The following is a 110,397-nucleotide window of genomic DNA, read 5'->3' on the forward strand; positions in this document are numbered from 1 at the left end:
CTCGAAATCGCACAGGCTCACGGCTGGTTGCTACAAGCCATCAACAACGACGAGGGTGCGATCTTCAAGCTACGCTGGCGAGCGTGACAGCAGCCGGCTCAGAACGCGCGCCAACGCATCGCCCCGACCGGAAAACGGGCCGGGCCGGCCCGCCGCGCGAGCAGACCGGGGCCGGCGCGACCTCGCCTCGCACCTCAGAGCAGCGACCCGGCGAGCGACGCCCTGGCAACCTGCTCCAGGCTCAACGTCCATAGCCGTTCCTGAAGCTCGACATCGCGGCTGGCCAGCGATGAGACGCCGGGCTGAAGACCGACGAAATACATGCCGTTCACCCCTTCCAGCTCGGGCGACAGGGCCAGATGGACCGGGGCTTGCGCCACGAGGGCAGCAGGCTGCCGAAACGGCTGCAGCACCCTGTTCACCAGCTTCATCATGCCGCGCGTCGTCCGCCGGCTCCTGCCGGCCGCGTCGCCGGGGTGCAGACAATTCACGGTGACACCCGAACCCTGCAGCCGCCGCGCCAGCGCATAGGTGAACAACACATTGGCCAGCTTCGATTGCGCATAGCTGTCGACCGCGCTGAACGCGGCACGCGGGGCGGGAACCTGCCGCAGGGCGTCGAAATCGATACGACCGCGCAAGTGCAGGTCGGAGGCCATATTGACGATGCGTGCGGACGAAGCCGCCTGCAGCAGCGGCAAGAGCTCCAGTGTCAGCGCCACATAGGCCAGATGGTTCAGTGCCCAGCTTTTATCAAAGCCATCGGCACTCAGTTGATGCTCGGCAAACAGACTACCGGCACTGTTGACAAGAATATCCAGCTTTCGCAACTGTCGTCGCATGCGCCGGCTCAGGTCCAGGATGGAAGCCAGCGACGACAGGTCCGCCAACGCGCCATGCACATCGGCATTGCCGCTGTGCTTGCGTATCGACTCGACGGCATCGGCCGTGCGCCTGGCATCGCGGGCAACGATATAGACGGTATGACCATGCTGTGCCAGAGCCTGCGCGGTTTCCCGCCCGATACCGAAACTGCCTCCCGTGACCAGGCAGAATTTATGCGATGGCGATCCAGACATAAAACATTCCAGAGCATGTCGACAACGGGCATGCCACGCGGCGGGCAAGGGGCGGCCCGCACCCCGGCCGCATGACGCGGCGACTTATGCCCGGATACTAGGGCGCGGCGACTTACCGGGCACTTACCGCCATCTGGCCAGTTCATCGCCCTTTCCGCCCGGCAGCCGGTGCAACGGATAGCGCGCGCCGCCCTGCGGATCGGGCGCACGCGGCAACGTCTGTCTCCGACTCCATCCCTCACGCATCACATCCCATACAACGACCATCCCGAACAGTACGAGCACTGCCATCTGTCACCGCCTTCCGGATCGCCCCTGCCGTGCATACGGTACGCGGGCCACGCCCGCACTATCACGATAAACCGCCGCACACAGGCATGAAGTGGGCATGACGGAATAGCTGGCGCCGGAGCAAGCGGAGCACGCAGCCGTTCGATACTGCCCCCGGACGACTTTCCGGCGACTTACCGGCAGCCCTCCAACCGGCATGCCACCGACGGCAGAACCCGACGGCCGCGCCCAGCGCCTTCCTGGCTGCTGGCAAACCGTCCGGCAGCTAGGTCAGGCGTAGGTATCGACTCCTCCCCGTGCACTGGCTTCCTGCTCGCGCATCTGCGCCGACTCGCCAGCTTCCTCCTGGGCATTCTGGCCATCGCGGGCGACGGCAGGATCCTGAGGCTGGACCTGCACCAGCACCTGCACCGCGGCCTGCGGCATGACGGCGGAACGCCCTGCGCTATCGATATTCATCGTTCTCTCTCTCGATGGGATGCAAGATTGCAGCCCGATGCTGACCGCTGCGACTTAGCCCTGACTTAGCAGCCGTCCCGCGCGGCCGGATTCTTGCACGGGACGGCCCCCGGTATCAGGACCGCATGCCGATCTGCTCGCGCCCGAGTTCGCTCAGATCGTCGATGCCGGCCCGTCCGACAAAGTCGACTTCGAAATCGTCAGCGGGAAAATCCGGCGGGCTCCTGCCTTCGAGAAAAGCAGGCAGCTGGCGCGCGAGATAAGCGGCATTCTTCGCGCAAGCGGGCACCGACGCGATATACATCACATTGCTCCAGCCACTGCCGCGGTGCTCGTCCTCAACCGCATGGATGACGTCGCTATGCCAGAAAACCGTATCGCCCGGCTGCATCGGGGGAATCGACAACAGCGCCCCCTGCAGCGGGCCATGCCACTGCGGCTTGATCGACAGGGCCCGTCCCGGCAACGCGCCGCAGAGATCGTCTTCGGCGACATCGTCCTGCAGCGCGCGCAGCAGCACATAGGCCATCGCGTTCGCGATCGGGATCAACTGCAAGGTGCCGTCGCCCGGCCCTTGTGCCGTCAGGGCCGTCCATCCCTGAAAGGTACGGAACATGGAACAGACCGCAGGGGATGGAATCTCGCCGACATCGGTGCGATAGGCGGCATCGAACGGATCGTACTGCCGCCAGTTGCCGTCGAACACATGCCGGTAGACGCGACGGAAATTCTTGTCTATCCATCGTTCGACCGAGCCGCCATCGCAGTGGGCGGACAAGCCGAGAGAACTGGAACCGGGCGGGCGCCGGCGCAGACGGTCGGCATAGACAGGCACATGGTCGGGATCAAAATGAACCCGCCCCTCGCTCTCGGTCCGCCACAGACGATTCAGGAACACGCGTGCCTGGGTCAGCGCCTCTGACTGGCGCGCCTCGACTTGCGGCCGTGACCAGTAGACGCCATAGATCTGGGGGGTTTTCGATACCAGCTCGCCGAAATAATGATCCTCCGCCCGGTGAACAAGCTTTTGATCGATGTGGTTGCCATCGACATAGTCGCTGATCGCCGCATTCCAGGCGCTCGCCCGTTGCGGACTGAAAACGCCGCGGATCACGCAGGCGCCGCGCTCCTTGATCTGGCGGATCTGCTCCGGCTTCACCTTGCAAGCGGCCAGATCGGCAAACAGGATTTCCGGGATCACCGGCTTTCCCTGTGCCCGTTCCGCCTCGATGAGGGCGACCTTGCGCTTCATTTCCTGTTCGAGGTCGAGAAACACCTCGCGATAGCGGGGAAGATGAGCGCGCAGCGACCGCTTGGCGTCCCGGATTGCGGCGGCCAGGTCAGGAATGTGAAGTTCAGCCATGATGTCTCCTTGTCATTGGTAACGAGAGCGTAGCCGGGCATGGAGAAGGCATGTGATACTATCAGGCCAGATATCAAGCAAAAACGGCCAAGGACACCGTCTCCGGCCTTCAGCTCGGGACAGCGCCGCAGTTGTGCACCGAAGACCGTGGTTTCTGAGCATCCAGGGAGAAAGATGAAAGCAGCGTACGAGCACGTGGGAATCATCGCAGGCTGCTCGGTCCGGATTTATCACCGCAAGCTCTCCAGGATTCCTTTCGAGTGGCACCACCACCCCGAGTATGAGCTGACCCTGACCCTCAACAGCTGCGGCAAACGCTATATCGGCGACGCCATCAGCGACTACGGCGACAACGATCTGGTGCTGGTGCCGCCCGATTTACCGCATACCTGGTCGTCCAACCGTTCGATCACGCGCGCAGCGCAACAAGAAGCCATCGTGATCTGGTTCGAAGGGGAGTGGGTACGGCGACTCGTGAGTTGCTGCCCCGAGTACGAGCCCCTGCTGCGCTTGCTGCGGCGAGCCGGCTGCGGCCTCGCCTTCGGTGACGGCCCCGGGGAACGCATGCGGCAGCGATTACCCGGGCTGCTGTCGTCTTCGGCAATCGTGCGACTGCGCGCGGTACTCGATGTCTTATGCGCGCTGGCAGAAGAGGACGACGCCGTCGCTCTGGCCTCGCCAAGCGCCTTTCGCCACCCGGGGCAAGGGAAACCGTCAGGGCATCAGCCCGAGCATATCAACAGAATTCTTGCGACCATAGACACCCGTTTTGCCGAGCGCCTGACGCTGGAAGAGCTCGCGGCGGCAGGCAATCTGTCCGTTCGCTCGCTGAACCGCTATTTTCAGCGCCATATTGGCGAGAGCGCAGGTCAATACCTGGCCAGAACCCGTATCGGGCATGCCTGCCGGCTGCTATCCGACACCTGCCTGCCGATCTCTGTGATCGCCTCGCGTTCGGGCTACCCGAGTGTCGCCAACTTCAATCGCCAGTTCCGCTCGCTGAAAATGAGCTCGCCCTCGGCCTGGCGCAGGCAATTTGCCCCGCACTCCGAAGGCGCGACGCCGTTCGACGACGGGCGCGGGGGCAGCCAGATCGAGCAGCGACCGCCCTCGCTGGAACGACGCGGCGGGTCGCGCCGCAAGGAGAGCGGGGCGGCCCGCTGATCCCGGTGCGTCGCCGGCCTGCGGCCCTACCGGCACAGTTCGACGGGAATGATGGCGCGCCGCCCCGCAACCGGGACGATGTGGCAATGCACGCCATACACTTGCGCGAGCCGCTCGCCAGTCAGAACATCCCCCGTCGCCCCTTGCGCCCGCACTTCGCCTCCTTCCAGGAGCACGCTCCGGTCGGCGTAGCGGCTGGCCAGATTCAGATCATGCAGAACCATCAGCGTCGCAATGCCGTTGCGCCGGGTGTAACGCTCGACGGTATCGAGCAGATGAAACTGGTTGGCAAGGTCTAGCGCCGAGGTGGGTTCATCCAGCAGCAGCAAACGGGGGCGGTTGACCAGCGCGAGCGCGAGCGCCACCATCTGCCGCTGCCCGCCGGAAAGCTGCATCGGCATGGCCGCCGCCAGGCCGGAAATGCCGAGCATCCCGAGAATGTCGTCCGCGCGCTGAAAGCTTTGCCGTGGCGGAGACCAGCCGAGACGCCGGCTGTTCTGACTCAGTAGCAACAGTTCAAACACCGTCAGCCGCGCGGCCAGCATGGCCGGGTCCTGCGCGACATAGCCCAGATGCGCGCCACGCGCACCGGCCGGCAGACAGGCGAGCTCCTTTCCGTCGAGCATCGCCCGTCCGGCATAAGGCAGCAGACCGGCCAGGGCCTTGACCAGGGTCGACTTGCCCGCGCCATTGCGCCCGAGCAGCGCCATGGTCTGCCCTGCACCGACGCGCAGCGCAACATCCGAGACGATGCGAGATCCCGACAGCTCGACGCTGACCGCGTGCAATTCCAGCATCAGAACCTCCTTGCCCGGTGGCCGAGAAGCAGCCACAAGAAAAACGGAACGCCCAGCAAGGAGGTCACCATACCGATAGGCAGAACGGCGCCGGGAAAAACGGTCTTGCTGAAAATGGAGGCCAGGGTCAGCACCAGCGCCCCACAGGCGGCGGTCAGCGCGAGCGAAAACCGCTGGTCTTCGCCGACCAGCATACGCGCCATATGCGGCGCCACCAGCCCGATGAAGCCGACCACACCGATGGTGGCCGTTATGCTGGACGCCATCAATGCCGCCAGAAGCAGCAATGCCATGCGCAAGTGCTTGACCGCCACGCCGAGGACCGCCGCTTGAGAACCGAAACCACGCAAGGCGGTGATGCGCCACGACAGCAAGCCCAGAACCGGCACCGCGGCCCCGACGATCACGAACAGTATCTCGACCTTGCGCCAGCCGGTTTTCATCAGCGAGCCCATCATCCAGAACACCAGCGCCTGCAATTGATCGGCATCCGCCAGATACTGGGCCATCCCGAGCATGGCCGTAAAAATGAAATGCACCGCAATCCCCAGCAATACCACCATCTCGGGTGCCAGGCCGGTACGCGCGGCGAACAGCCCGATGCAAATCACCGTCAGCAAGGAAAACAGAAAAGCATTGCCCGTTACGATGAACTCGGCCGGTAGCGGCAAGAAAGCCAGGGCAGAGGCCTGAAACACGATAGCAAGCGCGGCACCGAACCCGGCCGCCGCCGAAATGCCGAGCGTGAAAGGCTCCGCCAGCGGATTATCCAGCACGGTCTGCATCAGGGAACCGGACAAGGCCAGCCCGGCACCGGCAATCGCGGCCGTCAGCGTCACCGGCAGACGGATGTCCCATAGCACGACCCTGATTTCCGGCGCGACCTGCTGCGGATGCAGCAGGCCTTGAACGACCTGATGCAAGGACAGTGTCTCCGAACCGATGGCAAGGTCCAGCGCCATCGCCAGCGCGCACAGCGACACGAGGACGGCCAGGAGCGCCAGCTTGTGCGCGACCTGACGCTGATAGTGGCTGCGGCTGTCGCTGACCGGGACCGCTGCGTAACTTTCGACCGGACTCATACCCCCTGCCTGCCCGGCGCTTGGGTACCGGTCACGATGGGCAAGGCAGGCAAGCCGGTGAACTGATGCACGATCTGGCGATAGGTGAGATCGGGATCCAGGGCCGTGAAGCGTTGCGGATAAAAGTCCTTGGCCAGCCACTCGAGAGCCACGATATTGTAGGGGTGGTTATAGAACTGGTGGTAGATGCCATACACCCGCTGCGCCGCCACCGCTTTCAGAGCCGTAAAACCGGTTCGCGCCTCGAGGGCGGGAAAAGCGGCCGCAACCCGCGCCGGCGTCGACCCATAGCCATACGGCAGGGCCATCGAGCCTTTTGTCGACCATTGCGAACCGGTCATGACATAGACATCGGGCTGCAGGGCGAGCACTTTTTCCATCGCCACGGTGCCGGTCGGCCCGGGCAGGATCTGGCTGCCCACATTCCGCCCCCCGACCGCACTGACCAGCGCCCCCCAGCCGATAGTGCCATGGGTGAAGCAGCACGCATCGGCACCGGCCTTGCCGGCCAGCGCCTCGATGAACACGCGCGGGCGCACTTTTTCCTTTGCCACGCCCTGCTCCAGCGCGCGCAGATGCGAGCGATAGAAATCGACGTACTGCGCGGCCTCGGCTTCCCGGTTCAGTATCTTGCCCAGCAGCGACACGCTGTCCATGGTGTGGCGAACCGGATCCTGTTCCATATCGATGAACACCACGGGTATATGCAGCTGCGTCAATCGCTCGAGCACGCCACTCTGTTGCAAGACGGCCCTGGATCGCAATTGCGCAATCAGCAAGTCCGGACGCTGCGTCAATACGGTCTCCAGATTGACCTGGCCATCGTCGCCAAAATTCATCGTGCTGATCTTTTCCGCTTGCGGCCAGCGCTTGAGCAGCGCAGACCAGGCCGCAGGATCGTTGCGCGCGAGCAGGTTGTTCCAGGCGACCACCCGCGCAAACGGATCGTTCCGATCCAGCAAGGCCAGGGTCAGAATGTCGCGCCCGTCCTGAATCACGACGCGGCGAGGCTCATGCTCGACAGAAAAACGGCGCCCCGCCATATCGCTCCCCGTCCAGGGGTAGGACGTCGCCCCGGCCGGCAGGGCCATCCCCGCCAGCAAGGCGATGCCGGACATCGTGCAGATCCACTTGCTTATCATGCTGATCGCTCCACTCATTGCTTGCGAATAGATATTGTTCGCATTTGAACGAACATGATAATGCAGATGCGACTCAATATCAATTACGGCACGATCGTGCGCAGCGCCCAGCACCAGCCTTCTCCCGCGAACCTGTCTTTCGCGAATCAGCGCTTGACCCTGAAGTGACTACAGGGTGTTGAATACATTACATACGATGCACACGGAATCATGCCATGTCCCATTACCGCCGCCTCGATCGCGACAGACCCCCCTCACCCGGGCCAAGGCCGGCGAGCCCCCTGCAAGGTCAGGCTGGCGGCAAGCGCGGCTGCTGCGGCGCGTCCCACGGCCACCCGCCACACGACCATGCAGGCGACGCCTGCTGCACGAGCCAGGCGCTCGTTCTCGATCGCCTGGCCGCACCGGAGATCGGGGCCGATGGAACCCGGACCGCGATCCGCATCCTGCAGATGGACTGCCCTACCGAAGAAGCGCTGATCCGCAAGAAACTGGAGGGCATGCCTTCGGTAACAAGCCTGGATTTCAACCTGATGCAGCGGGTCTTGACCGTCGTGCACGCGCCGGAGGCGCTGGCAGCCATTCTGGAGGCCGTGCGTTCGCTGGGCTTCGAGCCCGAACTCGCGAGTGAAGGCGCGCCGCGCGCCGCCTCCCCCGAGGCCGGGCAAGGCTGGTGGCCGCTGGCGGGAGCAGGAACGGCCGCGATCGCCTCTGAAGCGGCGAATTGGACAGGCGGTCCCGCTTGGCTGGCGGCCGCGCTTGCCGTTCTGGCCATCGCCGTCTGCGGACTAGGCACCTACCGGAAAGGCTGGATCGCCATTCGCAACGGCAATCTGAACATCAACGCCTTGATGAGTATTGCCGTGACAGGCGCACTGGCGCTCGGCCAGTGGCCGGAGGCCGCGATGGTCATGCTGCTGTTCACGCTGGCCGAACGGATAGAAGCCCTGTCTCTCGATCGAGCCCGCAACGCGATTGCAGGGCTGATGCAACTCGCCCCGGACCAGGCCACCGTGCAGCAAGATGATGGCTCCTGGCACGAAATTGAAGCCCGGACCGTCGCGGCGGGCCGCATCGTGCGGGTCAGACCCGGCGAGCGCATCGCGCTCGACGGCAACATCGTTCGCGGCAACTCCGCAGTCGATCAGGCGCCGATTACAGGAGAAAGCCTGCCGGTGGACAAATCGGAAGGCGACCCCGTCTTCGCCGGAACGATCAACCTGGCCGGCTCTTTCGACTACCGGGTCACGGCGGCGGCGGACAACACGGCGCTGGCGCGCATCATCCATGCCGTTGAAGAAGCCCAGGGAGCCAAGGCGCCGACCCAGCGCTTCGTCGATCGTTTCGCCCGGATCTATACCCCCACCGTCTTTGCCATTGCCGTTGCCATCGCCGTTTTGCCGCCACTGCTACTGAGCGGCAGCTGGCACGGCTGGATCTACAAAGCCCTGGTCCTGCTGGTGATCGCCTGCCCATGCGCACTGGTGATCTCGACCCCGGTGACGATAGTCAGCGGGCTGGCCGCAGCCGCCCGGCACGGCATCCTGATCAAGGGCGGCGCCTACCTGGAGCAAGGCCGCCTGCTCAACTGCCTCGCACTGGACAAGACCGGCACGCTGACCCATGGGAAACCCGTACTGACCGACTTCGAGTCGCGTGCAGGGCTCACGCCCGAACACTGTCGAAGCCTTGCCGCCAGCCTGGCCGATCGCTCTGACCACCCGGTGTCGCAGGCCATCGCCTCTGCCGCAAAGCGGGATGCGATTGCGAGGGAGCCCGTCGAGGCCTTCGAAGCCTTGCCGGGGCGCGGCGTGCGCGGCGCGATAGCCGGCAAAACGTATTTTCTCGGCAACCACCGCCTGGTGCATGAACTCGAGCGCTGCTCTCCCGAGTTGGAAACGCGACTCTACGCATTGGAGCGGCAGGGAAAGACGGTCGTGTTGCTAAGCGACGACACGCAAGTGCTGGCGCTGTTCGCGGTAGCCGACACGGTCAAGGACAGCAGCCGCGAGGCCATTGCCGACTTGCACCGGCTCGGGATCAGGACTGTGATGCTGACCGGCGACAATCCGCATACCGCCGGGGCGATAGCCGCGCACGTCGGGATCGACGAGGCCCGCGGCGACCAGTTGCCCGACGACAAGTTGAATGCGATCGCGGCCTTCGCACGCGAGGGGACGGTGGGCATGGTCGGCGACGGCATCAATGACGCGCCGGCGCTGGCGCGCGCCCACATCGGCTTCGCGATGGGCGCAATGGGCACCGGAGCGGCGATAGAAACGGCCGATGTCGCCCTGATGGACGATGACTTGCGCAAGATACCCGCCTTCGTGCGACTGTCGCGAGCCACGCGCGCGATCCTCGTCCAGAACATCACTCTCGCACTGGGAATCAAAGTCGGCTTTCTGGCACTCACCCTGGCCGGTCTGGGTAGTATGTGGATGGCCGTGTTCGCCGACGTGGGCGCGAGCCTGCTCGTGGTCGGCAACGGTCTGAGGCTGCTGCGCAGATAAAGACCGCCATGCGGTCAGGCGGCCCCGGCCGCCGTCAATTCGCCGCTGGTGCGGCCGGAAACGGGCAGGCGTGCGCCGCCGTCGCGGAAAGCGCTGCGGCAATGCTCGCGACAGCCGGGAGGCCGGGGCGCCAGACCTGCAGGGCAGCGGCGGGAATATCCAGCCGGCACGCATCGCCGGCACGCCAGTTTCGGCCGGCAACAGGAACGTCCAGCTGCAGCCCGGACAGGTTCACAACGGCACGGGCCTCGCCGTGCCGCAGGACAATGCTATCCAGCAGCGCACAGAATCGCCCTTGCGCATGAAAAATCAATGCACCGGGGTCGATGCTCCACATCCACTCGCCCCCGCCCGATGCCGCGGCCGACGCAATGGGCACCACGACGTCCGCAGCCAGATGCAGTTCTCCTTCTGCGTCCGCCACACCGCAGCCCACATTCGGCAAACCCAGCAACTCGGCGACACGCAGGCTGGCCGGCCGGGCAAACAACGCTTCGCTGCGTCCGGCCTGCAAAACCCGTCCACCGTCCAGCACCAGGATTTCATCCGCTAACCAGGCGGCCTCATCCGGATCATGCGTGACCAAAACGGTTGTCACGTCGACCTCGCGCTGCAATTGCCGCAGCTGGCGGCACAGCTGGCGTCGCCGCGGCGTATCGAGAGCGGCAAAAGGCTCGTCCAACAACAGCAACCGCGACGGACAGGATAGTGCGCGGGCAATGGCGACCCGCTGCGCTTGCCCGAGCGACAACTCCGCCGGCCGGCGTGCCAGCAAGGCTTCTATCCCCAGCCGATGCGCCCAGTACCGAGCCGCAGCAGGATCGGCCCGCGTCGGAAATGCCAGGTGCTCACTGACGGTAAGATGGGAAAACAAGCCATAGTCCTGTGGCACATAGGCCAGGCCGCGCTGCTCGGGCGCAACGGCATCCAGGACTTGATCGTCGAGACGCAAGGCGCCGGACTCCGCCCGCTCCAGGCCGGCTAGCAGTCTCAGGGTCAGCGACTTGCCCGAGCCGGAAGCACCCAGAATCGCCAGCCGCCGTACCGAGGTCGACCAGCCGACGTCAAGCTGAAAAGTGCCGAGGCGCTTGCGGAAAGCGAATTCGAGTCCCCCTGTCCGCACCCGGTGCGGAACGGCGCCCACCGGCGGCGGTACGGCACACGGCTCCGCATCGTCGGGCAGGATGTCGGCACGGCGTCTGCGGTACTGGCGTGCGGCCAGGGCCGACATGAGCACGGCAATCGCCAATGTCGGCAGCAATAAAGGCATCATTGCCGGCAGCCCCTGGCTGCCGAATGCGACATAGGTGTACACCGGCAACGAATAGGGATGATAAGCCACCATCATGGTGGCGCCGAACTCTCCGAAAGCGCGCAACCAGGCCAGGGCCAGGCCTGCGCGGATGCCGGGCCAGGCCAAGGGCAGATCCACTCGCAAGAACCGGCTCCATGCATGGTGCCCGAGCGTCGCGGCAAGATCGTTCAAGCCAGGATCGACCGCCGCAAAAGCCGACCGTGCCGCCACAATCAGAAAAGGAGCGGCAACAAAGGCCTCGGCCAGCACCACACCGCTGAACGAATCCGTGAGAGCGCCTTGCGTCCAGATGCCGACAGGACTGTAGGGGCCGAACAGAAACAGCAGCAACACGCCACTGGTCAGCGGCGGCAGAGCCAGCGGAAGCTGGACGACAAACCCCAACCAGGCTCCCCAAGGCGACGAAGAACGGCTAAGGCAATACCCGAGAGGGATGCCGCCGATGGCGATCAGCACGGTCGCAATGCCGGCGCTGGCGACCGAGACACCGATAGCCGAGCCCAGCGCCGGAACATCGACGCCGTGCCAGTCGGCCGCCGCAACCTGCTGGATACTGGCGGCGAAAGGCGCGCACAGATACAAGGCCAGCAGACCGGCGAGCCCAAGCAATACCGCAGGCGGACGACGCCTCATTGCCCGCCGCGCAAGGCGGCCTCAACCGGAGCGGGAATGCGCTGCCTGTCGCCCGACACCGCAGGGGAAACCACATCGATGCCATGTGCCTTGAGCAAGGCGCGTCCTTGCGCGCTCAACAGGAACACGACAAAACGGTTGGCGCCACTGCTGTTAGGTGCGTCGCGCAAGATCGTCAGGGTGTACTGGGCCTTGGCCGGCAACTCGGCCGGCAACGGGATCGCCGGTATCTTGAGATCGGAGGTTTCTGTCGAATAGAAGAAGCCGGCATCGAGCTGCCCGGACTGCAAGCGGCCAACCAGCGTCTCCTCCGGCAACACCTGCTGCGGGTTATTCGGCGAGCCGAGCGTGCGCGCCATCAAATCCGGCTCTTGATACAAGATCGCCGCGCGCGCGATCAGATCAACCGTGAACGCCCCCTTCGGGTCGAGATTGGGATCGGTTCGGCCGATGCGAATGCCCGGCATCTGCAGCGCTTTATCCCAGCGCTGCGACTTCAAAGCCTGCGCATATTTGCTGGCCGGATTGTAGCCGATCAGCAGCGGCGATTCGGCGAAATTGGCGTACCACCGCACCCAGTCCCCATTGGCGGCACCCATCAGACTCGCATTGACCTTGGGGCTCGCACTGATGAAAACATCGGCACGCCGCAACTTTCCCTTGATTTCATTGGCCAATTTATTGGAACCGCCCGCATAGCCGGAGAAGTGCAAGCCCGACTCTTTTTCGAAGGCCGGGCCGACGCTGCGTTCCATCAGATTGACCAATGAGCCGGCGTACATCACGCTCACGCCATGGTCGTCGGCCATGGCTCGATCCGCGACCACCGCACATGCCAGACTGACCCCCAGGCAGGCGATCATATGTTTCATAGCACACCCCTTTCGCTTGCTACCGTTATATATTCACTTATATAGCGAAAGTCTAACATCGATGTCATCGCCACGGGAGCCGCGGGCAAGGGCATTTGATCCGCAACAATAGCTCGTCCCCTCAGGCGGCTCAGGCACAATTCAACGGATGCCCCCGGCACCAATAGCCTGAGAACGGTGATTGCCTTAATATAAAGAAATATTACAGTCCATTTGGAATAGTGCCCTTGCTGTACCTCGACTTGCGAACCTTGGCACTGGTTGCCATGTTCAGTGGACTGATGTTCACGGCGACGACATTGTCCGTCTGGAGGCTGGCGCCGGAGGAATCGGGCTTGCGGCAATGTGCAAGCGGCAGCACCCTGTTCGCCCTGGGCATGGCCGAAGTCGCCTTGCGTCCGTTTCTGTATGCCCGCCTGTCCATCCCGCTTGGAAACGGACTGACCCTCATGGGCTGCGGTTTTTTCCTGATCGGTTTTCGTACCCTGCTCGGCCTGCCGACCTCGCGCAGCGACAAATGGTTGCCATGGCTCTACTTTCTGCTCACCGCTCTCGGCAGTGCCTACTTCACGCTACTCGTCCCATCGATCCGGTTCAGAATCACCTTTGTCTCGCTCGTCGGCGCCACGTTCCACGCGGCACTGGCGCGCGCCCTTTTCCGCTGCCATGACCGCGAGCTCGCGAGCTGGCGGCAATTCACGATCGCCCTGCAAATCGTGGGGTTCGTGCTCTACCTCATTCGGGCCTGGGACGTGCCGGACATTCCCGAGGTCCCCGACTACAGACAATCATCGAGCTGGCTGGTGGCGGCGCCGGGTTTTTATGCGATGTGCTTCAATGTCTGGATGGCGATCACCATCGTGTTGATCGCCAACGCGCGGATGCACCGGCGCATGCACCGCCAGCTCGAGGAAGCGCTGGCGTTCAACGAAACCCTGCTGGCCAACTCGCCCCAGGCCATCGGCGTCTACAAGGCCGACGGCCGGTGCATCTTTGTCAACGACGCGTATTCCAGTCTGGTCGGAATCGGCAAACAGGACCTGCTGCAGCAGAACTTTCTTCTGCCCGCGTTCTGGGAAGGATCGGGCTTGCGCGAACAGTGTCTGGCGGCGCTGGCCGACAACAACACGCAGCGGCGCGACCTGCGACTGACGACGCCGGCCGGCCAGGTCTTATGGATTGAAAGCCGTATTCTGCCGTCGACCATCAAGGGTGAACTTCACCTGCTTGTCCAACTATTCGACCTGACCGCACGCAAGAATACGGAGAACACGCTGCGCGAGCTCACCTTCCACGATCCGCTGACACGGCTGCCCAACCGCCGCCTGTTTCTGGAACAACTCTCCAGGGCCAGACAAAATAGCGAACGCCATCGATCGCACGCCGCGATTCTGTTCATCGATCTGGACAAATTCAAGCACTTGAACGACAGTCATGGCCATAGCGTGGGCGACGAGCGTCTGTTGGAGACCGCGCGCAGATTGCAGCAGACGACCCGCCCCAGCGACACCGTCGCACGCTTCGGTGGCGACGAGTTCGTCGTGCTGCTGGAAGCCCTGGGCCCCGATGCCGACCACGCCCAGTCGCATGCGCTCAAGATCGTCGAACACATGCGCAAGGTTCTGAGCGCCCCCTATGCCTTGAGCCCGGGGCTGCACGAGGCGACGGCCACCATCGGGCTGCGGCTGTTTTACGGGACAGACACCAGTGCCGAACAGATACTCAAGGAGGCCGACGAGGCCATGTATCGCTTGAAACAGGAGCGGTACTGACCGGCCGGCGCCCGTACCCGGACGGCACGCGTCCCCGACACGGGCGCGCCGGCCTGCAGGCATTGCAGACCGGGAAAAAGAAGCCCATATTAGGCAAAACCCTTCAACGATAACGCACAAGCCGTGCTCATCAGCGGCGACCTGACCCTCCCCTGGCCCCAACCGGAACGATTCCCGCACCGGAAAGGCGCCCAGCGAGGCTGGCGGCTTCCGTCGCCAAACGCAATGCGATACACATCGTCCCAGACCGGCAAAATGGCAGCGAACCGACCGGGTCAGGGTATTGCCAAACTCTATCTGGCCCGGGACAAGGTCAGCAATGGAGGCAGCATGGACATCAGCGAAGTCTTGGCCCTGATGCAGGGCGCCCGGTCCCGCGCCGATTACATGGCGCCGGATATACTGCAATTCATTTTTGCGAACGAGCTGGCAGGCATTTCCCCCCTGATTCCGCGCGATCAGCTCTATCGCCTGATAGCCATCGGCGCAATCGTTTTCAAGAGCGCCGCATCGGAAGCGGAAGCCGACAGGGAAACCCTGCGTCTGCTCGACGCGGTCCGCAAGCCGTGAAACAGGCGTGCGACACGGGCCGCCCCTGGCGCGGTGCCGCACGCCTCTTCAGGGCAGGGCCGATCCTGCGGCGGCATCCGGACGAGGTCGGCAGGAAACGCGCGTCGGCCCGCCCTTCCCCGCCCGCATGGCTCTCTCCCGCCCGATAGCGGTGCAGCGCTCCCGCGCGCCACCATTGCCGCCGCAGCCCGGAAAATTCTTATCCTGCGGCATCAGCTGAAGCACTCGGCCTTTCTCTGGCACGGGCGCCGCCCGCGCGACACAGACGCATCGCGAACCGGTCCTTGACGGTACGACCGATACGGCCCGGATCTGCCGACGAGGCATCCGGCCTCCCGCACCGGGGCGCCATTTGAGCAATGGCCGCTGCGTGCTTTACTTGCAATGGGTCGGATATACTGCGAGAAACCGTGCCGGGCGCTCATCCTGGCCCTCGCGCAGCGAGAGGGACGAACAAGAAAGGAGGTCTTCGTGATCGGCAGACAAACATCAATAGCGTGCTTGCTCGCCTCCGCGGCACTTCTGCTATCTTCGCCCAATGGGTGGGCCGCCGATGCCGGGCTCCCCCCACCCGACGCATCGATGTCATTGGAACCGCCGCTGCGCGCCGTCGCGACCGTTCCGCAAGCCGCCCAGAGCGATAGAATCCACGCGATCATCGCAAAATACGGGCTGAAGTGCGCCAACCCGACTTGCCCGGTCTGCTACCCGCAGAATACCTCCTCTCCCTGAAATCACACTGAACGACGCGTCGTAAAGCAGAAACTCTGTACATGCCATGCATGGGCAGGCGCCCTCCGGCTCGGCCAAACCATGAGAATGCCGGTTGCACGAATATTCCGGTTTGACAATGACGTCGAATCACCTCTGAGCGCATAGAAGTCGCCATGCGCGTCGACATTTCGCACACTGCGGGACAACTCGCTCCTTTTGCCTGTCTGAAATCCGAATCACGGCATACCGAATTCAGCAGCAAGTTCAATCGCAATGGGCGGATTTTCTCCAACTGGCTGCGTTGCTTGAACTATCTACGCAATGTATGCGCTCACCACCGAAGCGCAATAGCGTCGATCAGACTCGGCTGCCGCGGTCGAGGCGCTGCCTCGAGCCTGGTTTTTCATGGCGTGCGAGCAGGCCCGTGCACGTTGCCCCATGCCTCTTTCTTCGGCTGGCCGGCGGGGCCCTTTTCTGCGTACAGACGGCAGCGATTATCGACCCGAATATTCCAAGGCGTGCACAGGAAAATTGCACGCCACACAGACTCCATCCGGCATGGAAGGCATGGCTAGCATTGAGAATACCCGCCATCCAGAACATCGACTTCGGCTTGTCCTGCAACTAGCTTCTATCCGTCCACACGTCTCCTGCGATAATGATTTTTTTGACTTCGTCATTGCCGGTTGACATTATTACCCATTAAAATTGCCATCAGTCTTAACATATTTAAACTAATTTAAGTAAAATTTAAAAACACATGACCATCGCCGTCCATATCAGACGCTGCATTGCAAGTTGCCTATTCATCTCGATGAGCTCGCCCGTTTTTTCATTTGACATCCCAACAGCCATCCAAGGATTTGAGATTGCCAATCAGGCGGAGCAAAAACGGCATACAGCCGATCAATATTTTTACAACCTTCGTCTAAAAATTGACTTTCCAAATGGCGCTCCTTTATTTTTCAGAGAATCCGCCATAAAAAAGGCGATGGTAGACAAGTTCAGTGAAGTTCCGAAAGAAAGCTTTTCCCTCGTTGGGCGCTATGAATTCACACCAGCCCACGATATTACAGTCGACAACAAGAACTATAAGGAGACATGGGTCGCCCAAAGAAATCTTTCACTTAAAGATGGCCCCATGGCATGGGTCTACCGGTATCTGATGTCGTGTGACGACAAGACCATCGCATCTGTAGGCGTGATGTATTTTCAAGACAACGCAATGACTGGCGAGCCCAGCAAGGTTTTTGACTCCATACTGGTATCGGAAGATAAGTACGGTTATGGGTGGAATGTTTACGACTACATTTGCAAAAACAGGACACCGATGTGAATTAAAAAAATGCTCGCAAACAAACACAAAGCACTTTTTACATGCATCGGGCACCCAAACCAGCAGCGCCCATTGCGACAAGCTAAATTGCTTTCAAATACGAATCGCTTTTATTTTAATAACCTATCAGGGGAATGAAATTTAAAATGAAATACATGAAACTGCTTACTCTGCTGCCATCTGTTCTTGTCATTGGCTGTGCCGATCTAAGTACGCAATTCAAGGCCGCAGAAGAACCTGCCGATGGGCCGCGAGCCAGGATAAGGATTGTCGCGAATGCGCTCGTCAAAGCAGTCCCCGGGAAGAATTGCATCGACTACCATACGCCAGGTGCAGGCACGATCTTTGGCGGCATCGTCGGGAGCAGAGGGTATCGCGGCCGCTCTTTAAACATACCGAACGCGGAAAGCTTTGACGCCTCTTCGATGGGTGAAATGTACGCATCAGCCGGCAAGCCGATTGCACTTCAATTTTTGACTACGCCGGAAAGCAGATATAGCTGTGGAGTGGGAGTGACATTCACGCCAAAGGTTGACCATGACTATCAAGTAAAGATGATTCTGGATCCATCCCATATGGAATGCACGGCAGAAGTTCGCTCACTCTCGGACCCGAACGAGCACGTTGACATGCACCCCGTCGATTCCTGTACGAAACAGGGCAACCCATAAGCCTGCAATCTGATCTTGACCTGCCAGGACATTCCCGACGTCATGTGGAGCCTTCGGGAAAATCGAAGACGGACTCCAGGACAGTGGGGACCGCTAAGACCCGGCAGGTCACATTACCATTCCACGGTATTTCGACAAAAATCAGCTCGGCGCATTCGGTGCAATGAAGGATTCTACAACGCCTCATGCAAGAATGAACAAGAGCCGCTTCTGAAGGCGGATACAATTGAGGTCGATATGTTTCACAAGCTACGCAATTTGGGAAAGTCGTCATCGAAGATGCTTCATTCAGCAGGAATACATTCTGAGGGACAACTGCGTGCCATGGGTAGCGTTGCCGCGTACCTTGCCGTAAAAAAAACCGGCGGTTCGCCCAGCCTGAACCTGCTTTGGGCTATCGAAGGCGCGTTGACAGATCGTGACTGGAAAGAAGTGTCGAGAAACGAACGCACCTCACTGCTTTTTCAACTTGACGACAATGAACGGCGCGAAAATGAGTCAGACAATCTAAGTGGTCGTGTTTAGAGCCAAGGCCGATGCAAGTTCAGAGAGGCTTCAAGCAGCAGCATTGGCAATCACTCCCATTCTGGCCGGGTTACCGGGGTTTATTTCACGGGAATTCGGCGCTTCCGGGGATGGACAATTCATTGATATCGTGCACTGGAGAGACCTGTTTTCAGCCAGGCAAGCAGCAGAAAAAGTCATGGGTATTCCTGCATGCCGCGAGTTTTTTGCCCTGATCGAAGAGAGTCAGACACAGCTTATGCACTTCAATAAAATTGGCTGAAACCAGCTTCTCTTCTCTCCGCACGGAAGACTGCCCGGCGGTATCGGGCTGTGCGCTCTGTAAATAAAGGAAGGGCTTATGAGTGTCAACGATATCCGTGCCAGCCGTCTTCTAGCCGAATAGCGATTCGAGGTCTTTGGAAACCGAGTGTTGCAATCGCCAGCCCTCCTTCGCCACGTTGACCTGCAAGGCCACCCGCGCCACGTCCAGAATATCCTTGCTCAGCGTATAGCTGCCCTTGCCCTGCAGCCATACCAGCACGTCCGCCAGATGCCAGATCGACGCGCTGCCTTCGTGTACCGGCGCCGGGAAGCTACCCGGATAGGCCAGCATCAGCTTGCGCATGTTCTGCCGCGACACGCCCACGATGTGAGCCACGTCGGTCAGCCCGACCAGATCCGGTGTAACCTCGATGAGCCTGGCCGACGGCGCGGCGCGGCGCACGTCGGAGAGCGCGCTGCGCACGGCTTCATCCGCATCGTTCGCTTCACGGGTAAACTCCAGCGCCAGCCGCCCCGGCTGCCCAATGCCGGCCAGGGCATCGTCGCAGCCAGCCGCGCCAAGGCGTTCGACCAGCGCCTCCATGTCGCGATCTGCGTCGGTGAGCTGGTACTTCAGGGTGAAGGTGTATTCCATCTTGCTACTCCTCTGTGGCGCCTTCAGCCTCGCGCGGCTTGAGATGCGTCGTACAGTTGTCCACGACGCGGCGCAAGGCGCGGGCGTGGTTGCCGGGGTTCTTCGGCGTGCTCCATACGCTGGCGATGCAGAACTCGCCGCAGCGACACTCCTCATCGTTGTACGGGCAATACATCCGTCCCCAGGCATGGCTGCCGCCGATTTCGACACGCCAGCCATGCCTTTCGGCGTGCCTGAGGGCGTCCTCTACCTATTTCTTCGGATGGGCGGAACGTGCCATCTGCGGGCTCCAGTATGCGCAGGGCAGGATTGGTTGTCAATTGACAACCAATCACCCTTCCCCAACGTTCTGCCCCTGAGGCCGCCTCCACCCCGTCTTGTTCGCTCCCCTGACAGTCGACGGGCACAACCGCGGCGTTGGCGCCACTTCGGTCGCGGACCAGTCGCAACACCTTGACCCGTGTGCAGTGCCGCAGGCACTCCTCCAGGACGCTGCGCCGGAGATTGCGCCGCCGCCGTGGCCGACGTGGTCGCCTCGGCCTCAGCGACTTGCCGCTCTTCCAGCTCCAATTGCAGTTGGTCGATCTGGCGCTCCAGTTTCTCGGAGCGGCGGCCGAACAGCATGCGGCGCAGTTTGGCGATCAACAGCTTGAGGCGATCGATTTCCTGCGCGCGGGTCGACACGTCGGCCTGCCGCTGCTGGATCAGCGCTTTGAGGGCCGCGATATCGTTGGGAAGAGAGGCCGTGGTCAGCATGCCTGGCATGCTGCCGCCGTAGGCGCCCACGTGCGCTGTGGACGACGCCAATCGATACCTTCGAGCAGCATGGCTAACTGCGCGGCCGTCAGGTAAACGGCGCCGTTCTCGGAGGCCGGCCAGACGACACGACCATACTCCAGCCGTTTGGCAAACAAACACAGCCCATCGCCGGACCACCACAGGACTTTGAGACGGTCCCCACGGCGGCCACGAAACACGAACACATGGGCGGAGAACGGGTTCTGTTGCAACGCGCTATGTACGATAGCGGCCAACCCATCGAAGCCGCGCCGCATGTCGGTATGGCCGGCGACCAACCAGACCTGGGTTCCGGCCGGCAGACTCAACATCCGCCGAGTGCCTCGATCAGCCAGAGCACGGTGTCGCGGTCCGGTCGGCCCTCGATGCGCAGACGGCCTTTGGGCAGGATGAGTTCGAGCGACGCGGCGCTCGTCAGCGCCGCCGCCGGTTCCTGCACCACGTGGATCGGAAACAGTGCGCCGGTCTCGCCGGCCCCGAAGGAGCCCAGTTTGCCTTGACGATATTGGTGACGCCAGTTGAAGAGCTGGTTGGCGTTTAGCCCGTTCTCGCGAACCACGCGGGCAATCGAGGCGCCGGGTGCTAAGCTGGCCAGCACGATGCAGCGCTTGAAGTCGAGCGGGTAACGGCGGCGCCGGGACGGCGCCCCATCGATAACGGAAATCTCGTTCACGATCTTAAGTGTCCATCTCGCAGTTAGATGGACACCTATTGTTACCGACTTACGTAAGATTGCTAGACGGTGCTGACCGGGTGCTTACGATCGAGAGGAGCCGTGTTGTCGATGATTCTATGCGGAGCTCCTTGGCGCATCAACGCCGGATGGGTCCCCTGTGATCCTTTCGGCCTGATGCACACAGCCCGCCCCGCCTTCTGCTACCTTCCGCCCCCCATCTGCAGCGCTTACTGCAAAGCGTGTTGCTGGAGATGGAGTGTTTGGCAAAAACGTTGCGACGGTCGCGCCGACTCGGCATCCCGATGACAACACGCTTAAACGGCATCCCACTTTTGACCGATGGCATCCGCGCCTCGGCGGAAGCAGCACGCGGAGAAACGCCCGGGCGTGGGGTGCTGCGCTGAATCCAGCCGTCTTTACCGGCTTAACAAGCGTTTCTCAAGCAGCGAGGGATAGTCCTGCCGATGTCCTGCGATCAGGTAGACGTAGGTATCGCCGGCTATCCGGCGATAGACCAATTTGTGGTGTGAGGTATACACGTTCTGGTAGTCCAGGATGCCGAGCGCAGCCAACTCCCGAACCGGCATTCCACTGAAAGCACCGGTATCGATGTTTTCCAGCTTTTCAAAGATTTCATCTTCGGCTTTTAGCCACGCGGCCTCGCTCCAGGTGTCGAGCATGTAGTCCTGCAGTGCAAGCAAGTCGGCCTGGGCATCGGGGAGAATGAGGAGCGCCATTATTTGCGGCTTTGCCGGGCCGCCTGCAACCGGGCCCGCGATTCGGCGGCGGATATGGCCTTCCCTTGAGCGCGGTCCTTCTCGCCCAGGGCAAGAATTTTCAGGGCGGCAATGAGCGCTTCCTTTTCCTGAAACTGTCTGACGCCCTCGATCACCATGCTGGCTTCGCCATTCTGGGTGATAACGAACGGAGTGCCATTCTTTTCCAGCTCTTCAGAAATCTGCGCCGCATGGCTCTTCAGGTAGGAAATGGACTTGATGTTGGCAAGGGATGACATCGCGGCTTCCTCGGGTTTATTGGGTCTAAATTTAGCACCAAATTCAGTCTTCGCCAACAGTCGACGATATCCTGACGGGTGGGTACCCGGCGCGACCCTCCTTCTGCTGCCAGGTCGACAGAGAGCACGCGTACTCGCGCAGGGGCCGACCATGAGTCGGAACAGCATAACGCAAGGCAAGCGTGGTCACAGCGACCGCGGGTCCATTGCGCCTTCAGGCAAAGATACCGTCACGCGAGCGGCACTGCAGGGGTGGCTCGTGACCGCTCGCGCCAACGAAAAAGCCCCGTAAACCTAGCATTTCCGGGGCTTTCGCGGTTTACTGCCGTTTCGCGCTAGCGCGTGAAACCGTGTGGTGGTGGAGGCGACTATCACATCCAGGCTTGAGAGCCGCGCAGATACAGGGCACGCACGTCGACAGGCCGTTCAGATACCATCAAAATCATCGCAAAAAGCTATTGCAACGGGCTGAAAGCCTTGTAAATAAAGGGTTCCAAGATGATAGCAAAACGCAGCCACTCGGAAGTAGTATTTTGTTCTCGGCTGAGCCTTGGCAAGAGAACGAACAAAAATTCAAACGACATATGATATATGTCAAAAATACAAAAAACATCATTGGTAAGATATATATCATGTATTTTGCAATCATATTTGGTAACTCGTGTACCTCATATTTTCATTTGACATGAAAAGGTGTGGTGCATTTAAAACACGTTATTTATTCAACATAAAATATAGGGTTTCGGACCCTATTCTTCAAACCGACACTTTATTGATACTGGCACGTCAATACTTACCCGGGGCGGCTTGCGACAAAGTTCAGCACGAAACTCCACCCATCATATATCACAAGCAATAAACAACTCTCAACAAATGGTGGCATTGTGAATAAATTACTCAAAATATCATTAATAAGCATTACCGTATTGCACATCACTGGCTGCGCCGCCATTATTTCAGGAACAATGAATTCCAACATAACTCCTGAAGTCGCACTAGAGAAAACTGCCGACTACTTTGGTGTCGAGCAAAATAAAATTAAAATATACAATTTCAACAAAGGCACACTAGCTACTACATATAAAGTAAAGTACAGCAAAAAAATATACAACTGCCAAATATACTATGGGTCTGTCAAGTGCACAATTCCTGGCGCAGAAACAATATAAAATTTAAACCCGGCCACACTCCAGGCCAGTTGCGGCGTCCTTAGCTTAAGCCAATTCACAAACAGTGGAAACGGAGCAGGGGGGAATGAACCAATATTCAGCCAGACGCCACCTGGTTAACCAGATGGCCGATTAATAGTTCACCGCTGAGGCAGACCGAGCACATGCGTAACATTAAAAGGCCAACGCACGGCGACCCGTGATGTGTTCGATCACTTTGAACGGCAGTACCTCAACCGGCAAAAAACCATCTACTGATGCTAGAGAGATTCAGTACTTACCGTGCTGCTGAGCAATCCTGGACTAATTGTGCGATCGGACAAGGCGCACTAAGCTCATGGGTGAGCCTGGCACCGGAGGCAAGCAGGACTTATTTGTACCGGCATCAAACCCCACGTTATTGCGGGCTCTATATAACAAACGGATAAAAATATATGACGTATAAATTTTCTATCGTGGCACTGATGTTTTCACCGATGGTAATGGCCACTGACATCCAGCCCCCTCAGCTCAAGGTAGGCGACCGATGGGAGATGCATCGCGTCGATGGGTATGACCATTCGAAGGAGCTATGGCATTGGACCTACCAAGTCGACAAAATAGATAATGGAATGGTTTTTTACTCCGGGAAAAATAACCATGGTGATTACAAAGCAAAATCCACTATTCAACTCAACTGGATTTCTAAAAATAAGTTGACTGCAGGACAGGACATCAAGGTTCTACAATGGCCGCTGAGTGAAAATAAATCTTACCCGTATGAATATACAACTGAAAATTACACCGGAACAGCTCAGGTAAAAGTTATCGAAATGACCAAAGTTGACGTACCAGCAGGCACATTCGATGCATTGAAAATTCACATCACTGGCTTCTGGGAAAATAATAGCTCGGGCCGCATTGCCCATGGAGTCTGGACAAGAGATATATGGTACTCCCCCATTGTGAAGAATATTATAAAAAGTGAATATAAAGATTTTAATACAAAAGGTCTTTCTTTTAATTGGACAACTGAGGAGCTGGTGTCATACACACCGGCAAATTAAACCGCCGACAAATCTAATACGCATTAAAAAACACACGCCTCTCTAACAGGCCGTTGAAAAATCCGCTGATATAGCCGCAACCCATTTCCAAATAACCAAAAAATGGGCTGTTTCAGTGGGCAGAATGCTTATGAAACGGTTTTCTGCCTTGGTTTTCGGGTTGTTCGCCGGTTATCCGGCGATTTTGGGCGTAATACGCCCTATACATGCGCACGATCCGCCCCAGCAGCCGGACAGGCTTCCCATGCGGACCAGGTTATAAGTTGCAAACGCCAAAAAAGTTTGCCCGGCCAGTTTGGCTCGCAGGATGTGAGCCATGTGGCACAAGCGGCTGGCATCGCCAGCGCTTTTGCGGGCCAGTCGAGCTTCCGGATCTGTTTTGGACTGGTGGGTTTTGTTGCTTCGTTTCTCGCCCCGGAAATCGACGTCCGGGTTGCGTCCTTCTGGAGGCGAGTTGTCGTCATCCTTGCGGACAAAGCTTTTATGCGAGGCCCAAGCATCGATCAGCGTGCCATCGACACTGAAATGTTCGTCGCTTGTCAGCTTGCCCCACTCGGCGATGCTACGCACGCGAACGAAAAAGGTGCGTGCCACATCCTCGGTGAACAGGCGGTCGCGGTTTTGCGAGAAGGTGGAGTGGTCCCATACGCGAGCATCGGCGGAAAGGCCGACAAACCAGCGAAACAGCAGGTTGTAATCCAGTTGTTCGACCAGCAGCCGCTCGGAGCGGATGGTGTAGAGCACCTGCAAAAGAGAAGCGCGCAGCAGGTGTTCTGGCGGAATAGACGGTCGGCCGACACGCGAATACAGGCCGTCGAACACGTCATCCATCGCACCGAGCACCAGATCGACCATCTGGCGAATCTTGCGCAGTGGATGGTTCGCCGGGATGCGCTCCTCCAGCTGGACGTAGCTGAACAGGTTCGTTTGACCGTCGTTGCGGATGCCTCTCATCGGGTGCTTCCGTGGCTCGTTGGATGTTGACGATTATACCAAATGGATGGCCGTTAGTTTTTCAACGGCCTGCTAGCGCATACCTGTCATGATTAAGCTGAGGCAACCATAATCTGACCATCTTGGCTGATGGTTAGCCTAATCGTGTCTCTATTCTCATTGATTGAAAAATTCTGAACCTTTTCAAAACACTCTTCTAGGGTCCCTACTGAGGAGTTAGGATTATTTTCTCGGGCTGAATTAAGTGCTCGCGTGATCTCGTTTGTTGCCTTGTTAAGTATGGCATTGATGGCTTCGTCTACACTACCGAAGTATGTGTAGTCTCCTCTGTCATTAACAAACACTACATCACTAGTGCCAACCACAGAATAACTGCATCGATAACTAGGTGTCGCGCCCCTCATCAGAGAGGTGCTAAATGTAATGCATAGAATGTTACTGTTTTCCATTGCTTACCTCCTTGGTTTTAAAAATTAAATGGAAAGTTATTCACATATCAAACTGCCTTTGTGCCCGACTACGCTAGGTCGGATGCATTCCCTACAACAAAGGCCTTTGTGATTTCCTGCACATCTTCAACACTAAAATCCATGTCGGTCAATGCACCCTCAAGCTCCCCATTTTCCTCAATCTCTATGGCATATTTTTCACCGGCGCGATAGTGTTGAGAGCCCACAAACTCTGGCGAGTCATCCGGCTCGTTGAGTATCATGTTATCAGGCACTGTTGACTGAACACATAACTGTCCATGAAGTTTGTTCTGAGAGATGATGACAACTCGTTTGCCACAATTACGCTTGAAAATCACCTTCCAGTCTTTGTGCATTTCCATTTTCCTAATCTGTCCATCTTGTTACGATTGTGGTGTCAATCAAACAGGTGTGGCAGGATTCGCCACTACTTGTGTAATGGGAAATATAAATCGTTTAAATAAATATTTTTTGTGGCCCATTAATGTTGTCTGTCTGCCAATTTTTTTTGATGCCATCAAGGCCAATTGGAACGTAACAAGCCAAGTCGGTTTGATGCCATCCATCGAAACCTAAAAAAGAGAATGATAAGTCATCAATACTCACGGCTGCTTCAATGGCAAACCACTCAGAGGGGTTACCTCTTATTTTCCGACTATTAAGCTTCCAACAATCTTTTTTCGGTATAGCCATAACCAGCTAAGCGGGAAGCTTTCGACCAAGGGATCAAACGCGGGTCGCTTGCTTGCAGTGAATAGGGACAACACCCCATTAACATTGCTTGCTGCTCTTTTGATAGTTGTAATAGCTCGGTATTCATGCTCAGTCTTCTCTGTCCATTCGTTGCTCGCCATCTTCGCTGATACTACGCATTCGACCGCTTCTGACAACGGCATGGATGGTTTCGTCTGTTGCCGGGTGGCGATCTCAGCGATGGTCTGTGCATTGTATATGGCCATTGAAGCAACGGCGTTGGCATGGCTGGTGCGCTGGCGGTCAATCTCGCTCATTTGCTCGGTCTGTAGTCGGGCTACATCGGCTGCACGCGCGGTTTTTCCCGCGTTCACCCTGCGTTGCGCATCAACCAGCAAATCGTCGCGCTCTTCTTGCAGTTCGGCAACTCTGAGACTTTGCCGTGCCTCTTTCAGTCCCTGCTTCAGGTTGCGCTGGAATTCAATGGCTTCAGCTTTCGGTTTTGCGCTGCTGTGTTCTGAGTCGGTCATGCAGGATTCTCTGAATCGACGGATGATGTCGCCGGTTACGATAGACAGTGAGGCCGCCAGTCGGGCGGCAAGCGCACCAATCTCGGTGTGCAAAGAGAAGTAAATCTCTCTGGTCGGGAATAAGTGCTGTAGATCCGCCGGTATTGGCTGGCGGAAGTAAAACACGTTACCACGGCGGAAGTGGTGAGCGGGCGCTTTGCGTACCATGCTGGCCTCGATATGTGGCAGGCAGATGTAGCAGCAGGCAAACAAAAAGCCAGTAAATCAGCGGAAAACCGCGTCATTACTGGCTCTTAGACTTGTCGTGGTGGAGGCGGCGGGAATCGAACCCGCGTCCGAAAGTCCTCTACAGTGAGTTCTACATACTTAGCCGCGTCTATTTAAGTTTTAACCACGACCACGCCGACTGGCAGGCTTGGGAGAGGCGAGCCGCCTTGGTTTTAACTCCGAGTCAAGCGACCCGACTCGAAGCGAGCTGATGTAAAATGACACTGCGGGAGTTGCCTCCACGGCCCATCAGCGAACCGCTGCAGTGTCTAACCGCGATTAAGCGGCTAGAGCGTAAGTTTCGTCGTTTGCGACTAAAGAAATTCAGCGTTTTACGGGGTAACTGAAATCCCGGTATGCCCTCATCTGCTTCGCAACCCCCGTCGAAACCAGGTCGCCCCCAGATTTAGACAGTCAGTATACCGCTAAACGCCCCGTTCCGCCAGTGTTTGCGGCAGTCGGCAGCGCGATGGCGCGGGCTTCAATGGCCGCGAAATGTCTTGCGCCAAGCCGAGGGTGAGACCCGGAAGGCCTTGCCGAAGTGCAGCCGAAACGAAGCGCCCGACCCGAAACCGGCCAGCGATGCGATCGCGTCTATACTCTGGTCCGTCGTCTCCAGCAGACGCTGGCACAGCGCCAGCCGTTCGCCCAGCAGCCAGGCGCCGACGGTGCCCCCGGTCAGCAAGCGAAAGCGACGGGTAAAGGTGCGCCGGCTTAGCAGCGACTTGCTCGCCAGACTATCCAGAGTGTGGGGTTCGCCCAGGTTGGCCCGCACCCAATCGAGCAGCCCGGCCAGGCGCGAATCGCGCGGCGTGACGGGCAGCGCTTGTTCGATATACTGCGCCTGTCCTCCCTGTCGGTACGGTGGCATGACCAGGCGACGCGCGACACGATTGGCCTCTTCCGCTCCGCAATACTGTCGCAACAGGTGCAGACAGCAGTCGATGCCGGCCGAGGTGCCGGCCGAGGTCAACACAGCGCCATCCTCGACATAGAGCACATCCGCATCCAGCTGCACGGCAGGGTAAAGGCTGCGAAATTGCGGCGCCCAGGCCCAGTGCGTGGTCGCGCGTTTGCCGTCGAGCAAGCCCGCCTCGGCGAGCACAAAAGCCCCCAGGCACAAACCGACCATGCGGGCGCCGCGGGCGGCGGCGGCGGCCAATGCGTCAAGCAATGGCGCAGGCGGAGGAACGAGCGGGTCGTGCCAGCTCGGCACGATAACGATGTCGGCATCGCACAGGGCATCCAGGCCGCGTTCGACCGTAATGCCGAACCCCACCGACGTCATCAACGCCCCCGCCTCGACGGCGCAGACACTGAGTCGGAACGGGCTCGTCCCAGGTCGCGATTCTCCGAAAATCAAACACGGCACAGACAGGTGAAACGGACTGATGCGGTCGAAAGCGAGCACGGCAACCACGGGGGCCGGCATGGCAACCTTTCTTCTTTGTCCTGCAGATTGGCCCGATATTAGCGTAGTTTGTCATTCGGGTCACTCACGCGCCCGTGCGGGAACGTTCGATACTGTCAGCACCGACCACCGAGGTGTCCACCATGCACCAACCCCCAAAGCGCGCCCTGATCGTCATCGATGTCCAGAACGAATACGTGACCGGCAATCTGCGAATCGAATACCCCGATGTCCATTCGTCACTGGCCAATATCGCAAGCGCCATGGATAGCGCCCGTGCCGCGGGCATTCCCGTCGTCGTCGTGCAACATCTGGCCGCGGCCGACTCCCCCCTGTTCGCACGTGGCAGCCACAACGCCGAGCTCCACCCGCTGATACGCGATCGGCCTCACACGCTCAGGATCGAAAAAACGATGGCCAGCGCCCTGACTGGAACGGGCCTCGGTCAGTGGCTGCGCGAACGTGACATCGATACCTTGAGCGTGGTCGGCTATATGACACACAACTGCGATGATGCAACGGTCCGCCAGGCGAGCCACGAAGGGTGGAGAGTCGAACTACTGCATGATGCGGCCGGATCGCCTCCATACCGCAACGCGCTGGGCGAGGCCACGGCAGAGGAGATCCACCGCGTGTTCACCGTCGTCATGCATACCGGTTTCGCCGCAGTGGTTTCGACTGAACAATGGCAGGCCGCAGTAAAGTCGGGAAGCGCCCTGGCTGCCGATTCCATTTATGAATCGAATCAGCGCGCACTGGCCGCGCGCTGAGATCGCAGGGACAGCGGGTCCGCCGTGGCGCGTATTGTAATGACATCGACCGATGGCGGTGGCAAGATAATGACATACCAAATGGAGATGTCATGAAACTTGCCGCCCTCGCGCTTCTCGGCGCGCTTGTCTTGCCGCCGGCCCTGGCCAGCTCGCCCACTCCCTCCCCCGATTCCACGCAGTTGATCGAACAGGGGAGCTATATCAATGCCGACGGCACAAGCGTACACCGGCCTGCACACACCCGGTCGGGGCGGGCGCCGGCCGGTGCCAGCGCCCGATGCCGGGACGGTTCTTACAGTTTCAGCAAACATCGCAGCGGTACCTGTTCGCGCCATGGCGGCGTCGCTCTATGGCTCGATTCGGCACGACGCCCTGCCCCGCAGCAGTAAAGGACGCCCATGCGCTTTGTCGATGGATTTCATCAGCCGGTCGAGGAGAGCTATGAGCTGATCCGTTCGGTCTATCGTGCCAGCGACGGCTTCGTCGCCACGATAGACGAAATGTTTCCCGACCAGGCCGCTTTCGCCCGCCATCTGACTGAGCTGGCCGCCTTGCCGGGCGCAGTGTTTCTGCTGGCCCGCGACGATGCGGCAGCCGGCGGCTATCTGTTTGTCAAGCCTCGCCCCTGGCAGCGCCTGGCCCATACGGCCGATCTGAACATGGGTGTCGCGCCGGGCTGGCAAGGCCGCGGAGTCGGCCACGGCTTGCTGCTGAACGCACAGGAACGCATGACGAAGGAGGGGGTGCTGGAGATTATCTATTTGATGGTGCGCGCCGATAATCATGCCGCGCGGCATCTCTACGAAAAGGTCGGGTTTGCGCATCAGGCCCTGCTGCGGCGGGACACGAAAGTCGGAGCCGACTATTTCGACGGCATCCTGATGTCGCGCCCGGTCCGCGCGGCGGCGCCCGAAACGGAGACCGGCATGCGCCGTGCGAAAGGGGCGCCATGCTGATCGACACGCTGCTGCCAGATTTCCAGTTTCGCGAAAGACATCAGCTGCTGCTGGAGGCCGTGCCGGGCTCGCTTATCGATGCGGCCCTGCAGCCGGACAGCACGGCCGATGCCTGGATACGCGCTTTCATCCGGCTACGTGAATGGCCTGCCCGGCTGGGCCTGGGTGGCGGCCTCGGCCAGCGCCACCCGTTCGGGATCGATAATTTTACCCTGTTGGCGCGCGATGGCGAGCGCGAGGTCGTGCTCGGTCTGGCGGGCCGTTTCTGGCAGCTCGACTATGGTTTGCTGCCCGTCCCCGATGCCGCCGCCTTCGCCCAACTGAATCAGGCCGGCATCGCCAGACTCGTCCTGAATTTCAGCGTGACCCCGGTCCCCGGTGGGCGCATTTGTCTGGCAAGCGAAACCAGAGTCTGCTGCAACTCGCGCTCGGCCTATATCCGCTTTCTGCCCTACTGGATCTTGATCCGCCCGGTCAGCGGGCTTATCCGGCGCCGCCTGCTCGCGCGCATCCGCGACTCAGCCGCGCCAGACGCCACGCACATAGGGCACGTCGTGGCCGGCGAGATGCAGCGCGATGCGGGTCATGATGTCCTGCCCGGGGGCGCGCACGCCAAACTGCCAGTTCAGAACCAGCCCGAAGGCGACGGCCATGACGACGGCGCCGAAACGGCTGTTTCGCCGTAGCGGGATCCGCCAAGCGAACAGCAGGCTGACAACGGCGCCGACGCAAAAACCGGCGACGACTTCGGAGAGCGAGTGCACGTGGACCATCAGACGAGAATAGCCGATCAGGGCACCGCACAGCAGGCCTAAGGCCAGGCCGCAATACCGCGTGCGCGGCGCTAACGCACTCAGACCGAGAAAGAACACGACAGGCAGCACGCTGCTAGCGAGCATCGTATGCCCGCTGATGCCGGTAAAATCCAGCCTCTGGCTGCCGTAGCCCCAGCCGATAAACAGGATCTTGCTGCTCGCGACGAGAAGACCGCCGAGCCCGAACAAGGCGATCCAGCGCCCTGCCCGCGACCACTCGCGATTACACAGCAGCCAGACGACGATCAGGCAAGCTGCCGGAACCATGACGGACAAATCGCCCAAATTGGTAAAATACGCCCACATCTCAACAGCTACTCCTGCACGGGGCCGGCTACGCACGCTCTGGCGGGCCGGTCGACATTCGGGCTCCCGTCCGTTTCGGGACGAAAGAACGGCCGCGGCGATCGGCTGCGGCCCGGTTCTTGATTATAAATAAAAATCATAAAAAAACACCAGGACACACTGGCCAATTCTTATCAATGACGCATCGCCGCCAGCCCACTCACAGGCTATAGGCTCCCACCACCCGGCTCATATGACTCGAAACCCGTTCCAGTTGCTGTGCCATTGCTGCCGCCTTGCCTGCGGCGGCGCTGTTGTCCTGCGCCATTTGCGCCACCTGCTCCACCTGGGCCGCGATCGCATTGGTCGCTCCGCCTTGCTCACGTATGGCGCTGGATATCTCGCCGACAAGCATGACACTCTGACTCGACGCGACACAGATGCCGCTCATCGAATCTTGTGCCGAACTGGCCCCGTCGACCCCTTGCCCCACCTGCCGCACGGCATCCCGCATCCGGCTCGCCGCGCTGTCCGAGCCCGACTGGATCGAGGCGACGATAGCCGCAATGATCTGGGTCGAGGAGGCCGTGCGCTCGGCCAGCTTGCGCACTTCATCCGCCACCACGGCAAAACCGCGGCCGGTCTCACCCGCCCTGGCCGCTTCGATCGCGGCATTCAGTGCCAGCAGATTGGTCTGTTCGGCGACGTCATGAATCACATTGACAACAGTCGCGATTTCCTTGCTCCTGCCCCCCAGCGCCAGAATATCGCGCTCGGCAGCCTCGACCGCCGCCGCAATGGCATGGATGTCTGACACGGTTTGGCCGATCACGCGCTGCCCTTCTTCGGCGCGCTGACCTGCACTGCCCGACAACGCGTTTGCCTCCCCCGCACGGTCGGCCACCTGATTGATGCTGACCGTCATCTGTTCGACCGACGCCGCCATACAGGCGGAGGACTCGCTTTGCGCACTGGAGCCACTGGCCACGCTGTTTGAAACGGCAAGCAACTCGCCGGTCGTGACCGAGACTTCGCGCGCACCATCCTGCAAAGTACGCAGGCTAGCTTGCAGATGGGCGATAAACTCGTTGAATGTCCGCAGTGTGCTGCCGATTTCGTCCTTGCCGCTGGCATCTGCACGCAAGGTGAAGTCGTGACTCGCCTCTATCTTCATGATGATATCCTGGGCGCTGCGCAATCCATTGCTGATCTGGCGATAGATGATCAGACCGAGGGTGAATAGCACACCGGCTGTCGAGCCAAGGGCGAAGTAAAGAATCAGCTTCGACTGCCGTATCGTGGCAGCGGCATTCGCCTTATCGGCGGCAGCCAGGCGGATGTTGTAACTCACATCGCTCTTGATTTCATCCATCGTCTTGTCGTATTGGCTCAGCATCGTCCTGGATAGTTCAAGTGCCTGATCACGCTGGTTGCTTTTGAACAAATCGACTATTTTGTCCACGTCCGCGAGATATTGTCCGGCGTCGACGGCGGCGACCTTGATCAGGGCGCGGTTTTTCTCATCGCCCGCCTTGCCGGCATAAGCCTGCAGTTGGGCATCCAGCTGCTCGCGGCGTTCGGTGATACGATCGAACAGAGTCTGGTTCTCGAACATGTCGCTGCTGGACAGCAAGCCCATGACGTCGCCTCTGACTTTGGAAAAGTTCAGCGCAATGCTGTCGACGGCCGAAATATCGGGAATGGTTCTATCGGAAATATGGGTCAGATTGCGATTGATATGATCGATCTGGACCAGGGATACCACGGAAATAAAACAGCACCCGATTACGGCGCTGATTATCATGATCAACAGACGCTGTGATATTTTCATCACGATGCCCTCATTAGCTGGGATAGGAATCCCACGGTTAACACGCAATGATCAACGCAATGATCCCGCGAATGCCATTGTCGTTTTTTATTATGTCAACGCGCTAATGAGTGAGTACCCGACTGAGAATACCCATGTTATATACCGCAGCCTGGCGCGGCAAAGCCGCGGCGGCGCGCTTCGGATTGGCCGCGCCATAGGCGCAGCCTCCCGGCGCAGACAGCAGATTAGCCGAAATCGCCGCCAAAGGTAAGCAAAATCACTTCGCGGTTCGAGCGGAGCACACCCTGCCCTGCCCCTGTCGGGCGCCGCCGCCATTGCCTGCCGGCACGGGGTGGCGTTTAATCGGATCATCAACCAGGGGGAAATATATGCCATCTATCGCCAACGTCGTCGTCACCGGGCATAGCCGGGGTCTGGGTGCAGCCATCGCCAGCGCGTTCTTGGAAAACGGCAGTCAGGTGCTGGGTCTGTCCCGGCGCCACAATCCTGAGCTGGCGGCCCGCTTCGGTCATCAATTGCGACAAGTCGAAATCGATCTTTCGCATCCGGCCGCGCTGGCAGCCTGGCTGGATGAAGGCAGCCTGGCCCGCTTTCTGACGGGTGAGACTGCCGCCATTCTGATCAACAACGCGGGGCTGCTGCAGCCGGTTGGACAGGCCGGCGAGCAAGGCGCGCGCGCCATTGCCGAGGCCGTCGCGGTCAACGTCGCCGCTCCGCTGATGTTGAGCGACGCTTTTGTCGACGCCACACGCTACAGCGACGACCGGCGCATTCTGCATATCTCCAGCGGCGCCGGACGTACAGCCTACGCAGGCTGGAGCCTTTATTGCGCGAGCAAGGCCGCGCTCGACCACCATGCGCGTGCCGTCGCCGCCGATGCGCTGCCCGCCTTGCGGATCGCGAGCCTGGCACCGGGCGTGATCGACACGGCGATGCAAGCCGAGATCCGCGCCACGCCGCTCGAGCGCTTCCCCCTGCGCGAGCGTTTCGATGAACTCAAAACCGGAGGCGGGCTGTCGACACCGGCCGATGTCGCCCGCCAGTTGCTCGACTATGTGCTGAGCCCGGGGTTCGGGGCACAGGCGGTCACCGATCTGCGCACCCTCGCGCCTGCGGCCGTGGCAGAATGAGCCGCGACGACGAGTGCAGCGCATTGCACCGCTTTCTCACGCGACAGCATGTGCTCACATTGTGTGCCATGCATGAAGGCGAGTTGTGGTGCGCCAATGCGTTCTACGTGTTCGATGCCGATGCCATGGCACTGGACGTGATGACATCGGCGCGGACGCGGCACGGCGTGATGATGACGGAGAATCCCCGCATCGCCGGCACCATCGCCCGGCAGACCCGGGCCGTCGACCTGATTCAGGGGGTGCAATACCGGGGGGACATCCGGGTGCTGGGCACAAAGCAAGACACCGAGGCCCGCCTGCGCTACTGCAGGCGCTTTCCGGTGGCACGTGCACTCTCGGCGCCGATGTGGCGCATCGCCATGGAGGAAATCAAGTTCACGGACAACAGCCAGCACTTCGCCCACAAGACGCTCTGGACGCGGACGGACGAATTCGCCGCGCACGGTGCTCAGAAGCCGAGTTCTTCAAGGCCAGGGTGATCGTCCGGCCGCCGACCTGTCGGCCAGAAGAACCGACGTTGCTCGGGGGCAATCGCTTGATCGTTGATGCTTGCGAAGCGCCGCCGCATCAGACCTTGCGCATTGAACTCCCAGTTTTCGTTGCCATGGGAGCGGAACCATTGCCCGGCGGCATCGTGCCATTCGTAGACAAAGCGTACGGCGATGCGGCTGTCGCTATACGCCCACAGGTCTTTGATCAGGCGGTAATCGAGTTCAAGGCTCCATTTGCGCGCCAGAAACTGACGCACCTGTTCGCGTCCGACCGGAAACTCGGTGCGATTGCGCCATACGGTATCCTCGCTATAAACCTGTATGACCCGATCGATGTCGCGCGAATTCCACGCATCTTCCGCCAGCCGGGTTTTCAGGAGTGCGCTCTCGCGGGTGAACGGGGGGAGCGGCGGTCGGCTTTCCATCATCATCGTCCTCATGGCATGTAGACAGAACTGTCTACACATCAAACTCTAGCCGAAGCAGACAACCCTGTCTACAATCGGCACCATGCAAAACGATCTCCCTCCCCTGCCTGCGGGCGCCTCGGCACGCGAGCGCATACTGCTGACCGCCCATGCCTTGTTCTACCGCGATGGAATCCGCGCGACCGGCATCGATCGCATCATCGCCCAGGCCAGTGTCACCAAGGTCACGCTCTATCGTCACTTTCCCAGCAAGGATGATCTGGTGCTCGCCTTTCTGGAATACCGGCACCGACAGTGGATGGAATGGTTCGCTGCGGCACTTAGCCGAAATGGCGGCGATATCGGCGCACTGGTGCCGACGTTGGGAGAATGGTTTGCTGACGAAGGATTCCGCGGCTGCGCCTTCATCAATAGTGCGGCGGAAGTGGGAGCCTCCTTGCCCGGGGCGGCGGCGATCTGTCGACGGCACAAGCAGGAGATGACCGCATGGCTTGCCACGCTGCTGCCGCCGCAGGAAGGGCTGGATGCCAGCGCCATCGCTCAGGCGGTGGACGGCGCGATCGTCAGAGCGCAGTGCGGCGACCCAGACCTGGCCTTACGCGCATTGAGCAGGACCGTCGCGGCGCTAACTGGCGGTCAAGCCGTGCAATGCCTCAGCGCGGGGGAACCAGCGGTGCACCGACCGGGCCATGCTTCTTGACTTGCTTGGCGGCCTTTTTTTCCTTCGGCGACAAGGCCGGCTGTTTCTTGGTTTCTTTGTTGCTTTGTCGTATCTTGCCCATTTTCGTACTCCTGGTAAGCGCCGGAAATTGCCAGCGCCTCTCCAGTATAGGCCGATGCAGTTCGCAAAACCGGATGCAAGAAAATAAAACCACGGCATTGCCAGTCGAGCCCGCCCCGGTCTAGCCCTCGCTGGGGGTAAACACCCGCAGACGGTGGCCGTCGGGATCGAGTGCGACGAAGGTATAGCCAAAGTCCATCGCCACCGGCGCTTGCAGTATGGTCAGTCCACGTCCGCTCCATTCGGCGCAGACAGCATCGACACGGGCTTCGTCGGCGACAGAAAACGCCATTTCGCCGCCGCCTCCAAGGGCGCTGGCGGCCGGTTCGACCGTATGCCGCGACCACAGGCCCAACTTCAGGCCGGATGGCAGGGCAAACAAGGCAAACGTCGGCGACGATTCGACGGGGTCCAATTGCAGCAGACGGGAGTAAAAGGCGGCGCTGGCCGCCGGGCTGTCGACATAGAGCAACAGGTAGTCGGGGTGGAACATTTCGATCTCCTCCGGGTGATGGACGATGCGCGATACAAGACCGCTCCATGAATACGTCCTGACACCATTCTGGAGCCCGCTACTGACAGATACTGTCAGTAGCGGTCAACGCTCGACCATCCCCTCCTGCTGTTTCCATTCCTTGAGCAAGGCCTGACGACGGCGCGGATAGGTTTGCTCCAGCACCTCCAGCGCTTGAATGCGATCGACACGAAAATGGCGAAAAGCCTGACGCTGCTCGCACCATGCGACAAGAATACGCACTTGGTCGAAAAAACCCAGCGCGAAAGGCCACAGCGTGCGCTCCGAGCTCTCGCCCTTGAGATCGAGATAGTGGATACGCAGCTTGCGCTGCCCGCGAATCGACGCGCGAAGCCGCGACAGGTCGTCCCCATCGCAGCCAATGCCGACGGCAAGAGGCGCGCCCGGCCCCACCAACAGCGGCGTGGACTCCAGCTCATGCCGCAATGCCGGAGGCAGAACGGCGGCGATTTTGGCCAACGCATCGCGCGCGGCCGTCGCCAACCGGCTATCGGCGCGTTTGCCCACCCAGCGCGACCCCAACACCAGCGCCTCGATTTCATCGGGAGAGAACATCAGGGGCGGCAGCATGAAACCGGGACGCAGCACATATCCGACGCCAGCCTCCCCCTCGATATGCGCCCCTTGCACGCGCAAGGACGCGATATCGCGATACAGCGTGCGCAGGCTGACCCCCAGTTCGACAGCCAGATCGGCGCCACTGACCGGATAGCGGTGGCGATACAGGCACTGCATCAATTCGAGCAGACGTTCGGCACGCGACACGGTTGGGTTCCGGAGAAAAAGGCAAGACTCATGGTGCCATAAAACGGGGAGGAAACCGCCGCCGACGCGATACACGCCCCATCACGGGCGCCGGGTCAAACGCTCCAGCCCTTCGAACAGCAGCATACCCGTCAGCATGGCGCAGACGAAGATCAGCCCCTTGGGCAGAGCCGCCCCCAGCAGAACCAGCGCCGGGCCGGGGCAAATACCGGCCAGCCCCCAACCGATGCCGAACAGCAGACTCCCGCCCAACAGTCGCCGGTCGATGCGAGTCGCCGTCGGTAGCTGCATGGTCGCACCGAGCAGGGACAATCGTCGAGCGCGCGCATGATAAAACGCCCCGCTGGCGCAGGCGATGGCACCGACCATGACCAGTGCCAGCGACGGGTCCCAGCGCCCGCCCAGATCGAGAAAGGCCAGGACTTTTTCCGGATTGGCCATGCCGGCCACAATCAGGCCCAGTCCGAAGATGAGGCCGGAAAATAAAGCAAACAGTATCGTCATGGCTCCCCCGCGCTCAGACTACGTGACGCAGCAGCGCCACGGTCGCAAAACCGGCCGCCATGAACGATAGCGTGGCCGCCAGCGATCGCGGCGACAGTCGCGACACACCGCACACACCATGTCCGCTGGTGCAGCCCGAGCCATAGCGCGTACCGAGACCGACCAGCAAACCCGCGACGACCAGCACGGGCCAGGAGGCCTCGATGCGGATGCGGGGCAAGGCCGCGAACAGGCGGTAGACGCTCGGCGCGATCAGCAGGCCGGCGACGAAGGCAAGACGCCAGCCGATATCTGTTGCGCGCGGGCGCAGCAAACCGCCCACGATACCGCTGATGCCGGCGATGCGTCCGTTGAACAGCAACAAGCACGCCGCCGCCAGCCCTATCAGCGCACCGCCGGCCAGTGCCGTCCACGGCGTGAAATTCATCCAGTCGATATGCATGGCGACAACTCACTCCTGGTCTTGCGGACAATACAGCTGATAGAGGGTGGCGAGTACGGCGGCGACATGGGGGTCGGATACGGAATAAAAAATACGCTTGCCCTCGCGCCGGGTCGCAACCAGCCCCTCCGTGCGCAGCACCCCCAGTTGCTGCGATAGCGTGGGCTGGCGGATTCCGAGCAGTTCTTCCAGTTCGCCGACGGATTTTTCACCGTGCACCAACTGGCACAGCAGCAACAGACGATCTTCGTTGGCCAGCGCACGCAGCAACGCCGTCGCCTCGTTGGCAGCGGCACGCATCATCGCGATGTCGAGAGTAGAAACAGTAGCATCCATGGCAGCTCCAAATGTCCCGGCAATAATATACCAAAATATATTATTTATATACACATATCAACTGCGCGCAATAAAACCCGTGCGTCCCCTCGCCGTTCAGTGCGCAGCGCGCGCAGACCAGGCCGCAACGTCTTCGGGGGTGTTCAGATTGACGAAACACGAGGCGGCGAACTCGACTTCGACCGCGGCAACCGACCGCAGCCAGTCGAACACGCGCCGTTGCCCCCGGGAGAGACAGGCATCGAGCGCGGGCAACAGGGATGTGGACAGAAGACAGAATGCGGGATGAGCGCGCCCGCCACTGGAGGCGTACGCGGCGGCGGCACCGCTATCCTCGAGCGCGGTCACGAGCCGCGACGCCAGATCGGGGGGCAGCCGGGGAACGTCGCAGGGAACAACCAGCAGCAGAGCCGTCGTGCAAGCACTCAGGCCCGCGTGCATGCCGGCCAGCGGCCCCGGCTGGCCCGGCCACAAATCGGGCAGGACAACATCGCCCCAGGCGCGGTAAAGATCGCCATGGCGATTGGCGGAAACATAGACCCTGTCGTAAGCGACTCCCTGCGCGGCGAGCCCGGCGCGAACCCAGGCGACCAAGGGCCGGCCATCGAGCTCGACCAGGCCCTTATCGACTCCCCCCATGCGACGGCCCTGCCCGCCAGCCAGGATCAGCGCCGATATCACGATGCGTGCCAGCGCTCGCGCGCGGCCTCGTCGCTGGCATGCGCCTCCACCCAGCTGTCTTTGCCGAACGCGGATTCTTTCTTCCAGAACGGCGCTTCGGTTTTGAGGTAGTCCATCACATACTCGCAAGCTTCGAAGGCGGCATGCCGATGAGCGCTGGCAACCAGCACCAGCACGATACGTGCGCAGGGCTCGAGCCGTCCGAAGCGGTGAATCACCGTCACCGCATCCAGCGGCCAGCGTTCGCAGGCGGCATCGGCGATGCGCGCCAGCATCTTCTCGGTCATGCCGGGGTAATGTTCGAGCGTCAGCGCCGACAAACCGCCACCCGGCAGTTCACGAACCTGTCCGACAAAGGCCGCGATGGCGCCGACCTCCGCAATACCGGCCAGCAGCGCATATTCCGCGCCGACATCGAAGTCGTGCTCCTGCACCCGTATCGCGATGCGTGCCATGTCACCCCCCGGTCACGGGAGGAAACAGCGCCAGTTCGGCGCCATCGGGCAAGATCGCCTCGCGCGCAGCCAGCTCTTGATTGATGGCGGCGCGAACCAGGCGCTGGCCGCCGAGTTCAGCTTCCCATACTTCGCCGCGCGCAGCCAGCGCAGCAAGCAGACTCGCCACGCTGCTGCCGACCGCAACGGTCAGCGTCTCCTCGCCCAGGCCGAGGATTTCGCGCAAGCGGGCGAAATAGAGAATATGCACGGTGACCCCGCTGGCGGTCGGCGCCGGGTCAAGCTGAAATTGCGCCATGATCGATACCCAGTGTTTGCAAGATGAAAGAAGCGACAGCAATCGTATCGTCGAGATCGACGAGCGGAACATCGCACTCGGGGTGACTATCGCTGGCGACAGCGATGATGCCGCTGTCGGTCGCCGCCAACAGGGGTTTGCCGGTTGCGGCGCGCCAGACCTCCAGACGCGGAATCGCTTCGTGCTTGAAGCCCTCGACCAAAATCAGGTCGGCAGGGGCCAGCCGCGCCAGCAGCGCGTTCAGCGGAGCCTGCTGCGCCCCGCGCGCCTCGCTCATGATGGCCACGCCCCAGGGCGAAGCCAGCATCACCTCGTGCGCGCCAGCGGCGCGAAAACGGGCGGTGTCCTTGCCTGCCGGTTCCAGTGTCGGCGCATGATGCGAGTGTTTGACGACATTGACGCGCAAGCCGGCCTCCGCGAAGACAGGCAACAGACGCTCGATCAGGCTGGTTTTTCCGCTGCCGGACCAACCGCAGACGCCCAGCACGGGCGGAAGGTCGACAGCGGCGTGCGAGGTGGAGACCTTGGACATACGCGTCGGATCACCCTCCCGTCTGCGACATGAAGCGCATGATCCGGCCCGGCGCCTCGATGAATTCGTGACGCTCGGGCTTCAATTCGATCGCCTCGCGTATAGCCGCGTCCAGGCTGCAGTCGTCGATGCCGGCGCGCAGCAGCGGCCGCAACTCGAAGCGTGCCTCTTGACCGAGACACAGATAGAGGGTGCCGTCCACAGCCAGGCGCACGCGGTTGCAGGTCGCACAGAAGTGCTGCGAAATCGGGGTAATGAACCCGATCTGGCCTCTGCCGTCGCGCGTCTGCCAATAGCGGGCCGGGCCGCCGCCAAGCTCGCGGGCGCAGGGCTCGAGGTCGAAGCGCTCGATCAATCGCTCGCGCACGCCATCCAGCGGCAAATAACTCGCATTGCGGCCCGCCTCCCCGATCGGCATCGCCTCGATCAGCCGCAGAATGAAACCGTTGTCCAGGCAGAAAGCGGCCATGCGCTCGATCTCATGCTCGTTCACATCACGCATGGCCACCATGTTGATCTTGATGGGAACCAGTCCGGCGGCCTTGCCGGCCATGATGCCGGCCATGACGGCATCGTAGCTGTCGCGACCGTAGAGGTCGGCCACGCACTCGCGATCGAGAGAGTCGAGGCTGATATTGAGCCGGTGCAGGCCCGCCTGTTTCAGCGCGGCGGCATGCCGGGTAAGCTGGGTGGCATTGGTGGACAGGGACAGATCGTGCACGCCGGGAAGCGTCGCCAGCGAAGCGACGATGCCGCCGATGTTCCGGCGCAGCAGCGGTTCGCCCCCGGTGATACGCACCCGGCCTACGCCCAGGCGCGCAAAGGCAGCGACCACGCGTTCGATTTCGAGCGGCGTCAGCCAGTCTTCGGGTTCGGCGTAGCCGTCGAAATGGCGCGGCCGACAATACTGGCAACGCAAATCGCAGCGATCGGTGACCGAAACCCTGAGGTAATCGATGCGCCGGCCAAAACGGTCCTGGAGCGGTCTGGAACCGCCGTTTGCCTGTGCTGGATGATTCATTCCGGCCTCCCACCACTCCAATACTAATCGAACATTAGCATATTGTAAATTTCGACATCAGCCGCTCGTCTCGCAGGCTGCCCTTTTGGGCAGAACAGTCATTAAACGCTTTTCCCTGCCTTGACGACACCCCCCATCTACGACAGATTTCCTATTGCCCCAACATCATTGCGGAAAGTCAAAACATGCACGATATTTACCGCTTCAGCGCCACAGCACCCCTGCACGCCATCACGGCAGCCCTGGAACACGACGGCTGCGTCGTCGTCACCGACCTGCTCACGCCGACCCTGCTCGGCACCCTGCGCGAAGAACTGGCCGTGCACCTGAGCGGCACCGCCACCTGCCATGGCAACTTCTACGGTTTCGCGACCCGCCGCCTGAGCGGACTGATAAGCAAGTCGCAGACATGCCGCCAGTTGGCCATCCACCCGCTGATCACGGCGGTCATGGACACCTTCCTGCTGCTCAGTTGTCGCGAGTACCAGCTCAACCTGACTCAGGCGATCTGCATAGGCCCCGGCGAACCGCAGCAATACATCCACACCGATGCCGCCATGTTCCCGTTCGAAAACCGCAGCGGCGAGTCCATGATCAACTGCATGATCGCCATCGATGATTTCACCTCGGAGAATGGCGCCACCCGCGTGGTGCCGGGCAGCCACCGCTGGCCGCCGACCCGCGAAGCAAACGCGGATGAAATCCTGGATGCGACCATGCCCGCCGGATCGATGCTGATCTATTTCGGTTCGCTGCAGCACGGCGGCGGCGCCAACCGCAGCGCAGGCGAGCGCACCGGTCTCGTCCTCAGCTACAGCCTCGGCTGGCTCAGACAGGCCGAAAACCAGTATCTGGCCGTGCCACTCGAGCTGGCGGCGCAGCTTCCCGTGCGCTTGCAGCGCCTGCTCGGCTATTTCGTACACGCGCCCAACCTCGGGTGCTATGAGGGACAGGACCCTATCGCGCTACTGGACGGCAGCCTGGGCCGGGAGTTCCGCGAGTTCCTCCCGCAGGAAGTCGAGCCGCAGTTGGCCGAATTCCGCGCCCAGGCGCTGTCGGGGCGGCATGCACGCTGAGTCCGTCCGCTTCACGATACGGAAAACAGGCGCTGCCACCAGCGGCTTGCCGTCGGCACGGCAGGCCCGGCGACACCGGCGGACAACGGCGCCAGCAGCGGCCGGATGGCGGCACGCAACCCCGGGCTGAGAACGTCGTGGACGAGTTCGGAGACCAGATCGTCGTCCACATCGGGCTGCAAAGCCGAGGGCGAGCCCAGTTTTCCGGTCGGCTCGATCCCGATGGCGCCCCCGCGGCGATCCAGCGTCGCTTCCGCCCCGCAACAGCGGCAGTACACGAGGCTGCCGGTCTCGAGGTGGCGTCGTACCACGATGGTCGGGCCGCAATTGGGGCACGTCTGCAAGGGTATGCCAGGCTCGCTGTGCCCGACGATGGCATCGAGCGCGCCCGCTTCGCCCAGCGCGATGAAGCGCTCGCCCCATTCGCGATCGAACTGCTGCCCCAGTGCCTCCCGGATAATGTCGAGCCCCTTGGCAAGCGGCATGCCACGGCGGTAGGGACGGGTGCTGGTCATGGCATCGAAGGCATCGGCGATGCCGACGATACGCGCTTCCAGTGGAATCGCCGGGCCTTGCAGCTGATGCGGATAACCACGCCCGTTTGGCATTTCATGATGCGACAACACCGCAGAGCGAACCAGCGCCGCGAGCGGATGACCTGACAAGACCCTTTCTCCGAGTTCGGGGTGGGTTTTTACGATTGCGTACTCTTCGTCGGTCAAACGATCGGGCTTGTTCAGGATCGCATCGGGCACGCCGACTTTGCCCAGATCGTGCATGAAGCCGCCGAGCGCGACGCGCGCCACGTCGACATCGGGCAGGCCGGCCTCTTCTGCCAGCAGGCGGCTGAACTGCGAAACCCGCCACAGGTGCCCCCCGGTATATGGATCTCTCGCCTCAACCAGCGAGGCCATCACATACAGGCTTTTCAGTACGTCATCGATCCAGGTCATTCCATCCCCCCGCACGGCGCCGACGGCGCATCTGCCTGCTTTATAGTCTTCCGCGGCGGTCGGTACTAGCCGCGCCCGCTCCGCGGGCCGCTTCATCGGCCGTCAGATACCGCCGGCACGCACAGGCCAGTTCGCGCGAATCGCTTTCGACACGCTCGAGGCGGGCCTCCGCTCCCGGCCGCCCCACCCCGTCTTCAAGCGCGCGCAAGGCCGCGGCATAGCCTTCGTGAACATAACGGGCCGCGCCCGCCATGCGATGCGCGATGCTCTTGGCCATCGGGCCGTCGCCGCGACCCAGCGCCTGACGCAGTGCGTGCAAATCATCGGCATCAGCCCGCAGGAAGGCAACGATCACTTGCGCAATGCGCTGCCGGTCGCCGCGGAACATATGCAGCAAGCCGGCGAGCATCGGCTCATCCGGGCTCGCCGCCTCCTGGGGCGGCGCATCGGGCAGACGCCAACGCCGCAGCACGCGGCGCAGGGATTCCAGCATGGCAGGCTTGACCAGATAATCGTCGACGCCGGCGGCAAGCGCCTGCTCGCGGTCGCTGGCAAAGGCATGTGCCGAGATGGCGACGACAGGCATGGCGGCGGTGGCCGGATTGGCGCGGATGCGACGGGTGAGTTCCAGCCCATCGACATCGGGCATCGAAACGTCGGTCAAGACAAGGGCAACCGGCTTCCCGCAGTCAAGCCGGCGCAGCGCCGCCCCCGCACTGTCAACGACCTCGTGTGCGACGCCCAGCATCTCCAACTGCGATTCGAGCACGGCACGGTTCAAAGGGTGATCCTCGACCACCAGCACCGGCCCCGTCCGTGCGCCGATGGAGGCTTCGTCGAGGCGGGCATCCTGCGGCGCAACCTCCTCTCCGGCCAGTGGGCACTCGAGCTCGACGGTGAAACAGCTGCCCTGCCCCGGTTCGCTCTCGACGTCGATCCGCCCTCCCATCTGTGTCGCCAGAGCCTGGCAAATCGCCAGTCCCAACCCCGTGCCGCCGTGACGCCGCGCCGGTGTCGAGTCAACCTGGACGAATGGCGAGAATAGCGTCTCCAGTGACTCGCGGGCAATGCCGCAACCACTGTCCCTGACCCGGATGCTCACGTGCGCATGCGCTCCTGCCGTCGTCAGCGACAGCTCGACGACGATCAACCCTTGTTCCGTGAATTTGACCGCATTGGACAGCAGGTTGCCAACGATCTGCGCGAGACGCAGGGAATCGACCCAGATGCGAGGCAGCTCCTCCTGAGGCACCACAAGCTCGATCCTGATGGGTTTGCCGCTGACCGCAATGCTGGCGCGTGCGGACTCCGTCGCGCGCAGCAACAGATCGACCACATCACCGGGCTGGGGCGACAGCGTCACCTTTCCACTCTGGATACGGGAGAAGTCGAGGATATCGCTGATGACATGCAGCAGAATCGCACCGGAAGACTCGATCAAGTCGAGATAATGACGTTGCTGCTCGTTGAGCGAGCCGTTCTGCGCGAGAAGTTCGAGCATCGCCATCAAGCCGTTGAGCGGGGTGCGGATTTCATGGCTCATCATCGCGAGGAACAAGGCGCGCGCACGGTCGGCCTGCTCGGCGCGGTCGCGCGCCGCAGCCAGCGACTGCTGCCGCCTGCGTTCGCCGCTGACATCCAGCCACATGCCCGTCGCCTGCAGCACGCCATCGTCGAGGCGCTGGCAAACCGCCTTGACCTCGATCCAGCGCGGCTCGGTCTCGTTCGGCAGCTCAACGGCCACCTCGCGCACTTCGCCGCGGAGCAAACGCAGCAGCGGCCGGTTGTCGCTGGCGTCCGGCGTCAAGCGGGCACGCAAAGTGGCAAGCGACGGCGGCGCCTCGGCATCCAGTTGCAGCAGGCGCAAAAATCCGTGACTGACAAAGGTGAACTCGCCCTGATCATCGCGCAACAGCACCCGGTACAGGCCGCATGGCGCGAGATCGGCAACTTCCTGCAACAGGCGCCGTCCTTTCTCGAGGCTGGTATTGGTCTGGGCCAGGCGGGACTGATAGCGTCCCAGCGTCAGCAGGGCGGAAACGGCGGGCGAAAGCAGATCCTGGCGCAAGCGGCGATAGCCCCACAGCAGCAATGCGCACGCGACGACGGCGAGCAACACATGCAGCAGCATGATTCCGCTCTCCAGCGCGGGGCGCCCCTGCTGCGCGGGCTGGTACAACAGCGTCCAGGGCATGGCATGCAATTCTTGCCGCAGCAGCAGCCTGCCCTTGCTATGAACGAGGACCGGCTCGCGCGTCCTGACCTCCTCTGTCGCGCCGACAGCGATAGAACGATCGAAACCGGGTGAAGCATAAACGATGGCGTTTCCATCGTGCAGGGCAAAAGCCGCAGTGGTGGGAAACAGGGATCGCAGCGCTTCGAGCGGAAACATCTCGACCAGGTAGCCGTCGCTTTGCGGCGAAAGAACCGGCTTCACCGCCAGCAGGCAGTCACACTGTGAAAACGGCAGAAACCACTGGATGGCGGGGTCTGGCGCGTGATGGAGCCGGTATTCGCGAATGCGCTGATACATCAGTTCCATGCGCGCCAGCGAAACTTCGTGGCCGGGCGGCTTGTAGCTTGCAAAAAAGCGGCCGTCGCCATCGAAGAAAAAACTCGGAAAGAAATTGCTGGTTCCCTCGTATTTATTCCGCGCCAGCATATTGAGCGTAATCGCGCGACCGATCAGCGGAAACAGGCTGTCAAAGGAAGAGGCATCCGCCCGCCGCAGCCAGACCCGACCGCTGAAATCGCGCAAAAAATCGAAATCGTGCAAGTCGACGGCCAGATATCCGCCATCACCGCCGTCCGCGCGCAAACGCGGTGTAAAAACCGGCGTGCCCGGACCGGTTCTCAGCCACAAAGCCGAGCGATTGAGATAGGAAACCGAGTCGACCGCAAGACGTTCGATCAAGGCATGCGTCGCTTCAAACTCGACCAGCATGCGGTTATGGATCGTCGCTTCGCTGCGTTCGAAAGTCAGGGTCAGCACCGAGGCCACCAGTGCCAGCAGCAACAGCAAGAGTATCTTGCCGCCCAGGCCGAGCAGGCGGGTGGCGCGTTTGAATGCCAGAAAATCCGGCGATGGCCGCTCAGGAGTCACGGTTCGGCCCCGCTGCCCGAGCGCACCGGCTCGGCGGGAAGATGTGCGAGCTGATACAGTTGCACATCGTTTTTGATCCCCATCTTGCGAAAGGCGGATTGCTTCTGGGTGCTGATCGTCTTGATGCTCTTATGCAGTTTATCGGCAATGCCGCTGACGGTGCTGCCCGAGAGCAACAACCGTATCACGGCCATCTCGCGTACCGAAAGTCTGGCCAGGGCCTCATCGAGAGGGACGATCGCATCGGCGCTCAAGCCATTATCGACATGCGACATGCCCCGCACGACCCGGGACATTGCCTGAATCAGAAGCGGAATATTCTGACTCTTGCGCGCGAACCCGGCAGCACCGGCCCGCAAGCAACGCTGAACCAGCGCCGGCGACGCCTGCCCCGACAGCACCAGAATGGGGATGGCGGGGAATACGCGACGCAGATACGCGATCAACGCCACGCCGTCGAATTCTCCCGGCATGGCATAATCGAGAACAATCAAATCGCAATCCACGTGTCGCAGCAAGTCGATCAGAGCATGCCCCGATACAGCACTGCCCACGACCCGGAACTCGGGAAAATCCTCCAGCGCTGCTTCCAGCGCGCGCGCGACCAAGGGATGGTCGTCGCAAATCACAAGCCGCCACATCGGAACCGCCCTCCAGTCCTCCCCGATTACCTGTTACACCCGCCCTGATGTCCACTATAGGATGGGATGCACCCTTGCGGCTCAGGACAAATGCTTAAAAGCGGCACGCTGTCCGCCAGGCAGATATACCCCGGCACAGGGCAGGTTCAAGCCGAGACCGTGGATTGTGACGAGTAAGACAATGACCATCTATAGGACAATTCTGAATTTGTACTCCCTAATTCCCTCAAGGGACTTTTCTCGGCCCGGGGAACGTCGTACTATCGCGCCTCGCATTTTTCAGGAGACTCCATGACCACCATGACTCAGGCACGCGCCTGCGGCATCGATTTCGGCACCTCCAACTCGACAGTGGGGTGGTTGCGGCCAGGCATGGAAACCTTGCTGCCGCTGGAAGATGGCCATATCACGCTGCCGTCCGTCGTGTTTTTCAACTACGAGGAAGAAGGCTGCAGTTTTGGCCGCCGCGCGCTGGGCGAATACCTGGACGGCTACGAAGGCCGGCTGATGCGCTCGCTCAAGAGCCTGCTCGGTTCGAATCTGATCGATGCCCAGACCGAAATACAGGGTCGCGCGCTCCCGTTTCGCGAGCTTCTGACCGTGTTTATCCGCAGCCTGAAGGAACGCGCAGAAGCGCAGGGCGGGCGCGACTTCTCGCAAGCGGTATTCGGACGACCGGTTTATTTCGTCGATGACAACCCGGAACGCGACAGCCAGGCCGAGGACACCCTGCGCGCTATCGCCATGCAGGTCGGCTTCAAGGACGTCTCGTTTCAGTTCGAACCGATCGCAGCGGCTTTCGACTACGAATCGCGCATCGCGCGCGAGGAAAAAGTACTGATCGTCGACATCGGCGGCGGCACCTCCGACTTCTCGCTGGTGCGCCTGGCCCCCGAGCGGCGCCATCTCGACGATCGGCGCGACGACATCCTGGCCAACGGCGGCATCCACATCGGCGGGACGGATTTCGACAAGCAACTGAGTCTGGCCGGCGCCATGCCGCTGCTCGGCTACCGCAGCCGGCTGCGCAACAACGCAGAGATGCCGTCGGGCTACTATTTCAACCTGGCGACGTGGCACACCATCAACTTCGCCTATACGCGCAAAGTCTGGATGGAGTTGCAGGATGTATACCGCGACGCACGGGAACCGGAGAAAGTCGATCGCTTGTTCAGCCTGATCCGGCAGAAGCTCGGACACAGGCTGGCGATCGAAGTGGAGCAGGCCAAGATCGCACTGTCCAGCTGCGACAGCACGCGCCTGGAACTGGACGATGTGGAAACCGGGCTCGGCGCCGACATAGACCGCGCGAGTTTCGAAGAGGCGATTCTCGGGCTGACCGGACAGGTCGAGCTCACGGTCAGGCGCCTGATCGCCGATGCCGGCCTGAGTGCGACCGGAATCGATACCGTATTTTTTACCGGGGGTTCCAGCGGCGTGCCCCTGCTGCGCCAGCGCATCGCCGACATCCTGCCCGGCGCGCGCCACGTCGAGGGCAATCTATTCGGCAGCATAGGCAGCGGCCTGGCCATCGAAGCCGCGCGCCGCTACGGCTGAGCTGCCGCTTCAGAGCCCCGCGCCGGGTCTCAGCGCTCGACGCGGATCAGTTCGACATCGCGCAGCGCGGATAGATCGCGCCCGCCGGCATAACTGATCGACGATTGCAGGTCTTCGCGCAGTTCTGTCAGCAGCTTGCCGATGCTGCCCTTGTATTCGACCAGGATTTTCTTGCCTTCGACGTTGACGTAGGCGCCCTTGTTGAACTGCGAGGCACTGCCGAAGTATTCCTTGTAGTGCTTGCCGCCGATTTCGACGATTTCGCCCGCCGATTCGTCGTAACCGGCGAACAGCGACCCGGCCATCACCATGGTCGCGCCGCACGCGATCGCCTTCGCGATGTCGCCATGTTCGACTACGCCGCCATCGGCGACCACCGGTACCTTTACGGCGGCGGCGCACTCCAGCACCGTCGACACCATCGGGCGATGGAAACCGGTTTTGTTCTTGGTGATACAGACGCGCCCGCCTGCGATGCCGACTTTGATCGCATCGCACCCCCAGGACTCGAGATCGCGGGCGGCGGGGCCGGTGGCAACATTGCCGCCGATGATAAAGCTGGCGGGAAAGCGCTCGCGCAGATAGGCGATCATGCGCTCGGCCTTGACGCACCAGGCGTTGGCAATATCCAGCGTGATGTATTCAGGGCTCAAACCGGCGTCGAGCAGGGCCTGCATCTGAGCGCGACTGTCATCATTGACGCCGGCGCTGATCGAGGCAAACAGGCCTCGCTGTTGCATGTCGGCAACAAAGCGGACGATGTCGCCGCTAAAACGATGCATGGTGTAGAACCAGCCGCGCCGTGCGAACATTTCGCAGGCATCGGCATCGACCACACTCTTCATATTGGCCGGATAGAGCGGGATATCGAAGCGACGAGGCCCGAACTGTACCGAGGTATCGCATTCCTTGCGGCTGTCGACGACGGTCTTGCGCGGAATGAGATAAACGTCGCCGTAGTTGAGTTCGTTGCGAATCATGCGTGTATTCCTAAAAAAATATCATTCGAAAAATACGGGGGCCCCAAATAAAACGGGAGCCGTTGCCGGCTCCCGTTTACAGTGTCCCCGCGGCGCCTCGATGGGCCCGCACGCACTTACGAATTCACATTACGCCAGCAAATTGGCAACGTCAAGAAATTGTTTTCAGGTAAAGCAAAAACATTTCGCAGCCGACAGGGGTAGGCCTATTTGTCGCACCAGTGCGGCGCTTCTTCGCCCAGCCATTGCAAGATCGGCTGCCAGGCTTCACGGTCGCGCGCAGAGCGTGAGGCAGGCAGATCGAACAGGCCCATGCCCTCGCTGGCGGCCTGCACATAAGCCTGGGTATCGCGCAACCAGCCGAGAACGGGAATGTCGAAGCCGGCCAAAAACGCTTCCAGCTGCCGTGCCGAGCGCGTGCGCGCATCGACGCGCATGCCGATCACCCCGAGAAAAACCCGGTTCTTGCGCACGGTTTTTTCTTCCAGCAACTGCTGAAAAAAAGTCTCGCTAGCCCACATATCGAACGGCGACGGCTGAATCGGAACCAGAACGCGGTCGACGCGTTCGAGCAACGCCGCCAGTTTCTTGCCATGCAGGCCCGCCGCACTGTCGAGCACCACGACATCGGTCCCTTTGGGCGGATGCGCCGGCTCGCCCGGGTTCACTTCCCAGCCTGCGATAGGGGGCAATTCCGGCGGGCGCGCGCCCAGCCAGCCCAGTGACGACTGCTGGCGATCGACGTCTCCCAGCATGACCTTGCGCCCGGTCCCGGCATAGTAGGCAGCCAGATTGGTGGCCAATGTGGATTTGCCGCTCCCCCCCTTGGGATTTGCGACCAGCACCGAAAGAACCATGATTCCTCCCTTGAGCGATAGCCCACTATACCAGAGCCGGGGCTTGCGGCAGCAGCCAAGCCTTGTCGCCGCAGTCAAAAGCAGGGAGGATGGCACGATCTGGCGCACGCGAGCACACCGGTTTGCGGCGCCCGTCCCTTTGTTTCCCGCCGGCCGCCATGCCGGATTTCAATCAGGAGATGACCATGCACGCAAGCTGGATCGACGTCCGCACCCTGGAAGGCGAAACGTTTTCCGCCTATCTGACGCTTCCACCCACGGGATCCGGGCCGGGCATCGTACTGGTGCAGGAAATATGGGGAGTCAACGAACACATCCGCGCGGTGGCGGAACAATACGCACTGTCAGGCTATGTCGTCCTGGCGCCCGATGTCTTCTGGCGGCAGCAGCCGCGCGTCGAGCTGGAGTACGACACGGAAGGTTCGGCACGCGCCTTCGAGCTGATGCAACAGGTCGATACCGCACGCGCGGCCGCCGATGTGGCCAGCGCGATCGCAACCCTGCGCGGCCTGCCCCATGTCGGCGAGAAAGTCGCCACGCTCGGTTTCTGCCTCGGGGGCCAGCTCGCCTTCCGCGCCGGCGCCATCGGCCAGGCCGATGCCATCGTAAGTTACTACGGCGGCGGCATCGCCGGGCATCTGGACCTCGCGGCGCGCATCACGCAGCCCGTTCTCTTCCACCACGCCATGGACGACAGCCATATCTCCCGGCAGGCGGTACACGAAATAGAGGCCGCTTTCGCCGGTCGAAGCAACGCGATATTCCACGACTACGCCGACACAGGCCATGGCTTCAACTGCTGGGGACGGCCAATGTACAAGCAGAGCGCTGCGGCGCTGGCGCAAGGGCGGACGCTTGAGTTCCTGTCCCGCCACTTGTAAGCGCCACCCGATACCCGCGGCATTCGCACGGCAAGCGCATTGCCGCGTACCGCCCCGCTCGATGCGAGACAGGGCGGAGCTATCATGGTAGAGTAGCCCCTCCGGAGATGGCATACCTCCGCTGCCAAACCGCCCGTGGGGCTGATGATGCCTGCATTGATCCCTGACTCTGCGGGAAAGTGCGGCCATGCAGCTCGTCCCGTCGTTTCAGGTCCGCTTTTCCATCAACGACCTGGATACGCATGAACTCTTTTTCAGAACCTTTTTCCACCCTGCCACACCTGCTCAAATGGCTGCTGCTGGGGAGCGCCGTCGCCATCCTGTCCGGCTCCGCCTCCGCCTTGCTGCTGATCTCGCTCGACGAGGCGACCCGGCTGCGCCGGCACTGGCCCTGGTTGTGCGCCTTGCTCCCCTGCGTCGGCTTCGTGGTCGGCTGGATCTACCTGAGGATCGGACAAACGGTAGAGGGCGGCAACAATCTGCTCATCGACGAGATTCACGATCCGAAGAAAGTGATTCCGCTGCGCATGGCCCCGCTGATCCTGGGCGCCACCGTGTTGTCCCACCTCTTCGGCGCCTCGGTCGGACGCGAAGGCACGGCAGTCCAGATGGGCGGCGCACTGGCCGATCAACTCACACAGGCATGCCGCCTCGACGATGACGACCGTCGTATCCTGCTGATGGCCGGCATCAGCGCCGGTTTCGCATCGGTTTTCGGCACCCCGCTCGCGGGAGCGATCTTCGGACTGGAAGTCCTGGCCATCGGCCGGTTGCGTTACGACGCCATCCTGCCCTGCATCACGGCCGCCATCGTGGCCGACCAGGTCGGCCTGCTATGGGGAGCGCAGCATACGGTCTACACCGTCCCTTTCTTCCCCCGGCTCTCGCTCCAGGTCTTTGCCGCGCTCGTGGTGGCCGGTGCCGCATTCGGCCTGACCGGCAAGGCTTTCGCCGAGATGACACATGCCCTGGCCGGGCTGTTGCGCCGTCACATTCGCTACGCGCCGCTGCGCCCCTTCCTTGGCGGCGCCCTTGTGGCGGCAGCGAGCCTGTACTTTGCCGCCGATCGTTATATCGGCCTCGGCATTCCGACCATCAGCGCCGCGTTTCAGCATCCGCTCCCGTGGTACGACTTCCTGGGGAAGTTCGCATTTTCGGTGACGTCGCTGGGCAGTGGCTTCAAGGGCGGCGAGGTCACCCCTTTGTTCTATATAGGCGCCACCCTGGGTAACGCCCTTGCGCCACTGCTGCATCTGCCCATACCCGCGCTGGCCGGGATCGGCTTTGTCGCCGTGTTTGCCGGGGCATCCAACACACCGGTCGCCTCAACGCTGATGGCCATGGAGCTGTTCGGTGCTCAGGCCGGCGTCTACGCCGCCGTCGCATGCGTGATCAGCTATCTTTTTTCGGGACACAGCGGGATCTACCGCTCGCAGCGCGTGGGTCAGGGCAAGCACGACGCGCTGCCGGAAACGTTACGACTGGGAGAGCTGGCGGGCTGGCGCAAGGCACGGCAGAAGCAAGCGGGGGAAAACGGGATCTGAAGAAAAAGCAAGAAAGACGGGTATGCGGGACGAAGAGGGATAGCCGTAACCGGCTCGCACCGTACGGCGGCAAAGCCGAGGCGCGCTGATCCCTCCCTGCATCCGGCCCGCGGTACAACGTGGGCCGGGGCAATGCAATCGGTTCAACCGCGACGACGGGGATTGTTGTTGTGCGAAACCGGCGGACGATTGAGGATGTGACGGAAGGTGATGCGCCCCTTGCTCAGATCGTAGGGCGAGATTTCCAGCGAAACGCGGTCGCCTGCGATGATGCGGATATGGTGCTTGCGCATTTTGCCTGCGCTGTACGCGACCAGCTTGTGGCCGTTATCCAGAGTGACAAGGAATCGGGAATCGGGCAGCACTTCGTCTACAACGCCATCCAGTTCGAGAAGTTCTTCTTTGGCCATGGCCTTACCTCAGGTAATAAATAACCCAGCACATACCGGGCGTGTTCGTAAGTGACGCGATCATATGCCGCGCCCGCGTGTGGCTTGCGATTTCCCCATGCGCGCCACTGACAGCCATCGGCAACAAACGTGGCCTGGGACGCGCCCGGGGAGGAAAACAGGCAGAGCAATCGGCATCGGTCTTGTCCGGCGTGGCCACTCTCCCGACGCCGAGCATGCGCGCGACATCATCCGTCACCGCAACCCGCAATTCCCGAAACCTACGATTTGCCAGGGGCCGGGCCCCAACCGAAATCCGGGGCGATGGTCAAGACGGCAGGATGATGAAGGGAGAAATACCGCGTAGAGCGGGTACTGAACCAGACAACAACAACACGACTTGAAGATCGCTGGGGCAGACTATGCACCGGATCGGCCGCAAACGCAATCATAAACTGTCTTTTCCCATGATGCAACGATGCGCCGTTTTAAAGCAGGGCGGCCCGCACCGCCATCGCAAGCCCCCGAAACGGGGCACAACCCGGAGCCACCCTCCCCGTCCCGGCCAGGCGCGCCCGCGCTCAGGAAACCGGCGCGCAGGGCATGGCAGCGGCTAGCCACAGCCGCGCGGCGTCCGGCGCAAGCAACGACGACGCACCGAAATAAAAAAAGGCAGCCGAAGCCGCCTTTTCGTCACGTGCAAAGCGCTTATTTCTTGGCGACGACGCGAACCATTTCCAGAACTTTGTTGGAATAGCCCATTTCGTTATCGTACCAAGCGATCAGCTTGACAAAGGTACTGTCCAGGGCCAGGCCCGCGGTTGCATCAAACACCGAGGTGCAGACTTCGCCACGGAAGTCGGTGGAGACGACCTTGTCGGTGGTGTAGCCCAGAACACCCTTCATCGGGCCTTCCGACGCAGCCTTGACGGCGGCGCAGATTTGCTCGTAAGTCGCTTCTTTTTCCAGTTCGACGGTCAGGTCGACAACGGACACGTCCGAAGTCGGAACACGGATCGCCATGCCGGTCAGCTTCTTGTTCAGTTCCGGAATCACCTTGCCGACGGCCTTGGCGGCACCAGTGGACGACGGGATGATGTTTTCCAGGATGCCGCGGCCACCGCGCCAGTCTTTGTTGGACGGGCCGTCAACCGTTTTCTGGGTGGCGGTGGCAGCGTGAACGGTGGTCATCAGGCCACGCTTGATGCCGAAGGTATCGTTGATGACCTTGGCCAGCGGAGCGAGACAGTTGGTGGTGCACGAGGCGTTCGAAACGATGTCTTCGCCGGCATAGGTCTGATGGTTCACACCATAGACGAACATCGGAGTGTCATCCTTGGACGGCGCGCTCAGCACCACTTTCTTGGCACCCGCCGTCAGGTGGGGGGTCGCGGTTTCCTTGGTCAGGAACAGACCGGTCGATTCGACGACAACTTCGGCGCCGATTTCGTCCCACTTCAGCTCGGCCGGGTTCTTGACCGCGGACAGACGAATTTTTTTGCCGTTGACGATCAGCGTATTGCCTTCGACAGAAACTTCACCCTTGAAACGGCCATGTACCGAGTCATGCTTCAGCATGTAGGCCAGGTACTCGGGTTCCAGCAAGTCGTTGATGCCCACAATTTCGATTTCGGGGAAATTCTGAACTGCAGCACGGAACACCATGCGGCCGATACGGCCAAAGCCATTGATACCGACTTTAATAGTCATATTGGTGAAACCTCCAGTAAAAATGGGAAAACACACAAGGATGCCGTGGGTTTGACGGCAAAACCTTGTGCTATAGCAAAAAACGGGTTCAGCATTCCATCCCGGGCGCCGGATTGGTGTCCGCCAGGGCGGCAAAACCGCGAACCGCTGCACGCGGGTTCATCGCAGGGCGAGGCACTGCGCACCGCAGCCAGCGCGTGCCTGCAGGCTGGAATCAGGACGGGGGCGCACCCCGCGCGGCTAAAACTCGCGCCGGCACCGTTCTGCGCTATTCTGAATCTGGATGGGAGCGCAGCCGGTACCGTTACCATCTTCGTACGTGATCATATCACCTGTGTGTATTTTTCCCAATCATCGCCCTCTCGCGGCACAGGGGATGCGGCGGCCGACGTCGCCATGGAGAGAACCATGCTGCTGATCAGAGCCTATCGTCCGCCCTCGGCGGACAACCTGCAACGTCTCAAATCGCGGCTCGGCCTGTCCGGCGTCCGAATGGCGCATCTTGCCGGGCTGACGCGCGACAGCCAATGGCGCAAGTACACAGGCGGCAAGGTTGTACGCCACATGAATATGCACATGCTATTCTTTCTCGCCGCCCAGTTGACGCTAAACGCGCAACAACTGGCTGCCATCATCGAAATCATGCGCGAAGCCGGCGCCGGAATCGACCTCGACGCCGATGCGGGCGTCGGCGAAGAGGCCCGCGCACGCCGCAACAGCCATACCCCCTAGACCGAGTATTGCCCCACGCCCGCGCATGCCATCGACCGGCGCCTGTCGCCGCGTTCCGGCCCGGCGAAAGAGTCGAGCGGCAATGCCCTCGCCCCTTCCGGCTCCCCATACCGGCGCACGAACCGATACCCCCCGGAACAACGGTTTCTACAGTGCCGACGGGCGATCATTGCGCATGCATCATCAACGCTCATTGCCACGCCGTCCTCTCCGGAGGCAAGGGGGAGCGCCATGTCGGCACAACAGGCAATCGCCAAGGAAATCGATGCTCATCCGCGATTGAATCCCGCAGGACGGCCGGCAAACGAACACCCCCGTCGCGCACGCACGAGGGGGGTGTTCGTCCAAATCCGCCGCACCGGCGGCAGAATCAGCCCAGGTGCAGCGTTGCGGTCAGATCGCCGGGGCCGGCGGCTCCGCGCGCGGCAAAGGCGGCATCACGCGCAAGCAACCCTTCCAGCTTGGGCAAACCGTGCAGGCGGGTGATGAAACGGATGATGGAGCTGGTGTCGTAATAATTGTGGTCGACAAACCCTTTGCGTGCGAACGGCGACACCACGATGGCAGGAATGCGCGAACCCGGCCCCCAGCGATCGCCCTTCGGCGGAGCCACATGATCCCACCAGCCGCCGTTTTCATCGAAGGTGACGACAACCACCATATCCTTCCACTGCGGACTTTTCTGCAAGTGCGCCAGAACATTGGCGACATGCCGGTCGCCCGACTCAACATCCGAGTAGCCGGCATGCATGTTGAGATTGCCCTGAGGCTTGTAGAAACTCACCGCCGGCAATTTTCCCGCCAGCGCATCGGCAATGAAATGATTGGAGATCGGGCTCTCGCCGGTCCCCGCATCGCGCAAATGCAGAGCGCGCTCGGCGGTGCCGGGAGCGAAACGGCGGAAATAATTGAACGGCTGGTGGTGGTACTGGAAATTAGGCACATCCGGACCGCCGCGATTTTCCTGCGCGGCTTGCCAGGCACCGCCATACCAGGCCCAGCTGACGCCGTGATCGGACAACACGTCGCCTATGGTCGGGAAGGTCTGAGGCGGCAGCGTCGCCGGATCGTCCGGGTTCGCGAAACGGGCGTCTCCGTTCGGAGCAGGGCGGACAAAACTGGGCTGGTACGGCGGAGCCATGGTATTGACGGCGTAACCGTCCGGCGTGATAGCGCCATCGCGCACGAACTTGGGCTTGCCGTCCAGTGCCGAAGCCGGGGAATCGGCAGCCACGGCCAGGCGGGTACCGGTCGGACCGCCCTCGACCACGGCGACCTTGTTGCGCGCAGGGCTGTTGGCCGCGTCCGGGTACACCGGGGGCCTTGCCCCGACCAGGAAGATATGATTGAGGAAAGACCCGCCAAAAGCGCCCATGAAAAAATTGTCGCACAAGGTGTACTGCCGTGCGATCTGCCACAGATTGAGATGACTGGCCGTCTGGCTGTAATACCCCATCACCAAGCCGCCGGAGTCGGCCCAGGCGGCAAAGCCGTCGTTGCGCCCCTCGTTGATCTGCATCTGGTTCTGATAGAACAGATGCCACAAATCGCGCGTGATCACGCCTTCCGACAGCAGGCCGCCCTCCTCGTCTTTCAACGGAAACGGCGCGTTGGGAAGGTCGCGAATCTTGCTCTCGTCGATCAGATAGTACTTACCGCCGACGTATTGCCCTTTCTGCACCAGCCCGCCCCAGATCTTGGGCAGCACCGGCAAGGGACGGCCATCGCGATCGAGTTGACGCGCGCGCTCGGGCGCAACGCGGGACAGCGGCTCGCGCACCCCGGGAAAGTCCCCGAACAGATTGTTGAAGCTGCGGTTTTCCAGATAGATGACGACCACGTTTTTGACGCGTGCGCGCAGGGCGGCATCGCCGGCGGCAGGCAGCACGGCCGCTTCGGCGGGCGCGGAGGCGATGGATGGCAGGGCGCCGGCCAGGCCAATGGCGGCCAGACCTTCGAAGAGGCGGCGACGTTCGGGGTTGCTAGGATTTTCGCTCTCTTGCGGGGCAGACTTTTCTTGATCGCTCATGATGTAGGTTTCGCGCAAAAGTAAAAAGACGCCAACGCCGGAGCGGTGTGGCGGGACGGGACATGATAACGCCGTTTTGATGACAATATAATTGCCATTGGGGCCGGGTCCCGTGCGAACCGCGCCAGCTTGCGTGCATCGATGCCGCAATGCACGCTTATTCGCAGAGCGTGCAACGCTTCGTCGCCGCAGGCTTGCTGCGCCGACAACCCGGGGAGACCGGCATGGCCCATTCCGCCAGTATCGATACTGCCACCCTAGGCGCAGAGTTGACCGCACTGATCAGCAGCATGCAAAGCAGCGTCGCCCTCGGCGCGTTTGCAGGCGCCGTTGCCGTCGTTCTGGCCTCGACCGAATTATCGCTGATACGAAAAAGTCTGTTCTTTCTGATCAGTTTCATTTCCGGCATCCTGTGCGCCCATTTCGGCGCGGACCTGCTCGCCGGCGCGCTCGGGGCGTGGATGCCGGCGGGAAGCCGGGTCGATGCAGGCGTCGGCGCACTCCTGTCCTCAGCCCTCTCCGTCAAGATTCTGCTCTGGTTCATTTGCCGCGACGGGAATCCGCTGTCCTTGCTGTCCCAAACGAAAGGAGATCAAAAATGAGCGGACTCATGCTTGTCAACGCCATCGTCTGCACCCTGTTGGCCATGCGCCTGCTCTTCTTCCGTCGCAAGGGGGCGCGCTGGCGGCCGCGCGCGGCCCTGCTGGCCTATTTCATCATCGTCGCCGCCGCCAGCGTTCCGATAGGCTTGCTTCTGGGAAGCGGCTCCGATACCACCACCTTGCCCCAGCTGGTGCTGAACACCGTATTGTGCGTGGCGGTGTTTGCAGTCGACGGCAATGTGTCGGAGCTGTTTCGCCGCAACGGCGACAAGGAGGGCATCATCGCGCGCACCCTGCGCTGGCACAGCTGGTTCTAGACCGTAAAATAGTCACCGGGCATGCCGTCGCGCAACAACGATTCACATGGGATTTGACCTGCGTCGACCGACATGCCCGCTGCGACGACTATGATTAACAGACGACCCCCCATCCATTTCCGACAAGGCGATCCCATGCGCAGGCGATTATGCGCAAAATTATTGATTCTCGACCCGCAGCAACGGGTCTTGTTATGCCGCGGCCTGGCTGGCGATCCGGCACCGGCACAGGATGCGTTCTGGACACCGCCCGGGGGCGGGCTCGACGAAGGCGAGAGCTTCGAGCAGGCGGCACGACGCGCGTTGCAAAAAAACACCGGCATCGTCTGTCAGCATATGGGAGCGCCGGTGGCAGAACATACCTATTCCCTGCCTCTGGCGGACGGCGACCGTCTGCTGGTCGATGAACGTTATTTCCTGATCCGGGCCGAAGGCGACACCATCGCAGAGAGGGTGATGAGCGCGGAAGAATTCCGCTGGTGGGATAGCCAGTCCTTGAATTCCACGACCGAGCTGATCGTCCCGGAAAATCTAGGCCTGACGCTGGCCGGCCTGATCGCCAACTGAGACAGCTCGCCCTTCAGGCCTGCGCCATCGCGTCGAAGGCCTCGACTTCCAGTGGCGGCGCGATCAGATACCCCTGGAACCCGCGGCACCCGCTCGCACGCAGATAGTCGCGCTGGGCATCGGTCTCCACGCCCGCGGCGAACACATCGATCTGCAGGCTGCGCCCAACCGCCAGAATCGCAGAGATCAGACCGGTTCCATCCGGATGCGCGGTCAGCCCCTCGACCACCGAACGGTGAATCTTGAGCTGATCCAGCGGAAAACGGCCAAGGCTGGACAAGGAACTGGGACCGCTGCCGAAGTCGTCGATCGAAAGCCCGACACCGAGCGACTTGAGTTCGGCCATGCGTTGTTCGGACGCGCCGATATCCGCGAGCAGCGTGCTTTCGCTGACTTCCAGCGTCAAGGCGGCAGGCAGGACGCCGTATTGCGCGAGCGCCTGCTGAACCTGGGCAACGAAATCCGGATGACGAAACTGCCGTTCGCTGATATTGACCGCAAGCGTCATTCCACTATGGTGCCAGGCCTGCAACTGGCGACAGGCGGAGGCAAGCACCGTCTGCCCGATCACCATGATCAATCCGGTTTCCTCGGCCAGCGGGATAAAACGCTCGGGCAGTACCGTATTTCCGTCGCAGCGCCAGCGCAGCAGGGCCTCTGCGCCGATCAGACTCCCGTCCGCCGCCACCTGCGGCTGAAACAACAGCACGAACTGATCGAGGTACAGTGCACGGCGCAGCCCTTGTTCCAGTGCCAACCGCGTCGTCATCTCGTGCTGCACTGCCGGACTGAAAAAACGCACGGCATTGCGCCCGTCGCCCTTGGCCTGATACAGAGCCAGATCGGCCTGCTTGAGTATCGTTTCTTCCGGGGCACCCTGGCCGTGAAAAAGACTGACCCCGATACTGGACGAGTTGTGATGGCTGCAGTTGTCGAGCAAGTAGTGGCCTTCGAGCGTGGCGCGTATTTTTTCCGCCACCTGACGCACATGCGCGGCCGCCGCCAGTTCGTCGCAGCCGAGATTTTCCAGAACCACGACGAATTCATCGCCGCCGAAGCGCGACACGGTGTCTACGCTGCGCACGCACAACCTCAGTCGGGCCGCCACTTTCACCAGAAGTTGGTCGCCGACATCATGGCCACGGGTATCGTTCAGCTGTTTGAACTGGTCGAGATCGAGAAACAGGACGGCGCCGTACTGCCCGCTGCGAGCCGATGCGCCAAGAGCACGCGTCAACCCCTCCATCAATGAATGACGGTTGGGCAACTGCGTAAGGGAGTCATGGTAGGCCATGCGCCGCATACTGTGTTCGGCAGCCACCCGCTCGCTGATATCGACCCCGGAAATGACATGGTGGGCGATCCGGCCCACCGCATCGCGAACGACGGTCATCACCACATAGCAAGGCCGTTCGCCCCCCCCATGCGGAGCAATCCACAATTCTCCCTGCCAACTGCCGTTCAGACTCAGGCAGCGCATGACATCGCGATAAAAAAACCGGCCATGTCGCGGCGAGCACAGCGCGGCAGACGCCTTTCCTTTTATCTTTTCTCCGGAAAAACCCGTTATCAGACTGAAGGCATGGTTCACCATCAGGATGCAACCCTTCGCATCGGTGACCACGATGCCTTCTCTCGATTCGAAAGCGATGGCGGACAGACGCAGCGCCTCGTGCGCGCAGGCCGAGACGCCGGGAAGGCGGCACCAGGCATGCAGGGCACAGAAAACGCACGACAGCAGACTGGCCGCCGCAAGCGGCAGCAAGAACGCCCCGCCGCCGCTCACCAGAGCGGCGGCGGCCATGGCTCCCCCCCCGGCGGCAAGCAGCAGCGCGGCAAGGGTTATGAGGTTCTGACGTGCGCTCAGATTTTTGAACAACAGCGGCACCATGGCTTGTCTCGACGCAGAATCGACATCGCAGGAGTCTCTAAACCGCAATAAATCCCGGAACAATCGGTCGCATCGCATGTGCTTACCGCTGCGCCAAGCCGATCGCCGCATTCTCGTTCCAGCGCGGGGTTCGGCAAGGCAGTAACCCGGATTATTAATTAAGCATTAAGTGTGACATAAACAAAATGCCATTGTCAGCCCCTTCCGCGACCCGACATGCGGGCAGGACACCGCCGCCGCCCGGCCAACCGTCTGGAACATGGGAAACACCGGCAGCGGATCGCGATAATAAGAGCGGAGAAAACCCGGCCACTTGGCATCCGGCACCGCATTCAAAGCGCGTAAAATGCCGATGACATGTCTCGCCGTCTCACATTCCGGCGCCAGAAAACAACTTGACGATATTGTGGGTATTTAACAACATAGCCACACGGCTCCGCGACATCTTCTTACAACACAAGAGCATGTCGATCCGGTACCGATCATCGCGCCCCCCATTTTGCCGCTACAGAAAATCCCGATGCCGCCCACCACCTTGTCTTCCGCCATGGCCCGCCTCATCCACCTCGAGGCGCAGGGTCTGTTGACGGCACCGCGACGCAAGGCACGTCCCGCCGACGTCCTGACCGCCATAAGACGCATGGCGCTGCTTCAGATAGACAGCATCAATGTCGTGGCGCGCAGCCCCTACCTGGTCCTGTTCAGCCGGCTGGGCCCCTACTCCCCCTCCTGGCTCGACGACTGCCTGGCAAAGGGCGACGTGTACGAATACTGGGCGCACGAAGCCTGTTTCATTCCGCGCCAGGACTACGGGCTGCTCCGGCATCGGATGCTCGACCCCGTCGGCATGGGATGGAAAGACCCCAGCCACTGGCTGGACACGCACCACGCAGAGGTCGCGGCCCTGCTCGACCACATCCGGGACAATGGCCCGGTGCGTGCCGCAGATTTCGAACGCAAAGACGGCAAGGGAGGAGGCTGGTGGGACTGGAAACCGGAAAAAAAGCATCTGGAAGCCCTGTTCAGCAGCGGCCGGCTGATGGTCAGCCGACGTCAGCATTTTCAGCGGGTGTATGATCTCGCCGAACGCGTGCGCCCTGACTGGGACGACGCGCACCACCTGCCCGCGCCCGGAGAGGCAAGGAGCCGGATGATAGAAAACAGCTGCCGTGCGCTCGGCATCGTCACGCCGCGCTGGGTGGGCGACTACTACCGCCTGGGGCGCGGCGAATACAAAACCGCTCTACATGCACTGGCCGATGCCGGCACGCTCGTCCCTGTCAGGATGGAAGGCCTGGACGATGACGCATTTGTCCACCACGACCTGCATCACACACTGGAGCGCGCCGTCAGCGGCACGCTGCGCAGCAGCGTCACCCGCATGCTGTCACCGTTCGATCCGGTGGTATGGGACAGGCTGCGCGCACGGGAACTGTTCGACTTCGATTACCGCATCGAATGCTATACGCCAGCTGAAAAACGCCGCTTCGGCTACTTCGTGCTTCCGATCCTGAATCGCGGGCGCCTGGTCGGACGTCTGGATGCCAAGGCGCACCGCGCGCAAGGGGTATTCGAGATCAAGGCGCTCTACCTGGAAACAGGCGTGCGACCCAGCGCGCGCCTGGGCCGGGATATCGGGCGCGCGCTGCACGAGTTGGCGGCCTGGCATGGCACGCCCCGGCTCGCACTGGGCGACCTGCCGGACGGGCTCGCGCCGCACCTGGCCGGCGAAGAACACGATAACGAGCATGCCCTTGCAGAGCGCTAGCACGGCTCCCGGCCGGACACGCCGGAAGCCGCCGCTCGTTTTACGCCCCGCGTGCGGCGCCCGCTAGCACGGACACTTGCCGCTCCCCCCGCGCCCGCCGTAGCGCGCCTCTTGGCAATGACGGAAAAACGCCTCCCGGCTCAGCGGCGGTCTGCCGGAGGCACGTGCCTGGCGCGCGAGGTAGCGCTCATAGTCCTTGACCCCCACCATCAGCCGGGCCGTAACGACAAGCGTACGCCAGTACGCACTCATGCGGCCGGCGAGCTCAACCATTGCCGCCCCCTTGACGATACATGGCGGGCACCTCCCGCGCCGTCGCCCATCTGACGGCCAACGCCTTGCGCACGACGCCGACGGCGCACAGCAGCATGGCGATCACCACCAGCATGAACAGCGCGGTCAGAGTCGCATCGACATGGTCGTTGAATACGATTTGCCGCATCTGCGCGAGGCTCCTGGCCGGTGCGAGAACCTTGCCCTCCTCCGCCGCAGCGCCGAATTTTCCGGCATGTGCGAGAAAGCCTATTCTCGGATTGTCATGAAACAGCTTCTGCCAGCCGGCAACCAGCGTCGCCAGCAGCAGCCAGGCTGTCGGCAATAACGTCACCCACACGTAGCGCTGCTTCTGCATCTTGATCAACACCACGCAGGCCAGCGTCAGGGCAATCCCTGCCAGCATCTGGTTGGCGATGCCGAACAGCGGCCACAGGGTGTTGATCCCCCCAAGCGGGTCGACTACGCCTTGATACAGAAAATAGCCCCAGCCGGCGACGGCCAGCGACGTCGCGAGCACGTTGGCGAGCCAGGAGCGGGTGTCCGCCAGCGGCGCGTGAAAATGGCCGACCAAGTCCTGGATCATGAAGCGCAGCACGCGCGTCCCCGCATCGATGGTGGTCAGAATGAACAAGGCTTCGAACAGGATGGCGAAGTGATACCAGAACGCCATCATCGCCCGGCCGCCGATGACGCCGGATAGAATATGCGCCATCCCTACCGCCAGCGTCGGGGCGCCGCCTGCGCGCGACAGCACCGTGATCTCACCGACATCGCGCGCAACCTGTTCAAGGGCAGCAGGCGTGATCACGAACCCCCAGGCCGAGATCGTCGCGGCAGCATCGGCGGCGGTCTTTCCGATCAGCGCAGCCGGGCTGTTCATGGCAAAGTAGACGCCCGGATCGAGCACCGATGCCGCGATCAGCGCCATGATGGCAACGAAGCTTTCCATCAGCATCGCGCCATAGCCGATGAGCCGGGTATCGGCTTCGTTATCCAGCAGCTTGGGCGTCGTGCCGGATGCCACCAGCGCATGAAAGCCGGACACCGAGCCGCATGCGATAGTGATGAACAGAAAGGGGAACAGTGCTCCGGAGAATACCGGCCCGCTGCCATCGACAAAGCGCGAAATCGCCGGCATGTGCAGATCGGGTGCAACGATGACGATGCCGATGGCGAGTCCGACGATGGTCCCGATCTTGAGAAAAGTCGACAGGTAGTCGCGCGGAGCCAGCAACAGCCAGACCGGCAGCACGGAGGCGATGAAGCCGTAGACGATCAGCGCCCAGGCCAGCGTGGTCCCCTGCAGCGTGAAGACGCCGGCCAGCGCGCTTCTGGCGACGGCGCCGCCCCCCACCACCGCCAATAGCAGCAGCGCCAGACCGATCAGCGACATCTCTCCGATGCGCCCCGGTCGCAAATAGCGCAGGTAAATCCCCATGAACACGGCGATCGGAATCGTCGCCGCAATGGTGAAAGTGCCCCACGGGCTTCCGGCCAGCCCCTTGACCACCACCAGCGCCAGCACGGCGAGCAGGATGATCATGATCATGAGGATGCCGAGGGAGGCGATGATGCCGGCCGCCTCTCCCATCTCGGCCCGTATCATCTCGCCCAGCGACTTGCCGTCGCGCCGTGTCGACATGAACAGGATCATGAAGTCCTGGACCGCCCCGGCCAGTACCACGCCGACGAGGATCCACAGCGTTCCCGGCAGATATCCCATCTGCGCCGCCAGCACCGGACCGACCAGCGGACCGGCCCCGGCGATGGCGGCAAAATGATGGCCGAACACCACCCAGCGGTTGGTCGGCACGTAATCGAGACCGTCGTCATGGCGTTCGGCGGGCGTCAGCCGCCGCGCGTCGACCTCGAGCACGGTATGCGCGATGAAATGGCTGTACAGGCGGTAGGCTATGGCGTAGACGGCCAGCGCCGCCACCAGTAGCCATACCGCGCTGACGTTTTCCCCGCGGCGCAGGGCGACGAAGCCCGCCCCCGCCGCGCCGAGCACGGCAAGCATGCCGCCCCATGTCCTGACACTTCTCATGGTGATCTCCTGGTCTTTTGTCGGGCCCCGGAGGGCTTATGTCATCATTGGCGCCAGCTGCCGACGTTGTCGGTCGCCTGAGCGCACACGATGCTGTTTTCTCTACAATGACATAGGCATGCTTCCGGAACAAGCCACCCCGGCGAGATCGGAAAAGGACGAGCCGGATTTGTCACGACGGGCCAAATCTGGTACCTATGACGACGACGGCCTGCGGGCCATGCAAGAAAAGGCGACAAGGTGACGGGGGTGCAACACGGGACGCCGGCGCAGGCCGGAACAGGCGACGAACGTGCAGCCGAGTTGCGTCGCAGCCGCCGCCTGGCCGGCGGCCTCCTCGTTCTGGTCAGCCTGGGCTTCGCGCTCGCCCAGTCGTTCGGTGCACGCGGCGCCTGGGCCTGGGTCGGCGCGTTCTCGGAAGCCGCCATGGTCGGCGCACTCGCCGACTGGTTCGCCGTCAGCGCCCTGTTCCGGCGTCCGTTCGGATTGCCCATCCCCCACACCGCGATCATCCCGCGCAACAAAAACCGCGTGGCCGACAGTCTGGCCCGCTTTATCCGCGACAAATTTCTCGACACCGATGCCCTGCTGGCCAAGATGAAGCGCTTCGACCCGGCCGATGTTCTCGCCCAGTGGCTGCGCCAACCGGCCAACGCCGTACGGACCGCGGACAGGATCGCCTCGCTGCTGGGCGGAGCCTTGCGCTTCGTCGACGACAAGGAGATCCGCCGCCTGCTGCAGCGCGCCGCCTACACCCGGCTGCAGGCGCTCGACGTCGGGGCCGGCATTGGCCACCTGCTGACGCTAGTCTTGCGTGGCAATGGGCACCAGCGCGTATGCGACGAGGCGGCGCGCACGCTGGCCGGCTGGGTAGAAAAGGAAGAGCCGAGGGATTGGCTGGCGGGATTGCTGGTCAACTACGTCACGCGGGAATATCCGAAGGCGATGGCCGGGCTGTCGCTGATGGGCGTGCATGCCGACGAATACGGGACAAAACTGGCGCGCGGCTTGCTCGAATCGGCCGCGGACTGGTTGCGCGACTTCGCCGCCGACGCGCATCATCCGCGCCGCAAAGCGATCGATACCGCCGCACAGGCGTGGCTGCTACGCCTGCAGCACGACCCGGCTTACCGCGCGCAGGTGGATGAAACAAAGCGCACCCTGCTCGACGACCCCAACGTCACGCGCGCCCTGTTGAGGCTGTGGGACGACATCAAGGACTGGCTCGAGGCCGACCTCGACCGCAGGCACTCCAGAACGCGGCGCCTGCTGGCGCAAGGCGCGGCTACGCTGGGCGAGGCGCTGGTTGCCGACGACGCGCTGCGCGAGGCGCTCAACACCCACCTGCAAGTCGCGGCGCGCGCGCTGGCCGAAGATCTGCGCAGCGGGGTGGCCGACCATATCGCCGGCACGGTCAAGGCCTGGGATGATGCGCTGCTGGTCCACGAGCTGGAACAGAGCGTCGGGCGCGACCTGCAATTCATCCGCGTGAACGGGACGCTGGTCGGCGGGGCCATAGGCGTCCTGCTGTACGGCCTCACCCGCCTGCTGGCCTGACCCCCCCCCGGCCTTAGAAGCCGTACTGCCGGACGGCTTTTTCCATCCGCTCGACCAGACGCGACAGCAGCTGGGAACGGTGAAAACCGGCATCGGCACGGGACAGATTCTGTTCAGTGACCGCCGAAATCTGCTGCATATGATCGGCGATATTCTGCACCGCGCGACTCTGCTCCAATGTCGCCAGCGACATATCGCCGGCCATTCCGACTGTCTGCACCATCTCGCCGTTGATTTCGGTCAGCGACAGGTTCAGGCTGTGCACGAGCTCTCCGCTCGCTTGCACCTGCTCCGCCCCCAGGCGCATGCCTTCGACCACGTCGTTGGTTTCGCTCTGAATCGTCGCAACCATGGCGCCGATCTCTTCGGTCGCACCGCGCGTGCGCTCCGCCAGCTTGCGGACTTCGTCGGCGACGACGGCAAAACCACGGCCTTGTTCGCCCGCGCGCGCGGCTTCGATCGAGGCATTCAAGGCCAGCAGATTGGTCTGATCGGCGATCTCCTGAATCACATGGGTAACGCGGCTGATCTCGCTGGAACGCTGGCTGAGGACTTCGATCTTGCCGACCGACTCATGCACCGTGCCGGCCAGTCCGGTGATCGCCGATTTGGCCTGCAGCGACAATTCGGCGCCGGCCCTCGCCCGCTCGCCGACGGCACTGGCCGATTGTTCGGTCAGCTTGCTGCGCTCGGCGACTTCAGCCAGCGAAACCGTGATTTCTTCCACTGCCGCCGCCGTGGAGGCCGAAGACTGGCTCTGCTCATCGCAACTTTCCCGGATGCCGCTCGCGCCCTTCGCCGCCAGCCCGCTGACGTGGTGCATCTCGCAGGCGACATTGTCCATGCCCTGGATCGTTGCCTGCAAGGATGAAACCAGCAGCCCGCAGCGTCTGGCCAGCTGAGCGACCGGCCCCAGGCCGGGCACCGCTGGCTGCAAACGCAGATCGCCGCTGGAGAGCACACTATCCAGATAATGTGTCGCGAGGCCGAGATTGCGGCGCAGGGGCAGAGCGATAGCAAACAGGAAGTACAGGGCGGAAACCAGCAGCAGAACAGCGATCGTGGCAGGTACGGCTGCCGGCAGGCTCCATACCAGCCCGGCCAGACCGGCGGCGGCGGATGCCAGCGCCAGCGTCGTCAGCACCATGATACTGAAATCGAGCGACAGCATCGTGCGCAACCAGCGTGCGCGCCGCTTCACCGCCTGCCCGTGGCGCACCTCGAGCCCACGGGCGCCGGCATTGATGCGGGCATAGGCCGCCGTGGCCGCCGCGATCTGCTCCCGGCTCGGGCGCGAGCGTACCGACTGATAGCCAACCACGCGCCCCTGCTCCCGTACCGGGGAGATATTGGCGATCACCCAGTAGAAGCCGCCGTCCTTGCGGCGGTTTTTGACGACACCGCGCCACGGCAAACCCTGTTTCAGATCGCGCCACATATCCTCGAACGCGGCCTCCGGAATATCGGGGTGGCGTACGATATTGTGTGACTTTCCGATTATTTCTTCGCGATCGAAACCACTGATGGTCAAAAACACGTCGTTGGCCTCGGTCACCACCCCTTTGAGATCGGTGCGCGAGTAGATGAACTCACCCTCTGGCAAGATCGTTTCGACGTCGGTAATCGGCAGATTCTTTTTCATAGCAACTTCCCCGAGGGCACGGCCCCAATAGTAGAACGGCTAGACCACGCATAAGTAATAATTAAAACAAGAAAATTATTCAATTATTGTATTTATGTATTGTCGTTCACATTTCATGTAAACATCTAATGTAAACATTTATTGTAAATATCTAATTAAAACAGAACACGAACATCGTAGGCAGTGGAGGCATGCATGACCGAGCGGCTCGAGCGACGACCCCGGCAGACATAACGATGGCCGCCAGTGCGCGCGGCCATCGTTATAAAGTGTGACGCAGATATTTGTTCAAATGTTTGACATTCCGCAACTTGCGCCCTTGCTGCGGCAAAATAGGGGAAATTCACTAGCATGAGGTCGTGCGCCGCACACCAGCCACTGACCGTGCGGCGGCGCAAAGAGCCATTCGCGGGGGAGCGCCTCTCCGGATCCGGCGACATGATGCCTGCCTGCGGGGACTAGCGCTCGGCTCGGGCTCGCGTTCGGCCCCATCGGGACGGCCTCCGGCGACGCTGCCGGCGACGCCCTCCCGCACACGAGCGCGGTGCGCGCCCGTTTGATGCTACTGACGACACGCAGCGCGTCGCAGCAAGGCTTTCTGCATGATGCCGCGGCGTAGCCACGCGCCAGGATGCGGCTTCCTGATCCGGTCTAGCTTCCGGCGAAACGGCCGCAGTCGTAGTAAACATTCACCCGACCGGGGCGGACAAAACCGAGCAGGGTGACATCGCATTGACGCGCCATATCCAGCGCCATCGCCGTCGGTGCAGACACGGCAGCCAGTATTTCGAACCCGGCGTGGGCGGCTTTCTGCACCATTTCGAAACTGGCGCGACTCGTCACGAGCAATGCGCCGGTGCCCTGCGGTTCGCGCGCCATGGCGCCAATGAGCTTGTCCAGCGCCACATGCCGCCCCACATCTTCGCGCACCAGCGCCAACTGTCCTCCCACGATCCAGGCCGCCGCGTGCGTGGCTCCGGTCGCAGCGGCCAGCGGCTGCCGCGCCGCCAACTGCGCAAGCGCAGTTTGAAGTTCCGGCGCGCTCAGATGCGCGGTCCGCCCCACCGGTGGCGCAGGACGCGCCACCTGCTCCAGCTGCTCCACGCCGCACAAGCCGCAACCGGTGCGGCCGGCCATCTGCCGCCGCCTTTCCTTGAGTCTGGCAAAACACTCGCCGGCCAGTTCGATATGAACTTCGACCCCGTTAGCCACCGGGCGGACGTCGACATCGTAAAGATCGCTAGCCTGGCGCGCGATGCCTTCGCTCAAGGAAAAGCCGCGAGCGAAGTCATCGAGCTGATGCGGCGTACACATCATGACGACATGCGCGAGTCCGTTATACACCAGGGCGACCGGCACTTCTTCGGCCAGCCAGTCTGCACGCGAAGCCTGCATCTCCCCTTGCCGCCACCCGCCGCGTTCGATGCAACGCGCGAGTCCTGATGCCAGATCATCCGGCTGTGACATACCCCACCCTTTCGCTGACAAGCTGTGTCCGAGCGCATCATTATCGTCGAACATGCTATTCGGCTACCATACCGCGCCATCGACGCATGAGCAGCGCAAGCGTCATAATGCACACAATCTGATCCGAATCATCACCGGAGTTACCGCATGCGCTTGCCCGTCGAACTCGCTCACGCCTACCGTCTACTCAACCACGGGCCGACCACGTTGATCAGTGCCGCGCATGGCGGCGTACAAAACGTCATGGCCGCCGCCTGGGTCATGCCGCTGGACTTCGAACCGCCCAAAGTCCTCGCCGTCATCGATAAACAATCGTTCACGCGCAGCTTGATCGACGCATCGGGGGAATTCGCGCTCAGCCTGCCGTCGCGGGAACTGGCGGCCGCCACCGTCAACGCGGGTTCGAGCAGCGGCCGCGACGGAGACAAATTCGCCTCCAGCGGGTTGCAACCGTTCAAGGCGCAAGAGATCGCCGCGCCGCTGATCGATGGCTGCCTGGCCTGGCTCGAATGTCGCGTGATAGCAGAACCGGCCAATCAGCAACGCTACGATCTGTTCATCGCCGAAGTGGTCGCCGCCTGGGCCGATTCGAGCGTGTTCGCGGACGGACACTGGCTAATGGCGCCGGACACCCGACACACGATCCATTATGTTGCGGGCGGCCGCTTTTTCGAAACCGGAGCCGCGTTCGACGTCTGAATGCCGCGGCCCCGCCTTGCGTCCTGCAAGCCGGCTCAGAGCCGGTAGCCCGCCAGCGTTTCCATCTGCAGCCGCGCCAGCGCATCCAGCCGGTTTGCGTTGGAGGCGGTCTGTTCGGCGGCGGCGCTCGACTCTTCCGACATCCGCGCCACGTTTTCCACCTGCTGCGCCAGCGCATTGCTGGCCGAACCCTGCTGAGCGATCGCGGCGGAGATCTCACGGACGCGGGCCGCCGTCTCGACCGACGCCTCGCCGATGCGTGCGATAGCCTGCACCGCCCGATCCGAGCGCTCGACGCCACTATCGACCAGCGCAGCCGCTTCGCTCATGCGCACCGTCGCTTCCTGCGAACGTTCCGTCATGACGGCAATCGTGGCGGATATCTCGGCGGTCGATGCCGTGGTGCGCTCGGCCAGCTTGCGCACTTCATCGGCGACCACGGCGAACCCGCGCCCCTGTTCGCCCGCGCGCGCCGCTTCGATGGCGGCGTTGAGAGCCAGCAGATTGGTCTGCTCGGCGACATCGCGGATCACCCCGATGACCGCCGCCACCTTGCCGCTATCGGCCTCCAGCGCCGAGATGCATTTCGCCGATTCCGTCACGGTCCGGGCAATGCGATGGATATCCGCTATGGTCTCGCCGATCACGCGCCCCCCCTCGCTCGCATGCTGCCCGGCATCCGAGGCCAGATGGTGGGTCTGCTGCGCCTGCTCGGCCACATGGTTGATGCTGACTGTCACCTGCTCGATGCTGGCAGCCATGTGCGAGGAGGCCTCGCTCTGCACCGTCGCCGCCGACGACATCTCCGCGGCGGTGCTGGTCAGTTCCCGCGCGGCGACGGAGACCTCCCGCGATTCGGCCAGGATGCTGCGCAGATTGTCTCGCAGCCGGTCAAGCAGGTCATTGAATGCACTCGCCGTCCCCCCCAATTCATCGTTGCGCTCGATCTTGATGCGCCCGGTAAAATCGAGCGACTCGCTCACATGCCTCATGAAGTTCCGGAAGTTATTCATGCGCACGCGGATCATCCGCGCAAGCCAGTAGCCTGCGCCGCCGAAGATGGCGCAGGTCAGCAACAGAGTCAGCGACAAGCCCCACTTGCTTGCCTGATAGGCAGCCCCGTTATCGCGCCGCAGCGTATCGGCCAGGGCAAAGTTGTAATCCATATGCGTAGTCAAATCCTGGCTCAAGGCGACGGCCGTGTTGCGGAACGCGCTCGTATCGCCGATCAGCGCCATCTCCCCGGCCATGTCGTTGCGCTTGGACAGCGCGAGAATCGGGGCGATAGTGGCAAAATAGCTCTCCATATCGCTGCGATCCTTGGTCAGCATCTGGCGGTCGCTCGGATCGGAGAGCAGTTGCTTCTCGTATTGCGCCATATCCTGCTCGAAACGCTGTCGAAGGCTCGCCAAAGCGGCCTCATGCCGGTCTTTGCCCTCTACGGTCGTCGCCAGGATATGATCCCGGACTTCAACCCGAGCCTGACTGACGACGGTGCGCGCATCGTCAAGAATCTTGACGCTGGGGATGGCGTTCCCCTGAATGAATTCAAACCGATCCTGAGCCAGACCCAGCGACCACAGACCGTAGCCCCCCACACCCAGTAACATCAACAGCGCCAACACCACCGTCAGCGCAATCAGCTTTGCAATAGACATCGCGACCTTCCCCGTTAATTCGACCTTGTCGGTGATGACTCCGACTTATCTGCCCGCTCGGGCGGAACCCGACATAGTGAGGACTATTTAAAATTGGCGACGGATTTTCAACGTCACCCTTGATCCTGGTCAAATACCCGGGCGCCCCCACTTATGCTGCAGTGCAAAAAAAAATCTTTCCCGTCAACAGCAAGCGTCGTAACATGGAATACATGCTTATTGCCTGAATTCGGCCCGGAGGGAATCTCATGTCGGAAAAAACCCATATCAGACCCGATCCCGAGGCGGCAACCCTGGGGGCTCTCGCCGCCCTGCAAGCCGCCGTGCGAGCACTGGTCATGACCCATCCCGATCAGGCCGCCCTGGCCCAGGCCTTGCGTTTCGAAAACGAAGCCACGCTGGTGCATCTGCTGTCCGGTCCGTATCGCGATACGGCACTCGAACAGTTTCAGGCCTTTGCGCAGTCGATCGATATGGACAGGCCGGGCGCCGACAAGCGATGATCGGCACGGTGCCATGAACACTTCATATCCATTGTCATTTATAAATATATTTAATTAAAACAAAGAACTAGAGACAAACTCATCCCGGAAAAAGGGTGTGGCCAATGCCGACAGGGGTGTAGTATTACTACCCTCGCACCGCCAGGCGGCACTACAACCGGAAGGAATCGACATGCTTGACGAGCTCGCGCAATGGCTGGAAGCGCAGAATGAGGGGCGTGCCGCCCTCGACGACGCTCATGGAGATGGACTCTGTCCGTTGATCGGCGACGAAATCTGACCACTGCGGCAGCGGCCCGCCCCGGCCGGACCCCGGGCCGCCCGACATGACTCACGACGTGCCATGCGCCATGAATACTTTGGGAAATCGTATCCGCTGGGTACGCGAGCGGGAAGGAATCAGCCAGCAGATGCTGGCTGACGCTGTCGGCGTCTCGCGGGCGGCGGTCTCACAGTGGGAAAACGGGCAGACCAAGGGGCTGCGACCGGAGAATCTGATCGCGGTCGCAGAACAACTCAATTCGGGCATCCGCTGGCTGGTGCTCGGCGAAGGCGACAGCAGTCCGCCTTCCGCGCCTCCCACCGCTCCCCACGCGGGGGAGCTCGACCAGCTGCTAGAGACGCTAAGACAGGCCTACCGCAAAGGACAGCTCACCCCGGACATGATTCGCGCCCTCGATCTTCTATGCAGCAGCTTGCCCGGCAGGATGCGCGGTCGGCGCTGAAGCCGCCCTGCCCCTGCACCGGCACGGTAAAGTCGCCACAGTAAGAATACTGACGTAAAGGTCGGAAACCGCCATGCCTGCTTGACAGAAAAATAAAAAAAAAACATTCTCTCCGAATGCCAGTCTGCACTCAGTCCTCTACCGTGACGACAGCGCCGGCGGGCCCTTCCTGATTCGCGCCATTCCGGCGTCGGCACCGCCATGGAGAACACCCATGGACACGTCAAGCTTTATGGAGCGTCGACTCCTGTTCCAGGCGCGCGATCTGCGGGGGCTGCGCAAATGCACGCAGCTGTCGCAGGCGCGATTCTGGCAAATGCTGGGCATCACGCAGCCGACCGGCAGCCGCTACGAAGCCGGTGCGCGCGTCCCTTCGCTCGTGCTCGACCTGTTACGTCTGCTGCACGTCGAAGGCATCGATATCCGCCACCTGCAACGCGAAGAAGTCCCGCAGCACAGGGTACGAAAACGCTGAGATACTCACGCCGCAGGCAGGCACACCGTCCAGTCGTTCTCTCCGACCGACAGGTAACAGGCCAGCCTCCAGACCGATGCCTCGTCCGGCCATGTTTCCTGCGCGGCGGCGTCAGCGGCGATCACGCCCGCACGCAATAGCACATTGCGCTCCTTGCGCTGGACACGCTGCGTCGCAGGCTGTCCGGCGTGATGCACGCGCACCCGACACGTGCCGCACGTACCTTGCCCGCAGCGCCAGTGCAGCGCGACATCGTTCCGTCGCGCCACATCGAGCAGCAGCTCGCCGGCCTCCGCGTCTATCACGGCCAGCGTCTGCCCGTCCCGCTCGAAGCGTATCCGCGGCATATCAGCGCCCGAAGGGCAGATAATCCACGCTGTCGCCAAAGGCGATCGCCCGTCCCGGAGGCACCCGCGCCAGACCGTCGGCCCAGGCGCAGGACGTCAGTACACCCGACCCTTGCTGTGGATACAGCTCGAGCCGGAACTCGCCGCCGCTTCCGACCTTGCGCACCCGCAGGAATTCCTCGCGCCTGGCATCGGGTCGCGGCCAGTCGAAGGCGGCCGGGTACGGCGTCATGACCAGTCCCTCGGCGACGGCACGACCGCTGCGCCGGGCAAGCACATCGCGCACCAGCACCTGCCAGGTCACAAAACCGGAAACCGGATTGCCGGGCAGACCGAAAAAGGCGGCCGAGCCGATGGAGCCCGCCGCCAGAGGCTTCCCGGGCTTGAGCGCGAGCTTCCATAGCATCAGTTCGCCTTCGGCCTTCAGTGCGGCTCTGACGTGATCTTCCTCACCCATCGAAACGCCACCGCAGGTCATGACCACATCGGCTTCGCGCGCGGCGGCCTGCAACGCCTGCCGCGTGGCTGCAAGTGAATCGGGTACGATACCGAGGTCTTCGACCCGATACCCTTCGGCCTGCAGTGCCGCCACCAACCAATAACGGTTGGAGTTGTAGATCTGACCGCTGCCGACGACCGCACCGGGTTCGACCAGTTCGTCGCCGGTGAAAAAAACAGCGACGCGCAGCGGACGCAACACGTCGAGGCTGGCCACGCCGAGTGAGGCGGCCAGGCCCAGGTCAGCCGCTCCCACGACGCGGCCGGCCTCGATCGCGACCCGGCCGCACGCGATATCCTCGCCCGCGCGGCGAATATTGGCACCGATGGCGGCAGGAGTCGTGATACGCACCCGTCCCGCATCGTCTACATGACAGTGCTCCTGCATCACCACGCAATCCGCCCCCTCTGGCAGCATGGCTCCGGTAAAGATGCGCGCGGCGGTCCCGGCTTCGAGCGGCACGGGAACGCTGCCGGCGGGAATGCGCTGACTGATAGGCAGTGTGAGTGCGGCATCGCAGGCACGGATGGCATAGCCATCCATGGCACTATTATCGTGAGGGGGGACGGCTAACCCGGCGACTACGGACCGGGCCAGAATGCGGCCCGGCGCTTGCAGCAGGGGGACCGTCTCGGTTTGGCCGACCGGCTCGGCCTGCCGCAGCAAGCTTTCGCGAGCGGCGGAAAGAGTCATGAATTGTTGCATGGGGGTATGCGCAGCGCGCCGGTTCAGGCCGCTCGTGGCGCCAGGCTGGCGCGCTGCGGGCTAGGCTCCTCTTCGAATCGTTTCCAGTCGACAACCATGGCTTGCGTCAAGCCGCAATCCTCCGCCAGCTGGGCTTCTATTTCTTCCAGTACCTGATGACAATGAATCGTGCCGGCCAGCACGACTTCGGCCCGTCGCATGACACTATCGTCAGGCGTGACAAACCAAATGCAATAGCGATTCATGAGTCTACTCTCCCGGCGAACTCGGACGCGACAAGCGCCACGTATAAATATCGCCGCAATTGCATCGACTCAGCAAGCATTACCTGACAAGCAAGGACGCGATCGCGTCCCACGCGACCCGTTTTTCGGCAAGAGGCCGCGCATGGGCAGGGCTGGACGATGGCAGATTGACGATGCGATAGGCGCTCCCCAAGGGCCCCAGCTGCTTCATCCCCAGCCTGGCGGCCGTGGCTCCATTGAAAGCGATGGCGGAAAGTTCCGGCAGCGAACGGACGAATGCGGCCAGCTCGTTGCCGCTGGCGGCGCGAATGCGGCAGTCCAGGCTGCCTTCACGCCGGGCTTCGGCCACGACATCCCATAAGCCGACGCCGCGGGAAAGCAGAAACTCGAGACGGCAAGCATAGTCGAGCGCCGCCAGATCGGCGCCGAGTGCAAAGCCGAGCAGCGTCCAGAACCGATTCTGACGATGGGCATAGTATTGATTCTGTGCAAGCGAACGCTCGCCGGGGAGGCTGCCCAGAATCAGCAGCCGGGTGTGCGCATCGACGACAGGCGGAAAGCAGCGCTTGACGCCGCCCGCGTCGCGTCCGCCGCCGGGCGTCAGAACAGCTGCCCCTGCTGTCGCGCAAGCCAGGCTCGCACCGGGCCGAACGTCTTGCGGTGCCATTCTCCCAGCACGCCGTGCGCCTCGATCGCGGCCAGGTGTTCGGCAGTGGGATAGCCTTTGTGCCGGGCAAAACCGTAGACGGGAAATTGCACATCCAGCGCGACCATCGCCGCATCGCGCGCCGTCTTGGCCAGGATGGAAGCCGCCGAAATCTCGGCCACGGTGGCATCGCCCTTGACAATGGCCCGGGCGGGAATCCGCAGTCCCTTGGGCACGCGGTTGCCATCGATCAACGCTTCGTCGGCCGCCGGCGACAACCCCGCGATGGCCCGGCTCATCGCCAGCATGCTGGCATGCAGGATATTGAGCCTGTCGATTTCCTCCACGCTGGCCTCGGCGATGCACCATGCGAGCGCGTCGCGACGGATGATGAGCGCAAGTTCGTCGCGACGCGATGCGGACAGGACTTTGGAGTCGGCCAACCCCGGGATCGCGCGCGCCGGGTCGAGGATGACCGCGGCGGCGAATACCGCGCCGGCCAGCGGCCCCCTGCCCGCCTCGTCCGCGCCGCAGACCCGGCTCATCGCCGCACCATGTCCAGCACGGCCTCCGCCGCCAGCGCGTCGGTGTCCTGACGCAGCTCCAGATGCAGTTCGGCAAACAATTTGGCCAGCGCGCGCTGCCCGTCCTTGTCGTGGTACAGGCGTATCATCTCGGCGGCCAGCTTCTCGGGAGTGGCGTCTTTCTGCAGCAACTCGGGCACCACCTTGCGTCCGCACAGCACATTGGGCAGTCCGACATAGGGTGAGCGTATCTTGCGCTTCACCCACTGATAGGTCAGGCTGGACAGCTTGTAGCTGATGACCATGGACCGCTTGGCCAGTGCGACCTCCAGCGTCGCCGTACCGCTGGCGACCAGCACCACGTCGCTGGCGATCACCGCCATCTGCGCATGACCGAACAGTTTTCGCAGCGGCAGCTCCCAAGCCTTGTGCCGTGTCAGGATCTGTTCGAACCGGTCGCGCGTCGCACGCGTCGCCAAAGGCACCACGAACTGGGCATCGGGAAACGTTTCCAGCAGCAGGCGTGCCGTTTCGATGCAGATAGGGGCCATGAAGTCGATTTCACTGAGTCGGCTTCCTGGAAGCAACGCGAACACCGGCACATCGCGCGGAAGGGCGAGCTGATCGCGCATCGCATCGCGGTCGGGTTCCAGCGGAATCTCGCTGGCCAGAGGATGACCGACAAAAGTCGCCGGCACTCCGCCCCACCTGTAGATGTCCGGCTCCATCGGAAACAGGCATAGCATATGCGAGACGGAACGGTTCATCTTGCGCACCCGCTCCGGACGCCAGGCCCAAACCGAGGGACTGACATAATGAACGGTCGGAATGCCGGCGTTTTTCAGCCCCTCTTCCAGCTTCAGATTGAAGTCGGGCGCATCGACGCCGATGAACACATCCGGCCGCTGCGACAACAGGGTCGAACGCAGATGACGACGCAGGCGCAGCAAGCCCGGAAGATGGCGCAGAACTTCGGTCAGTCCGCGAACGGCCAGACGTTCTTGCGGCACGATGGAGTTGAAGCCGCGCGACAGCATGCGCGGACCGCCTATGCCGGCAAATTCGATATCCGGGTAGCGTGCCGTCAAAGCATCCATCAGGCTCGCCCCAAGTACATCGCCGGAGGCTTCGCCGGCAACCATGGCGATTTTCAGACTTTCTGCTCGGGAAAACAGGATCTCTGGCATGTTTAACGAATGATGCCTCGCTCGGAGCGGTCAAAAAACCGCAGAAAAGGCTCGAGTTCGACGCTGCTGGCGGCTTGCTCGCGAATGGCCGCTTTGGCATCGTCGTAGCTCAAGCCCTGGCGATAGAGCGCCTTGTAAGCCGTGCGGATGGAGCGGATCGCCGCCGCGTCGAAACCGCGTCGCTTGAGCCCCTCGGCATTGATGCCGGTCGGAACCGCGCGATTGCCGTGCGCCATCACGAAGGGAGGAATATCCTGCGCCACCGCGCTGGCAAAGGCCGTCATCGCATGTTCGCCGATGATGACAAACTGGTGGACACTGGTAAACCCGCCCAGAATGACCCAGTCGCCGACCCGGACATGCCCGGCCAGCGTCGCATTGTTCGCCATGATGGTATGGTCGCCGACCTGGCAGTCATGGGCGATGTGAACATAGGCCATGATCCAGTTGTCGTTGCCCATGCGCGTCACGCCCACATCCTGCGCGGTCCCGATGCTGAAGGTGCAGAACTCGCGGATGGTGTTGTTGTCGCCGATTTCGAGCCGGGTAGGTTCTCCCGCATACTTCTTGTCCTGCGGTACGGCACCCAGCGAGCAGAACTGGAAAATACGATTGTTCTTGCCGATGCGGGTATGCCCCTCGATCACCACATGCGGGCCGATCCAGCTGCCGCTGTCGATTTCGACATCGGGTCCGATGATCGAATAGGCGCCGACTTCCACATCCGGCGCCAGGCGCGCCTTCGTATCAACAATAGCGGTCGGATGAATCGCCATGGTCACACCTCGCGTTTGGCGCACATGATCTCGGCTTCGCACGCCACCTGGCCGTCGACCAGGGCGCGCGCCGCGTACTTCGCGATCCCGCGCCTGGAGTTGATTTGCTCGACTTCGAGGATCAACTGGTCTCCCGGCAGCACCTGGCGTTTGAAGCGAGCCTTGTCGATGCCGACGAAAAAGTAGAGTTCGTTTTCTTTGCGCTCGCCCTGGCTGCGGATGGACAGCACTCCGGCCGCCTGCGCCAGAGCCTCGATGATCAGCACACCCGGCATCACCGGATACTGTTCGAAATGGCCCATGAAGAACGGTTCGTTGATGGTCACATTCTTGATGGCCCTGACGCGCTTGTCGGCCTCGAATTCGATGACCCGGTCGATCAGCAGAAACGGGTAGCGGTGCGGCAGGTAACGCATGATCTCACGCACATCGATCGAGACGGCATGTTCACTCATTCTGGTCATCCTTAGGGTATTTCAGGGTTTCAATCTCGCGCTCTAGGCATTTGACGCGCTTGACGAGGTCGTCAAGATGCCGCACATGAACTGCGTTGGCAAGCCAATCCTTCATGGTCTGCAGCGGGTAAGACGACGCATAATTATCGGGCTTGCGGATCGATTTGGATACCAGCGTTCCGCCGCCGATGTGGCTGCGGTCCGCGACCTCGATATGGCCGACGAACATGGCGGCGCCGCCGACGGTGCAATACGCGCCGATACGGGTGCTGCCGGCGATGCCGACACAACCGGCGATCGCACTGTGTTCGCCTATCTGGACATTGTGGGCGATCTGCACCAGGTTATCGATTTTGGCCCCGTTTTCGACGATGGTATCGGCCATCGCACCGCGGTCGACCGTGGTATTGGCACCGATCTCGACATCGTCGCCGATGATGGCGCGACCGGTCTGCGGGATCTTGAACCAATGATCGCGGTCCCAGGCCAGGCCGAACCCGTCCGCTCCGATCACGCAGCCGGAATGCAGGGTCACGCGCTGCCCGATCCGGCACCCGCCGTACACGGTGACGTTAGGATAAATCGTCGTATCGTCGCCGATTTCAACCCCGTCGCCGATGACGACACCGGGATGAATCAGGCAGCGTTCGCCCAGCACCGTACCGTCGCCGATGACGACGTGCGCACCGATCTGGCACGACGCGGGCACGCGGCTGGCCGCGCCGAGCACGGCCGAGGGATGCACGCTGCCGTTGGCGCGCGCGGACGGATGAAACAGCGTGGCGACACGAGCGAAATAAAGATAGGGATCCGCGACGACGATCAGGGGAAAACGCCCCGACAGCTCCTCGGCCAATTGCGGCGAAACAATCAGCGCGCCAGCGCGGGTTGCATCCAGCTGACGCCGGTATTTGGCGCTGGCCAGAAAACTGATCTCGCCGGCCTGGGCGCTTTCGAGCGGCGCGAGCCGCTCGACCGCGACGTCATCGCCGCGCACCTCGCCTCCCAGGCGGGCAACGATTTCAGAGAGAAAATAAGACATCGATACCAAGCCGCCCCGGGCGGCTGCTCCAGCTTGATTAATCGAAAGACACCATCACCGCGCCACCCGGACACGCAGGACGGGATGACGCGAGATGCTTATTGCTTGTCGAGTTCCTTCAGAACCTGATCGGTCAGATCGTATTTGGGACTGACATAGACGGCGTCCTGCAAGATAAGGTCGAACTGTCCGCGTTCGGCAATGACTTTGAGCACGCGGTTGGCCTTGTCGAGCAGGGTCGCGAACTCTTCATTGCGGCGCTGGTTGAAGTCCTCGGCCATCTCGCGCACCTTGGCGCGATAGTCTCTGTCCAAACTGTCGAGTTCGCGCTCGTCGTTCTTGCGGTCCGCTCCGTTGAGCGTCGTCCCGGCCAGCAGGGCTTGCAACTCCTTGCCGCGTGCTTCCATGCGCTTGAGTTCGGCCCGGCGGTCGGCGAACTCGGCCTCCAGCTTCTTCTGGATGGCGATCGCCGGCGTCGCTTCGCTGTAGATACGTTCGATCTTTACGTAGCCCAGTTTGAAATCCGCCGCCACACTTTGCGTAGCCAGGGCCAAGCCGACCACGGCCAAAAAGGTTTTCATCGACTTCATAGTGGTATCCCGTATGTTAGAACACCGTCCCCAACTGAAACTGGAACCGTTGCAGCTTGTCGGTTTCCTTGGTATGCATCGGCATGGCCATACTGAACTTCATCGGTCCCATCGGGGACAGCCAGGTCAACGCAACCCCTGCCGAATAGCGATATTCGGAACTGGCGGTACTGCCGGAAACCGTCGGGTCCCAGGCCGTACCGGCATCGGCGAACAGGCTCAGGCGCACCGACTGGCTGTCGCGCATCCCCGGGAACGGGAACAGCAGCTCGGCGGTGGCGGTCAGCTTGCGCGTCCCACCCAGAGAGTCGTTATTGCTGTCTTTCGGCCCCAGGCTGCTGCTTTCGAAGCCGCGCACCGAACCGATGCCGCCGACGAAGAAGTTCTGATAGAACGGAACATCCTTGGTCTTGCCATAGCCGGCGATATAGCCGGCTTCGCCGCTCAGCATCAGGGTGTAGGTCTTGGACAGCGGGAAGAACCACGACTCATTGTGCGACATGCGATAGAACTGGATATCGCCGCCGGGCAAGGCCAGGTCGCCGTTGACGCCCATGAGATAGCCCCGGGTCGGCCACAGCGAATTGTCGCGCGTATCGCGACTCCAGCCTACGGACGACGTCACGGTGACGTTGGTCTGACCGTAACGGTCGACGAAATCGATATAGCGCTGCGGGCTGTCGCTCAGCAAGCCGATGCGCGTCTGGTCTATGCCGAGGGTATAGCTGACGCGGTCATGCTCGGTCACCGGCACGCCCAGAGTCATCGAGGTGCCGATGCTCGTGGTCTTGTACGACGAGGTGCTGGTGCTCGACGGATCGTAACTGGTGCGATAGATGCTGTAGCCGAGGCTGGAACCGTCGACCGTGTAGTACGGATCGGTGAAGGTCAGCTTGGCGGTCTTGGTCGTCGTGCTGGTACCGATATTCAAGGCCGCCGCCTTGCCCGAACCGAAGAGGTTGCTCTGCGAGATCCCGGCCGACAGCAGAATGCCCTCGCCCTGACCGTAGCCGATACCGGCGGTCACGCTGCCGGTGGAGCGTTCCTTGACGTTGACATTGACGTCCACCTGATCGGGAGCATCCGGCACCGCCGGCGTCTCGACCGTCGTCGTTTCGAAGAACGACAGCAGATCGACGCGCTCCTTGCTGCGCTTGACATTGGCCGAATTGTAATAGGCGCCCTCGAGCTGACGCATTTCGCGACGAATCACTTCGTCGCGCGTCTTGTTGTTACCGGTGATCGTCACCTGGCGCACATAGGTCTTGCGACCCGGATCGACATAAAAAGTCAGACTGGCGATGTTCTTGCTGCGATCGATATCCGGAACCACGTTCACATTGGCGAAAGCGTAGCCATCCTGCCCCAGGCGGTCATTGATGGCGGTAACGGACCCATTCACCTTCTCGCGGTCGAACACTTCGCCCGGCTTGACCTGCAGCAGCTTGCGCAACTGTTCTTCCGGCAACTTGAGATCGCCGGCGAAATGCATCTCGCCAATGGTGAATTTCTTGCCTTCGTTGACGTTGACCGTCAGATAGACCGCCTCCTTGTCGGGGCTGATCGTCACCTGACTGGAATCGATATTGAATTCGAGGTAGCCCTGGTTCTGGTAGAAGGCACGCAGCTTTTCCAGGTCGCCGGTCAGCTTCTGCTTGGAGTACTGGTCGCTCTTGCTGACCCACGACCACCAATCGCCGGTATTCAACGCGAACAGCTCGAGCAGATCGGCTTCCTTGAACGAGGTGGCGCCCAGGATACGGATTTCGTGAATCTTGGCCGTCACGCCTTCGTTGATGTCTATCGTCACCGCAATGCGGTTGCGCTCCAGGCGCGTCACATGCGGAGTGATTTCGACCGAGTACTTGCCCCGACTGTAGTACTGGCGCTTGAGCTCCTGCACCGCACCGTCCATCAGCCCCTGATCGAAGATGCGGGATTCGGCCAGGCCGTTCTCCTTCAGCGCCTTCTTGAGCTGATCGGCTTCGAACTCCTTGGAACCCTTGATTTCAAGCTGGGCAATGACGGGACGCTCGGCCACGGCGACGATGACGACATCGGCGCTGGACTCAATACGGACATCATTAAAAAACCCAGTAGCGTAGAGTGATTTAATGGCCTCACTCGCTTTGGCATCGGTAAACGTATCACCGACCTTGATGGGCAGATAACTGAAAACCGTACCCGGTTCGGTACGTTGCAAGCCCTCTACGCGAATATCCTTGATGACGAAAGGACTGGAGGCCCAGGCAAGGCCTGACGCAGCCAGACCCAGAACGGCCGCCGCAACAAGTTTCAATTTCATAGGTTCTTTTTTAACCCCCCCAAAGGCGGCTGATGTCGTTTAGCAGTGCAAAAGCCATTAGCGTTGCCAAAAGCGCGAAGCCGATTCTTTGACCAATCTGTTGAGCGCGCTCGCTCAACGGTCTCCCCTTGATCAGCTCCGCCGTATAATACATTAAGTGACCGCCATCCAGAACGGGAATCGGCAGCAAGTTGAGAACGCCGATGCTGATACTGATCAGCGCCATGAAATCGAGATAGGCGGCAAGCCCTTCTCGCGCGCTCTGCCCGGCTACGCTGGCAATGGTCAGCGGCCCGGACAAATTATCCATCGAAGCCTGGCCGACGGCCATCCTTCCGATGAATCTCACGCTCATCCAGGCGGTGTCCAGCGTCTTTCCGACCGCTTCGACCCCCGCCTGCAGCAGCGAATAATGCACGGTAAAACGCAAGGCGTCGTACCAGGCCGTATCAAAGGCGGGCGCCGCACCGATGCGGCCGACAAAGAGGCCGTCTTCGCCCGGGTCCGAATCCGGACGCACAGCGACGGACAGGGCTTTTCCATTCCGCAGCACGCCGATCTGCAAGGACTTGCCCGGGCTGTTGCGTATCGTATCGACCCAGGACAGCCAATCGTTCATGACAACGCCGTCGATGGACTGCAAACGGTCGCCGACCTTCAATCCGGCGCGAGCCGCGGCGCCGTCGACAGTCAGCTCGCCAAGCACCGGCTGAAATCGCGCAGGCAGCAGACCGACGTCGCCTCGAGCAAACTCGCGGGCGAAACGGGCTCCGAAGCGCGGCAGATCGAGCCTGCGCACGACATGTGCGCCAGCGGCCGTCGTCACCTCGGCTTCGAGCGCGGGCGCACCCGGCACGGTAACCTCTTCCAGCAGCACGCGCTGCACATCGCGCCAGCTCGCCACCGGACGGCGACCAAGCGCAGTCAAGCGATCGCCCGGCAGAAAGCCGGCCTCGGCGGCCACGGTGTGCGGCACGACGGTACCGACCCAGGGCCGCAGCAGCGACACCCCCTGCCCGATCAGGATCCAGTACAGCACGGCCGCCAGCAAAAGATTGGCAACGGGGCCCGCAGCGACGATAGCCATGCGCTTGAGGACCGGCTGCGCATTGAAACTGCGGTGCCGCTCGCTACTGGCCACCGCGCCCTCGCGCTCATCGAGCATGCGCACATACCCACCGAGGGGAATCGGGCACAGCACCCATTCGGTTTCGCCCGGTTGCCAGCGCAGCAACGGACGGCCGAAGCCGATGGAGAAACGCAGCACCTTGACCTTGCACATCCGCGCGACAATGAAGTGCCCGAATTCATGAAAAGACACCAGTACGCCGAGCGCCAGCAGGAAGGCAAGCAATGTGATCATGACAGCCGCGCTCCGAGCCAGGCCCGGGTTGCGGCATCCTTGAGCAACAAGTCGTCGAGCGAATCGCTCGCCGCCAGGTCCATCCCGGCCAGCGCATCGCTGACCAGACGGTAGATATCGGTAAAGCGGATACGGCCATCGAGAAAGGCCGCCACCGCGACTTCATTCGCCGCATTGAGAACGGCCGGCGCATCGCCGCCGGCTTCCAGTGCGGAAAACGCCAAGCCCAGACAGGGGAAGCGGTCGAGATCCGGCGCTTCGAAGCTCAAATCGCCGAGGGTGCGAAAATCGAGCGGCGCAACCCCGGAGGCGACACGTTCGGGCCAGGCCAGGCAGCAGGCGATCGGCGTACGCATGTCCGGGTTGCCGAGCTGGGCAATCACCGATCCGTCGCGGTACTGCACCATGGAATGAATCACGCTCTGAGGGTGCACCACCACCTGGATGCGCGAGGCCGGGGCATTGAACAACCAGTGCGCCTCGATCACTTCGAGCCCTTTATTCATCAGCGACGCCGAATCGACCGAGATCTTGCGCCCCATGCTCCAGTTCGGGTGGCGGCAGGCATCGTCGGGAGTCACATCGGCCAGCCGCGATGCGGCAAGCTGGCGGAAAGGGCCGCCGGATGCCGTCAGAATCAGGTGACTGACGCCAGCGGCGTCCAGATCGCCCGCGTAGCCGGCCGGCAGCGACTGGAAGATCGCATTGTGCTCGCTATCGACCGGCAGCAGCGTCGCCCCTCCGGCCGCAACCGCCTGCATGAACAGCCGGCCGGCCATGACCAGCGATTCCTTGTTGGCCAGCAATACTTTCTTGCCCGCCCGGGCAGCAGCCAGAGCGGAAGTCAGCCCCGCGGCACCGACGATGGCCGCCATCACCATGTCGACACTGTCCAGCGTCGCAATGAAATCGAGCGCCGCCGGGCCGGACATGACCTCGGTCGGCACGCCCGCCGCACGCAGGCGACGCTGCAGAGCGGCCTCGTCGGCCCCTGCGGCCACCACCGCATAGCGCGGGGCGAAACGCAGGCACAGGTCGAACAGGCGATCGAGCTGCCGATGCGCGCTGAGCGCGACGACATGATAACGGTCTGGGTGACGGGCCACGACATCGAGCGTATTCGTGCCGATGCTGCCGGTGGCCCCCAGTACAGCAATACCCTGAGGATTCATGGTGTGCCTACAGTCCGCCCAGGACGCGCAAGGCATTGCTCACGGCCAGAACGGCAATCAAACTATCGATACGGTCGTAGACGCCGCCGTGTCCGGGCAGCAGGCCGCTACTATCCTTGATCCCGGCACTTCGCTTGAACCAGGACTCCAGCAGATCCCCTACGATACTGACCGCGGTCAGAGGCAAGGCCAGCAACAGCAGCCACCACCACGGCAAATCCAGATCGAGCCAGCCGAGGCGGGAAACAAGAACGGCATAGACCGCAACCGCGACGACCGCACCGGCGACGCCCTCCCAGCTCTTGCCGGGGCTGATCGCCGGGGCAAGCTTGCGCCGACCGAAAGCCTTGCCGGAGAAATAGGCGGCGACGTCGGCCACCCATACCAGCCCCATGACGGCCAGCAAGCGCGAGCCATGCGCCTCGCCGCCCGCACCACGCCATTCCAGCAGCGCAAACCAGGCCGGAAACAGCATGACCCAGCCGAGGGCACGGGCACCCCAGCCATCGCGCAGCGTCCAGCGCCGCGCCAGCCACAAGGGGGCGATCAGCAGCCAGAACGCCAGCCCGACACCATGCACCCACGGCGGGGCAAACCAACCCTGATGCCACCATAACGCAGCCAACCCCGTCCCCGCCAGCAGATAGAGCCGCCTGGATACGGACGAGGCCCCGGTCATGCGGGAATACTCCCACATCGCCAGCGCCACGATCAGCCACGAAAAGGCGGCCCAGGCAGGGCCGGAAAACAAGAACAATGCCGACAGCATCAAGGGCAACAACACCAGCGCGGTCAGAATGCGCGTCTTCAACATACGGTCATTCCCTGCGCAAGGAAGCGGGCAGCTGTTCGCTGGTTCGGCCAAAGCGGCGCTCGCGGCAACGGTAGGAATCGACGGCCTGTTCCAGAGCACGGGCATCGAAATCCGGCCACAGCAGGTCGGTAAAATACAATTCGGAGTACGCCAGCTGCCACAGCAGGAAGTTGCTGATGCGCTGCTCGCCTCCGGTGCGAATGAAAAGATCGGGCTCAGGGGCATACGCCATGGACAGCCGCTGCGACAGGGATTCTTCGTCGATATGGGTTGCACCCTCGGCGATCAGCTCGTTCACGGCATTGAGCATATCCCAGCGCCCGCCGTAATCGGCGGCTATGGTCAAGGTCAGCCCGTCGTTCCCGCTCGTCAGCTCCTCGGCGGCAGAGATGCGCTCGGCCAGTGCCGGAGACAGCCGAGCCTTGCTGCCGATGATGTGCAGGCGGATATTATTGCCGTTCAGCCTGTCCACCTCGCTTCCCAGCGCGCGCAAAAACAACTCCATCAGAAAACTGACTTCATCCGGCGGACGGCGCCAGTTCTCGGTGGAAAACGCGAACAGGGTCAGGTATTCGATCCCGAGCCGGTGGCAGGCGGAGACCACATCCCGAACGGCATCGAGCCCGCGCTTGTGCCCCGCCACGCGGGGCAGCAGGCGGCGCTTGGCCCAACGGCCGTTGCCATCCATGATGATGGCAACGTGCCGCGGCACGGCGCGCACTTCGGGTACGGCTACAGTCGTGCTACCAAACAAGAAAATCCCCTTATACCGCCAGCAGCTCGGTTTCTTTGACTGCCAGCGCGCGATCGACCTCGGCCACGAACTTGTCGGTCAACTTCTGGATTTCGTCCTGACCGCGGTGTTCTTCGTCCTCGGTGATCGCTTTGTCTTTCAGCAGATTCTTGAAATCGTTGTTGGCGTCACGGCGGATATTGCGCACGGCGACGCGTGCATCCTCTGCCTCGCCGCGAACCAGCTTGACCAGATCGCGACGGCGCTCCTCGGTCAGCATCGGCATCGGAACGCGAATGATATCGCCCATCGAAGCCGGATTCAGGCCGAGATCGGAATCGCGGATCGCCTTTTCGATCTTGCCGGCCATGTTCTTTTCCCACGGCTGAACGCCAATGGTACGCGCGTCGATCAGGGTCACGTTGGCGACCTGGTTGACGGGGGTGTCGTTGCCATAGTAATCGACCGTGACATGATCAAGAATCCCGGTATGCGCACGCCCGGTACGGACCTTGTTCAGGTCGTTTTTAAAGGCGTCCAGGGATTTCTGCATCTTCTGCTCGGCCGTTTTCTTGACGTCGTTGACCATGTTTGCTCCATTTGAAACAGGGAAAAACAAGGCGGAAAGCGGCCGTTGCCGTTTCCGCCGTTTCGTTATTCTGAATAAGACTCAGCAGTGTACCAGTGTGCCTTCATCTTCGCCAAGCACGACGCGCCTGAGGGCACCAGGCTTGAAAATGCTGAATACCTTGATGTTGAGCTTCTGATCGCGGCACAAGGCGAAAGCCGTCGCATCCATCACTTTGAGATTGCGACCGATGGCTTCGTCGAAGGTCAGGGTCTGGTAGCGGACGGCGTCCGGATTCTTCTTGGGATCGTCGGTGTACACGCCATCGACCTTGGTCGCCTTGAGCATGATGTCGACATTCATCTCCATGCCACGCAAGGAGGCCGCCGTATCGGTCGTGAAGAAGGGATTGCCGGTGCCTGCACCGAAAATCACGATCTTGCCCTCCTCCAGGTACTGCATCGCCTTGCCGCGCACATACGGCTCCGCGATCTGCTGCATGATCAGCGCAGACTGCACGCGGGCGACCATCCCGGCATGCGTCATCGCGTCCTTCAAGGCCAGCGCATTCATCACCGTCGCCATCATGCCCATATAATCGGCGGTGGCACGATCCATGCCCGCCGCTGCCGGCGCCACGCCGCGAAAGATGTTCCCGCCACCGATCACGACCGCGATCTGCACACCGAGATCGGCCACTTCCTTGATTTGAGCGACGATCTGCTCGATGGTGGCACGATTGATGCCGTAGCTGTCGTCGCCCATCAGGGCTTCACCGGACAGCTTGAGGAGAATGCGTTTATAGGCGGGGGCTTGGCTCATAGTAACCTCGAGTGGAAACGCTCATTCAATTTGCAAAACGGCACCCTGCAGGCAGGGTGCCGTCTTTCTTGCCAGATCGGAGCCGGGCTCAGATCTTGGCGGCGGCGGCGACTTCAGCAGCGAAATCGACAACCTTCTTTTCGATCCCTTCGCCCACCACGAACATGGTGAACGCCTTGACCGTTGCCGATTTTTCTTTCAGCAGCTTCTCGACGGTCACGTCCGGGTTCTTGACGAAAGGCTGACCCAGCAGGGTCACTTCCGCCAGGTACTTGGCGACGCGGCCTTCGACCATCTTGGCGACGATATCGGCCGGCTTGCCGCTTTGTGCGGCCTGCTCGGTGTAGATATGGCGTTCGGTTTCCAGAACCGCAGCCGGAACCTCGTCCTTGGAGACACAGATCGGCTTGGACGCGGCGACATGCATGGCGATGTCGCGACCCAGCTGCTCATCGGCGGCCTTGAAGTCGACGATGACGCCGATCTTGCTGCCATGCAGATACGTGGCGATCTTGCCATCGGTGTCGATACGGACGAAGCGGCGAACCGACATGTTTTCGCCGAGCTTGGCGATGGCGGCCTTGCGCACTTCTTCGACAGTCGAACCCGAAGCCGTGGCGACTGCGGACAGCGCTTCCACATCGGCCGGATTGGATTTGGCAACCGCTTCGGCAGCAGCCTTGGCAAAGGCGAGGAACGTTTCGTCCTTGGCCACGAAGTCGGTTTCGCAGTTGACTTCGACCATCGCGCCCACGCCGTCGGCGGTAAAGGTGGCGATCACGCCTTCAGCAGCGGTGCGACCCGCCAGCTTCGACGCCTTGGCGCCGGACTTGATACGCAGGATTTCTTCGGCACGGGCCGAGTCACCCTCGGCTTCGACCAGTGCTTTTTTGCATTCCATCATGCCCAGACCCGTCGCGGCGCGCAGGTCTGCTACCATCTTTGCGGTGATTTCCGCCATGCTAAAAACTCCTTGAATATATCCGTGGGCATTGGACTGGATTCAAAAAAAGGGGCTTGCGCCCCTTTCCCGCAATCCGTTTATTCCGCTGCCGTTTCAGCAGCGGCAACGATTTCCTGGATCGACTGTGCACGGCCTTCGAGCACGGCATCAGCGATGCCGCGAGCGTACAGGCGGATGGCACGGCTGGAGTCGTCGTTACCCGGGACCACGTACTCGATGCTGTCCGGCGAGTTGTTGGTATCAACGATGCCGATGACCGGGATACCCAGTTTCTTGGCTTCGACGATGGTGCCCTTTTGGTAGCCGGTATCGATAACGAAGATCGCGTCCGGCAGGCCCTTCATATCCTTGATACCGCCCAGCGAGCGTTCCAGCTTGCTCACTTCGCGTTCGAGCTCGAGCAGTTCTTTCTTGTTGTAACCCGTTTCGCCAGCGTTATCCAGAATGGCACGCTTTTCTTCAAGACGCTTGATCGATTGCTTGACGGTCTTGTAGTTGGTCAGCATGCCACCGAGCCAACGGTGGTCGACGAAGGGCATGCCCGCGCGAATCGCTTCTTCGCGGACAATCTCACGCGCCTGGCGCTTGGTACCGACAAACAGCACGCTACCTTTGTTGGCGGCGAGACGACGCACATACTCCTGGGCCTCCACGAACAGCGGCAGGGTCTTTTCCAGGTTGATGATGTGAATCTTGTTGCGGCTGCCAAAGATGTACTGTGCCATCTTCGGGTTCCAGAAACGGGTCTGGTGACCGAAGTGGACGCCGGCTTCCAGCATTTGACGCATGGTTACGGAAGTGCTCATGAAAAACTCCTTAAAGGGTTAGGCCTCCATCCGTGCAGACAACCCACCGGACCAACGGCGGGCACCCTTTAGCACGGATGTGCGTAATTTCTCTCAGTCAAAATCAGAAAGACGCGGGATTCTAGCACTGAAACCCGCCCCGCTTCAAGTGCGCGCCCTCCCCGACCCGCGCCGACGACGGCGCAAAGCCGCCACAAGTACCATTGGCGCCACACCCAGCGCCAGCGCCACCAGCACGCCGGCGGCAACCGAATCCTGCGCTGCGGACAGCATCAACACCACATACAGCCACCCCATCGCCACAACCGCCATTTTGCCCCCTTCGCCCTCGATCCGCGCCGGCCGCCTTGCCGGCGCGCATGACATCGCCGCCCCCGCACGGGGCCGTCGTCATGAACGCGACATTCTTCTCGCCGCAGCAGACTGTTAGAATCGACACAAACACCTACCTATGGAACAAGCGGATGAGTTTCATCATCACCCCCACTCCGGTCGCCGGCGCCCCCGTCATCTGGCTCATCTGGAATGGCGACAAGGTTCTGCTGCGCGCAGGCACGCTGCCGACGCAGCGCGACGCACTGGCGCTGACCGCCACCCGTTTCATCGGCATGGCGGGCGAGCATGCCTGCTTCAGTGGCGAGATCGTCGGGGCGCCCCCCGCCGATGCGCACTGGCTTGGCCTGCGCGAAGCCTTGCTGCTGCACGATTTCCCCATGCAGCAGGCATTGAGCCGCGCCCGCCTGCTGACCCTTTTCGACCGCCAGCACCGCTTCTGCGGCGCCTGCGCCGCGCCCCTGCTCGACAATGGCCACGACATGGGAAAGCGCTGCCCGCATTGCGATACCCTTTACTACCCCAAGGTCTCGCCGGCAATGATGGTCCTTATCGTACGCGGACGCGAGCTTCTGCTCGCGCGCGGGCCGCATTTTGCCGAAGGGGTGTACAGCGCGCTGGCGGGCTTCGTGGAGGCGGGGGAAACACTGGAGCAATGCGTGCACCGCGAAGCGCACGAAGAAGTCGGCGTCCACATCGAGTCACTGCGCTACGCCGGGTCGCAGCAATGGCCGTTCCCGCACTCGCTGATGCTGGCCTTTACCGCCGACTATGCCGGCGGCGAGGTGGTGGCGCAGGAAGAAGAGATCGAAGACGCGCGCTGGTTCGACATCGATGCCCTGCCTCCCCTGCCGTCGAAGATCAGCCTCGCGCACTGGCTGATCACCCGGACCGCCGAACGGATCCGGGCCGCCACCGGTCGCTAGTCGCGGAAATTATTGAACTGCAGCGGAAAATCGGTGATTTCCTTGCGCATCAGCGCAATACACTCCTGCAGCACATCGCGCTTGGCGCCGTTGACGCGCACCGCCTCGCCCTGGATGCTGGCCTGCAGCTTGAGCTTGGAGTCCTTGATCAGACGCACGATTTTCTTGGACAGCTCGGTTTCAATCCCTTCGCGCACGGTCACCGCCTGCTTGATCTTGTTGCCGCTGACCTTTTCGATCTTGCCGTTCTCCAGGCAGCGTACATCGATGCCGCGCTTTGCCAGCTTGCCCAGGACGATGTCCCGCACTTGTTCGAGCTGAAATTCGGCATCGGCGAACAGGGTCATCACCTTCTCGTTCACTTCGATGCGCGCATCGCTACCCTTGAAATCGTAGCGGGTGGACACTTCCTTGTTGGCCTGATCAACGGCATTGCGTACTTCGACCTTGTTGACCTCGGAAACGATATCAAAAGACGGCATAATCCAGAACCCTTTCATCAATGCCGACCGATTCTAGAGCCCCGCGCGCCGCTTGTCATCCACGACGGTGCGGCCTGGAACGACCTCGTGCGGCACGGCGACCTGCGCAAGGTCGTCAGCCGCTGGCGCCGCCGGACGAGGTGCCGTCCGGGCGGTCGGCGCCGGACGCCGCGCCGACATCCACGACACGAATGCCTCCGCCGTCATCGGACGCGCAAAAAGAAAGCCCTGAGCCTGAGTGCAACCATTACGCAGCAGACACGTCCGCTCTTCGTCCGTCTCCACGCCTTCCGCGACGGTCTGCAAGTTCAGTCTCCCGGCCATTTCGACGATGCAATGCAAAATCTGCTCGATATGCGGCCGGCGATGCACCTCCGTCACCAGCGAGCGATCGATTTTCAACTCGGTGAACGGAAAGCGGGTCAGTTGCTGCATGGTCGCAAACCCGGTGCCAAAGTCATCGATGGACAAGCCGCAACCGGCGAGGCGCAGGCGCGCCGCAATACCGATGGCATCGGCCAGATGCTCGACCAGGGCCGTTTCCGTCAGTTCGAATATCACCAGTCGCGGCGGCACGCCGGCATCCCGCAGCCGGCGTTCGATCTCGGTCGCCAATTTGGCGCCCAGCAGCGAACTCGCCGACATATTGATAGACAGCGGGAGCATCATGCCATCTGCCATCCAGCGGGGCCACACAGCCAGACACTGGTCGAGCATGCTCAGGGTCAGTTCGGTCGCCCAGCCATGAGCCTCGATCACGGGCACGAAGCGGGAGGGCACAATCAGCCCCGACTGCGGGTCTTCCCAGCGTGCAAGCACTTCCGCTCCGGTCGGCACGCCGGTAAGCAAATCCACCTTGGGCTGGAAATAAGGGCGGATCTGCCCCAGATCCAGCGCGCGCCGGACCGCATCGCTCTCGCACGGCGGCGGAAAAGAAACATCGACCGGGGTCCACACCCGCAGCAGAAGATCGAGCAAGGCACTGGCGATGATCGGCTTTTGCAAACCGCCCAAGAGCGGCAGCCCCAATTCCCGGCCCAGCATTTCGACCGAGGCGATCAACTGGCTATCCTTGCCCGAGACCAGGACCAGCGGCACGTGCAGGGTATCGTTCGCCATCTCCTGCAAGACCTGCACCCCATCCATCACCGGCATTTCCAGGTCGAGCAGAATCAAATCGGGCAGCGACTGGCACAGCTGCTCGAGCCCGTCCTGCCCATTGCGAGCGAAACGGACGCGCTTAACCCCCAGCGCCCGGCACAGATCGGCAGCCAGGGCGGCCTGGGCCGCACTGTCTTCTATGATCAGGACTTCTTCGATCTTCAGACGGATCATGCTTTCCCCACCTATAGACAAAGGTCCAAGGAGTACAGACCCGAGTCAGGATTGGCCGCATCGATCGCACTCCCATGCTGCACACGGCAGACGGAACAGAGGTAACGAGTGCAATTAAGAAACAAGACAATATTTATAATATCTAGAGAAATCATATAGGTTATTCAAGTGGGGCTTTGTACAAGGCACTGCATTTGCTACCATGCCGGGCAGCTTCTCTCCCAACATCAGAGACCGCCATGGCCAAGCTCTTCTATCGATATGCCGCAATGAACAGCGGCAAAAGCACGCAACTGCTGCAAATCGCGAACAACTACGAAACGCTGAACAAACGCGTCCTGCTCTATACCGCACGAATCGACGACCGTTACGGTGTCGGCATGATCACCTCGCGTCTGAACATTCGGCGCGAGGCGCAAACATTCGACGACACACTCGACTTTTATGCACAACAGTTCGAAAACATTGACTGCATACTGATAGACGAAGCCCAGTTCCTCACCCCGGCGCAGGTACGGCAATTGCACCGCCTCGTGCACCTGCGCCACATTCCTGTCATCTGCTTCGGATTGCGATCGGATTTTCTGGGGGAGCCGTTTCCCGGAGCCGCCTGGCTGCTGTCACTGGCCGAAGATATCGAAGAAATAAAGACGATCTGCGTCTGCGGACGCAAGGCGACCATGCACCTCAGGGTCGATGGCCGGGGAGAACGCTTGAAGGACGGACCACAAGTGGAGATAGGCGACGACGCGCGCTACCGCGCCGTATGCGCCAAATGCTTTTACGCAGGGGAAGACAAACCGGAATAATCGCCGGGCGCCCGCCGCAGGCGCCGCGGCACGCGCGTCAGCGGAACAGCCGCGGCACCTTGCCGGCAACTTGTTCGTGAATCTGGCGCAGCGCATCTTCCAGCGCCATGCGTACCTGCTCGCGCATCACGCCGTAAGTCACCCGATAGCCACACTGCCTGCAGCACAATACATCCGTATCCTCGGGAAGCTCCGGCCCCTCGATATCGGTGGAGCAACATTGTGCACATATGAGAAGGGGCGGGGTGCCTGCCATGGAGAAGCCTTTGAGTTGCGCCGGGAGAACCTCCCGCTGCGCTGTACGTGTCGTTAATGAATTTTACAGCCACAGCCGCCAGAGTCAACATCGCCGCCGCCAGGCCGGGTCGATCTGGATCATGAATCGGACGATTATTTTCGGCCTTGCCTTTTCATATGAATTCGTACACAATCAAACAAGCTACAGAATCAGTAGCTTGCCCGATAGCAGCAACGTCTACGGCCTTCTGCCCGGCGGGGTGCGCCCCCCCCTGAAGGCAAGGGCTTGCAACCGTCCGGAGGAAACGGAAGATGACACAAGGTGGCCGCCGCGAAGGCGCCGGCAGGAAATCGAGTTTCGGCGGCGACAGAACCGTTGCGATGCGCGTTCCCGAACCGTTGAAACCGGTGCTCGAGCGCTGGCTCGCCGATTACCGCACGCTGCGTAACACGAGTGCAGGCGATGCGCTTGATGTCCGCACCCTGGCCAACGTCCTCAGCGAACTGTCGCTCCCCGTGTTTGCCAGCCGCGTGCCGGCGGGCAGCCCGGTACCGGCAGACGAGTTGCGCGAGTCGGATATCGATTTGAACACGTTTCTCGTCCATCACCCGGGACAGACTTTCATGGTCACGGTCAAGGGCGACTCGATGCGCGATGCCGCCATCAACGACGGCGATCTGCTCTTGGTCGATCGCGCCCTGCCTCCGCGCCACGGCAAGGTCGTGGTCGCGGTACTCAACGGCGAACTTACGGTCAAACGGCTCGAGCTGGGCAAGACCGGAATGCGTCTGATGCCGGAAAACCCCGATTATGCCCCGATCGAGGTTGCAGAAGACGCCAGCCTGTTCATCTGGGGCGTTGTCACCCGGGTCATACACCAGGTGGTGTAAGACCGCTAAACGGTCATGTCAGCAAGGAGAAAAGCATGCAAACGCAAGCCATCGCTACCGAAACCTCGATCAAGATGAAATTCATGGACTGGCGCCGTCTTCCGCGGGCCTTCCGCGTTGTCGACGAGGGACAGCCCAAAGTCCTGGTATCGCGCCCGGGCCGCAATTACTTCGTCCCGGTCCAGTTCGTCTGAGCCCACGGGGCGCCTCCTGCCGATCCGGCCCGCGCCCCGTCCGGGGCGCACCGAATAAAAAACCTCCCCGGCAGACGCAGGGGAGGCCAAATCGGTACAGAGGAAACTCTGCAGTCCAGATTTCAGACGCTGCGCGCGAGCGAGAAAGTGCGCGAACGGCGACGCAGCAGCAGACCGACCAGACCGAGACCGACCAGGGCATAGGTCTCGGGCTCCGGAACCGGCGAAACCTGGACATTGTCGAAGGCGATCTGACTGCCATTCGAGGACACGAATTTCACGGTATCGACACCGTCGAAATTGAACTGGAACAAGGTTGCTTTCTGGGTAATCGCCACCGTCTGATCAAAAACGGTGCTACCGGCGCGCAGTCCCAGCACTTCGACCGAATCGTTTGCCAGCCAGGCTGACGTCAGATAGGCGCCGAAGAAATTCAGCTGCCCGGTGATGGCCGAAAACGAAGCGGGGAGCCCATAACCGTTATAGGCCACGTTGTTGCCGGACATGGTGCCACTGTCATAGCCGGTACCAATGTAGCCCGCGGTCTGGCTATCGAGCGCGTAGAAATTGGACCAGTTCAAACCTGCGTAACCTGACGCGATCGGCGTGTCCGTATTCGAAGTGAGATCGTCGAACGTGATGGTCTGAAGGTGGGTAGCGGCGAAAGCAGGCGCGGCAAGTAGCGGCGACACCAGCAATACCATGGCGGTTAGCGTTTTCAGCTTCAATTTCATGTCATTTTCCCATGCGAAAAACGAATGGGCCGGGGTGTCGAGGCACCCGATGGCATATCACCACCGTGCAGCGGATTGAACCGAGCTGCATGCTCCATTGCGGGTTAAAAGTCAGGCACAACCGTTGTCGGCTTGTGCTTAGCTGCAATTTAGCCGCTTCGCCGAGCGCGCTGACAGCGCGTCGCAACATTCGTTCGAAAAATACGAACGAGGCACTAGATGCAACGTTGTATTTAAATCGCCATACACCATGCCCATGCCATACCGGCATAGCCGCACAGGCATCGGTTTGTTCCCATGCATCCGCTTCGCAAGCACGGTCATATGTAAAAATCCCCATACCCGATGGTGAGTCATGCCGCGGGCAAAATGATCAGCGCCCCCCTGTTTCGCGCCTATACTGCAGAGTAAGCGCGACACGATACGGAGTCCCCGTCCGTGCAACGCAGGCAAAAAAAACCCTCCACTAAGGGAGGGGCTGACAAAATATCGGGGAAGTGTAATGCACGGAGTAGCAGACCCCCCTGCACTACATGCCGCCCCGTCACGGGCGGGCACAACATAATCCTATCCAGATATTAGAACCTTGAGTATGGGTAAGATTACTTAGTAAAGACGTTCAGATCGGGTCCGCGCATGCCTGCATGCGCAGCAGGATGGCGGCAATCGCAGTCGCATCGCGTTCGCGCCGGATCTGTTCGAACAGAACCTCCGCTTCGCCATACTGTCGCTTGAGCAAACCCAGCCACTGTTTGAGACGCGCCGCGGCATAGGGCGTATCGCCACCGCGTTGACGGCACTGCTCGAAAAATTCATTCAGCCACGGCAAGAACGCTTGCCATGACATCGGCTCCACTGTCTGGCCGCAGCGCCAGGCGGCAATGCGCTGCGCCAGATCCGGTGCGGAAATCAAACCGCGCCCTATCATGACCGAATCGCAGCCACTTTCAGCGCGAATGCGGCGGTAATCCTCCAGAGTCCACACATCGCCATTGGCCAGCACCGGAATCGAGACATGCTCGCGCACGCGACCAATCCAGTCCCAGTGCGCGGGGGGGCGATAGCCTTCGCTTTTGGTCCGCCCGTGCACCGCCAGGCTCGCCGCGCCGCCTGCCTCGATGGCGGCGGCGCACTCCAGGGCCCGGCTCGTGTCGTTCAGACCGAGGCGCATCTTGGCGCTCAGCGGGACATCGGATGACAGAGCGCGGCGCACCGAGCGGACGATGCGATGCAAAAGCTCGGGCTCATCGAGCAACACGGCGCCGCCGCGATGGCGGTTGACGGTCGGTGCGGGACACCCGAAATTGAGGTCCAGCCCCGCCGCACCGAACGACGCCGCGCGTGCGGCATTGTCGGCCAGGCAGGCCGGGTCGGCCCCAAGGAGCTGCACCCACAGCAAGGTGCCGGCCCGGGTGCGCGAGCCCTGCCCGAGTTCGGGCGCGAGGCGGCGGAACATCTTTTCGGGCAACAGAGTATGCGTGACCCGCACAAATTCGGTGACGCACAGATCGATACCACCGATGCGGGTGAGAATATCGCGCATGATGTCGTCGACCAAGCCCTCCATCGGCGCCAGGGCCACATCCATCGCAAACCCCTATCCTTGAGACAAAAGCGGGCATTGTAGACGTTTTGCCCGCGGCTTGCTGCGCGCAAAAAAACACAAGTCCTTGCTATGCTGATAAAAAGACATGAATGATCGGGGGCGATATGCCGCTTACCTTGCCGTCCTCACTCTTTGTCACTCACCGCCTCAGCCAGGTCGGTGAGAACGAGTTTCGCTTGAGCAAGAGCCTGCGCGACGCGCTCCAGCGCGGCGCGCAAACGCCGTTGCCAGCCGCGCTGACGGCGGCGCAGTCCTCTCCCCTGCAGGACCTGCCTCGCCTGGTCGAGCACCTCGACTCTATCCTGCACCACTTTCTCAGACTCGACCACGCCGTCGCCATGATCGAAGACATGGCCAAGGCCGTGAGCGAACGCGTGCGCAGCAATAGCGACGGCTACCTTGCCGCCACGCTGCTGGTGCCGCATCGCGACTATACCGCACGGCATGCCCTGCACTGCGCGATCATGGCCGTCCGGATGAGCGACGCGCAACAACTCGATCACGACGCCTCGCTGCGACTGGTCGAAGCGGCCTTGACGATGAACCTCGGAGCCGTCGACCTGCATAACGAACTCGCACTACAGGATGGGCCGCTCTCCACCCTGCAGCGGCAGACGCTACAGATACACCCGTTGACCGGATCGGCGATTCTGCGCGAGGCCGGCATGCGCGACGAACACTGGCACCAGTGGATACTGCTCCACCATGAGCAGCGCGACGGCCGCGGCTATCCTTTTGCCATGCGCGATGACGCTATCCCCCCAGTCGCTCATCTTCTACACATTATAGATACCATGGCAGCAAAATTAATGCCAAGAGTCTACCGCCCCCGGTTACCGGCCCCCAAAGCGCTGGGCCTGATGTATACCTCGATGCAGGAACCGGTGGACAGGGTGCTGGCCGGGCAGTTGATCAAGATCATGGGGCTCTACCCGCCAGGCAGCTTCGTTGAATTGAAGAACGGCGAGCGTGCACTCGTCGTCCGCGTCGGCGCCAACGCCGCCGCGCCGCTGGTATCGCGCGAACTGTCTCCTCATCCCCTGGTGGAAACATCGGCCCCGCCTTTTCAAATCGCACGCGCCATCAGCCAGATTCTCGACCCGCCCACTGCGGCACAGTTCGACACCTACTGGCGCCACGCGCCGGATGTGCCGCGATGAGATCGGGGGTCCGGCGGTGAGCGTTGCGCAGCTGTCGCGAATTCGCTACCCGAGCTAGCACTTTCGCCGGATGAACCTGCCATGCGTTCCGATGCATACTGATAGACTGCGCATTTGCGCGCCCTCTAACCGGAGATCACGATGGAACTAGCAACCGCCTACCTTGCCGGGGGCTGCTTTTGGTGCCTGGAGGCCATATTCACCCGCGTTGCCGGCGTAGAAGAGGTCACATCCGGTTATACCGGCGGCACGCGACCCGACCCCGATTACGGCAGCGTCTGCACGGGGGCGACCGGCCATGCCGAAACCGTGCGCCTGCGTTTCGACCCCCGCACGATCCCCTTTCGCGAACTGCTCGACATTTTCTTTACCATCCATGATCCGACGACACTGAATCAGCAGGGACATGATGTCGGAACCCAATACCGTTCGGCCATTTTCTACATCGACGATGAACAGCACGCCTGCGCCAGCGAGCTCATCGCCGAACTGAATGCCAAGGAGGTATTCAATGCCCCTATCGTGACCGAGCTATCGCCGGCCACGACTTTCTACCCGGCGGAAGACGAGCACCATCGCTACTTCGAACATCATGGCAGCGCCCCCTATTGCCGGGCCGTCATCGCACCCAAACTGAAAAAATTCTTGCTGCAGGAAGGGAGCAGACTCAAACCCTAAGGTATAGTCACGTCATAACAACCCCTGGCAGGGCTGGCGTCACCCGCCCTGTGCATCAGACCATGAACACCAAACGAACATTCTCCAGGAAGCTGTTCTGGCTTCTCGGCGGCCTGCTGATCCTGGTGATCAGCGGTACCCTCGGCTATATGCTGATAGAGGGCTGGGGGTGGTTCGACAGCCTTTTCATGACCATCATCACGCTATCTACCATAGGCTACGGCGAAACCCATCCGCTTTCGCCCGCCGGCCGCGCCTTCACCATTGTCCTGATCGTCTTCGGCACCGGCGGCGCCGGTTACGGTCTGTCCTCGCTGACCCTGCTGCTGTTTCAGGGTGATCTTCCCAACTACATGAAACGCCGGAAAATGGAAAAAATCATTGGACGGATGTCCAACCACATCGTTCTGTGCGGCCTTAGCCGGACCGGGCTGTACGCCTTGCACGAACTGGAACACTCGGGGCAGCAGCTGGTGGTGATCGAGCGCGACGAGTCCTCCTGTATCTCCCGCCTCGGCGAAAGCGACCTGCCCTACATCAACGGCGATGCCACCTCGGATGAAAACCTGATGGCGGCGGGGGTAGAAAGGGCGCGTGCGATCATCACCTGCCTGACGTCGGATGCGGAGAACGCCTTCGTCGTCGTAACGGCCAAAAGCCTGAACCCGAAAATCATGGCGATCTCCAAGGCGGAGTCGGAGAGTACGCGCAAGAAACTGCTGGCGGTCGGCACCGACCGCGTCGTGGTTCCCTCGCGTCTGGGCGGAATGAGCCTCGCCGGCCATGTCATACGCCCGGAGACGCTGAATTTCTTCGAACATCTGCACTCGCACTACCAGGATACCTTTCGTGCCGAATTGCACCACGTCGCCGCAGCCTGGGAGGGACGCACGCTGAACGAATACGTCGCCGACCTGGGAAACCCGCTGATGGTCATCGCGCTGGAACACCCGGGCGGCGAAGTCGAATTCAACCCGGCAGAAGACGCCGTGCTGCATGCAGGCTCGGCCATCATGTCGATCAGCAACTTTCAATGACCGGGCCGAGTCCGCTACCGCTTGACAAGCCGGAAGCGGGAGCGCCATATCCCGGTATCCGTGCGCGAGGCCGGCATGCGGCGGATGACTTTCGGCAATCATCGGGGCAAGGGGCTTGAGCATGACTACGACGACACCCACCGTCTACATCGTCGACGACGACCCCGCCGTGCGCGACTCGCTCGCCTTTCTGATCACGGCCCAGGGCATGCGCCCCTTGTGTTACGACAGTGCGGCCGCGTTTCTCGAGCAATACCACGAAGGCGATATCGGCTGCGTGGTGCTCGATATCCGCATGCCGCAGATCACGGGGCTCGCGCTGCAGGAAACCCTGCGCGAACGCAAGATCACCATCCCGCTGGTCTTCATCACCGGACACGGCGATGTCGAACAATGCAGCCGCGCCTTCAAGGGCGGCGCCATCGATTTTCTCACCAAGCCCGTCGACCAGGCGCGCTTGGTCGACAGCCTGCGCCGCGCGATACGCATCAGCATCCAGCAGCACAAGCAGGAAGTCGAGACGCAGGAAGTCCGCGCCCGCCTTGCCCGCATCAGCGGCCGCGAACGCGAAGTTCTGGAGCGTGTCGCGGACGGCATGTCGAGCAAGGAAATCGCGCGCGCGCTCGACCTGTCGCCGCGCACGGTGGAAGTCCACCGCGCGAATCTGTTCAACAAGCTTGGCGTCGCCTCGCTGGCCGACCTGATCCGTTTTTATTTGCGTGCGCTGGAAGCGACCGGGATGAAACGCAGCGAAGACGCCGACGCGGCGAAACGCTAGAATAGCGCCATGCAAAGCTTGTTCACTCACGTGGGCCTGGTGGCCCGGCACAGCAAACCCAATATCGTCGCTTCGCTGCGGCAGTTGGCCGACCACCTGAGCCAGGCCGGCATCACGGTCCTGATAGACGGCGAGAGCGCCACCCCGGCCGAAGCCGGCCCGCACAGGCTGATCGACCGGGTCGACCTGGGCAAGACCGCCGACCTTGTCATCGTGCTGGGCGGCGACGGCACCATGCTGACCGTTGCGCGGCTGCTCGCGCCGTATCGGGTTCCCATGGTCGGTATCAATCAGGGGCGGCTCGGCTTCATGACCGACATCCCGCTGCACTCGATGCTCGAATCGGTCGACGCCATCCTGCGCGGCGACTATGTACCCGAAGACCGCATCCTGTTGCAGACCTCGGTGCAACGCGAAGATGCCGAGGTCGTCAACGCCCTCGCCTTCAACGATGTCGTGTTCAGTCGCGGCGCCACGGGTTCGATGATCGAATTCGAAGTCTTCATCGACAACGAGTTCGTCTACAGCCAGCGCTCGGATGGTCTGATCGTGGCCACGCCGACCGGATCCACCGCCTACTCGCTGTCGGCCGGCGGCCCCATCCTGCAGCCGACCCTGCGCGCGATCACCCTGGTGCCGGTCTGTCCGCAGTCCATGAGCAACCGCCCGATCGCCGTCAGCGACGAGTGCGAAGTCGAGGTCATGCTCACGCGCGGCGTCGATGCCCGCGTGCACTTCGACGCCCAGACGCACTGCGCGCTGATGGAGATGGACCGGGTGCGCATCCGCCGCTACCGCAACCCCCTGCGCCTGCTGCACCCCAAAGGCTACAGCTATTACGAAATGCTGCGCCACAAACTACACTGGGGCGAGCGCCTCCTCTAACCCCGTGCACCGGATCCGACCGACATGCTGCTTTCGCTCTCCGTCAGAGATTTCGTCATTGTCGACCAGCTGACGCTGGACTTCAGCGATGGCTTTACCGTGCTCACCGGTGAAACCGGCGCCGGCAAATCGATCATACTGGACGCGCTTGGTCTGCTGCTCGGCGACCGCGCAGACGGCACCCTGGTGCGCGAAGGCGCCGAGCGCGCGGAAATCACCGCCCAGTTCGACTGTGCCGGCCGTCCGGAAATCGCCGCCTGGCTGGCCGACAACGAGTTGACCGGCGACGACGACGAACTGCTGTTGCGCCGCATCGTCGATCGCAACGGCCGCTCCAAGGGTCTGGTCAACGGTCAGGCCGCCACGCTCGCACAACTGCGGCAGCTCGGCGAATTTCTGGTCGACATCCACGGCCAGCACGCGCACCAGTCGCTGATGCGCGCGGATACCCAGCGCGGACTGCTCGATGCCTATGCCGGCGCCAGCGCGCTGACCCGCGATGTGCTCGATGCCTGGCACGGCTGGCAACACGCGCGCCACGCGCGCGAAGACGCCGAAAAATCGTCGCGCGAATCCGAAGTCGAGCGCGAGCGCCTCGCCTGGCAGGTGAACGAATTGACCGAACTCGCGGTGCAGCCCGACGAGTGGAATACCCTCAACCAGTCCTACACCCGGCTGGCCAACGCCGCCGAGCTGGTCCAGAGCGCCGAGCTGGCGGTCGACACGCTATCGGAAATGGAAGGCAACTGCCTGTCGCAGCTGGCGACGGTGCAAAACCGGTTGAGCAAATTGTCGAGCCTGGACCCGCGCCTGTCCGATACCCTGTCGCTGCTCGACTCGGTCGAGGCCGAGCTGCGCGAAGTCGTGCATGGCCTGCGCGACTATGCAGGAGGCATCGACGAAGACACCGCTCCGCTGCTGGAAATGGAGCGGCGCATCGAGACGCTGCTCTCGGTGGCGCGCAAATACCGTGTCCAGCCGCAGGACCTGCCGGAGAAGCTCGCCGACTGGCAAGCGCAGCTGGCAACGCTGGAAGCCGCGGTCGACATCGACGCATTGACGCGGGCCGAAACGGCGAGCCAGGCCCGCTACCGGGCCCTGGCGGAATCCCTGTCCGGCAAGCGCCGTCAGGCCGCCAGCGAACTGTCCAAACGCATCAGCGCCGAGATGCAGCACCTGGCGATGAAAGGGGCGAGCTTCGCCATCGAACTCGCTCCCCTGGCCGAGGCATCGGCCCACGGGCTGGAATCGGTCGAATACCTGGTCGCCGCCAACGCCGGCACCAGCCTGCGGCCCTTGGCCAAAGTCGCCTCGGGCGGCGAGCTGTCGCGCATCAGCCTGGCGATGCAGGTCGTGATCAGCCAGGTTGCCAGCGTCCCGACGCTGATCTTCGACGAAGTCGACGTCGGCATCGGCGGACGCGTGGCCGAAGTCGTCGGCCAGATGCTGCGTCAGCTCGGCAGCCGCTATCAGGTGCTGTGCGTGACCCACCTGCCGCAAGTGGCCTCCTGCGGCGTCCTGCACTGGCTGGTGAGCAAACACGAAGAAAAAGGGCATGTGGTCAGCCGCATTCGTGCATTGAACGCCGAAGAGCGGGTGCAGGAGATCGCACGCATGCTGGGCGGGGCCGAAATCACGCCCACGACGCGCGAACACGCGGCAGAAATGCTGGCGATGAGCGCCACGACCCCCTAGCCAAAACAGCCGCCAGCCGTTATATTGTCGACCTTGCGCCACGTCCGAGGCCGGCGCAGGCGGGGTCGGCGTCCGGCTTCGCACGGCATCGCATCGCGGAGGCTTGGCGAGTGGTCCAACCCGGCGGTCCCGCAACTTGCGATAGGTTGATATTGGAAGCTTGGCAGAGTGGTCGATTGCACCGGTCTTGAAAACCGGCAAACCGAAAGGTTTCCAGGGTTCGAATCCCTGAGCTTCCGCCAATGAAATCGACCCGTTACACAATATTTTGCGGCGGTGCATTTCTGGCCGCATGCCACGATAGCGATACTGAAACCCGGCCATGAGCCGGGTTTTTTGTTGCTCGCCGAAAACACCGTGCGGGCACAGTGCAAGCAAGCTGCCGCACCCCGCTCAAACGCTGCCGCCCTGCCCCCTCCCGGCGCACGCACTGGCACCAGCGCACGCCGGGCTGCGCGCCACTGCCCAGGCAGGCCAAGTTCTCTTTCTCGGTTTAGGTGTTTCTTCACAAAAAACGACCCCACCGGGGGTCTTCGATCGCCATCGGCCATCCCGCCTGACTGGCACCACACCCTCGGACACGCTCGGATGAACGATTTGCATCGCCCGCGCCGACGACGCTTCCGCAGTGCGCCGCACACTTGCGCCAGTGCCCGGGTGGCCCTCCCCCTTTTCAAGGTTTCATAGCGCACAGACGGGGCCGGATGGAGAGGAAATACTGGCCGGATGCTGGTCATCAGCATGCCCTTACTCTCACGATAAAGGAAATACCATGTCACTTGATCATTCCAACTCCAGTGTTGCGCATAAGACGGCTGCTCACGACCATAAGGCCTGCGCGGATCTGCACCTGAAGGCTGCCGAGAGCCATGACAACAAGAAGCACGATGACGCGAAGTCCCATTCGGCGAATGCCCTGCACAGCAGCGAAGCGGCGCACAAGCAGTCCAAGCTCGCCAGCGATGGTTCTGCCAAATAAGCAGGACGACGCCTCGCCTGCGCACTGACCTTGGCACGCCCACCGACGGTCGTCGGTGGGCGTGCCGTCTCCGGGGCGTCGCGGGTCGGGCGCTGCCGCGGGCAAGGCTCCGTGGGGAACGAAACAGGCATCGTCGCAAACCCGGTGCGTATTCCAGACGGACGATCCCGATGAAAAAGCGGCTGCCATTGCATGCCGGCCCTAGGCGCAGGCCTGGGTATGTCGGTCACCGCACCGACCCCGGGCCATGCCGCGGCTACGCTCAGTCAATCGTCATCTCCCTGCCGCGACCGAGCCCCGTGCGCCTCTTGCCGTTCACCGCTGCCCGGCGGCTCTGCCCCGCGTCAGGCCGAATCGAGATTCAACGCCTGCTCCCAGCCGCATAACGACCTCTTCTGGAGAATCATCATGACCTTGATCCCAAGCTGCAAGAAATCGATACCAACCCTCTTCATCATCGGCGGACTCTGCGCCGGTTTCGGCAGCGCTTTTGCCGCCGACGCCGCACCGGCAGCCACGAGCAGCAGCATGAGCAGCGCAGTCAGCGACGCCACCATCACCACCGAGCTCAAGACCCGGCTGATGCGAATGAAAGGGCTCAGCAGCACCCGCATCCACATCACCACGACCGATGGCACGGTCGAGCTCAGCGGGAGCGTCCGCACCGCACACGCCAAATCGCAGGCCATGGCCGCGGCGCGCAACATCGAGGGAGTCAGGCATGTCACCGACAGTCTCACCGTCTCCCTGCCTCACGGCATGATGCACAGGGCCGTGGCCAAGAGCGGGATGACGGTGGCAGACAGCTGGATCACCTCCAAGGTGAAATCGGAACTTCTGGCCGACAGTATCACCAAGGGCTTCACTGTCAGCGTGACGACGCACGCAGGCGTCGTGACCCTGGCGGGGCGGCTGGACAGCCAGGACGCGATCAATCGCACCAAAGAACTGGCCGACAGCGTCAAAGGGGTGAAATACCTCGACATCTCGGCTCTGGTGGTTTCAGCGCAGCCGTAAACGCAGGCGGCGGAAGCCGCCACGACGGCTCCGCATGCGCAGCGCTTGCGGAATGTGGCGACGGCGTCGAGACACAGGGCGGCCCGGATTCGGGCTCCGCCCCGCAGGGTGAAGCATGGGGACGATGCGCCGTCATGCCCCGCGCGCGCGTGTCAGTGCAGCGGAGACCAGGGTTGCGGCAACGCAATGGTCGATGTGGCTTCCAGGATATGTTCCGGGCCGCCTTGCGGCGGCCAGACGCCGGCCCCGTAGGCACTGGCGCGCAGCGCAGCGCGCTGCTCGAGGGAGGCGAAACCCCAGATATGGGTGATCCGTGGCGGTCCGTCCAGTGCGTACATATTGATCACCAGATGCTCTGTGTACGCTTTGGCCGGCTCAATCGCCTTTTCCCATCCAGACAGGGTTGGGGACAGCCCCCCCGGTATCAGGTGGTAGGTACGGAATTCATAAACGGGGCCGTAGGCGCGCGGCAGGACGGGCGGCAAGAATGCGAAGGGGGCGTAGCTCTCCATGCCAAGCGAAGTCAGCACCTCGCCGGCATGGAACGGGTTGGCGCTCAGAAGAGCGCGGCGACGCTCTGCGGCGAGGGCATCGGCCGTCTCGAAGCGCCGTAGAATCATCAGCCGGCCGAGCGTTCCGATTTCCGTCCGCCACGAGCCTAGCACCGTTGCGGTTTCCTGCGCATCGGAGACCCAGCGACGCGAGCACTGCGAGACCTCCTCGATAGAGAGCAGCGGGCAGGAAAGCGTAGAAATTTCGTAAAGCATGCCATACCCCTTATAGCCGTGCATCATGTAAGGAAATCGACTTCCGCTGGGCGAGGTCGTGGAACGACAGTACATCGATTGCGGCGGGCCCGGTGGCATGACATCCGTTCGGCCCGGCATCGCGAAGGGCTTACGGCTGCGTCGGCGCGAGTCAGGGCGATTCGCTGCCGACGCCTGTCGTTTTATCATCGACACGGTGAGGAGCAGGGAAAAACGGGGGCCGCGCAAGCGTCCCCGCCACCTCGCCCTCGTCCCTGCCCATCGGGCCATCCATGGGACTTCGCCGCGCGAATCCGCGTCCATGGCCACTGCCGTCCGCCCCGTTCTTGACGTCTGCGGTGTAGAACTGATAATTGTTGCGACCGCAGGCCTTGGCCTGATACATCGCACTGTCGGCACTTTGCAGCATGCCCTCCTCGTCCTTGCCATCGCCCGGATAGATGCTGATGCCGATGCTCAGCGAAATCTGCAACTCATGTTCGCCGACGCCATGCGGCAAACCGAAAGCCGCCAGCAGCTTGCCAGCGATCAGCGCGGCATCGCTGTGGTTCTCGATTTCGGCCAGCAGGATCACGAACTCGTCGCCGCCCAGACGGCACACCGTGTCGGTCGCCCGCACATTGGCCAGCAGGCGGTCCGAGGCCGACTGCAGCAACTGGTCGCCGATCGCATGCCCGAGCGAGTCATTTATCCTTTTGAAGTCATCGAGATCGAGAAACAGCAGCCCCACTTGCTTGCGGTGACGCTGCGCGAGTCCGATCGCCTGCGTCAGCCTCTCCTTGAGCAGCACCCGGTTGGGCAGGCCGGTCAGAAAATCGTGCTGCGCCAGGTGCGTCATCTTGCGCGCAAGCACCCGCGACTCGCTGACATCATGAAAAACGATCACGGCGCCGATCACTTCGCCATGGCGGTTGTGGATCGGGGCGGTGGAGTCCTCGATGGCCGACTCGCTGCGATCGCGACGCACCAGCAGACAATCGGCGGCCAGACTCACGGTCCGGTCTTCGCAAATGGCCCTGAGCGCGGGATCGGCCCCGGGCTGGCGCGTTGCGCCATCGACGATGGTAAAGACGTCGGCCAGCGGGTGACCGAGCGCTTCCGCCCATGACCAGCCGGTCATTCTCTCGGCGGCTTTGTTCAGGTAGTTCACCTTGCCCGCGATATCGGTCGTCAGCACGCCATCGCCAATCGAATTGAGCGTGACCTGGACCCGTTCCTTCTCCGCGAACAGGGCGTCTTCCGCCGAGCGCAACACCGCCTCGGCCATCTTGCGTTCGGTAATATCCTCGACCGTCTTCACGCGTCCGTTTTCAAACACGCCATCCAGCAACGGGGCACTGCTGACGCGGGCCCACACGACTTTCTTGTCCTGCTGCAGAAAACGGTATTCGGCCTGAAACGGCTCCTGCCCCATCGAAGCGGCACGCCACTGGGCCAGTACCCGCTCGCGATCCTCGGGGTGTATGCCCATGCTCCAGTTGGTCCCCAGCGCCTGCTCGAACGTCAAACCGGATATTTTCTGATAAGCCGCATTGGTATAGACGCAATCGCCGCCCGCATCGGCGACGAACACGCCGAGGGGTGACGCGTCGCTCATCGCGCGATAACTGCTTTCGGCATGGCTCAAGGCATGGCGGGCGACCTGGCGATCGACCAGATAGTGCAGCGAGCGCGGCAACCAGTAGGCATCGCTTCTGCCCTTGACCAGATAGTCGTCGGCGCCATATCCCAGCGCCTGGCGACGGGAGTCGGCATCGTCGGCGTCCACCAGGGCCAGTATCGCCGCCTCGGGCGCAGCCAGCCGCACCCGCTGGCAGGCTTGCGCCCCGTTTCCATCGGCCAGCGCGATGTCGACCAGGACGATTTCGATGCCGCCGGCGGCCAGCCGCTCCAGCGCCTGCGGGAGAGTGGACACCCATTCGACGCTGAACGACTCGGCATTCTCGCCGCCGCCCGTCAGACAGGATCGGATCTGCTCTGCGTCGGCCGCATCCTCTTCAAGCAGGAGTACGAAAGTCCGGTTTGTCGTCATCCAGAATCCCTCACGGCAATGAAAAAGTGCTCCGATAACGCAGGCAGCGGCGTAGCCGTTTCCCTGCGAGTGACAGCCGCCCGGCAAGCCGCGCATGCCCTCTGCATGCGTCTTGCGACGCCCGATCGGCGGCAGGGTGCGTGTCGTACGGGCACAGTGGCAGCCCTCATCCCGGCCGCTCATTCGTTCACTTGGCCCCGTTTGCGCTCGCATTTGCATTCGCACTGCAGATGATCGCCTCCATTCTTTCGTCCGAGACTTGCGCCTCAAGCCGCGGCGGCTCGCTTATCCGTGCTTTTTTGAGGGCAATCAGCAGCCCGAGCTCATCGACCGACATTTCATCGAGCTGCTGTCTCAGTTCGTCCCCGACCCCCCTCTTGTCCTCCAGCCGCTCCTGCTCAAGCCTGGGTGCCGCTTCCGACACCTGGCGCCTGACCGTTTCTTCATCCAGCAGCAGCAGGGAGTCCAGCGTCACGCGCTGGCTGACCCCGCTCTTGAGCGCCAACTGATCAAGTCGCTCGCGGCTCTCGCCGGACATCGTCACTTTGCTTCGTCTTCTAGACATGGGGTTCACCGGTATGAAAGGAAGGCGGCCATGTGCACGCGCCCATGGCCGTGGGCGGGGACGCCACACGGCCGCAGACAGGCACAAACGGGCGGGGTTGCAGCTTGGCCGGGCCTATCCCGGTACGTGTCGACGATCGCGGTGCGACTATCCCTGCACGCGCTGGAGCCACCCGCCCCTTTCCGTCGCGGAGCACGACAGAGCCTGATCGCGTCAGTCCGAGGATGATTCATGATCTTTGCTTTCTCCGCGGAGGACCGCCGACGCGGCAGCGACGGCAAGCGGTGCAAGGTGACGTTGGAGGGCAGATCGTGCAGCCTGGTGATTTTTTTCATGCCATGGAACCTGTGTGCGAATGCCGCCTGCCGGGCAGGATCAAGACTCCGTGCCGATGACAGTGACCACGATTGAGCGATTCGTCTGTACGCTAGCGAACAGTTGAAAAGGGCGTCGTCCCCCCTGTCGCAGGAGGGGTGAGCCGGGGCAAGGGCAGCCGTGTTCCGGCCGACCCTTGCGGGCTAGCAGGCTTCGATAATCACCTTGAGTGCCTTGGTGCTGGCGGCATGCCCGAAAGTCTCGTAAGCCTCCAGTATCTGGTCGAACGTGAAGCGATGCGTTATGAGCTGCTTGGCGTCGATCTTGCGCGCCCCGACGACATTGAGCAGCATCGGCGTGCTGACGGTATCGACCAGGCGGGTGGTGATGGTGATATTACGGTCCCACAGCGACTCGAGATGGAGGTCCACCTTGCTGCCATG

120 protein-coding genes, 1 tRNA gene, 1 other RNA gene, 1 pseudogene and 1 riboswitch (2 of these 124 only partly in view) are annotated in these 110,397 nt (G+C 61.8%); of the genes and pseudogenes, 45 read left to right on the plus strand and 78 right to left on the minus strand.

The features are described 5' to 3' along the window. Positions 1 to 87 carry the 3' end of a sensor histidine kinase gene (locus G520_RS0103070; protein WP_028534379.1) on the plus strand. 1,278 nt of this gene lie to the left of the window's left edge, so the window shows 87 of its 1,365 coding nt (coding positions 1,279-1,365); its start codon lies off the left edge, out of view; it ends in the stop codon at positions 85 to 87. Between the two features lie 107 nt (positions 88 to 194). On the opposite strand, the gene G520_RS0103075 is transcribed toward G520_RS0103070, so the two are convergent. The 4 genes from G520_RS0103075 to G520_RS0103095 form a co-directional block, all read right to left on the minus strand. After that, on the minus strand, positions 195 to 1,079 hold the full coding sequence (locus tag G520_RS0103075) for an SDR family NAD(P)-dependent oxidoreductase (protein WP_028534380.1): 885 nt from the start codon (positions 1,077 to 1,079) through the stop codon (positions 195 to 197). 123 nt (positions 1,080 to 1,202) lie between these two features. Further along, a complete protein-coding gene (locus G520_RS24760) occupies positions 1,203 to 1,370 on the minus strand; it encodes a hypothetical protein (RefSeq protein ID WP_156876852.1) in 168 nt (55 codons plus the stop codon). Positions 1,371 to 1,640: 270 nt separating this feature from the next. Further along, positions 1,641 to 1,829, minus strand: a complete 189-nt coding sequence (locus G520_RS0103090) for a hypothetical protein (protein ID WP_028534381.1) — start codon at positions 1,827 to 1,829, stop codon at positions 1,641 to 1,643. Positions 1,830 to 1,944: 115 nt separating this feature from the next. After that, positions 1,945 to 3,192, minus strand: a complete 1,248-nt coding sequence (locus tag G520_RS0103095) for a DUF1479 domain-containing protein (RefSeq protein ID WP_028534382.1) — start codon at positions 3,190 to 3,192, stop codon at positions 1,945 to 1,947. Between the two features lie 174 nt (positions 3,193 to 3,366). Between G520_RS0103095 and G520_RS0103100 the strand changes: the two genes are divergently transcribed. Continuing rightward, a complete protein-coding gene (locus G520_RS0103100) occupies positions 3,367 to 4,356 on the plus strand; it encodes a helix-turn-helix domain-containing protein (protein ID WP_028534383.1) in 990 nt (329 codons plus the stop codon). A gap of 26 nt (positions 4,357 to 4,382) precedes the next feature. Here the strand turns inward: G520_RS0103100 and G520_RS0103105 are convergent, their stop codons facing one another. From G520_RS0103105 to G520_RS0103115, 3 genes are read right to left on the minus strand one after another with little or no spacing between them, the layout of a single operon-like run. Continuing rightward, positions 4,383 to 5,153, minus strand: coding sequence for an ABC transporter ATP-binding protein (locus G520_RS0103105; RefSeq protein WP_028534384.1), 771 nt, complete (start codon positions 5,151 to 5,153; stop codon positions 4,383 to 4,385). Beyond that, complete coding sequence (locus tag G520_RS0103110) at positions 5,153 to 6,235, minus strand: FecCD family ABC transporter permease (RefSeq protein WP_028534385.1); 1,083 nt, start codon at positions 6,233 to 6,235, stop codon at positions 5,153 to 5,155. The genes G520_RS0103105 and G520_RS0103110 overlap by 1 nt, the downstream gene beginning before the upstream one ends. After that, positions 6,232 to 7,377, minus strand: coding sequence for an ABC transporter substrate-binding protein (locus tag G520_RS0103115; protein ID WP_084637434.1), 1,146 nt, complete (start codon positions 7,375 to 7,377; stop codon positions 6,232 to 6,234). The genes G520_RS0103110 and G520_RS0103115 overlap by 4 nt, the downstream gene beginning before the upstream one ends. Positions 7,378 to 7,592: 215 nt before the next feature. Here G520_RS0103115 and G520_RS0103125 point away from each other — a divergent pair, with 215 nt between their 5' ends. Next, complete coding sequence (locus tag G520_RS0103125; protein WP_084637435.1) at positions 7,593 to 9,890, plus strand: heavy metal translocating P-type ATPase; 2,298 nt, start codon at positions 7,593 to 7,595, stop codon at positions 9,888 to 9,890. Between the two features lie 34 nt (positions 9,891 to 9,924). Here the strand turns inward: G520_RS0103125 and G520_RS21315 are convergent, their stop codons facing one another. Both G520_RS21315 and G520_RS0103135 read right to left on the minus strand, forming a co-directional pair. Next, complete coding sequence (locus G520_RS21315; RefSeq protein ID WP_084637436.1) at positions 9,925 to 11,838, minus strand: ABC transporter ATP-binding protein/permease; 1,914 nt, start codon at positions 11,836 to 11,838, stop codon at positions 9,925 to 9,927. After that, positions 11,835 to 12,710, minus strand: coding sequence for an extracellular solute-binding protein (locus G520_RS0103135; protein ID WP_028534388.1), 876 nt, complete (start codon positions 12,708 to 12,710; stop codon positions 11,835 to 11,837). The genes G520_RS21315 and G520_RS0103135 overlap by 4 nt, the downstream gene beginning before the upstream one ends. 227 nt (positions 12,711 to 12,937) lie before the next feature. Between G520_RS0103135 and G520_RS0103140 the strand changes: the two genes are divergently transcribed. From G520_RS0103140 to G520_RS0103160, 8 genes are all read left to right on the plus strand, one after another. Beyond that, on the plus strand, positions 12,938 to 14,482 hold the full coding sequence (locus G520_RS0103140) for a sensor domain-containing diguanylate cyclase (RefSeq protein ID WP_028534389.1): 1,545 nt from the start codon (positions 12,938 to 12,940) through the stop codon (positions 14,480 to 14,482). Between the two features lie 255 nt (positions 14,483 to 14,737). Next, positions 14,738 to 15,052, plus strand: a complete 315-nt coding sequence (locus G520_RS0103145; protein ID WP_028534390.1) for a hypothetical protein — start codon at positions 14,738 to 14,740, stop codon at positions 15,050 to 15,052. A gap of 582 nt (positions 15,053 to 15,634) precedes the next feature. Continuing rightward, the gene (locus G520_RS24765; protein ID WP_156876853.1) at positions 15,635 to 15,784 is read left to right on the plus strand and encodes a hypothetical protein; all 150 of its coding nucleotides are present in this window, start codon (positions 15,635 to 15,637) and stop codon (positions 15,782 to 15,784) included. 155 nt (positions 15,785 to 15,939) lie between these two features. Further along, on the plus strand, positions 15,940 to 16,341 hold the full coding sequence (locus G520_RS25785; RefSeq protein WP_156876854.1) for an Abi family protein: 402 nt from the start codon (positions 15,940 to 15,942) through the stop codon (positions 16,339 to 16,341). Between the two features lie 185 nt (positions 16,342 to 16,526). After that, positions 16,527 to 17,102 carry a hypothetical protein gene (locus tag G520_RS0103150; RefSeq protein ID WP_028534391.1) on the plus strand — a complete coding sequence of 192 codons (576 nt, stop codon included), beginning with the start codon at positions 16,527 to 16,529 and terminating at the stop codon, positions 17,100 to 17,102. 146 nt (positions 17,103 to 17,248) lie between these two features. Continuing rightward, positions 17,249 to 17,773, plus strand: coding sequence for a hypothetical protein (locus G520_RS0103155; RefSeq protein ID WP_028534392.1), 525 nt, complete (start codon positions 17,249 to 17,251; stop codon positions 17,771 to 17,773). A 237-nt stretch (positions 17,774 to 18,010) separates the two neighbouring features. Continuing rightward, on the plus strand, positions 18,011 to 18,298 hold the full coding sequence (locus tag G520_RS24250) for a TfoX/Sxy family protein (protein WP_084637437.1): 288 nt from the start codon (positions 18,011 to 18,013) through the stop codon (positions 18,296 to 18,298). Continuing rightward, positions 18,291 to 18,560, plus strand: coding sequence for a hypothetical protein (locus G520_RS0103160; RefSeq protein ID WP_169449809.1), 270 nt, complete (start codon positions 18,291 to 18,293; stop codon positions 18,558 to 18,560). Before G520_RS24250 ends, G520_RS0103160 begins: the two co-directional genes overlap by 8 nt. A 111-nt stretch (positions 18,561 to 18,671) precedes the next feature. On the opposite strand, the gene G520_RS0103165 is transcribed toward G520_RS0103160, so the two are convergent. The 7 genes from G520_RS0103165 to G520_RS0103190 all read right to left on the minus strand — a co-directional run bounded on the left by G520_RS0103165 (position 18,672) and on the right by G520_RS0103190 (position 21,742). After that, positions 18,672 to 19,196 carry a helix-turn-helix transcriptional regulator gene (locus tag G520_RS0103165; RefSeq protein ID WP_028534394.1) on the minus strand — a complete coding sequence of 175 codons (525 nt, stop codon included), beginning with the start codon at positions 19,194 to 19,196 and terminating at the stop codon, positions 18,672 to 18,674. A gap of 4 nt (positions 19,197 to 19,200) precedes the next feature. Next, on the minus strand, positions 19,201 to 19,371 hold the full coding sequence (locus G520_RS25475; protein WP_246542658.1) for a hypothetical protein: 171 nt from the start codon (positions 19,369 to 19,371) through the stop codon (positions 19,201 to 19,203). 71 nt (positions 19,372 to 19,442) lie between these two features. Further along, on the minus strand, positions 19,443 to 19,961 hold the full coding sequence (locus G520_RS25645) for an IS66 family transposase (RefSeq protein ID WP_028534395.1): 519 nt from the start codon (positions 19,959 to 19,961) through the stop codon (positions 19,443 to 19,445). Continuing rightward, positions 19,946 to 20,305 carry an IS66 family insertion sequence element accessory protein TnpB gene (tnpB, locus tag G520_RS0103175; RefSeq protein WP_028534396.1) on the minus strand — a complete coding sequence of 120 codons (360 nt, stop codon included), beginning with the start codon at positions 20,303 to 20,305 and terminating at the stop codon, positions 19,946 to 19,948. Before tnpB ends, G520_RS25645 begins: the two co-directional genes overlap by 16 nt. After that, a complete protein-coding gene (gene tnpA, locus G520_RS0103180) occupies positions 20,299 to 20,667 on the minus strand; it encodes an IS66-like element accessory protein TnpA (RefSeq protein ID WP_051228921.1) in 369 nt (122 codons plus the stop codon). The genes tnpB and tnpA overlap by 7 nt, the downstream gene beginning before the upstream one ends. A 419-nt stretch (positions 20,668 to 21,086) precedes the next feature. Further along, a complete protein-coding gene (locus G520_RS0103185) occupies positions 21,087 to 21,407 on the minus strand; it encodes a type II toxin-antitoxin system RelE/ParE family toxin (RefSeq protein WP_028534398.1) in 321 nt (106 codons plus the stop codon). After that, complete coding sequence (locus G520_RS0103190) at positions 21,407 to 21,742, minus strand: type II toxin-antitoxin system Phd/YefM family antitoxin (RefSeq protein ID WP_211222746.1); 336 nt, start codon at positions 21,740 to 21,742, stop codon at positions 21,407 to 21,409. The genes G520_RS0103185 and G520_RS0103190 overlap by 1 nt, the downstream gene beginning before the upstream one ends. Before the next feature lie 1,546 nt (positions 21,743 to 23,288). Here G520_RS0103190 and G520_RS0103195 point away from each other — a divergent pair. Beyond that, positions 23,289 to 23,900, plus strand: coding sequence for a hypothetical protein (locus G520_RS0103195; protein ID WP_028534400.1), 612 nt, complete (start codon positions 23,289 to 23,291; stop codon positions 23,898 to 23,900). A gap of 303 nt (positions 23,901 to 24,203) precedes the next feature. On the opposite strand, the pseudogene G520_RS21320 reads toward G520_RS0103195, so the two are convergent. The 6 genes and pseudogenes from G520_RS21320 to G520_RS0103215 form a co-directional block, all read right to left on the minus strand. Beyond that, positions 24,204 to 24,854 (minus strand): annotated as a pseudogene (locus G520_RS21320) (IS5 family transposase); the annotation flags it as partial. Between the two features lie 517 nt (positions 24,855 to 25,371). Next, positions 25,372 to 25,686 (minus strand): hypothetical protein, encoded by a 315-nt coding sequence (locus G520_RS0103205; RefSeq protein ID WP_156876856.1) that lies wholly within the window; start codon positions 25,684 to 25,686, stop codon positions 25,372 to 25,374. A 94-nt stretch (positions 25,687 to 25,780) separates the two neighbouring features. Continuing rightward, a complete protein-coding gene (locus G520_RS24775) occupies positions 25,781 to 25,930 on the minus strand; it encodes a hypothetical protein (protein ID WP_156876857.1) in 150 nt (49 codons plus the stop codon). 38 nt (positions 25,931 to 25,968) lie between these two features. Continuing rightward, entirely contained in the window at positions 25,969 to 26,754 is a 786-nt protein-coding gene (locus G520_RS0103210; protein ID WP_028534402.1) for a DUF6538 domain-containing protein, read from the minus strand. Positions 26,755 to 26,852: 98 nt separating this feature from the next. Next, positions 26,853 to 27,216: a transfer-messenger RNA gene (ssrA, locus tag G520_RS24260) on the minus strand. A gap of 79 nt (positions 27,217 to 27,295) precedes the next feature. After that, complete coding sequence (locus tag G520_RS0103215) at positions 27,296 to 28,246, minus strand: GlxA family transcriptional regulator (RefSeq protein ID WP_051228925.1); 951 nt, start codon at positions 28,244 to 28,246, stop codon at positions 27,296 to 27,298. Positions 28,247 to 28,368: 122 nt separating this feature from the next. On the opposite strand from G520_RS0103215, the gene G520_RS0103220 reads away from it, so the two are divergent. The 3 genes from G520_RS0103220 (at position 28,369) to G520_RS23845 (ending at position 29,954) form a co-directional block, all read left to right on the plus strand. Then, a complete protein-coding gene (locus G520_RS0103220; protein ID WP_036665160.1) occupies positions 28,369 to 28,995 on the plus strand; it encodes a cysteine hydrolase family protein in 627 nt (208 codons plus the stop codon). A 92-nt stretch (positions 28,996 to 29,087) separates the two neighbouring features. Next, positions 29,088 to 29,387 carry a DUF3761 domain-containing protein gene (locus tag G520_RS21325; RefSeq protein ID WP_036665163.1) on the plus strand — a complete coding sequence of 100 codons (300 nt, stop codon included), beginning with the start codon at positions 29,088 to 29,090 and terminating at the stop codon, positions 29,385 to 29,387. Positions 29,388 to 29,396: 9 nt separating this feature from the next. Further along, on the plus strand, positions 29,397 to 29,954 hold the full coding sequence (locus G520_RS23845; RefSeq protein ID WP_051228927.1) for a GNAT family N-acetyltransferase: 558 nt from the start codon (positions 29,397 to 29,399) through the stop codon (positions 29,952 to 29,954). A gap of 518 nt (positions 29,955 to 30,472) precedes the next feature. Here G520_RS23845 and G520_RS24265 read toward each other — a convergent pair. Both G520_RS24265 and G520_RS0103240 read right to left on the minus strand, forming a co-directional pair. Further along, positions 30,473 to 31,075: a phosphatase PAP2 family protein gene (locus tag G520_RS24265; protein ID WP_084637439.1), complete on the minus strand. Its 603-nt coding sequence runs from the start codon at positions 31,073 to 31,075 to the stop codon at positions 30,473 to 30,475. Between the two features lie 199 nt (positions 31,076 to 31,274). Then, positions 31,275 to 32,885 carry a methyl-accepting chemotaxis protein gene (locus G520_RS0103240; protein ID WP_028534405.1) on the minus strand — a complete coding sequence of 537 codons (1,611 nt, stop codon included), beginning with the start codon at positions 32,883 to 32,885 and terminating at the stop codon, positions 31,275 to 31,277. A gap of 371 nt (positions 32,886 to 33,256) precedes the next feature. Between G520_RS0103240 and G520_RS0103245 the strand changes: the two genes are divergently transcribed. Continuing rightward, complete coding sequence (locus G520_RS0103245; RefSeq protein ID WP_028534406.1) at positions 33,257 to 34,018, plus strand: SDR family oxidoreductase; 762 nt, start codon at positions 33,257 to 33,259, stop codon at positions 34,016 to 34,018. After that, the gene (locus G520_RS21340) at positions 34,015 to 34,500 is read left to right on the plus strand and encodes a YhbP family protein (protein ID WP_051228929.1); all 486 of its coding nucleotides are present in this window, start codon (positions 34,015 to 34,017) and stop codon (positions 34,498 to 34,500) included. The genes G520_RS0103245 and G520_RS21340 overlap by 4 nt, the downstream gene beginning before the upstream one ends. Here G520_RS21340 and G520_RS0103255 read toward each other — a convergent pair. Further along, complete coding sequence (locus G520_RS0103255) at positions 34,470 to 34,943, minus strand: nuclear transport factor 2 family protein (protein WP_246542659.1); 474 nt, start codon at positions 34,941 to 34,943, stop codon at positions 34,470 to 34,472. The genes G520_RS21340 and G520_RS0103255 overlap by 31 nt on opposite strands. A gap of 79 nt (positions 34,944 to 35,022) precedes the next feature. Here G520_RS0103255 and G520_RS21345 point away from each other — a divergent pair, with 79 nt between their 5' ends. Next, positions 35,023 to 35,640 (plus strand): TetR/AcrR family transcriptional regulator, encoded by a 618-nt coding sequence (locus tag G520_RS21345; RefSeq protein WP_051228931.1) that lies wholly within the window; start codon positions 35,023 to 35,025, stop codon positions 35,638 to 35,640. 202 nt (positions 35,641 to 35,842) lie between these two features. On the opposite strand, the gene G520_RS0103265 is transcribed toward G520_RS21345, so the two are convergent. From G520_RS0103265 to moaA, 10 genes are all read right to left on the minus strand, one after another. Beyond that, a complete protein-coding gene (locus G520_RS0103265; RefSeq protein WP_028534408.1) occupies positions 35,843 to 36,214 on the minus strand; it encodes a VOC family protein in 372 nt (123 codons plus the stop codon). A 105-nt stretch (positions 36,215 to 36,319) separates the two neighbouring features. Then, on the minus strand, positions 36,320 to 37,021 hold the full coding sequence (locus G520_RS0103270; protein ID WP_028534409.1) for a helix-turn-helix transcriptional regulator: 702 nt from the start codon (positions 37,019 to 37,021) through the stop codon (positions 36,320 to 36,322). A gap of 81 nt (positions 37,022 to 37,102) precedes the next feature. Continuing rightward, positions 37,103 to 37,525, minus strand: coding sequence for a DUF6691 family protein (locus G520_RS0103275; protein ID WP_028534410.1), 423 nt, complete (start codon positions 37,523 to 37,525; stop codon positions 37,103 to 37,105). Between the two features lie 13 nt (positions 37,526 to 37,538). Beyond that, positions 37,539 to 37,967 (minus strand): YeeE/YedE family protein, encoded by a 429-nt coding sequence (locus G520_RS0103280; protein WP_028534411.1) that lies wholly within the window; start codon positions 37,965 to 37,967, stop codon positions 37,539 to 37,541. 9 nt (positions 37,968 to 37,976) lie between these two features. Beyond that, positions 37,977 to 38,303, minus strand: coding sequence for an ArsR/SmtB family transcription factor (locus G520_RS0103285; RefSeq protein WP_028534412.1), 327 nt, complete (start codon positions 38,301 to 38,303; stop codon positions 37,977 to 37,979). A 96-nt stretch (positions 38,304 to 38,399) separates the two neighbouring features. Beyond that, positions 38,400 to 38,984, minus strand: coding sequence for a molybdenum cofactor guanylyltransferase MobA (gene mobA, locus G520_RS0103290; RefSeq protein WP_211222747.1), 585 nt, complete (start codon positions 38,982 to 38,984; stop codon positions 38,400 to 38,402). Continuing rightward, positions 38,981 to 39,439 (minus strand): molybdopterin synthase catalytic subunit MoaE, encoded by a 459-nt coding sequence (moaE, locus tag G520_RS0103295; protein ID WP_028534414.1) that lies wholly within the window; start codon positions 39,437 to 39,439, stop codon positions 38,981 to 38,983. The genes mobA and moaE overlap by 4 nt, the downstream gene beginning before the upstream one ends. A gap of 1 nt (position 39,440) precedes the next feature. Continuing rightward, the gene (locus tag G520_RS0103300) at positions 39,441 to 39,737 is read right to left on the minus strand and encodes a MoaD/ThiS family protein (protein WP_051228933.1); all 297 of its coding nucleotides are present in this window, start codon (positions 39,735 to 39,737) and stop codon (positions 39,441 to 39,443) included. Further along, positions 39,718 to 40,269: a molybdopterin-guanine dinucleotide biosynthesis protein B gene (gene mobB, locus G520_RS0103305; RefSeq protein ID WP_051228935.1), complete on the minus strand. Its 552-nt coding sequence runs from the start codon at positions 40,267 to 40,269 to the stop codon at positions 39,718 to 39,720. Before mobB ends, G520_RS0103300 begins: the two co-directional genes overlap by 20 nt. 10 nt (positions 40,270 to 40,279) lie before the next feature. Beyond that, positions 40,280 to 41,290 carry a GTP 3',8-cyclase MoaA gene (gene moaA, locus G520_RS0103310; protein WP_028534417.1) on the minus strand — a complete coding sequence of 337 codons (1,011 nt, stop codon included), beginning with the start codon at positions 41,288 to 41,290 and terminating at the stop codon, positions 40,280 to 40,282. A 185-nt stretch (positions 41,291 to 41,475) separates the two neighbouring features. Here moaA and G520_RS21350 point away from each other — a divergent pair, with 185 nt between their 5' ends. Further along, on the plus strand, positions 41,476 to 42,366 hold the full coding sequence (locus tag G520_RS21350) for a phytanoyl-CoA dioxygenase family protein (protein ID WP_051228937.1): 891 nt from the start codon (positions 41,476 to 41,478) through the stop codon (positions 42,364 to 42,366). An 11-nt stretch (positions 42,367 to 42,377) separates the two neighbouring features. Here the strand turns inward: G520_RS21350 and G520_RS21355 are convergent, their stop codons facing one another. Genes G520_RS21355 through G520_RS21365 form a run of 3 tightly spaced genes read right to left on the minus strand, consistent with a single transcriptional unit; the run spans position 42,378 to position 47,063 of the window. Beyond that, positions 42,378 to 43,319, minus strand: a complete 942-nt coding sequence (locus tag G520_RS21355; protein WP_084637440.1) for an HD-GYP domain-containing protein — start codon at positions 43,317 to 43,319, stop codon at positions 42,378 to 42,380. Positions 43,320 to 43,359: 40 nt separating this feature from the next. Beyond that, positions 43,360 to 46,422, minus strand: coding sequence for an ATP-binding protein (locus G520_RS23850; protein ID WP_051228939.1), 3,063 nt, complete (start codon positions 46,420 to 46,422; stop codon positions 43,360 to 43,362). Then, positions 46,419 to 47,063 (minus strand): response regulator, encoded by a 645-nt coding sequence (locus tag G520_RS21365; protein ID WP_051228942.1) that lies wholly within the window; start codon positions 47,061 to 47,063, stop codon positions 46,419 to 46,421. Before G520_RS21365 ends, G520_RS23850 begins: the two co-directional genes overlap by 4 nt. A gap of 291 nt (positions 47,064 to 47,354) precedes the next feature. On the opposite strand from G520_RS21365, the gene G520_RS0103335 reads away from it, so the two are divergent. Further along, complete coding sequence (locus tag G520_RS0103335) at positions 47,355 to 48,620, plus strand: Hsp70 family protein (RefSeq protein WP_028534418.1); 1,266 nt, start codon at positions 47,355 to 47,357, stop codon at positions 48,618 to 48,620. Positions 48,621 to 48,649: 29 nt separating this feature from the next. Here G520_RS0103335 and G520_RS0103340 read toward each other — a convergent pair whose 3' ends face one another. Both G520_RS0103340 and G520_RS0103345 read right to left on the minus strand, forming a co-directional pair. Continuing rightward, positions 48,650 to 49,600, minus strand: coding sequence for a GMP reductase (locus G520_RS0103340; protein WP_036665165.1), 951 nt, complete (start codon positions 49,598 to 49,600; stop codon positions 48,650 to 48,652). Positions 49,601 to 49,806: 206 nt separating this feature from the next. Then, entirely contained in the window at positions 49,807 to 50,457 is a 651-nt protein-coding gene (locus tag G520_RS0103345; protein WP_028534420.1) for a ParA family protein, read from the minus strand. Positions 50,458 to 50,642: 185 nt separating this feature from the next. Here G520_RS0103345 and G520_RS0103350 point away from each other — a divergent pair, with 185 nt between their 5' ends. Next, on the plus strand, positions 50,643 to 51,338 hold the full coding sequence (locus G520_RS0103350) for a dienelactone hydrolase family protein (protein ID WP_028534421.1): 696 nt from the start codon (positions 50,643 to 50,645) through the stop codon (positions 51,336 to 51,338). Positions 51,339 to 51,432: 94 nt separating this feature from the next. Further along, positions 51,433 to 51,499, plus strand: a riboswitch (Fluoride riboswitch). 81 nt (positions 51,500 to 51,580) lie between these two features. Further along, entirely contained in the window at positions 51,581 to 52,882 is a 1,302-nt protein-coding gene (locus G520_RS0103355) for a voltage-gated chloride channel family protein (RefSeq protein WP_028534422.1), read from the plus strand. A gap of 143 nt (positions 52,883 to 53,025) precedes the next feature. Here the strand turns inward: G520_RS0103355 and infA are convergent, their stop codons facing one another. Both infA and gap read right to left on the minus strand, forming a co-directional pair. Beyond that, on the minus strand, positions 53,026 to 53,292 hold the full coding sequence (gene infA / locus G520_RS0103360) for a translation initiation factor IF-1 (protein ID WP_028534423.1): 267 nt from the start codon (positions 53,290 to 53,292) through the stop codon (positions 53,026 to 53,028). Between the two features lie 687 nt (positions 53,293 to 53,979). Then, a complete protein-coding gene (gene gap, locus G520_RS0103365) occupies positions 53,980 to 54,981 on the minus strand; it encodes a type I glyceraldehyde-3-phosphate dehydrogenase (protein ID WP_028534424.1) in 1,002 nt (333 codons plus the stop codon). Between the two features lie 408 nt (positions 54,982 to 55,389). On the opposite strand from gap, the gene G520_RS21370 reads away from it, so the two are divergent. Further along, positions 55,390 to 55,713, plus strand: a complete 324-nt coding sequence (locus tag G520_RS21370) for a hypothetical protein (RefSeq protein WP_211222748.1) — start codon at positions 55,390 to 55,392, stop codon at positions 55,711 to 55,713. 370 nt (positions 55,714 to 56,083) lie between these two features. On the opposite strand, the gene G520_RS0103375 is transcribed toward G520_RS21370, so the two are convergent. Continuing rightward, the gene (locus G520_RS0103375; RefSeq protein ID WP_028534425.1) at positions 56,084 to 57,742 is read right to left on the minus strand and encodes an acid phosphatase; all 1,659 of its coding nucleotides are present in this window, start codon (positions 57,740 to 57,742) and stop codon (positions 56,084 to 56,086) included. 149 nt (positions 57,743 to 57,891) lie between these two features. Between G520_RS0103375 and G520_RS0103380 the strand changes: the two genes are divergently transcribed. The 3 genes from G520_RS0103380 to G520_RS0103390 all read left to right on the plus strand — a co-directional run bounded on the left by G520_RS0103380 (position 57,892) and on the right by G520_RS0103390 (position 59,228). After that, on the plus strand, positions 57,892 to 58,344 hold the full coding sequence (locus tag G520_RS0103380) for a putative holin (RefSeq protein ID WP_051228944.1): 453 nt from the start codon (positions 57,892 to 57,894) through the stop codon (positions 58,342 to 58,344). Further along, positions 58,341 to 58,661, plus strand: a complete 321-nt coding sequence (locus tag G520_RS0103385) for a phage holin family protein (RefSeq protein WP_028534427.1) — start codon at positions 58,341 to 58,343, stop codon at positions 58,659 to 58,661. The genes G520_RS0103380 and G520_RS0103385 overlap by 4 nt, the downstream gene beginning before the upstream one ends. Before the next feature lie 135 nt (positions 58,662 to 58,796). Beyond that, positions 58,797 to 59,228 carry an NUDIX hydrolase gene (locus tag G520_RS0103390; protein WP_036665167.1) on the plus strand — a complete coding sequence of 144 codons (432 nt, stop codon included), beginning with the start codon at positions 58,797 to 58,799 and terminating at the stop codon, positions 59,226 to 59,228. A gap of 13 nt (positions 59,229 to 59,241) precedes the next feature. Here the strand turns inward: G520_RS0103390 and G520_RS21375 are convergent, their stop codons facing one another. Further along, the gene (locus tag G520_RS21375; protein ID WP_211222749.1) at positions 59,242 to 61,107 is read right to left on the minus strand and encodes a putative bifunctional diguanylate cyclase/phosphodiesterase; all 1,866 of its coding nucleotides are present in this window, start codon (positions 61,105 to 61,107) and stop codon (positions 59,242 to 59,244) included. Positions 61,108 to 61,639: 532 nt separating this feature from the next. Between G520_RS21375 and G520_RS21380 the strand changes: the two genes are divergently transcribed. Further along, on the plus strand, positions 61,640 to 62,887 hold the full coding sequence (locus tag G520_RS21380; RefSeq protein ID WP_051228950.1) for a winged helix-turn-helix domain-containing protein: 1,248 nt from the start codon (positions 61,640 to 61,642) through the stop codon (positions 62,885 to 62,887). Positions 62,888 to 62,950: 63 nt separating this feature from the next. Here the strand turns inward: G520_RS21380 and G520_RS0103405 are convergent, their stop codons facing one another. Both G520_RS0103405 and G520_RS0103410 read right to left on the minus strand, forming a co-directional pair. Next, entirely contained in the window at positions 62,951 to 63,160 is a 210-nt protein-coding gene (locus tag G520_RS0103405) for a YbdD/YjiX family protein (protein ID WP_028534429.1), read from the minus strand. Next, positions 63,153 to 65,210, minus strand: coding sequence for a carbon starvation CstA family protein (locus tag G520_RS0103410; protein ID WP_028534430.1), 2,058 nt, complete (start codon positions 65,208 to 65,210; stop codon positions 63,153 to 63,155). The genes G520_RS0103405 and G520_RS0103410 overlap by 8 nt, the downstream gene beginning before the upstream one ends. A 240-nt stretch (positions 65,211 to 65,450) precedes the next feature. On the opposite strand from G520_RS0103410, the gene G520_RS0103415 reads away from it, so the two are divergent. Then, positions 65,451 to 66,767: a DUF445 domain-containing protein gene (locus G520_RS0103415; protein WP_051228952.1), complete on the plus strand. Its 1,317-nt coding sequence runs from the start codon at positions 65,451 to 65,453 to the stop codon at positions 66,765 to 66,767. 13 nt (positions 66,768 to 66,780) lie between these two features. On the opposite strand, the gene G520_RS0103420 is transcribed toward G520_RS0103415, so the two are convergent. Continuing rightward, entirely contained in the window at positions 66,781 to 68,409 is a 1,629-nt protein-coding gene (locus G520_RS0103420; protein WP_028534432.1) for a methyl-accepting chemotaxis protein, read from the minus strand. Positions 68,410 to 69,060: 651 nt separating this feature from the next. Further along, positions 69,061 to 69,876, minus strand: a complete 816-nt coding sequence (gene fdhD, locus G520_RS0103425; protein ID WP_028534433.1) for a formate dehydrogenase accessory sulfurtransferase FdhD — start codon at positions 69,874 to 69,876, stop codon at positions 69,061 to 69,063. A 147-nt stretch (positions 69,877 to 70,023) separates the two neighbouring features. Between fdhD and G520_RS0103430 the strand changes: the two genes are divergently transcribed. Continuing rightward, the gene (locus G520_RS0103430) at positions 70,024 to 70,575 is read left to right on the plus strand and encodes a flavin reductase family protein (RefSeq protein WP_028534434.1); all 552 of its coding nucleotides are present in this window, start codon (positions 70,024 to 70,026) and stop codon (positions 70,573 to 70,575) included. 35 nt (positions 70,576 to 70,610) lie between these two features. Here G520_RS0103430 and G520_RS0103435 read toward each other — a convergent pair whose 3' ends face one another. Beyond that, on the minus strand, positions 70,611 to 72,233 hold the full coding sequence (locus G520_RS0103435) for a methyl-accepting chemotaxis protein (RefSeq protein WP_028534435.1): 1,623 nt from the start codon (positions 72,231 to 72,233) through the stop codon (positions 70,611 to 70,613). 248 nt (positions 72,234 to 72,481) lie between these two features. Here G520_RS0103435 and G520_RS0103440 point away from each other — a divergent pair, with 248 nt between their 5' ends. The 3 genes from G520_RS0103440 to G520_RS21385 all read left to right on the plus strand — a co-directional run bounded on the left by G520_RS0103440 (position 72,482) and on the right by G520_RS21385 (position 73,936). Next, positions 72,482 to 72,736: a hypothetical protein gene (locus tag G520_RS0103440; protein WP_028534436.1), complete on the plus strand. Its 255-nt coding sequence runs from the start codon at positions 72,482 to 72,484 to the stop codon at positions 72,734 to 72,736. A 350-nt stretch (positions 72,737 to 73,086) separates the two neighbouring features. Then, entirely contained in the window at positions 73,087 to 73,461 is a 375-nt protein-coding gene (locus G520_RS0103450) for a helix-turn-helix domain-containing protein (protein ID WP_169449810.1), read from the plus strand. A gap of 214 nt (positions 73,462 to 73,675) precedes the next feature. Then, positions 73,676 to 73,936 carry a helix-turn-helix domain-containing protein gene (locus G520_RS21385; RefSeq protein ID WP_084637444.1) on the plus strand — a complete coding sequence of 87 codons (261 nt, stop codon included), beginning with the start codon at positions 73,676 to 73,678 and terminating at the stop codon, positions 73,934 to 73,936. Between the two features lie 5 nt (positions 73,937 to 73,941). On the opposite strand, the gene G520_RS0103460 is transcribed toward G520_RS21385, so the two are convergent. The 20 genes from G520_RS0103460 to G520_RS25185 form a co-directional block, all read right to left on the minus strand. Then, entirely contained in the window at positions 73,942 to 74,283 is a 342-nt protein-coding gene (locus G520_RS0103460; protein WP_028534438.1) for a 2Fe-2S iron-sulfur cluster-binding protein, read from the minus strand. Between the two features lies 1 nt (position 74,284). Beyond that, positions 74,285 to 75,475 (minus strand): molybdopterin molybdotransferase MoeA, encoded by a 1,191-nt coding sequence (locus G520_RS0103465; RefSeq protein ID WP_246542660.1) that lies wholly within the window; start codon positions 75,473 to 75,475, stop codon positions 74,285 to 74,287. Positions 75,476 to 75,510: 35 nt separating this feature from the next. Beyond that, positions 75,511 to 75,732, minus strand: coding sequence for a hypothetical protein (locus tag G520_RS0103470; protein WP_028534440.1), 222 nt, complete (start codon positions 75,730 to 75,732; stop codon positions 75,511 to 75,513). A gap of 79 nt (positions 75,733 to 75,811) precedes the next feature. Next, positions 75,812 to 76,399 (minus strand): DNA-deoxyinosine glycosylase, encoded by a 588-nt coding sequence (locus tag G520_RS0103475; protein ID WP_084637445.1) that lies wholly within the window; start codon positions 76,397 to 76,399, stop codon positions 75,812 to 75,814. Then, complete coding sequence (rnhB, locus tag G520_RS0103480; RefSeq protein ID WP_028534442.1) at positions 76,333 to 76,923, minus strand: ribonuclease HII; 591 nt, start codon at positions 76,921 to 76,923, stop codon at positions 76,333 to 76,335. The genes G520_RS0103475 and rnhB overlap by 67 nt, the downstream gene beginning before the upstream one ends. Continuing rightward, positions 76,920 to 78,089, minus strand: a complete 1,170-nt coding sequence (lpxB, locus tag G520_RS0103485) for a lipid-A-disaccharide synthase (RefSeq protein WP_036665169.1) — start codon at positions 78,087 to 78,089, stop codon at positions 76,920 to 76,922. Before lpxB ends, rnhB begins: the two co-directional genes overlap by 4 nt. 2 nt (positions 78,090 to 78,091) lie before the next feature. Next, complete coding sequence (lpxA, locus tag G520_RS0103490) at positions 78,092 to 78,865, minus strand: acyl-ACP--UDP-N-acetylglucosamine O-acyltransferase (protein WP_028534444.1); 774 nt, start codon at positions 78,863 to 78,865, stop codon at positions 78,092 to 78,094. A 2-nt stretch (positions 78,866 to 78,867) separates the two neighbouring features. Further along, positions 78,868 to 79,320, minus strand: coding sequence for a 3-hydroxyacyl-ACP dehydratase FabZ (gene fabZ, locus G520_RS0103495; RefSeq protein WP_028534445.1), 453 nt, complete (start codon positions 79,318 to 79,320; stop codon positions 78,868 to 78,870). Then, positions 79,313 to 80,362: a UDP-3-O-(3-hydroxymyristoyl)glucosamine N-acyltransferase gene (gene lpxD, locus G520_RS0103500; RefSeq protein WP_028534446.1), complete on the minus strand. Its 1,050-nt coding sequence runs from the start codon at positions 80,360 to 80,362 to the stop codon at positions 79,313 to 79,315. Before lpxD ends, fabZ begins: the two co-directional genes overlap by 8 nt. Before the next feature lie 98 nt (positions 80,363 to 80,460). Further along, positions 80,461 to 80,952: an OmpH/Skp family outer membrane protein gene (locus G520_RS0103505; protein ID WP_028534447.1), complete on the minus strand. Its 492-nt coding sequence runs from the start codon at positions 80,950 to 80,952 to the stop codon at positions 80,461 to 80,463. A 16-nt stretch (positions 80,953 to 80,968) separates the two neighbouring features. After that, positions 80,969 to 83,257, minus strand: coding sequence for an outer membrane protein assembly factor BamA (gene bamA / locus G520_RS0103510; protein WP_028534448.1), 2,289 nt, complete (start codon positions 83,255 to 83,257; stop codon positions 80,969 to 80,971). A 10-nt stretch (positions 83,258 to 83,267) separates the two neighbouring features. Then, the gene (gene rseP, locus G520_RS0103515) at positions 83,268 to 84,620 is read right to left on the minus strand and encodes an RIP metalloprotease RseP (RefSeq protein WP_028534449.1); all 1,353 of its coding nucleotides are present in this window, start codon (positions 84,618 to 84,620) and stop codon (positions 83,268 to 83,270) included. Further along, positions 84,617 to 85,792, minus strand: coding sequence for a 1-deoxy-D-xylulose-5-phosphate reductoisomerase (gene ispC / locus G520_RS0103520; protein ID WP_028534450.1), 1,176 nt, complete (start codon positions 85,790 to 85,792; stop codon positions 84,617 to 84,619). Before ispC ends, rseP begins: the two co-directional genes overlap by 4 nt. Positions 85,793 to 85,799: 7 nt before the next feature. Next, positions 85,800 to 86,606 (minus strand): phosphatidate cytidylyltransferase, encoded by an 807-nt coding sequence (locus G520_RS0103525; RefSeq protein WP_028534451.1) that lies wholly within the window; start codon positions 86,604 to 86,606, stop codon positions 85,800 to 85,802. 4 nt (positions 86,607 to 86,610) lie between these two features. After that, positions 86,611 to 87,294, minus strand: coding sequence for a polyprenyl diphosphate synthase (gene uppS, locus G520_RS0103530; protein WP_246542786.1), 684 nt, complete (start codon positions 87,292 to 87,294; stop codon positions 86,611 to 86,613). A gap of 76 nt (positions 87,295 to 87,370) precedes the next feature. Beyond that, the gene (gene frr / locus G520_RS0103535; protein WP_028534453.1) at positions 87,371 to 87,928 is read right to left on the minus strand and encodes a ribosome recycling factor; all 558 of its coding nucleotides are present in this window, start codon (positions 87,926 to 87,928) and stop codon (positions 87,371 to 87,373) included. Between the two features lie 81 nt (positions 87,929 to 88,009). Next, positions 88,010 to 88,729, minus strand: coding sequence for a UMP kinase (gene pyrH / locus G520_RS0103540; protein ID WP_028534454.1), 720 nt, complete (start codon positions 88,727 to 88,729; stop codon positions 88,010 to 88,012). 88 nt (positions 88,730 to 88,817) lie between these two features. Beyond that, complete coding sequence (gene tsf / locus G520_RS0103545) at positions 88,818 to 89,690, minus strand: translation elongation factor Ts (RefSeq protein ID WP_028534455.1); 873 nt, start codon at positions 89,688 to 89,690, stop codon at positions 88,818 to 88,820. Positions 89,691 to 89,770: 80 nt separating this feature from the next. After that, positions 89,771 to 90,499 carry a 30S ribosomal protein S2 gene (rpsB, locus tag G520_RS0103550; protein ID WP_028534456.1) on the minus strand — a complete coding sequence of 243 codons (729 nt, stop codon included), beginning with the start codon at positions 90,497 to 90,499 and terminating at the stop codon, positions 89,771 to 89,773. Positions 90,500 to 90,643: 144 nt separating this feature from the next. After that, positions 90,644 to 90,811 (minus strand): hypothetical protein, encoded by a 168-nt coding sequence (locus tag G520_RS25185; RefSeq protein ID WP_169449811.1) that lies wholly within the window; start codon positions 90,809 to 90,811, stop codon positions 90,644 to 90,646. 152 nt (positions 90,812 to 90,963) lie between these two features. On the opposite strand from G520_RS25185, the gene nudC reads away from it, so the two are divergent. Beyond that, positions 90,964 to 91,758, plus strand: a complete 795-nt coding sequence (nudC, locus tag G520_RS0103560) for an NAD(+) diphosphatase (protein ID WP_028534457.1) — start codon at positions 90,964 to 90,966, stop codon at positions 91,756 to 91,758. Here nudC and G520_RS0103565 read toward each other — a convergent pair. Together G520_RS0103565 and G520_RS21390 are read right to left on the minus strand one after the other, a co-directional pair. Next, positions 91,755 to 92,240: a YajQ family cyclic di-GMP-binding protein gene (locus G520_RS0103565; protein ID WP_028534458.1), complete on the minus strand. Its 486-nt coding sequence runs from the start codon at positions 92,238 to 92,240 to the stop codon at positions 91,755 to 91,757. The two genes, nudC and G520_RS0103565, sit on opposite strands and share 4 nt — an antisense overlap. Positions 92,241 to 92,273: 33 nt before the next feature. Continuing rightward, positions 92,274 to 93,575 carry an EAL domain-containing response regulator gene (locus tag G520_RS21390; protein WP_246542661.1) on the minus strand — a complete coding sequence of 434 codons (1,302 nt, stop codon included), beginning with the start codon at positions 93,573 to 93,575 and terminating at the stop codon, positions 92,274 to 92,276. 239 nt (positions 93,576 to 93,814) lie between these two features. On the opposite strand from G520_RS21390, the gene G520_RS0103575 reads away from it, so the two are divergent. Continuing rightward, a complete protein-coding gene (locus tag G520_RS0103575) occupies positions 93,815 to 94,384 on the plus strand; it encodes a thymidine kinase (protein ID WP_028534459.1) in 570 nt (189 codons plus the stop codon). 37 nt (positions 94,385 to 94,421) lie between these two features. On the opposite strand, the gene G520_RS24780 is transcribed toward G520_RS0103575, so the two are convergent. Further along, the gene (locus tag G520_RS24780) at positions 94,422 to 94,640 is read right to left on the minus strand and encodes a hypothetical protein (protein ID WP_156876858.1); all 219 of its coding nucleotides are present in this window, start codon (positions 94,638 to 94,640) and stop codon (positions 94,422 to 94,424) included. A gap of 293 nt (positions 94,641 to 94,933) precedes the next feature. Here G520_RS24780 and G520_RS0103585 point away from each other — a divergent pair, with 293 nt between their 5' ends. Next, positions 94,934 to 95,512 (plus strand): LexA family protein, encoded by a 579-nt coding sequence (locus G520_RS0103585; RefSeq protein ID WP_028534460.1) that lies wholly within the window; start codon positions 94,934 to 94,936, stop codon positions 95,510 to 95,512. Between the two features lie 35 nt (positions 95,513 to 95,547). Beyond that, positions 95,548 to 95,706 carry a hypothetical protein gene (locus G520_RS25190; protein ID WP_169449812.1) on the plus strand — a complete coding sequence of 53 codons (159 nt, stop codon included), beginning with the start codon at positions 95,548 to 95,550 and terminating at the stop codon, positions 95,704 to 95,706. Between the two features lie 122 nt (positions 95,707 to 95,828). Here G520_RS25190 and G520_RS21395 read toward each other — a convergent pair whose 3' ends face one another. After that, entirely contained in the window at positions 95,829 to 96,440 is a 612-nt protein-coding gene (locus G520_RS21395) for a PEP-CTERM sorting domain-containing protein (RefSeq protein ID WP_051228956.1), read from the minus strand. Between the two features lie 619 nt (positions 96,441 to 97,059). After that, entirely contained in the window at positions 97,060 to 98,028 is a 969-nt protein-coding gene (locus G520_RS0103600; RefSeq protein ID WP_028534461.1) for a tRNA dihydrouridine synthase, read from the minus strand. Positions 98,029 to 98,135: 107 nt separating this feature from the next. Between G520_RS0103600 and G520_RS21400 the strand changes: the two genes are divergently transcribed. From G520_RS21400 to G520_RS24270, 9 genes are all read left to right on the plus strand, one after another. Then, positions 98,136 to 99,206, plus strand: a complete 1,071-nt coding sequence (locus G520_RS21400) for an HD-GYP domain-containing protein (RefSeq protein WP_084637447.1) — start codon at positions 98,136 to 98,138, stop codon at positions 99,204 to 99,206. A 141-nt stretch (positions 99,207 to 99,347) separates the two neighbouring features. Then, positions 99,348 to 99,884: a peptide-methionine (S)-S-oxide reductase MsrA gene (gene msrA, locus G520_RS0103610; protein ID WP_028534462.1), complete on the plus strand. Its 537-nt coding sequence runs from the start codon at positions 99,348 to 99,350 to the stop codon at positions 99,882 to 99,884. Positions 99,885 to 99,946: 62 nt separating this feature from the next. Then, on the plus strand, positions 99,947 to 100,921 hold the full coding sequence (locus G520_RS0103615; RefSeq protein WP_036665171.1) for a potassium channel family protein: 975 nt from the start codon (positions 99,947 to 99,949) through the stop codon (positions 100,919 to 100,921). 121 nt (positions 100,922 to 101,042) lie between these two features. Next, positions 101,043 to 101,699, plus strand: coding sequence for a response regulator transcription factor (locus G520_RS0103620; RefSeq protein ID WP_028534464.1), 657 nt, complete (start codon positions 101,043 to 101,045; stop codon positions 101,697 to 101,699). 9 nt (positions 101,700 to 101,708) lie between these two features. Next, positions 101,709 to 102,584: an NAD kinase gene (locus G520_RS0103625; RefSeq protein ID WP_028534465.1), complete on the plus strand. Its 876-nt coding sequence runs from the start codon at positions 101,709 to 101,711 to the stop codon at positions 102,582 to 102,584. Positions 102,585 to 102,608: 24 nt separating this feature from the next. Then, positions 102,609 to 104,279, plus strand: a complete 1,671-nt coding sequence (gene recN, locus G520_RS0103630; protein ID WP_028534466.1) for a DNA repair protein RecN — start codon at positions 102,609 to 102,611, stop codon at positions 104,277 to 104,279. Between the two features lie 154 nt (positions 104,280 to 104,433). After that, positions 104,434 to 104,521 (plus strand) — tRNA-Ser (locus G520_RS0103635). A 530-nt stretch (positions 104,522 to 105,051) separates the two neighbouring features. Continuing rightward, a complete protein-coding gene (locus G520_RS0103640) occupies positions 105,052 to 105,258 on the plus strand; it encodes a hypothetical protein (RefSeq protein WP_028534467.1) in 207 nt (68 codons plus the stop codon). 408 nt (positions 105,259 to 105,666) lie between these two features. After that, a complete protein-coding gene (locus G520_RS24270; protein ID WP_169449813.1) occupies positions 105,667 to 106,275 on the plus strand; it encodes a BON domain-containing protein in 609 nt (202 codons plus the stop codon). A 152-nt stretch (positions 106,276 to 106,427) separates the two neighbouring features. On the opposite strand, the gene G520_RS0103655 is transcribed toward G520_RS24270, so the two are convergent. The 4 genes from G520_RS0103655 to G520_RS0103670 form a co-directional block, all read right to left on the minus strand. Then, a complete protein-coding gene (locus G520_RS0103655; RefSeq protein ID WP_028534469.1) occupies positions 106,428 to 107,042 on the minus strand; it encodes an NIPSNAP family protein in 615 nt (204 codons plus the stop codon). 151 nt (positions 107,043 to 107,193) lie between these two features. Next, on the minus strand, positions 107,194 to 109,074 hold the full coding sequence (locus G520_RS21410) for a diguanylate cyclase domain-containing protein (protein ID WP_051228963.1): 1,881 nt from the start codon (positions 109,072 to 109,074) through the stop codon (positions 107,194 to 107,196). A 187-nt stretch (positions 109,075 to 109,261) separates the two neighbouring features. Next, complete coding sequence (locus tag G520_RS0103665) at positions 109,262 to 109,639, minus strand: hypothetical protein (protein WP_156876859.1); 378 nt, start codon at positions 109,637 to 109,639, stop codon at positions 109,262 to 109,264. 518 nt (positions 109,640 to 110,157) lie between these two features. After that, positions 110,158 to 110,397, minus strand: the 3' end of a protein-coding gene (locus G520_RS0103670) for a zinc-dependent alcohol dehydrogenase family protein (protein ID WP_028534471.1). 801 nt of this gene lie beyond the right edge of the window; only the last 240 of its 1,041 coding nucleotides appear in the window; the start codon falls outside the window, past its right edge — the gene reads right to left on this strand; it ends in the stop codon at positions 110,158 to 110,160.

It is taken from the genome of Paludibacterium yongneupense DSM 18731 (assembly GCF_000422925.1).
In the GTDB taxonomy this organism is placed as follows: Bacteria; Pseudomonadota; Gammaproteobacteria; order Burkholderiales; family Chromobacteriaceae; genus Paludibacterium; species Paludibacterium yongneupense.

What these genes read in the sequence shown, in the direction of transcription:
- G520_RS0103075 (WP_028534380.1), bottom strand. Translation starts at nt 1,079, where the DNA reads ATGTCTGGATCGCCATCGCATAAATTCTGCCTGGTCACGGGAGGCAGT.
- G520_RS24760 (WP_156876852.1), bottom strand. Translation starts at nt 1,370, where the DNA reads ATGGCAGTGCTCGTACTGTTCGGGATGGTCGTTGTATGGGATGTGATG.
- G520_RS0103090 (WP_028534381.1), bottom strand. Translation starts at nt 1,829, where the DNA reads ATGAATATCGATAGCGCAGGGCGTTCCGCCGTCATGCCGCAGGCCGCG.
- G520_RS0103095 (WP_028534382.1), bottom strand. Translation starts at nt 3,192, where the DNA reads ATGGCTGAACTTCACATTCCTGACCTGGCCGCCGCAATCCGGGACGCC.
- G520_RS0103100 (WP_028534383.1), top strand. Translation starts at nt 3,367, where the DNA reads ATGAAAGCAGCGTACGAGCACGTGGGAATCATCGCAGGCTGCTCGGTC.
- G520_RS0103105 (WP_028534384.1), bottom strand. Translation starts at nt 5,153, where the DNA reads ATGCTGGAATTGCACGCGGTCAGCGTCGAGCTGTCGGGATCTCGCATC.
- G520_RS0103110 (WP_028534385.1), bottom strand. Translation starts at nt 6,235, where the DNA reads ATGAGTCCGGTCGAAAGTTACGCAGCGGTCCCGGTCAGCGACAGCCGC.
- G520_RS0103115 (WP_084637434.1), bottom strand. Translation starts at nt 7,377, where the DNA reads ATGATAAGCAAGTGGATCTGCACGATGTCCGGCATCGCCTTGCTGGCG.
- G520_RS0103125 (WP_084637435.1), top strand. Translation starts at nt 7,593, where the DNA reads ATGTCCCATTACCGCCGCCTCGATCGCGACAGACCCCCCTCACCCGGG.
- G520_RS21315 (WP_084637436.1), bottom strand. Translation starts at nt 11,838, where the DNA reads ATGAGGCGTCGTCCGCCTGCGGTATTGCTTGGGCTCGCCGGTCTGCTG.
- G520_RS0103135 (WP_028534388.1), bottom strand. Translation starts at nt 12,710, where the DNA reads ATGAAACATATGATCGCCTGCCTGGGGGTCAGTCTGGCATGTGCGGTG.
- G520_RS0103145 (WP_028534390.1), top strand. Translation starts at nt 14,738, where the DNA reads ATGGCAGCGAACCGACCGGGTCAGGGTATTGCCAAACTCTATCTGGCC.
- G520_RS24765 (WP_156876853.1), top strand. Translation starts at nt 15,635, where the DNA reads ATGTCATTGGAACCGCCGCTGCGCGCCGTCGCGACCGTTCCGCAAGCC.
- G520_RS25785 (WP_156876854.1), top strand. Translation starts at nt 15,940, where the DNA reads ATGCGCGTCGACATTTCGCACACTGCGGGACAACTCGCTCCTTTTGCC.
- G520_RS0103150 (WP_028534391.1), top strand. Translation starts at nt 16,527, where the DNA reads ATGACCATCGCCGTCCATATCAGACGCTGCATTGCAAGTTGCCTATTC.
- G520_RS0103155 (WP_028534392.1), top strand. Translation starts at nt 17,249, where the DNA reads ATGAAATACATGAAACTGCTTACTCTGCTGCCATCTGTTCTTGTCATT.
- G520_RS24250 (WP_084637437.1), top strand. Translation starts at nt 18,011, where the DNA reads ATGTTTCACAAGCTACGCAATTTGGGAAAGTCGTCATCGAAGATGCTT.
- G520_RS0103165 (WP_028534394.1), bottom strand. Translation starts at nt 19,196, where the DNA reads ATGGAATACACCTTCACCCTGAAGTACCAGCTCACCGACGCAGATCGC.
- G520_RS25475 (WP_246542658.1), bottom strand. Translation starts at nt 19,371, where the DNA reads ATGTATTGCCCGTACAACGATGAGGAGTGTCGCTGCGGCGAGTTCTGC.
- G520_RS25645 (WP_028534395.1), bottom strand. Translation starts at nt 19,961, where the DNA reads ATGCCAGGCATGCTGACCACGGCCTCTCTTCCCAACGATATCGCGGCC.
- tnpB (WP_028534396.1), bottom strand. Translation starts at nt 20,305, where the DNA reads ATGTTGAGTCTGCCGGCCGGAACCCAGGTCTGGTTGGTCGCCGGCCAT.
- G520_RS0103185 (WP_028534398.1), bottom strand. Translation starts at nt 21,407, where the DNA reads ATGGCGCTCCTCATTCTCCCCGATGCCCAGGCCGACTTGCTTGCACTG.
- G520_RS0103195 (WP_028534400.1), top strand. Translation starts at nt 23,289, where the DNA reads ATGACGTATAAATTTTCTATCGTGGCACTGATGTTTTCACCGATGGTA.
- G520_RS0103205 (WP_156876856.1), bottom strand. Translation starts at nt 25,686, where the DNA reads ATGGAAATGCACAAAGACTGGAAGGTGATTTTCAAGCGTAATTGTGGC.
- G520_RS0103210 (WP_028534402.1), bottom strand. Translation starts at nt 26,754, where the DNA reads ATGGTACGCAAAGCGCCCGCTCACCACTTCCGCCGTGGTAACGTGTTT.
- G520_RS0103215 (WP_051228925.1), bottom strand. Translation starts at nt 28,246, where the DNA reads ATGCCGGCCCCCGTGGTTGCCGTGCTCGCTTTCGACCGCATCAGTCCG.
- G520_RS0103220 (WP_036665160.1), top strand. Translation starts at nt 28,369, where the DNA reads ATGCACCAACCCCCAAAGCGCGCCCTGATCGTCATCGATGTCCAGAAC.
- G520_RS21325 (WP_036665163.1), top strand. Translation starts at nt 29,088, where the DNA reads ATGAAACTTGCCGCCCTCGCGCTTCTCGGCGCGCTTGTCTTGCCGCCG.
- G520_RS23845 (WP_051228927.1), top strand. Translation starts at nt 29,397, where the DNA reads ATGCGCTTTGTCGATGGATTTCATCAGCCGGTCGAGGAGAGCTATGAG.
- G520_RS24265 (WP_084637439.1), bottom strand. Translation starts at nt 31,075, where the DNA reads ATGTGGGCGTATTTTACCAATTTGGGCGATTTGTCCGTCATGGTTCCG.
- G520_RS0103240 (WP_028534405.1), bottom strand. Translation starts at nt 32,885, where the DNA reads ATGAAAATATCACAGCGTCTGTTGATCATGATAATCAGCGCCGTAATC.
- G520_RS0103245 (WP_028534406.1), top strand. Translation starts at nt 33,257, where the DNA reads ATGCCATCTATCGCCAACGTCGTCGTCACCGGGCATAGCCGGGGTCTG.
- G520_RS21340 (WP_051228929.1), top strand. Translation starts at nt 34,015, where the DNA reads ATGAGCCGCGACGACGAGTGCAGCGCATTGCACCGCTTTCTCACGCGA.
- G520_RS0103255 (WP_246542659.1), bottom strand. Translation starts at nt 34,943, where the DNA reads ATGATGATGGAAAGCCGACCGCCGCTCCCCCCGTTCACCCGCGAGAGC.
- G520_RS21345 (WP_051228931.1), top strand. Translation starts at nt 35,023, where the DNA reads ATGCAAAACGATCTCCCTCCCCTGCCTGCGGGCGCCTCGGCACGCGAG.
- G520_RS0103265 (WP_028534408.1), bottom strand. Translation starts at nt 36,214, where the DNA reads ATGTTCCACCCCGACTACCTGTTGCTCTATGTCGACAGCCCGGCGGCC.
- G520_RS0103275 (WP_028534410.1), bottom strand. Translation starts at nt 37,525, where the DNA reads ATGACGATACTGTTTGCTTTATTTTCCGGCCTCATCTTCGGACTGGGC.
- G520_RS0103280 (WP_028534411.1), bottom strand. Translation starts at nt 37,967, where the DNA reads ATGCATATCGACTGGATGAATTTCACGCCGTGGACGGCACTGGCCGGC.
- G520_RS0103285 (WP_028534412.1), bottom strand. Translation starts at nt 38,303, where the DNA reads ATGGATGCTACTGTTTCTACTCTCGACATCGCGATGATGCGTGCCGCT.
- moaE (WP_028534414.1), bottom strand. Translation starts at nt 39,439, where the DNA reads ATGGCACGCATCGCGATACGGGTGCAGGAGCACGACTTCGATGTCGGC.
- G520_RS0103300 (WP_051228933.1), bottom strand. Translation starts at nt 39,737, where the DNA reads ATGGCGCAATTTCAGCTTGACCCGGCGCCGACCGCCAGCGGGGTCACC.
- mobB (WP_051228935.1), bottom strand. Translation starts at nt 40,269, where the DNA reads ATGTCCAAGGTCTCCACCTCGCACGCCGCTGTCGACCTTCCGCCCGTG.
- moaA (WP_028534417.1), bottom strand. Translation starts at nt 41,290, where the DNA reads ATGAATCATCCAGCACAGGCAAACGGCGGTTCCAGACCGCTCCAGGAC.
- G520_RS21350 (WP_051228937.1), top strand. Translation starts at nt 41,476, where the DNA reads ATGCACGATATTTACCGCTTCAGCGCCACAGCACCCCTGCACGCCATC.
- G520_RS21355 (WP_084637440.1), bottom strand. Translation starts at nt 43,319, where the DNA reads ATGACCTGGATCGATGACGTACTGAAAAGCCTGTATGTGATGGCCTCG.
- G520_RS21365 (WP_051228942.1), bottom strand. Translation starts at nt 47,063, where the DNA reads ATGTGGCGGCTTGTGATTTGCGACGACCATCCCTTGGTCGCGCGCGCG.
- G520_RS0103335 (WP_028534418.1), top strand. Translation starts at nt 47,355, where the DNA reads ATGACCACCATGACTCAGGCACGCGCCTGCGGCATCGATTTCGGCACC.
- G520_RS0103340 (WP_036665165.1), bottom strand. Translation starts at nt 49,600, where the DNA reads ATGATTCGCAACGAACTCAACTACGGCGACGTTTATCTCATTCCGCGC.
- G520_RS0103345 (WP_028534420.1), bottom strand. Translation starts at nt 50,457, where the DNA reads ATGGTTCTTTCGGTGCTGGTCGCAAATCCCAAGGGGGGGAGCGGCAAA.
- G520_RS0103350 (WP_028534421.1), top strand. Translation starts at nt 50,643, where the DNA reads ATGCACGCAAGCTGGATCGACGTCCGCACCCTGGAAGGCGAAACGTTT.
- G520_RS0103355 (WP_028534422.1), top strand. Translation starts at nt 51,581, where the DNA reads ATGAACTCTTTTTCAGAACCTTTTTCCACCCTGCCACACCTGCTCAAA.
- infA (WP_028534423.1), bottom strand. Translation starts at nt 53,292, where the DNA reads ATGGCCAAAGAAGAACTTCTCGAACTGGATGGCGTTGTAGACGAAGTG.
- gap (WP_028534424.1), bottom strand. Translation starts at nt 54,981, where the DNA reads ATGACTATTAAAGTCGGTATCAATGGCTTTGGCCGTATCGGCCGCATG.
- G520_RS21370 (WP_211222748.1), top strand. Translation starts at nt 55,390, where the DNA reads ATGCTGCTGATCAGAGCCTATCGTCCGCCCTCGGCGGACAACCTGCAA.
- G520_RS0103375 (WP_028534425.1), bottom strand. Translation starts at nt 57,742, where the DNA reads ATGAGCGATCAAGAAAAGTCTGCCCCGCAAGAGAGCGAAAATCCTAGC.
- G520_RS0103380 (WP_051228944.1), top strand. Translation starts at nt 57,892, where the DNA reads ATGCACGCTTATTCGCAGAGCGTGCAACGCTTCGTCGCCGCAGGCTTG.
- G520_RS0103385 (WP_028534427.1), top strand. Translation starts at nt 58,341, where the DNA reads ATGAGCGGACTCATGCTTGTCAACGCCATCGTCTGCACCCTGTTGGCC.
- G520_RS0103390 (WP_036665167.1), top strand. Translation starts at nt 58,797, where the DNA reads ATGCGCAGGCGATTATGCGCAAAATTATTGATTCTCGACCCGCAGCAA.
- G520_RS21380 (WP_051228950.1), top strand. Translation starts at nt 61,640, where the DNA reads ATGCCGCCCACCACCTTGTCTTCCGCCATGGCCCGCCTCATCCACCTC.
- G520_RS0103405 (WP_028534429.1), bottom strand. Translation starts at nt 63,160, where the DNA reads ATGGTTGAGCTCGCCGGCCGCATGAGTGCGTACTGGCGTACGCTTGTC.
- G520_RS0103410 (WP_028534430.1), bottom strand. Translation starts at nt 65,210, where the DNA reads ATGAGAAGTGTCAGGACATGGGGCGGCATGCTTGCCGTGCTCGGCGCG.
- G520_RS0103420 (WP_028534432.1), bottom strand. Translation starts at nt 68,409, where the DNA reads ATGAAAAAGAATCTGCCGATTACCGACGTCGAAACGATCTTGCCAGAG.
- fdhD (WP_028534433.1), bottom strand. Translation starts at nt 69,876, where the DNA reads ATGTCACAGCCGGATGATCTGGCATCAGGACTCGCGCGTTGCATCGAA.
- G520_RS0103430 (WP_028534434.1), top strand. Translation starts at nt 70,024, where the DNA reads ATGCGCTTGCCCGTCGAACTCGCTCACGCCTACCGTCTACTCAACCAC.
- G520_RS0103435 (WP_028534435.1), bottom strand. Translation starts at nt 72,233, where the DNA reads ATGTCTATTGCAAAGCTGATTGCGCTGACGGTGGTGTTGGCGCTGTTG.
- G520_RS0103440 (WP_028534436.1), top strand. Translation starts at nt 72,482, where the DNA reads ATGTCGGAAAAAACCCATATCAGACCCGATCCCGAGGCGGCAACCCTG.
- G520_RS0103450 (WP_169449810.1), top strand. Translation starts at nt 73,087, where the DNA reads ATGAATACTTTGGGAAATCGTATCCGCTGGGTACGCGAGCGGGAAGGA.
- G520_RS21385 (WP_084637444.1), top strand. Translation starts at nt 73,676, where the DNA reads ATGGACACGTCAAGCTTTATGGAGCGTCGACTCCTGTTCCAGGCGCGC.
- G520_RS0103460 (WP_028534438.1), bottom strand. Translation starts at nt 74,283, where the DNA reads ATGCCGCGGATACGCTTCGAGCGGGACGGGCAGACGCTGGCCGTGATA.
- G520_RS0103465 (WP_246542660.1), bottom strand. Translation starts at nt 75,475, where the DNA reads ATGACTCTTTCCGCCGCTCGCGAAAGCTTGCTGCGGCAGGCCGAGCCG.
- G520_RS0103470 (WP_028534440.1), bottom strand. Translation starts at nt 75,732, where the DNA reads ATGAATCGCTATTGCATTTGGTTTGTCACGCCTGACGATAGTGTCATG.
- G520_RS0103475 (WP_084637445.1), bottom strand. Translation starts at nt 76,399, where the DNA reads ATGGCACCGCAAGACGTTCGGCCCGGTGCGAGCCTGGCTTGCGCGACA.
- rnhB (WP_028534442.1), bottom strand. Translation starts at nt 76,923, where the DNA reads ATGAGCCGGGTCTGCGGCGCGGACGAGGCGGGCAGGGGGCCGCTGGCC.
- lpxB (WP_036665169.1), bottom strand. Translation starts at nt 78,089, where the DNA reads ATGCCAGAGATCCTGTTTTCCCGAGCAGAAAGTCTGAAAATCGCCATG.
- lpxA (WP_028534444.1), bottom strand. Translation starts at nt 78,865, where the DNA reads ATGGCGATTCATCCGACCGCTATTGTTGATACGAAGGCGCGCCTGGCG.
- fabZ (WP_028534445.1), bottom strand. Translation starts at nt 79,320, where the DNA reads ATGAGTGAACATGCCGTCTCGATCGATGTGCGTGAGATCATGCGTTAC.
- lpxD (WP_028534446.1), bottom strand. Translation starts at nt 80,362, where the DNA reads ATGTCTTATTTTCTCTCTGAAATCGTTGCCCGCCTGGGAGGCGAGGTG.
- G520_RS0103505 (WP_028534447.1), bottom strand. Translation starts at nt 80,952, where the DNA reads ATGAAGTCGATGAAAACCTTTTTGGCCGTGGTCGGCTTGGCCCTGGCT.
- bamA (WP_028534448.1), bottom strand. Translation starts at nt 83,257, where the DNA reads ATGAAATTGAAACTTGTTGCGGCGGCCGTTCTGGGTCTGGCTGCGTCA.
- rseP (WP_028534449.1), bottom strand. Translation starts at nt 84,620, where the DNA reads ATGATCACATTGCTTGCCTTCCTGCTGGCGCTCGGCGTACTGGTGTCT.
- ispC (WP_028534450.1), bottom strand. Translation starts at nt 85,792, where the DNA reads ATGAATCCTCAGGGTATTGCTGTACTGGGGGCCACCGGCAGCATCGGC.
- G520_RS0103525 (WP_028534451.1), bottom strand. Translation starts at nt 86,606, where the DNA reads ATGTTGAAGACGCGCATTCTGACCGCGCTGGTGTTGTTGCCCTTGATG.
- uppS (WP_246542786.1), bottom strand. Translation starts at nt 87,294, where the DNA reads ATGGATGGCAACGGCCGTTGGGCCAAGCGCCGCCTGCTGCCCCGCGTG.
- frr (WP_028534453.1), bottom strand. Translation starts at nt 87,928, where the DNA reads ATGGTCAACGACGTCAAGAAAACGGCCGAGCAGAAGATGCAGAAATCC.
- pyrH (WP_028534454.1), bottom strand. Translation starts at nt 88,729, where the DNA reads ATGAGCCAAGCCCCCGCCTATAAACGCATTCTCCTCAAGCTGTCCGGT.
- tsf (WP_028534455.1), bottom strand. Translation starts at nt 89,690, where the DNA reads ATGGCGGAAATCACCGCAAAGATGGTAGCAGACCTGCGCGCCGCGACG.
- rpsB (WP_028534456.1), bottom strand. Translation starts at nt 90,499, where the DNA reads ATGAGCACTTCCGTAACCATGCGTCAAATGCTGGAAGCCGGCGTCCAC.
- G520_RS25185 (WP_169449811.1), bottom strand. Translation starts at nt 90,811, where the DNA reads ATGGCGGTTGTGGCGATGGGGTGGCTGTATGTGGTGTTGATGCTGTCC.
- nudC (WP_028534457.1), top strand. Translation starts at nt 90,964, where the DNA reads ATGAGTTTCATCATCACCCCCACTCCGGTCGCCGGCGCCCCCGTCATC.
- G520_RS0103565 (WP_028534458.1), bottom strand. Translation starts at nt 92,240, where the DNA reads ATGCCGTCTTTTGATATCGTTTCCGAGGTCAACAAGGTCGAAGTACGC.
- G520_RS21390 (WP_246542661.1), bottom strand. Translation starts at nt 93,575, where the DNA reads ATGATCCGTCTGAAGATCGAAGAAGTCCTGATCATAGAAGACAGTGCG.
- G520_RS0103575 (WP_028534459.1), top strand. Translation starts at nt 93,815, where the DNA reads ATGGCCAAGCTCTTCTATCGATATGCCGCAATGAACAGCGGCAAAAGC.
- G520_RS24780 (WP_156876858.1), bottom strand. Translation starts at nt 94,640, where the DNA reads ATGGCAGGCACCCCGCCCCTTCTCATATGTGCACAATGTTGCTCCACC.
- G520_RS0103585 (WP_028534460.1), top strand. Translation starts at nt 94,934, where the DNA reads ATGACACAAGGTGGCCGCCGCGAAGGCGCCGGCAGGAAATCGAGTTTC.
- G520_RS25190 (WP_169449812.1), top strand. Translation starts at nt 95,548, where the DNA reads ATGCAAACGCAAGCCATCGCTACCGAAACCTCGATCAAGATGAAATTC.
- G520_RS21395 (WP_051228956.1), bottom strand. Translation starts at nt 96,440, where the DNA reads ATGAAATTGAAGCTGAAAACGCTAACCGCCATGGTATTGCTGGTGTCG.
- G520_RS0103600 (WP_028534461.1), bottom strand. Translation starts at nt 98,028, where the DNA reads ATGGATGTGGCCCTGGCGCCGATGGAGGGCTTGGTCGACGACATCATG.
- G520_RS21400 (WP_084637447.1), top strand. Translation starts at nt 98,136, where the DNA reads ATGATCGGGGGCGATATGCCGCTTACCTTGCCGTCCTCACTCTTTGTC.
- msrA (WP_028534462.1), top strand. Translation starts at nt 99,348, where the DNA reads ATGGAACTAGCAACCGCCTACCTTGCCGGGGGCTGCTTTTGGTGCCTG.
- G520_RS0103615 (WP_036665171.1), top strand. Translation starts at nt 99,947, where the DNA reads ATGAACACCAAACGAACATTCTCCAGGAAGCTGTTCTGGCTTCTCGGC.
- G520_RS0103620 (WP_028534464.1), top strand. Translation starts at nt 101,043, where the DNA reads ATGACTACGACGACACCCACCGTCTACATCGTCGACGACGACCCCGCC.
- G520_RS0103625 (WP_028534465.1), top strand. Translation starts at nt 101,709, where the DNA reads ATGCAAAGCTTGTTCACTCACGTGGGCCTGGTGGCCCGGCACAGCAAA.
- recN (WP_028534466.1), top strand. Translation starts at nt 102,609, where the DNA reads ATGCTGCTTTCGCTCTCCGTCAGAGATTTCGTCATTGTCGACCAGCTG.
- G520_RS0103640 (WP_028534467.1), top strand. Translation starts at nt 105,052, where the DNA reads ATGTCACTTGATCATTCCAACTCCAGTGTTGCGCATAAGACGGCTGCT.
- G520_RS24270 (WP_169449813.1), top strand. Translation starts at nt 105,667, where the DNA reads ATGACCTTGATCCCAAGCTGCAAGAAATCGATACCAACCCTCTTCATC.
- G520_RS0103655 (WP_028534469.1), bottom strand. Translation starts at nt 107,042, where the DNA reads ATGCTTTACGAAATTTCTACGCTTTCCTGCCCGCTGCTCTCTATCGAG.
- G520_RS21410 (WP_051228963.1), bottom strand. Translation starts at nt 109,074, where the DNA reads ATGACGACAAACCGGACTTTCGTACTCCTGCTTGAAGAGGATGCGGCC.
- G520_RS0103665 (WP_156876859.1), bottom strand. Translation starts at nt 109,639, where the DNA reads ATGTCTAGAAGACGAAGCAAAGTGACGATGTCCGGCGAGAGCCGCGAG.